98 protein-coding genes, 1 other RNA gene and 2 pseudogenes (1 of these 101 only partly in view) are annotated in these 115,343 nt (G+C 61.1%); 60 read left to right on the top strand and 41 right to left on the bottom strand.

The window, feature by feature from the left end; all coding sequences use genetic code 11:
* From NPS46_RS04795 to NPS46_RS04785, 3 genes are all read right to left on the bottom strand, one after another.
* Positions 1-207, bottom strand: the start of a protein-coding gene (locus tag NPS46_RS04795; protein ID WP_425312697.1) for an AraC family transcriptional regulator ligand-binding domain-containing protein. The gene continues 816 nt to the left of window position 1, outside the view; only the first 207 of its 1,023 coding nucleotides appear in the window; it begins with the start codon at positions 205-207; its stop codon lies off the left edge, out of view.
* Between the two features lie 10 nt (positions 208-217).
* Positions 218-1,132 carry a GGDEF domain-containing protein gene (locus tag NPS46_RS04790; protein ID WP_274105260.1) on the bottom strand — a complete coding sequence of 305 codons (915 nt, stop codon included), beginning with the start codon at positions 1,130-1,132 and terminating at the stop codon, positions 218-220.
* A gap of 64 nt (positions 1,133-1,196) precedes the next feature.
* Positions 1,197-2,588 (bottom strand): purple acid phosphatase family protein, encoded by a 1,392-nt coding sequence (locus tag NPS46_RS04785; RefSeq protein ID WP_274105259.1) that lies wholly within the window; start codon positions 2,586-2,588, stop codon positions 1,197-1,199.
* Positions 2,589-3,062: 474 nt separating this feature from the next.
* Here NPS46_RS04785 and NPS46_RS04780 point away from each other — a divergent pair, with 474 nt between their 5' ends.
* From NPS46_RS04780 to NPS46_RS04760, 5 genes are all read left to right on the top strand, one after another.
* The gene (locus NPS46_RS04780) at positions 3,063-5,552 is read left to right on the top strand and encodes a TonB-dependent receptor (RefSeq protein WP_274105258.1); all 2,490 of its coding nucleotides are present in this window, start codon (positions 3,063-3,065) and stop codon (positions 5,550-5,552) included.
* Positions 5,553-5,611: 59 nt separating this feature from the next.
* Positions 5,612-7,510 carry a phytase gene (locus NPS46_RS04775; RefSeq protein ID WP_274105257.1) on the top strand — a complete coding sequence of 633 codons (1,899 nt, stop codon included), beginning with the start codon at positions 5,612-5,614 and terminating at the stop codon, positions 7,508-7,510.
* A gap of 79 nt (positions 7,511-7,589) precedes the next feature.
* On the top strand, positions 7,590-8,300 hold the full coding sequence (gene tolQ, locus NPS46_RS04770) for a protein TolQ (RefSeq protein WP_274105256.1): 711 nt from the start codon (positions 7,590-7,592) through the stop codon (positions 8,298-8,300).
* A 13-nt stretch (positions 8,301-8,313) separates the two neighbouring features.
* Positions 8,314-8,757, top strand: a complete 444-nt coding sequence (tolR, locus tag NPS46_RS04765; protein ID WP_274105255.1) for a protein TolR — start codon at positions 8,314-8,316, stop codon at positions 8,755-8,757.
* 3 nt (positions 8,758-8,760) lie between these two features.
* Positions 8,761-9,549, top strand: coding sequence for an energy transducer TonB (locus tag NPS46_RS04760; protein ID WP_274105254.1), 789 nt, complete (start codon positions 8,761-8,763; stop codon positions 9,547-9,549).
* A gap of 148 nt (positions 9,550-9,697) precedes the next feature.
* Here NPS46_RS04760 and NPS46_RS04755 read toward each other — a convergent pair whose 3' ends face one another.
* The gene (locus tag NPS46_RS04755) at positions 9,698-10,786 is read right to left on the bottom strand and encodes a YkvI family membrane protein (RefSeq protein ID WP_274105253.1); all 1,089 of its coding nucleotides are present in this window, start codon (positions 10,784-10,786) and stop codon (positions 9,698-9,700) included.
* Between the two features lie 425 nt (positions 10,787-11,211).
* Between NPS46_RS04755 and NPS46_RS04750 the strand changes: the two genes are divergently transcribed.
* Both NPS46_RS04750 and NPS46_RS04745 read left to right on the top strand, forming a co-directional pair.
* A complete protein-coding gene (locus NPS46_RS04750; protein ID WP_274105252.1) occupies positions 11,212-11,856 on the top strand; it encodes an MBL fold metallo-hydrolase in 645 nt (214 codons plus the stop codon).
* Positions 11,857-11,950: 94 nt separating this feature from the next.
* Positions 11,951-12,655 carry an OmpA family protein gene (locus NPS46_RS04745; protein ID WP_274105251.1) on the top strand — a complete coding sequence of 235 codons (705 nt, stop codon included), beginning with the start codon at positions 11,951-11,953 and terminating at the stop codon, positions 12,653-12,655.
* Positions 12,656-12,731: 76 nt separating this feature from the next.
* On the opposite strand, the gene NPS46_RS04740 is transcribed toward NPS46_RS04745, so the two are convergent.
* On the bottom strand, positions 12,732-13,172 hold the full coding sequence (locus tag NPS46_RS04740) for a YhcB family protein (RefSeq protein WP_274105250.1): 441 nt from the start codon (positions 13,170-13,172) through the stop codon (positions 12,732-12,734).
* A gap of 149 nt (positions 13,173-13,321) precedes the next feature.
* On the opposite strand from NPS46_RS04740, the gene NPS46_RS04735 reads away from it, so the two are divergent.
* The 3 genes from NPS46_RS04735 (at position 13,322) to zapE (ending at position 16,512) form a co-directional block, all read left to right on the top strand.
* On the top strand, positions 13,322-13,951 hold the full coding sequence (locus NPS46_RS04735; RefSeq protein ID WP_274105249.1) for an alpha/beta hydrolase: 630 nt from the start codon (positions 13,322-13,324) through the stop codon (positions 13,949-13,951).
* Between the two features lie 24 nt (positions 13,952-13,975).
* Positions 13,976-15,331: a tryptophan--tRNA ligase gene (locus NPS46_RS04730; RefSeq protein ID WP_274105248.1), complete on the top strand. Its 1,356-nt coding sequence runs from the start codon at positions 13,976-13,978 to the stop codon at positions 15,329-15,331.
* A gap of 86 nt (positions 15,332-15,417) precedes the next feature.
* Positions 15,418-16,512, top strand: a complete 1,095-nt coding sequence (zapE, locus tag NPS46_RS04725) for a cell division protein ZapE (RefSeq protein ID WP_274105247.1) — start codon at positions 15,418-15,420, stop codon at positions 16,510-16,512.
* Between the two features lie 45 nt (positions 16,513-16,557).
* On the opposite strand, the gene NPS46_RS04720 is transcribed toward zapE, so the two are convergent.
* A complete protein-coding gene (locus NPS46_RS04720; protein ID WP_274105394.1) occupies positions 16,558-17,454 on the bottom strand; it encodes a GlxA family transcriptional regulator in 897 nt (298 codons plus the stop codon).
* 245 nt (positions 17,455-17,699) lie between these two features.
* Here NPS46_RS04720 and NPS46_RS04715 point away from each other — a divergent pair, with 245 nt between their 5' ends.
* The gene (locus tag NPS46_RS04715) at positions 17,700-18,836 is read left to right on the top strand and encodes an acyl-CoA dehydrogenase family protein (RefSeq protein WP_274105246.1); all 1,137 of its coding nucleotides are present in this window, start codon (positions 17,700-17,702) and stop codon (positions 18,834-18,836) included.
* A gap of 55 nt (positions 18,837-18,891) precedes the next feature.
* Here the strand turns inward: NPS46_RS04715 and NPS46_RS04710 are convergent, their stop codons facing one another.
* Positions 18,892-19,932, bottom strand: a complete 1,041-nt coding sequence (locus NPS46_RS04710; protein ID WP_274105245.1) for an NADP(H)-dependent aldo-keto reductase — start codon at positions 19,930-19,932, stop codon at positions 18,892-18,894.
* Between the two features lie 248 nt (positions 19,933-20,180).
* Between NPS46_RS04710 and rplM the strand changes: the two genes are divergently transcribed.
* The 7 genes from rplM to NPS46_RS04675 all read left to right on the top strand — a co-directional run bounded on the left by rplM (position 20,181) and on the right by NPS46_RS04675 (position 25,079).
* A complete protein-coding gene (gene rplM, locus NPS46_RS04705; RefSeq protein WP_274105244.1) occupies positions 20,181-20,609 on the top strand; it encodes a 50S ribosomal protein L13 in 429 nt (142 codons plus the stop codon).
* Positions 20,610-20,623: 14 nt separating this feature from the next.
* Positions 20,624-21,016, top strand: a complete 393-nt coding sequence (gene rpsI / locus NPS46_RS04700) for a 30S ribosomal protein S9 (RefSeq protein WP_274105243.1) — start codon at positions 20,624-20,626, stop codon at positions 21,014-21,016.
* A 255-nt stretch (positions 21,017-21,271) separates the two neighbouring features.
* A complete protein-coding gene (gene petA / locus NPS46_RS04695; protein ID WP_274105242.1) occupies positions 21,272-21,865 on the top strand; it encodes a ubiquinol-cytochrome c reductase iron-sulfur subunit in 594 nt (197 codons plus the stop codon).
* On the top strand, positions 21,865-23,076 hold the full coding sequence (locus tag NPS46_RS04690; RefSeq protein ID WP_274105241.1) for a cytochrome b: 1,212 nt from the start codon (positions 21,865-21,867) through the stop codon (positions 23,074-23,076). The genes petA and NPS46_RS04690 overlap by 1 nt, the downstream gene beginning before the upstream one ends.
* A complete protein-coding gene (locus NPS46_RS04685) occupies positions 23,076-23,855 on the top strand; it encodes a cytochrome c1 (RefSeq protein WP_274105240.1) in 780 nt (259 codons plus the stop codon). Before NPS46_RS04690 ends, NPS46_RS04685 begins: the two co-directional genes overlap by 1 nt.
* Before the next feature lie 178 nt (positions 23,856-24,033).
* A complete protein-coding gene (locus tag NPS46_RS04680) occupies positions 24,034-24,651 on the top strand; it encodes a glutathione S-transferase N-terminal domain-containing protein (RefSeq protein WP_274105239.1) in 618 nt (205 codons plus the stop codon).
* Between the two features lie 17 nt (positions 24,652-24,668).
* Complete coding sequence (locus tag NPS46_RS04675; RefSeq protein WP_274105238.1) at positions 24,669-25,079, top strand: ClpXP protease specificity-enhancing factor; 411 nt, start codon at positions 24,669-24,671, stop codon at positions 25,077-25,079.
* A gap of 47 nt (positions 25,080-25,126) precedes the next feature.
* Here NPS46_RS04675 and NPS46_RS04670 read toward each other — a convergent pair whose 3' ends face one another.
* From NPS46_RS04670 to NPS46_RS04655, 4 genes are all read right to left on the bottom strand, one after another.
* Positions 25,127-25,705 carry a BON domain-containing protein gene (locus NPS46_RS04670; RefSeq protein WP_274105237.1) on the bottom strand — a complete coding sequence of 193 codons (579 nt, stop codon included), beginning with the start codon at positions 25,703-25,705 and terminating at the stop codon, positions 25,127-25,129.
* The gene (locus NPS46_RS04665; RefSeq protein WP_274105236.1) at positions 25,702-26,295 is read right to left on the bottom strand and encodes a phosphoheptose isomerase; all 594 of its coding nucleotides are present in this window, start codon (positions 26,293-26,295) and stop codon (positions 25,702-25,704) included. Before NPS46_RS04665 ends, NPS46_RS04670 begins: the two co-directional genes overlap by 4 nt.
* A 136-nt stretch (positions 26,296-26,431) precedes the next feature.
* Complete coding sequence (locus NPS46_RS04660) at positions 26,432-26,803, bottom strand: YraN family protein (RefSeq protein WP_274105235.1); 372 nt, start codon at positions 26,801-26,803, stop codon at positions 26,432-26,434.
* Positions 26,803-28,614, bottom strand: coding sequence for a penicillin-binding protein activator (locus NPS46_RS04655; RefSeq protein ID WP_274105234.1), 1,812 nt, complete (start codon positions 28,612-28,614; stop codon positions 26,803-26,805). Before NPS46_RS04655 ends, NPS46_RS04660 begins: the two co-directional genes overlap by 1 nt.
* Positions 28,615-28,853: 239 nt before the next feature.
* Here NPS46_RS04655 and rsmI point away from each other — a divergent pair, with 239 nt between their 5' ends.
* The 18 genes from rsmI (at position 28,854) to lpxC (ending at position 48,312) form a co-directional block, all read left to right on the top strand.
* Positions 28,854-29,708, top strand: coding sequence for a 16S rRNA (cytidine(1402)-2'-O)-methyltransferase (gene rsmI, locus NPS46_RS04650; RefSeq protein WP_425312696.1), 855 nt, complete (start codon positions 28,854-28,856; stop codon positions 29,706-29,708).
* A gap of 133 nt (positions 29,709-29,841) precedes the next feature.
* An RNA gene (rnpB, locus tag NPS46_RS04645) (RNase P RNA component class A) lies at positions 29,842-30,201 on the top strand.
* A gap of 308 nt (positions 30,202-30,509) precedes the next feature.
* Positions 30,510-30,965, top strand: coding sequence for a division/cell wall cluster transcriptional repressor MraZ (mraZ, locus tag NPS46_RS04640; RefSeq protein ID WP_274105232.1), 456 nt, complete (start codon positions 30,510-30,512; stop codon positions 30,963-30,965).
* Positions 30,962-31,909, top strand: a complete 948-nt coding sequence (gene rsmH / locus NPS46_RS04635) for a 16S rRNA (cytosine(1402)-N(4))-methyltransferase RsmH (RefSeq protein WP_425312682.1) — start codon at positions 30,962-30,964, stop codon at positions 31,907-31,909. The genes mraZ and rsmH overlap by 4 nt, the downstream gene beginning before the upstream one ends.
* Complete coding sequence (gene ftsL, locus NPS46_RS04630; protein WP_274105231.1) at positions 31,906-32,199, top strand: cell division protein FtsL; 294 nt, start codon at positions 31,906-31,908, stop codon at positions 32,197-32,199. Before rsmH ends, ftsL begins: the two co-directional genes overlap by 4 nt.
* Entirely contained in the window at positions 32,199-33,929 is a 1,731-nt protein-coding gene (locus NPS46_RS04625; protein ID WP_274105392.1) for a peptidoglycan D,D-transpeptidase FtsI family protein, read from the top strand. The genes ftsL and NPS46_RS04625 overlap by 1 nt, the downstream gene beginning before the upstream one ends.
* Positions 33,929-35,392 carry a UDP-N-acetylmuramoyl-L-alanyl-D-glutamate--2,6-diaminopimelate ligase gene (locus NPS46_RS04620; protein ID WP_274105230.1) on the top strand — a complete coding sequence of 488 codons (1,464 nt, stop codon included), beginning with the start codon at positions 33,929-33,931 and terminating at the stop codon, positions 35,390-35,392. The genes NPS46_RS04625 and NPS46_RS04620 overlap by 1 nt, the downstream gene beginning before the upstream one ends.
* A complete protein-coding gene (locus NPS46_RS04615; RefSeq protein WP_274105229.1) occupies positions 35,385-36,767 on the top strand; it encodes a UDP-N-acetylmuramoyl-tripeptide--D-alanyl-D-alanine ligase in 1,383 nt (460 codons plus the stop codon). The genes NPS46_RS04620 and NPS46_RS04615 overlap by 8 nt, the downstream gene beginning before the upstream one ends.
* Positions 36,767-37,849, top strand: coding sequence for a phospho-N-acetylmuramoyl-pentapeptide-transferase (mraY, locus tag NPS46_RS04610; RefSeq protein ID WP_274105228.1), 1,083 nt, complete (start codon positions 36,767-36,769; stop codon positions 37,847-37,849). Before NPS46_RS04615 ends, mraY begins: the two co-directional genes overlap by 1 nt.
* Positions 37,850-37,854: 5 nt before the next feature.
* Positions 37,855-39,201: a UDP-N-acetylmuramoyl-L-alanine--D-glutamate ligase gene (gene murD, locus NPS46_RS04605; protein WP_274105227.1), complete on the top strand. Its 1,347-nt coding sequence runs from the start codon at positions 37,855-37,857 to the stop codon at positions 39,199-39,201.
* Positions 39,198-40,412, top strand: coding sequence for a putative lipid II flippase FtsW (gene ftsW, locus NPS46_RS04600; RefSeq protein WP_425312681.1), 1,215 nt, complete (start codon positions 39,198-39,200; stop codon positions 40,410-40,412). The genes murD and ftsW overlap by 4 nt, the downstream gene beginning before the upstream one ends.
* Positions 40,402-41,472 (top strand): undecaprenyldiphospho-muramoylpentapeptide beta-N-acetylglucosaminyltransferase, encoded by a 1,071-nt coding sequence (gene murG / locus NPS46_RS04595; protein ID WP_274105226.1) that lies wholly within the window; start codon positions 40,402-40,404, stop codon positions 41,470-41,472. Before ftsW ends, murG begins: the two co-directional genes overlap by 11 nt.
* Positions 41,465-42,925 carry a UDP-N-acetylmuramate--L-alanine ligase gene (gene murC, locus NPS46_RS04590; protein ID WP_274105225.1) on the top strand — a complete coding sequence of 487 codons (1,461 nt, stop codon included), beginning with the start codon at positions 41,465-41,467 and terminating at the stop codon, positions 42,923-42,925. The genes murG and murC overlap by 8 nt, the downstream gene beginning before the upstream one ends.
* Positions 42,922-43,890 carry a D-alanine--D-alanine ligase gene (locus NPS46_RS04585; RefSeq protein WP_274105224.1) on the top strand — a complete coding sequence of 323 codons (969 nt, stop codon included), beginning with the start codon at positions 42,922-42,924 and terminating at the stop codon, positions 43,888-43,890. Before murC ends, NPS46_RS04585 begins: the two co-directional genes overlap by 4 nt.
* Positions 43,891-43,894: 4 nt before the next feature.
* The gene (locus NPS46_RS04580; RefSeq protein ID WP_274105223.1) at positions 43,895-44,761 is read left to right on the top strand and encodes a cell division protein FtsQ/DivIB; all 867 of its coding nucleotides are present in this window, start codon (positions 43,895-43,897) and stop codon (positions 44,759-44,761) included.
* A 14-nt stretch (positions 44,762-44,775) separates the two neighbouring features.
* Positions 44,776-46,035, top strand: coding sequence for a cell division protein FtsA (gene ftsA, locus NPS46_RS04575; RefSeq protein ID WP_274105222.1), 1,260 nt, complete (start codon positions 44,776-44,778; stop codon positions 46,033-46,035).
* A 65-nt stretch (positions 46,036-46,100) separates the two neighbouring features.
* The gene (gene ftsZ / locus NPS46_RS04570) at positions 46,101-47,288 is read left to right on the top strand and encodes a cell division protein FtsZ (protein WP_274105221.1); all 1,188 of its coding nucleotides are present in this window, start codon (positions 46,101-46,103) and stop codon (positions 47,286-47,288) included.
* 112 nt (positions 47,289-47,400) lie between these two features.
* Positions 47,401-48,312 carry a UDP-3-O-acyl-N-acetylglucosamine deacetylase gene (gene lpxC / locus NPS46_RS04565; protein ID WP_274105220.1) on the top strand — a complete coding sequence of 304 codons (912 nt, stop codon included), beginning with the start codon at positions 47,401-47,403 and terminating at the stop codon, positions 48,310-48,312.
* Between the two features lie 90 nt (positions 48,313-48,402).
* Here the strand turns inward: lpxC and NPS46_RS04560 are convergent, their stop codons facing one another.
* The 6 genes from NPS46_RS04560 to NPS46_RS04535 all read right to left on the bottom strand — a co-directional run bounded on the left by NPS46_RS04560 (position 48,403) and on the right by NPS46_RS04535 (position 56,970).
* Entirely contained in the window at positions 48,403-49,908 is a 1,506-nt protein-coding gene (locus NPS46_RS04560; RefSeq protein WP_425312695.1) for a sensor domain-containing diguanylate cyclase, read from the bottom strand.
* A 404-nt stretch (positions 49,909-50,312) separates the two neighbouring features.
* Positions 50,313-50,537, bottom strand: a complete 225-nt coding sequence (locus tag NPS46_RS04555) for a hypothetical protein (RefSeq protein ID WP_274105390.1) — start codon at positions 50,535-50,537, stop codon at positions 50,313-50,315.
* Positions 50,538-50,701: 164 nt separating this feature from the next.
* A complete protein-coding gene (locus NPS46_RS04550) occupies positions 50,702-52,066 on the bottom strand; it encodes a heavy metal sensor histidine kinase (RefSeq protein WP_274105218.1) in 1,365 nt (454 codons plus the stop codon).
* Entirely contained in the window at positions 52,056-52,733 is a 678-nt protein-coding gene (locus NPS46_RS04545) for a heavy metal response regulator transcription factor (RefSeq protein ID WP_274105217.1), read from the bottom strand. Before NPS46_RS04545 ends, NPS46_RS04550 begins: the two co-directional genes overlap by 11 nt.
* A complete protein-coding gene (locus tag NPS46_RS04540; RefSeq protein ID WP_274105216.1) occupies positions 52,733-55,828 on the bottom strand; it encodes a multidrug efflux RND transporter permease subunit in 3,096 nt (1,031 codons plus the stop codon). The genes NPS46_RS04545 and NPS46_RS04540 overlap by 1 nt, the downstream gene beginning before the upstream one ends.
* Positions 55,825-56,970, bottom strand: coding sequence for an efflux RND transporter periplasmic adaptor subunit (locus NPS46_RS04535; protein ID WP_274105215.1), 1,146 nt, complete (start codon positions 56,968-56,970; stop codon positions 55,825-55,827). The genes NPS46_RS04540 and NPS46_RS04535 overlap by 4 nt, the downstream gene beginning before the upstream one ends.
* 293 nt (positions 56,971-57,263) lie before the next feature.
* On the opposite strand from NPS46_RS04535, the gene NPS46_RS04530 reads away from it, so the two are divergent.
* The 4 genes and pseudogenes from NPS46_RS04530 to NPS46_RS04520 all read left to right on the top strand — a co-directional run bounded on the left by NPS46_RS04530 (position 57,264) and on the right by NPS46_RS04520 (position 59,633).
* The gene (locus NPS46_RS04530; RefSeq protein ID WP_274105214.1) at positions 57,264-57,578 is read left to right on the top strand and encodes a hypothetical protein; all 315 of its coding nucleotides are present in this window, start codon (positions 57,264-57,266) and stop codon (positions 57,576-57,578) included.
* A gap of 72 nt (positions 57,579-57,650) precedes the next feature.
* On the top strand, positions 57,651-57,875 hold the full coding sequence (locus tag NPS46_RS04525) for a hypothetical protein (RefSeq protein ID WP_274105213.1): 225 nt from the start codon (positions 57,651-57,653) through the stop codon (positions 57,873-57,875).
* Between the two features lie 168 nt (positions 57,876-58,043).
* Positions 58,044-58,325 (top strand): annotated as a pseudogene (locus NPS46_RS25245) (PAS domain-containing protein); the annotation flags it as partial.
* A gap of 213 nt (positions 58,326-58,538) precedes the next feature.
* A complete protein-coding gene (locus NPS46_RS04520; protein WP_425312694.1) occupies positions 58,539-59,633 on the top strand; it encodes a methyl-accepting chemotaxis protein in 1,095 nt (364 codons plus the stop codon).
* Positions 59,634-59,669: 36 nt separating this feature from the next.
* Here the strand turns inward: NPS46_RS04520 and NPS46_RS04515 are convergent, their stop codons facing one another.
* The 3 genes from NPS46_RS04515 to norR all read right to left on the bottom strand — a co-directional run bounded on the left by NPS46_RS04515 (position 59,670) and on the right by norR (position 62,742).
* Positions 59,670-60,224, bottom strand: coding sequence for a GNAT family N-acetyltransferase (locus NPS46_RS04515; protein ID WP_274105211.1), 555 nt, complete (start codon positions 60,222-60,224; stop codon positions 59,670-59,672).
* Positions 60,179-61,081: a chemotaxis protein CheV gene (locus NPS46_RS04510; protein WP_274105210.1), complete on the bottom strand. Its 903-nt coding sequence runs from the start codon at positions 61,079-61,081 to the stop codon at positions 60,179-60,181. The genes NPS46_RS04515 and NPS46_RS04510 overlap by 46 nt, the downstream gene beginning before the upstream one ends.
* A gap of 110 nt (positions 61,082-61,191) precedes the next feature.
* Positions 61,192-62,742 (bottom strand): nitric oxide reductase transcriptional regulator NorR, encoded by a 1,551-nt coding sequence (gene norR, locus NPS46_RS04505; protein WP_274105209.1) that lies wholly within the window; start codon positions 62,740-62,742, stop codon positions 61,192-61,194.
* Between the two features lie 152 nt (positions 62,743-62,894).
* On the opposite strand from norR, the gene hmpA reads away from it, so the two are divergent.
* The 7 genes from hmpA to cyoE all read left to right on the top strand — a co-directional run bounded on the left by hmpA (position 62,895) and on the right by cyoE (position 70,426).
* Positions 62,895-64,076: an NO-inducible flavohemoprotein gene (gene hmpA / locus NPS46_RS04500; RefSeq protein WP_274105208.1), complete on the top strand. Its 1,182-nt coding sequence runs from the start codon at positions 62,895-62,897 to the stop codon at positions 64,074-64,076.
* Between the two features lie 233 nt (positions 64,077-64,309).
* Positions 64,310-64,819 (top strand): disulfide bond formation protein B, encoded by a 510-nt coding sequence (locus NPS46_RS04495; protein ID WP_274105207.1) that lies wholly within the window; start codon positions 64,310-64,312, stop codon positions 64,817-64,819.
* A gap of 784 nt (positions 64,820-65,603) precedes the next feature.
* Entirely contained in the window at positions 65,604-66,548 is a 945-nt protein-coding gene (cyoA, locus tag NPS46_RS04490) for a ubiquinol oxidase subunit II (protein WP_274105206.1), read from the top strand.
* A 3-nt stretch (positions 66,549-66,551) separates the two neighbouring features.
* On the top strand, positions 66,552-68,570 hold the full coding sequence (gene cyoB, locus NPS46_RS04485) for a cytochrome o ubiquinol oxidase subunit I (RefSeq protein ID WP_274105205.1): 2,019 nt from the start codon (positions 66,552-66,554) through the stop codon (positions 68,568-68,570).
* A 3-nt stretch (positions 68,571-68,573) separates the two neighbouring features.
* Positions 68,574-69,200, top strand: coding sequence for a cytochrome o ubiquinol oxidase subunit III (gene cyoC / locus NPS46_RS04480; RefSeq protein ID WP_274105204.1), 627 nt, complete (start codon positions 68,574-68,576; stop codon positions 69,198-69,200).
* Positions 69,201-69,527, top strand: a complete 327-nt coding sequence (gene cyoD / locus NPS46_RS04475; RefSeq protein WP_274105203.1) for a cytochrome o ubiquinol oxidase subunit IV — start codon at positions 69,201-69,203, stop codon at positions 69,525-69,527.
* A gap of 11 nt (positions 69,528-69,538) precedes the next feature.
* Positions 69,539-70,426 (top strand): heme o synthase, encoded by an 888-nt coding sequence (cyoE, locus tag NPS46_RS04470; protein ID WP_274105202.1) that lies wholly within the window; start codon positions 69,539-69,541, stop codon positions 70,424-70,426.
* Between the two features lie 60 nt (positions 70,427-70,486).
* Here cyoE and NPS46_RS04465 read toward each other — a convergent pair whose 3' ends face one another.
* A complete protein-coding gene (locus NPS46_RS04465; protein ID WP_274105201.1) occupies positions 70,487-71,260 on the bottom strand; it encodes an AraC family transcriptional regulator in 774 nt (257 codons plus the stop codon).
* Between the two features lie 111 nt (positions 71,261-71,371).
* Between NPS46_RS04465 and NPS46_RS04460 the strand changes: the two genes are divergently transcribed.
* Both NPS46_RS04460 and NPS46_RS04455 read left to right on the top strand, forming a co-directional pair.
* Positions 71,372-72,367: a bile acid:sodium symporter family protein gene (locus tag NPS46_RS04460; protein ID WP_274105200.1), complete on the top strand. Its 996-nt coding sequence runs from the start codon at positions 71,372-71,374 to the stop codon at positions 72,365-72,367.
* A 267-nt stretch (positions 72,368-72,634) separates the two neighbouring features.
* Entirely contained in the window at positions 72,635-74,677 is a 2,043-nt protein-coding gene (locus NPS46_RS04455) for a c-type cytochrome (RefSeq protein WP_274105199.1), read from the top strand.
* On the opposite strand, the gene cysC is transcribed toward NPS46_RS04455, so the two are convergent.
* The 7 genes from cysC to NPS46_RS04420 all read right to left on the bottom strand — a co-directional run bounded on the left by cysC (position 74,674) and on the right by NPS46_RS04420 (position 84,723).
* A complete protein-coding gene (gene cysC, locus NPS46_RS04450) occupies positions 74,674-75,309 on the bottom strand; it encodes an adenylyl-sulfate kinase (RefSeq protein ID WP_274105198.1) in 636 nt (211 codons plus the stop codon). The two genes, NPS46_RS04455 and cysC, sit on opposite strands and share 4 nt — an antisense overlap.
* Complete coding sequence (locus tag NPS46_RS04445; protein ID WP_274105197.1) at positions 75,306-76,157, bottom strand: alpha/beta hydrolase; 852 nt, start codon at positions 76,155-76,157, stop codon at positions 75,306-75,308. The genes cysC and NPS46_RS04445 overlap by 4 nt, the downstream gene beginning before the upstream one ends.
* Positions 76,154-77,308 (bottom strand): hypothetical protein, encoded by a 1,155-nt coding sequence (locus NPS46_RS04440; protein ID WP_274105196.1) that lies wholly within the window; start codon positions 77,306-77,308, stop codon positions 76,154-76,156. The genes NPS46_RS04445 and NPS46_RS04440 overlap by 4 nt, the downstream gene beginning before the upstream one ends.
* Positions 77,305-79,398, bottom strand: coding sequence for a tetratricopeptide repeat-containing sulfotransferase family protein (locus tag NPS46_RS04435; protein ID WP_274105195.1), 2,094 nt, complete (start codon positions 79,396-79,398; stop codon positions 77,305-77,307). Before NPS46_RS04435 ends, NPS46_RS04440 begins: the two co-directional genes overlap by 4 nt.
* A gap of 131 nt (positions 79,399-79,529) precedes the next feature.
* On the bottom strand, positions 79,530-82,631 hold the full coding sequence (locus NPS46_RS04430) for an autotransporter outer membrane beta-barrel domain-containing protein (RefSeq protein ID WP_274105194.1): 3,102 nt from the start codon (positions 82,629-82,631) through the stop codon (positions 79,530-79,532).
* A gap of 549 nt (positions 82,632-83,180) precedes the next feature.
* A complete protein-coding gene (locus tag NPS46_RS04425; RefSeq protein ID WP_274105193.1) occupies positions 83,181-84,092 on the bottom strand; it encodes a DMT family transporter in 912 nt (303 codons plus the stop codon).
* The gene (locus NPS46_RS04420; protein ID WP_274105192.1) at positions 84,079-84,723 is read right to left on the bottom strand and encodes a glutathione S-transferase family protein; all 645 of its coding nucleotides are present in this window, start codon (positions 84,721-84,723) and stop codon (positions 84,079-84,081) included. The genes NPS46_RS04425 and NPS46_RS04420 overlap by 14 nt, the downstream gene beginning before the upstream one ends.
* An 85-nt stretch (positions 84,724-84,808) precedes the next feature.
* Between NPS46_RS04420 and NPS46_RS04415 the strand changes: the two genes are divergently transcribed.
* On the top strand, positions 84,809-85,654 hold the full coding sequence (locus NPS46_RS04415) for a helix-turn-helix domain-containing protein (protein ID WP_274105191.1): 846 nt from the start codon (positions 84,809-84,811) through the stop codon (positions 85,652-85,654).
* A 13-nt stretch (positions 85,655-85,667) separates the two neighbouring features.
* Here NPS46_RS04415 and NPS46_RS04410 read toward each other — a convergent pair whose 3' ends face one another.
* From NPS46_RS04410 to NPS46_RS04385, 6 genes are all read right to left on the bottom strand, one after another.
* Positions 85,668-88,091 (bottom strand): TonB-dependent siderophore receptor, encoded by a 2,424-nt coding sequence (locus NPS46_RS04410; RefSeq protein ID WP_274105190.1) that lies wholly within the window; start codon positions 88,089-88,091, stop codon positions 85,668-85,670.
* 114 nt (positions 88,092-88,205) lie between these two features.
* A complete protein-coding gene (locus NPS46_RS04405) occupies positions 88,206-89,165 on the bottom strand; it encodes a FecR domain-containing protein (RefSeq protein WP_274105189.1) in 960 nt (319 codons plus the stop codon).
* Between the two features lie 2 nt (positions 89,166-89,167).
* The gene (locus NPS46_RS04400) at positions 89,168-89,698 is read right to left on the bottom strand and encodes a sigma-70 family RNA polymerase sigma factor (protein WP_274105188.1); all 531 of its coding nucleotides are present in this window, start codon (positions 89,696-89,698) and stop codon (positions 89,168-89,170) included.
* Positions 89,699-89,946: 248 nt separating this feature from the next.
* Positions 89,947-91,485 carry an amino acid ABC transporter permease/ATP-binding protein gene (locus tag NPS46_RS04395; protein WP_274105187.1) on the bottom strand — a complete coding sequence of 513 codons (1,539 nt, stop codon included), beginning with the start codon at positions 91,483-91,485 and terminating at the stop codon, positions 89,947-89,949.
* 54 nt (positions 91,486-91,539) lie between these two features.
* Positions 91,540-92,340 (bottom strand): transporter substrate-binding domain-containing protein, encoded by an 801-nt coding sequence (locus NPS46_RS04390; protein ID WP_274105186.1) that lies wholly within the window; start codon positions 92,338-92,340, stop codon positions 91,540-91,542.
* A 128-nt stretch (positions 92,341-92,468) separates the two neighbouring features.
* Positions 92,469-94,052, bottom strand: coding sequence for an amidohydrolase (locus NPS46_RS04385; protein WP_274105185.1), 1,584 nt, complete (start codon positions 94,050-94,052; stop codon positions 92,469-92,471).
* A gap of 208 nt (positions 94,053-94,260) precedes the next feature.
* Here NPS46_RS04385 and NPS46_RS04380 point away from each other — a divergent pair, with 208 nt between their 5' ends.
* Complete coding sequence (locus NPS46_RS04380) at positions 94,261-95,175, top strand: LysR substrate-binding domain-containing protein (RefSeq protein ID WP_274105184.1); 915 nt, start codon at positions 94,261-94,263, stop codon at positions 95,173-95,175.
* A 6-nt stretch (positions 95,176-95,181) separates the two neighbouring features.
* Here NPS46_RS04380 and NPS46_RS04375 read toward each other — a convergent pair whose 3' ends face one another.
* The gene (locus NPS46_RS04375) at positions 95,182-97,119 is read right to left on the bottom strand and encodes an alkaline phosphatase D family protein (protein WP_274105183.1); all 1,938 of its coding nucleotides are present in this window, start codon (positions 97,117-97,119) and stop codon (positions 95,182-95,184) included.
* Between the two features lie 250 nt (positions 97,120-97,369).
* On the opposite strand from NPS46_RS04375, the gene NPS46_RS04370 reads away from it, so the two are divergent.
* The gene (locus NPS46_RS04370) at positions 97,370-98,020 is read left to right on the top strand and encodes a hypothetical protein (protein ID WP_274105182.1); all 651 of its coding nucleotides are present in this window, start codon (positions 97,370-97,372) and stop codon (positions 98,018-98,020) included.
* 123 nt (positions 98,021-98,143) lie between these two features.
* Positions 98,144-98,968, top strand: a complete 825-nt coding sequence (locus NPS46_RS04365) for an NYN domain-containing protein (RefSeq protein ID WP_274105181.1) — start codon at positions 98,144-98,146, stop codon at positions 98,966-98,968.
* Positions 98,969-99,033: 65 nt separating this feature from the next.
* Here the strand turns inward: NPS46_RS04365 and NPS46_RS04360 are convergent, their stop codons facing one another.
* The 4 genes from NPS46_RS04360 to NPS46_RS04345 form a co-directional block, all read right to left on the bottom strand.
* Positions 99,034-99,756 (bottom strand): pirin family protein, encoded by a 723-nt coding sequence (locus NPS46_RS04360; protein WP_274105180.1) that lies wholly within the window; start codon positions 99,754-99,756, stop codon positions 99,034-99,036.
* 198 nt (positions 99,757-99,954) lie between these two features.
* Complete coding sequence (locus tag NPS46_RS04355; protein ID WP_274105179.1) at positions 99,955-101,793, bottom strand: amidohydrolase; 1,839 nt, start codon at positions 101,791-101,793, stop codon at positions 99,955-99,957.
* 26 nt (positions 101,794-101,819) lie between these two features.
* Positions 101,820-102,446, bottom strand: coding sequence for an antibiotic biosynthesis monooxygenase (locus NPS46_RS04350; RefSeq protein WP_274105178.1), 627 nt, complete (start codon positions 102,444-102,446; stop codon positions 101,820-101,822).
* A gap of 118 nt (positions 102,447-102,564) precedes the next feature.
* A complete protein-coding gene (locus tag NPS46_RS04345) occupies positions 102,565-103,989 on the bottom strand; it encodes a mechanosensitive ion channel family protein (RefSeq protein ID WP_274105177.1) in 1,425 nt (474 codons plus the stop codon).
* Between the two features lie 128 nt (positions 103,990-104,117).
* Here NPS46_RS04345 and NPS46_RS04340 point away from each other — a divergent pair, with 128 nt between their 5' ends.
* From NPS46_RS04340 to NPS46_RS04325, 4 genes are all read left to right on the top strand, one after another.
* Entirely contained in the window at positions 104,118-104,999 is an 882-nt protein-coding gene (locus NPS46_RS04340) for a LysR family transcriptional regulator (protein WP_274105176.1), read from the top strand.
* Between the two features lie 134 nt (positions 105,000-105,133).
* Positions 105,134-106,462, top strand: a complete 1,329-nt coding sequence (locus NPS46_RS04335) for a carbohydrate porin (protein ID WP_274105175.1) — start codon at positions 105,134-105,136, stop codon at positions 106,460-106,462.
* An 87-nt stretch (positions 106,463-106,549) separates the two neighbouring features.
* Positions 106,550-108,991 (top strand): glucose/quinate/shikimate family membrane-bound PQQ-dependent dehydrogenase, encoded by a 2,442-nt coding sequence (locus tag NPS46_RS04330; RefSeq protein WP_274105174.1) that lies wholly within the window; start codon positions 106,550-106,552, stop codon positions 108,989-108,991.
* A gap of 237 nt (positions 108,992-109,228) precedes the next feature.
* On the top strand, positions 109,229-109,807 hold the full coding sequence (locus NPS46_RS04325) for a hypothetical protein (RefSeq protein ID WP_274105173.1): 579 nt from the start codon (positions 109,229-109,231) through the stop codon (positions 109,805-109,807).
* A 315-nt stretch (positions 109,808-110,122) separates the two neighbouring features.
* Here the strand turns inward: NPS46_RS04325 and NPS46_RS04320 are convergent, their stop codons facing one another.
* Positions 110,123-111,475, bottom strand: a complete 1,353-nt coding sequence (locus NPS46_RS04320) for a hypothetical protein (protein WP_274105172.1) — start codon at positions 111,473-111,475, stop codon at positions 110,123-110,125.
* A 490-nt stretch (positions 111,476-111,965) separates the two neighbouring features.
* A pseudogene (locus NPS46_RS04315) lies at positions 111,966-112,166 on the bottom strand (transposase); the annotation flags it as partial.
* A gap of 525 nt (positions 112,167-112,691) precedes the next feature.
* Between NPS46_RS04315 and NPS46_RS04310 the strand changes: the two are divergent.
* The 3 genes from NPS46_RS04310 (at position 112,692) to NPS46_RS04300 (ending at position 114,961) form a co-directional block, all read left to right on the top strand.
* Entirely contained in the window at positions 112,692-113,441 is a 750-nt protein-coding gene (locus NPS46_RS04310; RefSeq protein WP_274105171.1) for a hypothetical protein, read from the top strand.
* Between the two features lie 344 nt (positions 113,442-113,785).
* Positions 113,786-114,346 carry a hypothetical protein gene (locus NPS46_RS04305; protein WP_274105169.1) on the top strand — a complete coding sequence of 187 codons (561 nt, stop codon included), beginning with the start codon at positions 113,786-113,788 and terminating at the stop codon, positions 114,344-114,346.
* A gap of 69 nt (positions 114,347-114,415) precedes the next feature.
* Positions 114,416-114,961: a hypothetical protein gene (locus tag NPS46_RS04300; protein WP_274105167.1), complete on the top strand. Its 546-nt coding sequence runs from the start codon at positions 114,416-114,418 to the stop codon at positions 114,959-114,961.
* Positions 114,962-115,343 lie beyond the last annotated feature (382 nt).

Genomic DNA, 115,343 nt, shown 5'->3' with positions numbered 1-115,343 from the left:
GTCGAGCAGGCGCTGGGTATTGTCGATCAGGCGTAGAAACTGTTCGGGGCTCAGCCGGGCCGAGCCGCGGCGGATGTCCTCGTAGAACACCTCGCACCCGCGCAGCAGCCGATGGCTGTCCAGCCCGCGGGAGAGGGCGAGGTCGATCAGGGTGGCGGGCTGATAGTGCCCAACGATAAAGCGCTGGTCCCGTTCGTAGCCGGTCATGGCGCGCATCTCAGGCGCACCGTGCCGGGCGCGGCTTGGCTTTGGCGATAGCCAGGTTGACCCGTTTGAGCAGTTGTTCGGCGTCCTCGTCGTAGGCCATGGCCACCGCGACGGTGGCGCTCAGGTACAGGCGCTCGCCGTGGCGCTGGGTGCGATGGGCGAGGGCGGCGACAGCCTGTTGCAGGTCCCGGGCAATCAGGCCCGCCTGGGCTTCGCCGGTATTGGGCAGGACCACCACGAAACGGTCGCCGGCCAATCGGCAGAGCAAGTCCTGCTGGCGCAGATTGAACAGCAGCAGTTGGGCGAGCACTTGTAGGACCTGGTCGCCCTCGGCTTCGCCGTGGCGCAGGTTGATGCTGCTGAAGTCATCGATATCCAGGGCCACCAATGACAGCGGTTGCTGCTCGTCGGCAGCCTTGGCCAGCGCCAGTTCGACGTGTTGGCGCAGGTACTCGGCGCCGCCCAGTGGGGTCAGTTTGTCGAGCAGTCGATGGTCGCGAAACAGCCCTTCGCGCTTGCTCATCTGGCGGTTGATGGCTTGCTGTTCCTGGTGCAGGTAGTAGATACCGACCGTGATCAGGAGCAGCCCCACGGGCATCGGCGCGGTTTCCAGCCAGTTGTCCCAGATCGCGTTGTCGGACATGCGAATAAACTCATCGAGCACATCCATCCACCAGGAAAAACACACGCATGCCATGCCGATCGCCAGGATCCGTGTGACTCGGCCGCTGGGGCGGCTGCGCAGCAGCATTACCAGCCACAGCAGCCAGATCAGCCCCGAGCCGCCTTCGCCGAACACGTCCATCCAATTGATCTCGTCCCAGTGCTTGGGGACACCGAAGGCGAGAAAGATTTGCAGACCGAAATTGGCGGCCATCGCCAGGCCGATCAAGGTCAGGGTGTGAAGCTTGAGTAGGGATTTCATCGCGGGGCTCCGAGCCAGGCACACCCCAGCATGCCTGGCCTAGATCACAGAATGTTGACAGGGCTTACTTGGCGCGGGCCGTGCAGGGCAACTGATCCGGGCCCAGGTCCGCGGTGCAGTAGCGCTCCTTGGGCAGGACCTTGACCGGTTCCACCAGGTGCTTGCGGCCCTGGGCATCGCGGCGCAGGTCGAAGGCGTCATACAAGGTGCCGCTGGCGGTGTAGCTGCGCACGGCCAGGCTTGAGGCCTGTACGTCGACGGTCTGGTATAGCTGGGTCGCTTCGGCGCCGCGATCGGGCTGCTTGCCTGCGCGATCGTTGACCGCGTACATCTTCGAACCCGCCACCGAGACCATATACACCGGGCCCTGGACCTTGGCCCGGGCCCGCTTGGCCGCGTCGCGCCCGGCGGCATTGCTCAGGCGGCTGTAGCAGTGGTCGTGGCCTTGCAGGACCAGGTCCACGCGGTATTTTTCGAACAAGGGGACCCAACTCGACTTCAGGGGTTCGGTGTCTTGCGGGCGGGCGCAGGTGTACATGGGCTGGTGGGTGACCACGACTTTCCAGCGTGCCTTGCTGGCCTTGAGTTGCTGCTCCAGCCATTGCGTCTGGCTGTCCTGAGTGCCGAGGTCGAGTGCCGAGGTGCCGTCGAGCACGATAAAGCGCACGTCCTGATAGTCGACCGCATAGGTGGTGCGTTCGGCCCCTGGTGCGCCGTTTTGCGGCAGGGCGAACTGGCGCTGCCAGTGTGGGCCCAGCGTGCGGGACTCGCTGCCGTCCGGGTTGAGAGCGTCGAGGTATTCGTGGTTGCCGCTGGCCGGCAGTTGGGGCACGCCGGCGTAGTGAAAACCGCCGGCCTGGTTCCACTCGCCCCATTGGTCGTCATGGACCAGGTCGTCGCGCTGGGACACCAGGTCGCCGGCATGCACCACCAGCGCCGGGTTGGCGGTGCTCTGCAAGGCCTGGCGGATAGTGCGCGAAGCCAGGGCCAGGATGTCGTTCTGGGTGTCGCCCAGGTAAACAAAGGTAAAGGGCTTGAAGCCCTGGGCGGCGGTGCGGAACTGCAGCCACTCGCTCCACCCCTCGGCGCCTTTGACGCGGTAGGCATAGACGCTGTCCGGTTGCAGATCGTGCAGGCGCACCTGGTGAAACAGGGCAGGGCCGTTTTCCGTGTCCAGGGCCTGGCTATTGCCTTGCAGGGTGATTGCCCGCGGCTCCAACTGCGGGCCGTCGAGGGCCAGGACCAGTTGCAGCTCGCTGGCGCTCTGGCGTGGATCGGTGCGAAAGGTCACGGCCATTTCCCGCGCAGGATTGGCGCCGGGGGTCAGCACGATACGGTCGGCCAGGCCGCTGGCGGCATAGGGCGCGCCGGGCGAATGGGGCAGCGGGGAGGGCTCGGCAAGCGCGTGGCCGATGCAGGATGCCAGCGCGAGTGCCAGCAGGCTGAAACGAGTCATAAAGATTCCTTGAACGCCGCCGCAAGTGGCTGGCTGGGGGCCAAGGAAACAAACGTCCATGACACTTTGGTTACCGGGAGGGGGGTCTATTCAGCCCAACGCAAATGCATTTTTGAAGGGACTTTTTTGCCGACGGCACGTCAGCGACAGGGAAAGGCTTCGCGAAGGCCCTGGCTGCTACAGGCTGTACCCGGCGGCGTAGCCGTCGTGGTTCCCGAGGTATACGGGGGCTGCGGTTTTGCGTGCGCTGCGCCCCCGGATGTCGCCGCTGGCAAGGCCTGTGTGCAGCGGGTAGCGGTAGGCGTTCCGCAAAGGGGGGGTCGTTTAAGCTCAAAACAGTGGGCAACAGCGTCGAAAACAGCGGTTTCAGCGGCTTGGGTAAAAACCTGTCACAGAACTGCCATACGTCACCACTAGCTTGCGCTGCAGTTTCCGCCCCGGTTTGGCGGTTCGACTTCAGAGGGAGCTTTCATCGTGAGCACTGCCAATTGCGCCAGCGCCAAGCGGCGTTTCAAGATCAGTCTGTTGACCCTGGCCATCAGCGCGAGCCCGGCGCTTTGGGCCCAGGAAGAGGGGGTCGAGCATGTCGATGTAGTGGGGCAGGCTGCGGCCATCGATCAGGCCCTCAAGGAGCAGAAGAACGCCGACACCGTGCGCAGCGTGGTGCATGCCGATGGCGTCGGCCAGTTGCCGGACGACAACGCCGCCGAAGCCTTGCAGCGCATTCCCGGGGTGTCGGTGGAGCGTGACCAGGGCGAGGGGCGATTTGTCAGCGTACGTGGCATCAGCCCTGACCTGAACAGCGTCACCATCAACGGCACCCTGCTGCCTTCGCCCGAAGGCGAGCGCCGTGCCGTGGCCCTCGATGTCTTGCCGGCCGAATTGGTGCAGTCGTTGTCGGTGGTCAAGACGCTGACCCCGGACATGGACGCCAACTCCCTGGGCGGCACCATCGAGGTCGAGAGCCTGTCGGCCTTCGATCATCCGGGGCTGTTCTACACCTTCAGCGGCGAGGGTAGCCACGACCAGAACACCGGTCGGGACAGTCCGAAATTCTCCGGTGCGTTGAGCAATCGCTTCAGCCTGGGCGATGGCATCGACAACTTTGGCGTGGCGGCGGCGTTCAGTTGGCAGAAGCGCAAGTTCGGCTCCGACAACGTGGAAACCGGCGGCGCCTGGGACTTTGATGCCGACGCTGCGCGCCTGAACGAAGCCGAGTTGCGCGATTATGAAATCACCCGTGAGCGCACCGGCTTTGGCCTGAATTTCGATTACCGTCCGGATGATTTCTCCAGCTATTACTTGCGCACCCTGTACAGCCGCTTCAAGGACACCGAGACCCGCAACGCCGCGGGCATTGAGTTCGACGATCCGCAGGTATCCGGCCAGCGCGGCGATGGCGAAGGCTGGCGCTCGCTGAAATCGCGGGAGGACACCCAGGAAATCCAGTCCTATGTGCTGGGCGGCGAGCGGATCATGGGCGACTGGACCCTGAGCAGTCAGGTCGGCTACAGCCAGTCCACCGAGAAGGATCCGGGAGGGATTGCCGCAGCCAAGTTTGTCGGCGATTTCACCGATGTCGGCTTCGACGGTACGCGCAAACCAACGCTCTCGGCCGGCGCGGATTTCTACGATCCGGCGTCCTTCACGCTCGATAAAGTCGAGTGGGAAAAGGCCAACTCCCGGGATCAGGAACGCAATATCCGCCTCGACCTGGCGCGCGACTATGACCTCAGCGGCCATGCTTCCCAGGTCAAGTTCGGCGGCAAGGTCAGCCGCCGGGAAAAGCGCAGCGACACCGATGTCTGGGTCTACGACGGCTTCAACAACCTCAGCCTCGAAGACTTCCAGAGCGGCAAGGTCGACTACGGGCTTGGCCCGTTTGGCAACGGCATCAGTGCCGGCGCCATCAAGGACCTGATCGGCAGCATGGACCCCAATGCCTTCTACGATGAGACGGAGTCGCGCATCAATGACTTCAGCATGAACGAGGACATCAACGCCGCGTACTTGATGAACACCCTGGATGTTGGCGACTGGCGCTTTATCAGCGGTTTGCGCTACGAGGGCACGGAACTGAGCTCCAAGGGCACCGGCCTGCGCGACGGCGTCTATGTGCCGACCGACAACAAGAACCGCTATGACCACTGGCTCCCCGGCGTGCATGCCCGCTACAAGCTGAGTGCCCAGACCCAGGTGCGTGCAGCCTGGACCCACAGCGTCGTGCGACCGACCTTCGGTCAGTTGGCGCCCGGCTTTATGATCGATCAGGCCGAAGGCGAGGCGAGTTTCGGCAACCCGGATCTCAAGCCCCTGGAGTCGATGAACCTGGACCTGGGGATCGAGCACTACATGGGCCGCGCAGGCGTGGTCTCGGCGTATGTGTTCTACAAGGACATCGAGAACTTCGTCTACAACACCGATCTGGCCGGCAGCGGTGACTGGGTGGGCTACAAGGAGGCGCTGACGTTTGCCAACGGCAAGAAGGCCCGCCTCTATGGCCTGGAACTCGCCTACTCGCAGAAATTCGACTGGTTGCCGGCGCCGTGGAACGGCCTGCTGATCGGGAGCAACCTGACCCTGAGCCAGTCCCGTGCCGATATCGAAGGCCAGGGCGCCAGTCGGCGCATCGACCTGCCGAACCAGTCCGGCACCGTGGGCAACCTGTCCCTGGGCTGGGAAAACGACAAGCTGAATTTCCGTCTAGCGGGCAACTACAAGTCGAGCTATCTGGTCGAGGTTGCCGGGATCAATGACAAGGCCCATGACCTGTATGCCGATGACCAGTTGTTCGTCGACTTCAAGGCCGGCTACTTCATCACGCCCGACCTGCAACTGACTTTCGAGGCGCAGAACATCACCGACGAGTCGTACTACGTGTACACCGGCCGGCGCTCGTTCAACGCCCAGTACGAAGAATACGGCCCGACCTACAAGCTCGGCCTGACCCTCTCTCACTTCTGATTTTTCACCTGGCCCGCGGCGCGCTGTTGCCGTGGGCGGGTGCCTGACGAGATCTGGCAATGTTCAAAGCAATCCCGTACCCGTTTCTGCTGAGCGCCAGCCTGTTGCTGGCGACTCCCCAGGCATTGGCTGCCCCCACCCTGAGCCTGGGCGAACGCCCGGCGGGCGCGGTGCAGAATGCCCAACTGTTGGCCAGCGAGAGCGCCTGGCCCGGCGCCGAGCGCTTGCTGGCCACCGGCAAGGGCCTGCAATTGGTCAAGGCCGATGGCCGTGTCGTTAGCCAGTTCGAGGGGCGTTTCAAGCAGCTCGATCACCGCGTGCTCGACAAGGCAGTGCTGGTTGCCAGCCTGGATGTTCGGCGCCAGCAGGCGCTGCTGTTGAGCGTCAGCCAGAGTCAGGGCTGGGGTGTGCCGCTGTACCTGCCTAAGCGTGATTTTGCGATTGAAGGGTTGTGCCTGTACCGCGATGCGGCCCGCAACAGCTTTGTGTTTCTGCTCGGTGCCGAGGGCGTGGGCGAGCAATGGTTGGTGGCCGCCGATGATACGCCACTGCCCGCTGCGCAACGGGTCCGTGGCCTGAGCCTGCCGCCGCAAAGCGAGTACTGCCAGGTCGATGACGCCAGCGACGGGCTGTATGTCAATGAAGAGGAGGTGGGCCTCTGGCGCTACGGTGCGGGAGCCGAAGCCCCGCTGGAGCGCCAGCCGGTCGATCTGCGCGCGCCCTTTGGCAACCTGGGCCAGCAGGTCGGCGGCATGGCCGTGGTGCCGGGCGGGTTGCTGGCCCTGGACCCGAAGGCTGCGGCGCTGCATGTCTATCGGCAAGCGGCCGAGGGCTGGAGCCATAGCGTCACGTTGCCGCTCGCCGGTCTCGACGAGCCGCAACAGCTTAGCGCCCGTGTCGCTGGCGATGGCTTCGACCTGTTGCTGCTCGACGAGATGGGGCAGCAACGGGCCCGCCTGAACGGGCTGCTGCCCGCCGTTGCGCCGCGTGCGCCGGTGCCCTATCTGCCGGCCCAGGCCCAGACCGACCCGGTGCCGAGCCTGGGCGATGCCGCCGATGATCCGGCTATCTGGGTCAATCGCAGCGAGCCCGCTCGCAGCCGTGTATTGGGCACGGACAAGAAGGGTGGCCTGCTGGTCTACGACCTGGCCGGCAAACAATTACAGGACTTGCGGGTTGGGCGTTTGAACAACGTCGATGTGCGCAGTGGTTTCACCCTGGGCTCGCGCACCGTGGACCTGGCCGTGGCGAGCAATCGCGATCACAACAGCCTGCATCTGTTCGCCATCGATCCGGCGAGCGGTGAAGTGTCGGCCCTGGGCGAGGTCAAGACACCGCTCAAGGAAATCTACGGGCTATGCCTGTTCAAGGACCCCGAGGGCGCCATCCATGCCATCGCCAATGATAAGGACGGTAGTGTCCTGCAGTACCGCCTGGGTAGCCGCGACGCTCAGGTAGAGGGGCAGTTGGTGCGGCGTTTCCAACTGGCCTCGCAACCCGAAGGCTGTGTGGTCGACGACCACCGGCAGCGCCTGTTTATCGGCGAAGAGGATCAGGCCGTCTGGGCGCTGGACCTGCGCGACAGTGCCAGCACACCTGAGAAGGTGATCGGCGTCGGCGGGCCGTTGCAGGCGGATATCGAAGGCCTGGCGCTGTATCAAGGCACCCAGCGCGACTACCTGGTGATCTCCAGCCAGGGCAACGACCGCTATGTGGTGGTCGAGGCGCAGCCGCCGTACACGCTGCGCGGCTCGTTTGCCGTCAGCCTGAATGCGGCGCTGGGGATCGACGGGGCCTCCCAAACCGATGGCCTGGATGTCACCTCGGCCAACCTCGGCGGGCCCTGGAGCCAGGGGATGCTGGTGGTGCAGGACGGCCGCAAGCGTATGCCCGAAGGGCGCCAGAACTACAAATACCTGCCCTGGAGCCGGGTGGCGCAAGCCCTGGGCCTGGAGTAGGCCGCTGTCATCGTAACGCAACACCGATGTCATCCACTGATGGACACGCCCCGCCTGCTGCGGGGTCAAGGAGCACGATATGCCACACGCACAAGAATCCATGAGCATCTGGGGCCTGATCACCGAGGCCAGCCCCGTGGTCCAGGCCGTGATGCTCTGCCTGCTGCTGGCATCGCTGGCAAGCTGGTACCTGATTGTGCAGCGCAGTTGGACGCTGCGGCGCAAGGAGCGCCTGCAGGGCGCTTTCCTCACGCGCTTTCGGGCCAGCGGCGACCTGGCGGCGTTGTACCGCGAGAGTCAGGAGCAGGCTGGAGAACCGGACGCCGCCCTGCAGCGAATTTTCACCGATGGCTACCAGGCCTATGCCGAGTTGCAGCGCCAGCCGCGCATCAGCCCGGACGCGGTGCTCGACGGGGTCGAGCGCAACCTGTATGTCGCGATTGCCGACCAGGACGAGCGACTGGAAAAGGGCCTGGCGTTTCTCGCCACCGTCGGCTCGGTCAGCCCTTACATCGGCCTGTTTGGCACGGTGTGGGGCATCATGAATGCCTTTCTTGGCTTGTCCCAGGCGGCCCAGGCCACCCTCAACACGGTGGCCCCGGGCATTGCCGAGGCGTTGATCGCCACCGCCATCGGCTTGTTTGCGGCGATCCCGGCCGTGATGGCCTACAACCGTTTGAGCGCCCGGGGGCAAACCCTGAGTGCGCGTTACTACAGCTTTGCCAATGAACTGCAGGCCCGCCTGCACAAACGCCTGCACAGCGGTCCCGCTGTCGCGGCCGTGGCCTGAAGGAGCAACCGACATGCTGGTCAAACCACAGCGTAAACATGGTCCCAAGGCGGAAATGAATGTGGTGCCCTACATCGATGTGATGTTGGTCCTGCTGGTGATCTTTATGGTCACCGCGCCGATGCTGGTGCAGGGCGTCAAGCTGGAGTTGCCCCAGGTCGCGGCGACGGCGTTGCAGGTCGACAGCGATCAGCAGATCCTGACCCTGTCGGTGCAGGCCGACGGTGGCTTCTACTGGAACCTGGGGCCGGACCTCAATATCGAGGAGCAGACCGATAGCGCCGTCAATCTGGAGCAGATGCGTGAAAAGGTCGCCGCGGTAATCGCCCAACGTGGCGATACCCAGGTCTATGTGCGTGCCGACAAGGATGCCGACTACGGCCGCGTGGCTGCCGGGATTGCCGAGCTGCAGCGTGGCGGGGTCAGAAACCTCGGCCTGATTACCGAGGCGCCCTGAACCATGGTCGCCCTGACGCTATCCCCGACCGAACTGCGGCTGACATGGCCCGCCTGGCGCAGCCATGCCCTGGCGGTGAGCCTGGCCGTTGGTGTGCATGCCGGCGTGCTGGTACTGCTGTTGGCCTATCAACAGGAACCGCTGGCGATCCCTGTGGCGGTGCCGGTGATGACCACCCAATTGATCAGCCTGCCGGTGCCGGTTGCCGCGCCGGTCAGCGCGCCAGCGGCTGTGATTGCGCCGCCGCCAGCCCCGGCGCCTTTGCCGGCAGTCGCCAAGCCGATACCACCGCCGGTTCCGGATGCCGCGCTGGCGCTCAAGCGCCAGCAGCGCGATGAACAGCAACGCCTGCATGAGGTCGAGCGCCAGCAGCAACGTAAGCGGGAGCAGGACCGGGAGCGACTAGAGCAGGAGTCGCTGGCGCGCCAGGCCGATGAAAACCGCCAGCGTGAAGCGGCCCAACTCGCCCGGCAACAGGCCGAGCGCGCGGCCAGTGCCGAACGTGAGCGCGCTGCCCTGGCCAGTCGTCAATATCAACCGATCAGCAAGGCGGCCCCGGAGTACCCTCAACGGGCGCTGGATAAAAACCTGCAGGGACAATGCACCGTCAGCTACAACGTCGACACCCAGGGCCGGGTCCAGGACCCCCAGGTACTCGGTGATTGCCACCCGCTGTTTGCCCGCCCGTCACTTCAGGCGGCCAAGGGCTTTCGTTATGAACCGCGGATTATCGAGGGGCGTGCGGTCATGGTGTCGGGGGTCAAGAACACCTTTCATTATCGGATCGAATAGGGCGTGTGGCGGCAGGTCGCGGATGATCAGGGGGGGGATTGGCGGGTTGGCTGCGAGGCAGTCGCCAGTGTTGGCTCACCATCAACAAGCCGCTATTTTGACAGACGCGCCCGCAAGACCGCCGAGCCGAAGCTCGGCGGCGGTTGGGTCAGGAGAGAGGGGTCAGCGCCGCTTTTTTTGCCTTGGCGCTGGCGTTGCCGCGTACATAGTTGAAGCCGATGGCGAGGATAAGTGCGAAGCCAACGTAGCCCAGCAGCGGATAGACCGTGCCCACCAGCTTGCTGAATCCGCCCATGCTCAAGCCCAGGCCGATGCAGACGGTCACAGCGCTGATGGTTTTGAATCGGCCCGACTCGGGTTTGGCAAAGCGCGCGCTGAATGCGAAGAACATTCCCACCGCGGTGCTGTACACCATGCAAACCAGTGCCACAGACATCACCACGGCGAGGACGGGCGAGATGCGTCCCGACAGTGCCAGAGACGGCATTTCAATGCCCTGCAACTGGTTGATATTGGCGAACAGGCCGATGTTCAGCAGCAGGATCAGGGCGCCGAGACCGAGTCCGCCGAGGATGCCGCCGATTGCCGCGGCCTTGGGCTGTTTGGTCATGCCACCGATCACCGCCAGCATCGGGAAGCCGACCGCGATGTTGAAGGAGGCGTACAGCAGGGCACCGACAAACCAGTTGCCGGTCACTGTCTCGTTGTTCTCGCGGGCTACCGTATCGAGGGTCTCGATGGAGGCGTTGTAGCTGAAGATCGAGTAGGTGGTGATGATCAGCACCATGGCCAGCAGGAAAGGCATGACCACGCTGATCAGATTGATGATGCGCTTGACGTTCAGGCAGAGGGTGGCAACCACCAGCACTGTCATCAGTACGCCGCCGAAAAGCGGGGGCAGGTCGTATTGCTGAGCAAAGATTGAGCCGCTGCCGGCCAGCATCACCACACCGACGCCGTACAGGAAAAATGACAAGACCACGTCGACCACCAGGCCAATGCGAGTGCCGAACAGCCTGTAGAGTACTTCCTTGTGGGAGTTCGCTTGCATTTGTGAACTCAATCGAGCGATCTGCATGCCGAGGAAGGCAAATAGCAGGCCGCTCACCAGAGTGCCGACGATGCCGATCAGCCCATAGCCGGTGAAAAACTGCAACACCTCCTGTCCGGAAGCAAAGCCGCCACCGATCACTACAGACATATAGGCAAGCGCAATCTGGATAGATTGTTTATTCATTACGCGATTTCTCATTCTTAGATTTATTAGGTGCATGGAAATAGAAAGGAAACGCCAGCCCACTGTTTCCGTAAAACGACTATCTCCATGGCAGAGCAATAAGCGTCTTCCGCTTATTGGAACGTTCGGGGTACGAACGCCGAGAGCAGTATAGGAAGAGCTATCCAGTTGTTTTCACTATAAAAAATGCAATATCTGGTTAGAGGGTTGGGTAAAAATCGACTTCACTTGGTGTATTTCTCGTGACTGCCGGAATGGGCCGAAATTTTTTTCGGGCCTTATCGATGAAACTGCAAATGATCACTCGTGCATAGAAGGATGAGCGAACCGTCAATCGGTACTAAATAGATGGAGAGGGGGCTAACCGTCACGACGGTTTTGCGTAAGCTAGCGCTTATGTCTCATTCACTTTTTCAGGAACACCCATGGACGTCGCCAAGCCCGCGCTAATCCGCGAAACCTTCCCCGTCGGCCCGTTGCAGTGTAACTGCACGATCATTGGCGACCCATTGACCGGCAAAGCCATTGTCGTCGACCCGGGCGGCAACCACGAATTGATCCTGGCCCGACTGGAGGCGCTGGGGCTCAAGGTCGTCAGCATCATCCACACCCACGCTCATCTGGATCACTTCCTGGCGTCCGGCCAGTTGAAGGAGAAGACCGGCGCGACCCTGCACCTGCACAAGGAAGACCAGTTTCTCTGGGACAACCTGGAGATGCAGTGCAGCATGTTCGGTGTGCCGTATACGCCGGTTCCGGCCCCGGATCGCTGGCTGGCCGACGATGAGGAGCTGGCCTGTGGCTGCGGCGTGGCGCTGCACACGCCGGGACATACACCGGGTTCCATGAGCTTTTGGTTTTCCGAGGCTAAGCTGTTGGTTGCCGGTGACACGCTGTTTCGGCGCGGGGTAGGGCGAACGGACCTATGGGGCGGCGATCAGGCCACCATTGTGCGTTCAATCAAGCAACGCCTGTATACCCTGGACGAAGACGCGACCGTGGTCACCGGGCATGGTCCCGATACCCGTCTGGGCGATGAAATGCGCGAAAATCCTTTTGTCCGTGCCTGAGGCCGGCCTGGGGAATTTTTATCCGCGGCGTCGCTCTAATTTCGGCAAAGGTCCGTCCGTTGCACCACAGAATGTAAAAGTAGGAGCTTCACCCATGTTCACTACGCCTCGCTTGATAATTGTCGCTACCGCTGTTGCCCTGTTGGCCGGCTGCGCCTCGCCTAATCCCTATGACAATCAGGGCCAGGCGGATCAGTCCTCGGGGATGAGCAAAACCGCCAAGTACGGCGGCCTTGGCGCCCTGGCCGGCGCATTGGCGGGCGCTGCCATCGATCACAACAACCGTGGCAAGGGCGCGCTGATCGGCGCCGCCGTTGTGGGCGCATCCGCCGCCGGTTACGGCTACTACGCCGACAAGCAGGAAGCCAAGCTGCGCGCGAGCATGGCCAATACCGGGGTCGAAGTGCAGCGCCAGGGCGATCAGATCAAGCTGATCATGCCGGGCAATATCACCTTCGCCACGGACTCGGCAGCGATTGCCAGCAGCTTCTACCAGCCGCTGAACAACCTGGCTAACTCGTTGCGCGAGTTCAACCAGAACGCCATCGAGATTGTCGGCTATACCGACAGCACCGGCAGCCGTCAGCACAATATGGACCTGTCCTATCAGCGCGCGCAGAGCGTGGCGACCTACCTGACATCCCAGGGTGTCAGCCCGGCCAACCTGAGTGCACGCGGTGCCGGCCCGGATAATCCGATTGCCAGCAACGCCGACGTCAATGGTCGTGCGCAGAACCGTCGGGTAGAGGTCAATCTCAAGCCGATCCCTGGCCAGCAGTATCAGCAGTACCAGCAATAAGCCCTGAACGCTGGGCGTGAAAAAGCCCGCTCGATCCAGGATCGAGCGGGCTTTTTAGTGAGCGCCGACTGGGCTCTCAGGACTTCTTCAAGCCATAATGCTCATCGAGCATGCCGGGGGCGTTGGGCGCCTTGGGCGCGTAGTCACGTGGCGGCTCCTGGTCGCCCCGTGGCGGGGTCAGGCGCTCGCGTGGCGCTTGGGCGGCGTCGGCGTGCAGGGCAGCCAGCAGGCGTTGGCGAGTCTGCTCGTCGAGCGCCAGGCGGTTGGCGCCTTCGGCCAGGTGCTCCTGGACCTCCTGATAGCTCTGGGTGAGTTTCTGCACCAGGTTGGCGGTGCTGTTGAAGTGGGTAACCACCTCGTTCTGATAACTGTCAAAACGTTCCTGGATATCGTCCAGTTGCCGCTGCGTGCTGCTGGGGGCGGCGTTGGGCAGCAGACGAGCGACCAGGAATCCAATAGCGACACCAGCAACCAGGGCAAGAGTCGGCAACAACCAAACTAAGAGCGAGTGTTCCACGAGTCCTTCCTCTATAAACGGCTTTGCTTTACGTTAACGGCTCGGACCTGCGCTGTATACCGCGATCTAAGCTCGCAATCATGATCAGGCACAGATTTTTAGCTAGACGAGTCGACCCCTTGAGAGGTCACGGAGTTCCTTCCTTGCTTATGCGTGAAACCCCTGTTGTCATCGATGGCCCTGTCGGCCAACTGGAAGCCTTGTACCTGGATAACGCCGAACCGCGGGGCCTGGCGCTGATCTGCCATCCCAACCCGGTGCAGGGCGGCACCATGCTCAATAAAGTCGTCTCGACCCTGCAACGCACCGCGCGTGATGCCGGGCTGGTGACCTTGCGCTTCAACTATCGCGGTGTGGGCGCCAGTGCCGGCACGCACGATATGGGCACGGGCGAAGTCGACGATGCGCAGGCGGCCGCGGCCTGGCTACGTGCGCGCTACCCGGACCTGCCGATGACACTGCTGGGATTCTCCTTTGGTGGTTTTGTCGCCGCCAGCCTGGGTGGGCGTCTGGAAGCCCAGGGTGACAAACTGGCGCGCTTGTTTATGGTCGCCCCTGCCGTCATGCGCTTGCGTGACCAGGACGCCCTGCCTGCCCAGTGTCCATTGACGGTGATCCAGCCGGAAACCGACGAAGTCGTCGAGCCCCAGGCCGTCTATGACTGGTCCGCCGCGCTCACCCGTCCACATGAGCTGCTGAAAGTGGCAGAATGCGGGCACTTTTTTCATGGCAAGCTGACCGATCTCAAGGATCTGGTCCTGCCGCGCCTCTCGAATTGACTGCAGTCAGACAAGCGATTACCCATGACCACTCGTACCCGTATCCTCACAGGCATCACGACCACTGGCACGCCGCACCTGGGCAACTACGCCGGCGCCATTCGTCCGGCAATTCGCGCCAGCCGCGACAGCAATGCCGACTCCTTTTACTTCCTGGCCGACTACCACGCCCTGATCAAGTGCGATGACCCGCAGCGCATCCAGCGCTCGCGCCTGGAAATCGCCGCGACCTGGTTGGCCGGTGGCCTGGATGTGGATCGGGTGACCTTTTATCGCCAGTCGGATATCCCCGAGATCCCCGAGCTGACCTGGTTGCTGACCTGTGTCGCGGCCAAGGGGTTGCTCAATCGCGCCCACGCCTACAAGGCTTCGGTGGACAAGAATGTCGAGACCGGTGAAGACCCGGACGCCGGGATCACCATGGGCCTGTACAGCTATCCGGTGCTGATGGCTGCGGATATCCTGATGTTCAACGCGAACAAGGTCCCGGTGGGTCGTGACCAGATCCAGCACGTTGAAATGGCCCGTGATATCGGCCAGCGTTTCAACCACCTGTTCGGGCATGGCAAGGAATTCTTCGTGATGCCTGAAGCGCTGATCGAAGAGAGCGTGGCCACGCTGCCAGGCCTTGATGGGCGCAAGATGTCCAAAAGCTACGACAACACCATTCCGTTGTTCAGCAGCGCCAAGGACTTGAAAGAGGCGATTTCGCGGATCGTCACTGACTCGCGTGCCCCTGGCGAAGCCAAGGACCCGGATAACGCCCACCTGTTCACTCTGTACCAGGCATTTGCCACGGCTGAGCAGGCTGCCGAATTCCGTGCCGACCTGCTCCAGGGGATCGGTTGGGGCGAAGCCAAGCAGCGCTTGTTCCAACTGCTCGACAGTGATCTGAGCGAGGCCCGCGAGCGCTACCATCAACTGCTGGAGCGGCCGGCGGACCTGGAGGACATCCTCCTGGCCGGTGCGCAGAAAGCGCGTAACGTCGCCACCCCGTTCCTCAACGAGCTGCGCGAAGCCGTGGGTCTGCGTTCTTTCGTCAACCAGAGCCAGGGCGTTGCGGCGACCAAGAAGAAAGTCGCCAAGGCTGCGCGCTTTGTCAGCTTTCGCGAAGACGACGGCAGCTTCCGTTTCCGCCTGCTGGCAGCCGATGGCGAGCAACTGCTGCTCTCGCGCAACTTTGCCGATGGCAAGGCGGCTGGCGCGGTGACCAAGCAGTTGCAGGCGGGCGAACCGCTGGATGTGCGCAGCGCCGAGCTGAGCTTTAGCGTCTGGTTGCAGGACCAGTGTGTGGCCGACAGCCCGGCATTCGCCGATGTGGCTGCACGCGATGCCGCGATCACGGCATTGCGCGTCGCACTGGCGCCACAGGACGACTAATCATCGTTCTGCGACCAAGGTTAATTGCCATTCTGCGGGGCCGTCGCTACAGTGACGGCCCGTTTTTGTTGCCTTGCTAACGAATTATGACGCCCCTAGAACGATATCAAGCTGATCTGAAGCGCCCCGACTTCTTCCATGATGCTGCGCAGGAAACTGCCGTGCGTCATTTGCAGCGCCTGTACGACGATCTGGTCATGGCCTCGCAGAACAAGCCGGGGATGTTCGGCAAACTGTTTGGCAAGAAGGACCAGGCGCCGGTCAAGGGCCTGTATTTCTGGGGCGGGGTGGGTCGCGGCAAGACCTACCTGGTCGATACCTTCTTCGAAGCGCTGCCGTTCAAGCAGAAGGTGCGTACGCACTTCCACCGCTTTATGAAGCGCGTGCACGAAGAAATGAAGACCCTGCCCGGCGAGAAAAACCCGCTGACGATTATCGCCAAGCGGTTTTCCGACGAGGCACGGGTGATCTGCTTCGATGAGTTCTTCGTTTCCGATATCACCGACGCCATGATCCTCGGCACGCTGATGGAAGAGCTGTTCAAGAATGGCGTGACCCTGGTCGCGACCTCGAACATCGTTCCCGACGGTCTGTACAAGGATGGCCTGCAACGTGCGCGTTTCCTGCCCGCCATTGCGCTGATCAAGCAGAACACCGATATCGTCAATGTCGACAGCGGCGTCGACTACCGTCTGCGCCATCTGGAGCAGGCGGAACTGTTCCATTACCCGCTGGATGAAGCGGCTCACGAAAGCCTGCGAAAAAGCTTCCGTGCACTGACACCGGAATGCACCCAGGCGGTGGAAAATGATGTGTTGATCATCGAAAACCGCGAAATTCGTGCATTGCGTACCTGCGACGACGTGGCCTGGTTCGATTTCCGTGAACTGTGCGACGGTCCGCGTAGCCAGAACGACTACATCGAGTTGGGCAAGATCTTTCACGCTGTCCTGCTCAGTGGTGTCGAGCAGATGGGCGTGACCACCGACGATATCGCCCGGCGCTTTATCAACATGGTCGATGAATTCTACGATCGCAACGTCAAGCTGATCATTTCCGCCGAGGTCGAGCTGAAGGACCTCTATACCGGTGGTCGGCTGAATTTCGAGTTCCAGCGGACCCTCAGCCGCCTGTTGGAAATGCAGTCCCACGAATTCCTGTCGCGGGCCCACAAGCCTTAGTCCTTCCATCGCGAGCGACCTGTCGGCCGCTCGCGATTGCCCTTCTCACGCCGCCTGCTGGAACTGCTGCCGATACTGGTTCGGCGACAGCTCGGTGTGCTGCCTGAACAGCCGCGCAAAGAAACTCGCATCGTCATAGCCCACCTCGTAACTGATGGTCTTGATGCTCTTGCGGCTGCCTGACAACAGGCCCTTGGCTGTTTCGATCCGCAGGCGCTGCAGGTAGTGCAGCGGTTTGTCGCCGGTCGCGGTCTGGAAGCGCCGCATGAAATTGCGAATGCTCATGCCATGCTCGCGGGCAACGTCCTCGAAGCGGAATTTATCGGCGAAATGGTCCTCGAGCCATTGCTGGATCTGCAGGATGATCATGTCCTGGTGCAGCTTCTGGCCGCCAAAGCCGATGCGTCCGGGCGCATAGTTGCGCTGCACTTCGTAAAGGATGTCCCGGGCCACAGCCTGGGCCACATTGGCGCCGCAGAAACGCTCGATCAGGTAGATATAAAGGTCGCAGGCCGAGGTGGTGCCGCCGGCGCAGTAGAGGTTGTCGGCGTCGGTCAGGTGCTTGTCCTGGTTGAGCTGCACCTTGGGGAAGCGTTCGCTGAAGGCGCTGAAGAAACGCCAGTAGGTGGTCGCCTCCTTGCCGTCGAGCAGGCCGGCTTCGGCCAGCCAGAACACGCCAGTGGCTTCGCCGCACAGCACCGCGCCGCGGGCATGCTGGGCTTGTAGCCAGGGCATGACCTGGGGGTAGCGTTGGCACAGCGATTGGAAGTCGTCCCAGAAGGCGGGAAGAATGATCACGTCGGTGTCTTCGAGCCCGCCGTCAACCGGGAGGATCACCTTGCTGAAACTGGCGACGGGCTGGCCGTCCGGACTGACGAGGCGTGTTTCGAACGCCGGGGTCAGGCCCTGGCCGAGTTGCTTGCCGTAGCGCAGGCTGGCCAGGTAGAAAAAGTCCTTGGCCTGCATCAGGGTCGAGGCGAATACCTGATCGATGGCCAGGATGCTGACGCGCCGCAAAGGCGTGGTGCGATGGTTCGGCATGGTTTACTTATTCTTATAGGGGAAAGTGGTCATCAAGCGGCTGGATCGTCTTATTTTTTGGCGGATGTGTCCAGTGGTCCGCTGCAGGTCGCTGACATAGGCTCTTGAGGCCAATTCCGGCCTCAGTGTCTTTTACAGGTGAGCGCATGATTCCCAGAACCTTGTTCAGCTCCGAGCACGAACTCTTTCGCGACAGTGTTCGCCGGTTTCTTGAACAGGAGGCGGTGCCTTTCCATGGGCAATGGGAAAAACAGGGCTATATCGACCGCCAGTTGTGGAACAAGGCGGGGGAGGCGGGGATGCTTTGCTCCCATTTGCCCGAGGCCTATGGTGGGATGGCGGCGGATTTTCTCTACAGCACGGTGGTGATCGAGGAGATTGGGCGCCTGGGATTGACCGGTATCGGCTTCTCCCTGCACTCGGACATCGTTGCTCCCTACATCCTGCATTACGGCAGCGAGGCGTTGAAACTCAAGTACCTGCCGCGCCTGGTCAGCGGCGAGATGGTCACGGCAATTGCCATGACCGAGCCGGGCGCCGGCTCCGACCTGCAGGGCGTCAAGACCACGGCGGTGCTGGAGGGTGACGAGTACGTGCTCAATGGCTCGAAGACCTTTATCACCAACGGCTTTCTGGCCGACCTGGTGATCGTTGTGGCCAAGACCGACCCCAAGGCCGGCGCCAAGGGCACCAGCCTGTTTCTGGTGGAAGCCAATACCCCGGGCTTCGCCAAGGGCAAGCGCCTGGAGAAGGTTGGGATGAAGGCCCAGGACACCTCCGAGTTGTTCTTCCAAGATGTGCGCGTGCCCAAGGAAAACCTGTTGGGACAGGCCGGTATGGGCTTCGCCTATCTGATGCAGGAACTGCCCCAGGAGCGTCTGACGGTGGCGATTGGTGGTCTGGCCTCGGCCGAGGCGGCTTTGCAATGGACGCTGGACTACACCCGTGATCGCAAGGCGTTTGGCAAATCGATCGCCGAGTTCCAGAACACCCGTTTCAAACTGGCGGAAATGGCCACCGAGATCCAGATCGGTCGGGTGTTTGTCGACCGCTGCCTGGAACTGCACCTGCAAGGCCAGCTCGATGTGCCGACCGCGGCCATGGCCAAGTATTGGGGCACCGACCTGCAGTGCAAGGTGCTCGACGAGTGCGTGCAACTGCATGGCGGCTACGGGTTCATGTGGGAGTATCCGGTCGCCCGGGCGTGGGCCGATGCGCGGGTGCAGCGCATCTATGCCGGGACGAACGAAATCATGAAGGAAATCATCGCCCGCTCGCTCTAGTGCGAGATCGGCCCGTTACGCGGGTGCTTTGCGGGCCGAGTATTGACGGGGCGCGTTACGGCGCGGGGTTTGGGTGGTCTTTGTGGATGGCTTCGATGCCGGCTAGCAGATCATCCGACAGTTTCAGCTCGAAGCTGGCCAGATTGCTGTCCAGTTGTTCGAGGCTGGTGGCGCCGATGATATTGCTGGTCACGAAAGGCTGCTGGGTCACGAAGGCTAGCGCCATTTGTGCCGGGTCCAGGCCGTGCGCGCGAGCGAGGGCGACGTAGCGGCTGCACGCGGCTTCCGACTGCGGGTTGAAGTAGCGTGTAAAGCGGCTGTAGAGGCTCAAACGGCCCTTGGCCGGACGCGCGCCTCCTTCGTATTTGCCCGAAAGCATGCCGAATGCCAGGGGCGAATAGGCGAGGAGGCCACATTGCTCGCGCAGGGCGATTTCTGCCAGGCCGACTTCAAAGCTGCGATTGAGCAGGTTGTAGGGGTTCTGGATTGAGACGGCCCGCGGCCAGCCGCGGCTTTCGGCCAGGGCCAGGAATTTCATGGTGCCCCAAGGCGTTTCGTTGGACAGGCCGATATGGCGGATCTTGCCGGCCTTGACCTGTTCGTCGAGGGCTTCGAGGGTTTCTTCCAGCGGGGTGAAGTCTTCGTCGGCCTGGTGCTTGTAGCCCAGTTGGCCGAAGAAGTTGGTGCTGCGCTCGGGCCAGTGCAGTTGGTAAAGGTCGATCCAGTCGGTTTGCAGGCGCTTGAGGCTGGCATCCAGGGCTTGGACGATATGCTGGCGGTTATGCTTGAGCTGTTGGTCGCGAATGTAGTCGATGGTGTTGCCGGGGCCGGCGATCTTGCTGGCCAGGATCCAGTCGCTGCGGTCGCCACGGGCCTTGAACCAGTTGCCGATGTAGCGCTCTGTAGTGCCATAGGTCTGGGCTTTGGGCGGCACCGGGTACATCTCGGCGGTGTCGATGAAATTGATGCCAGCGTGCTTGGCCCGTTCGATCTGGGCGAAGGCTTCATCCTGGGTGTTTTGCTCGCCCCAGGTCATGGTGCCCAGGCAGATCGCACTCACATTCAGGTCGGTTCGGCCCAGCTTGCGATAGTCCATCGGGTACTCCTTCGGCAAAACATTGATAAAAGCAGGTTGAAATTTTTTTCGCAATCTGCATAATTCCGCAGCTCTTTCTGCAGTGGAAGTGATGCGCCGCCTGCCGAAGAATCTTGCCGTATACCGGACGCGCCGACCCGAGCCCCCGATAGCGTCTGTATCCGGCTGCCTTTGACCTTGTCAAAGTACGCACTATTCAGTAAGATCCGCCGTCTTATTTATCAGGGCGGCCCCTGAGGCTATAAAGAATGAAAACTTTTACTGCTAAACCAGAAACAGTAAAGCGCGATTGGTTCGTCGTCGACGCTGCTGGTCAGACCCTGGGTCGTCTGGCCACCGAAATCGCGAGCCGTCTGCGTGGCAAGCACAAGCCGGAATACACTCCGCACGTTGACACCGGTGACTACATCGTTGTTATCAACGCTGAGCAAATCCGTGTTACCGGTGCTAAGACCACTGACAAAATGTACTACTCCCACTCCGGTTTCCCGGGCGGCATCAAGTCGATCAGCTTCGATAAGCTGATTGCTAAAGCCCCTGAGCGCGTGATCGAGACCGCGGTTAAAGGCATGCTGCCTAAGAACCCGCTGGGTCGCGACATGTACCGTAAGCTGAAAGTCTATGCGGGCGCTGCTCACCCTCATACTGCTCAGCAGCCCCAAGAACTGAAGATTTAACGGAATAGTTCATTATGTCGGCGACTCAAAATTACGGCACTGGCCGTCGCAAGACTGCAACCGCACGCGTTTTCCTGCGTCCGGGCACTGGCAAGATCTCCATCAACAACCGCACCCTGGAGACGTTCTTCGGTCGCGAAACTGCCCGCATGGTAGTTCGTCAGCCGCTGGAACTGACTGAGAATGTCGAGAAGTTCGACATCTACGTCACCGTCATCGGCGGCGGTGTAAGTGGTCAAGCTGGCGCAATCCGCCACGGCATCACTCGCGCTCTGATGGACTACGACGAATCGCTGCGCGGCGCTCTGCGCAAAGCCGGCTTCGTGACTCGCGATGCTCGTGAAGTTGAACGTAAGAAAGTCGGTCTGCGTAAAGCGCGTAAGCGTCCGCAGTACTCGAAGCGTTAATTCGTTTCTTCGTTCAAAAAAACGCCCAGCTTCCTTACGGAGTTGGGCGTTTTTTATGGGGGGTTATTTTTGGTGTGACAACTTGCCACATCTCCAGACCCCCTATACTGCAAGGCTTGGCGCTGAGCAGGGGTGGTAATTACCTTGTCAGAATAGGGGCTTTTCATTACCATTCTGCAAAATTTTTATAAGTTCAGATTTTTACTTAGTAGATGCCTGATTTAACAGGCCACAAAGCTGATGGGAGAGGACTGAATGAGCAATGACGGCGTGAATGCAGGCCGGCGTCGCTTCCTCGTAGCAGCCACGTCCGTGGTGGGTGCTGCAGGAGCGGTGGGGGCGGCGGTCCCGTTCGTGGGGTCATGGTTCCCCAGTGCCAAGGCGAAGGCCGCAGGTGCACCGGTGAAGGTCAATATCAGCAAGGTCGAGCCGGGTCAGCAATTGATTGCTGAGTGGCGTGGTCAGCCGGTATTCATTGTCCGCCGGACTGAAGAGATTCTGGGGAATCTTAAAAAGATCGAGGGGCAACTGTCCGATCCTACGTCCAAGAACTCCGTACAACCGACTTATGTCGACCCTGAAGTGCGCTCGATCAAGCCAGAGATTCTGATCCTGGTTGGTCTGTGCACGCACCTGGGCTGCTCGCCGACCTTCCGTCCGGAAGTGGCGCCTGTGGATCTGGGCAAGGATTGGGTAGGTGGTTATTTCTGCCCTTGCCATGGTTCCCACTACGATCTGGCGGGCCGGGTTTACAAGTCGCAGCCTGCGCCTTTGAACCTGCCGGTCCCTCCGCATTCCTATGAGTCGGACGAGATCATTGTCGTCGGCGTCGATCAGGAGAAAGCGTGATGAGTAAGTTCATGGATTGGGTTGATGCGCGCTTTCCCGCGACCAAAATGTGGGAAGACCATCTCAGCAAGTACTACGCCCCGAAGAACTTCAACTTCTTCTACTTCTTTGGCTCCCTGGCGCTGCTCGTTCTGGTTAACCAGATCCTGACCGGTGTCTGGCTGACCATGAGCTACAACCCTTCGGCTGAAGAGGCATTCGCTTCGGTCGAATACATCATGCGCGACGTCGAGTATGGCTCGATCCTGCGTCTGCTGCACTCCACGGGCGCCTCGGCGTTCTTTATCGTGGTCTATCTGCACATGTTCCGTGGCTTGCTCTACGGTTCGTACCAGAAGCCGCGTGAGCTGGTGTGGATCTTCGGCATGATGATCTACCTGGCGCTGATGGCCGAGGCCTTCATGGGCTATCTGCTGCCTTGGGGCCAGATGTCCTACTGGGGTGCGCAGGTGATCATCTCGCTGTTCGGTGCGATCCCGGTTATCGGTGACGACCTGACTCAGTGGATTCGTGGTGACTACCTGATCTCCGGCATTACCCTGAACCGCTTCTTCGCCCTGCACGTGGTCGCTCTGCCGATCGTGATTCTGGGTCTGGTGGTGCTGCACATCCTGGCGCTGCACGAAGTGGGTTCGAACAACCCGGATGGCGTGGATATCAAGAAGCACAAGGACGAGAACGGCGTACCGCTGGACGGTATCGCGTTCCACCCTTACTACACCGTGAAAGATATCGTCGGCGTGGTGGTGTTCCTGTTTATCTTCTGCTCGATCGTGTTCTTCTTCCCTGAGATGGGTGGCTACTTCCTCGAGAAGCCAAACTTCGAAGTGGCGAACGCGTTCAAGACGCCTGAGCACATTGCCCCGGTCTGGTACTTCACCCCGTTCTACGCCATTTTGCGGGCTGTCCCTGACAAGCTCCTGGGTGTAATCGCCATGGGTGCTGCGATTGCCGTGCTGTTCGTCCTGCCTTGGCTCGACCGTAGCCCGGTCAAGTCCATGCGCTACAAGGGCTGGATGAGCAAGGTCTGGCTCTGGGTGTTCTGCATTTCCTTCGTGATCCTTGGTGTACTCGGTGTTCTGGCGCCAACGCCAGCGCGTACGCTGCTGTCGCAGGTATGTACCTTCCTGTATTTCGCCTACTTCATTCTGATGCCTTTCTACACCAGGCTCGAGAAGACCAAACCGGTTCCGGAAAGGGTGACTGGCTGATGAAAAAGCTATTTGCAGTATTGATGCTCGCTGTATTGCCTTCGTTGTCCTTCGCTGCCGAACACGGTGTGGAGCTCGATCACGTCGATATTGATGTGTCCGATAAAGCTGCAATGCAGGACGGTGCGCGTACCTTTGCCAACTATTGCATGGGTTGCCACAGTGCCAAGTTCCAGCGCTATGAGCGCGTAGCCGACGATCTGGGTATTCCCCATGACCTGATGCTCAAGAACCTGGTGTTCACCGGTGCCAAGATTGGCGACCACATGAATATCGGCATGCAGCCGGCAGACGCCAAAGCCTGGTTCGGTGCTGCGCCACCGGACCTGACGCTGGTCGCTCGTGTTCGTGGTACCGACTGGCTGTACTCGTACCTGCGTGCGTTCTACGAAGATCCGAGCCGTCCTTGGGGTGTGAACAACAAGGTCTTCCCTAACGTTGGTATGCCAAACGTGCTGTCGGGCCTGCAAGGTCGTCAGGTCGTGGGTTGCAAACAGGTACCGATCGTCGAGAACGGCAAGAAGCAGTATGATCCGCTGACGGGCACGCCTCTGACTCATGAAGCCTGCGACCAGCTGACCATCGTGCCGAAAAGCGGCGCGTTGACCGAGGAACAGTTCGACGAGAAGATCAAGAATCTCGTGACCTTCCTGGCTTACTCGGCCAACCCGGTCAAGCTGGAGCATCAGCGTATTGGCACCTATGTATTGCTGTACCTGGCCTTCTTCTTCGTCTTCGCGTATCTGCTTAAGCGCGAGTACTGGAAAGATATCCATTGATACTGCTGTAATAATTGCTGTCTAACGCACGCGCCCTAGGGTGTCTCTGAAGGTGTAACGTTCCTGGCAGAGGGTCGGATGAGTTCTATCCGATGCCTGTCCAGGCGTTACGTGAGGCGCCCTTTGGGCGCGTTCGTTTTTCTGCTTCCGATAATTTCAACAAGCGAGGAGGATCGCCATGGGCGCGACCAATCGGTTGGCCTGCTACTCCGACCCCGCCAACCACTATTCCCACCGAGTGCGGATCGTACTGGCGGAGAAGGGCGTTAGCGCTGAAATCATCAGCGTGGAGGCGGGGCGTCAACCGCCGAAGCTGATCGAGGTAAACCCTTACGGCAGCCTGCCAACGCTGGTCGATCGTGACCTGGCGTTGTGGGAGTCAACGGTGGTGATGGAGTACCTGGATGAGCGTTACCCCCATCCGCCGCTGCTGCCGGTCTATCCGGTGGCGCGTGCCAATAGCCGTCTGCTGATCCATCGGATCCAGCGTGATTGGTGCGGGCTGGTGGACCTGATTCTCGACGCTCGTACCAAAGAGCCTGCTCGGGTCCAGGCGCGCAAGGAACTGCGCGAGAGTCTGACCGGGGTTTCTCCGCTGTTTGCCGATAAGCCGTTCTTCCTGAGTGAAGAGCAGAGCCTGGTCGATTGCTGTCTCTTGCCAATTCTGTGGCGATTGCCGATTCTGGGCATCGAACTGCCGCGGCCGGCCAAGCCGCTGCTTGATTATATGGAGCGCCAGTTTGCGCGTGAGGCTTTCCAGGCGAGTCTGTCTGGTGTCGAACGTGACATGCGCTAAGGCTTAAGGAGCCGCTTATGAACTCCAGTCGACCTTATCTGGTCCGTGCGCTCTATGAGTGGATTGTGGATAACGATTGCACCCCGCACTTGCTGGTGAATGCTGAATTCCCGGCGGTGCAGGTACCGCAAGGGTTTGCCAACGACGGGCAGATTGTCCTTAACGTGTCGCCCAGCGCGGTCCGTCATCTGCACATGGATAACGATGCCGTCAGTTTTGAAGGGCGTTTCGGCGGCGTGCCACATTCACTGTATGTGCCTGTAGGCGCGATCCTGGGGATTTACGCCCGGGAGAATGGGCAGGGTATGGTATTTGATCTGGAGCCTTCCCTGGAGGCTGAGGATGACGACGAGCCGGATGACGATGGCGCGCCGCAACCCGAGCCGCCACGTCCAAGCGGGCGACCCAGCCTGAAAGTGGTGAAGTAATAAAAAAGGCGACCCGAGGGTCGCCTTTTTTGTGTCTGCCTGTTCGCTCAGTCGATGTATTCGAACAGTTTGACGATTTTCTGCACGCCCGCTACGCCCTGGACCAGGTTGGTCGCGCGTGTCGCTTCTTGCTGCGTCAGCAGGCCGAGCATATAGACGATGCCATTTTCGGTGACGATCTTGATCCGTGAGCCGGGGATGCTGTTGTCGGCCAGCATCTGGGTCTTGATCTTGGTGGTCAGCCAGGCATCGTTCTGTCGTGCCAGCAGTGAGGAGGGGGGGAGGATCTGCAGCTCGTTGTGGACCTTCTTGACTCGCTGAACCGCGGCTGCGGCTTGTTCGGCCTGGGCTTTGAGGTCGGGGCGCGGAGTCTGGCCGGCGAGCAGGACAATGCCGTTGTAGCTGGTCACGACAATATGCGAACCGCTGTCGAGGTCGGGGTTGGCCTTGGCGACGTTGACCTCGACCTTGGTCTGGATCAGCGAATCGTCGATCTTGCTGCCCAGGGTGCGCGTGCCGCGATCATCCTCGATCGGATTTTCACGGGTGGCGGTCAGTACGGAGCTGCAGCCGCTGATGCCTAGGCACAGCGTCAGGGCCAGCAGGCTGAGGCGATTACGGATCATTCTTCACTCCCGAACAATTGGCTGTCGATCAGGTCGCAGAGGCAGTGGATCGCCAGCAGGTGGACTTCCTGGATACGTGCGGTGACATTGGCCGGGACGCGAATCTCGACGTCCTCGGGCAGCAGCAGCGACGCCATGCCGCCGCCATCGCGGCCGGTCAATGCTACGACAATCATTTCGCGATCATGTGCGGCCTGGATGGCCTGAATAATATTTGCCGAATTACCGCTGGTAGAGATCGCCAGCAGTACGTCGCCGGGCTGGCCCAGGGCGCGGATCTGCTTGGAAAAAATCTCGTTGTAGCTGTAGTCGTTGGCGATCGAGGTGATCGTCGAGGTGTCGGTGGTCAGGGCGATGGCCGGCAGGCTTGGCCGCTCGCGCTCGAAGCGGTTGAGCAGCTCTGAGGAGAAGTGCTGGGCGTCCCCGGCCGAGCCGCCATTGCCGCACGAGAGCATTTTCCCTTCATTGAGCAAGGTGTTGACCATGATCTGGCTGGCCTGCTCGATATGCGGTGCAAGTACGTCCATCGCCTGCTGCTTGGTGTCGATACTGGCCTGGAAAAGCTGGCGAATTCGGGATTGCATGTCCATCTATGTGACCTTCAGTAGGGCGGCTGGTCGGGCGCAAGCCGGGCAATCCCGGCGGCTGCCCGGCACATGTAATGTGCAGCCCGCAAAAGCAAAAAGCGAAATTCGTTGATAAAGGGGGTGATTCATTGAAGTGGAGTCAGCTGTCGAATGCGTTCCGTATCCAATTCAATCGAGGCGGCTCGTCAAGGCGGCCTTCTATCGCGACGACATCGAAGCGGCAGGGGTAATTGGCCCAGCGTGGCTCGCATTGCAGGAAATACTGCGCGGCCATAATCAGCTTGGCCCGCTTGCGTGCATCGACACTGTCGACTGCGCCGCCCCATTGCCGGTGTTGCCTGAAGCGGACTTCGACGAATACTACTGTATCTGCGTCGAGCATGACCAGATCGAGCTCGCCGCGTTTACATAGCCAGTTCTGCGCCAGCAGGTGCAGGCTGTGCTGTTGTAGATGCAGGAGGGCTTGGCCCTCCGCATCCTTGCCGCGTTGCCGGGTGGGTCGCTCCGGCATCAGTAGGCGGTGTCGGGCAGGCGCTGTACCTGGCCGTTGACGAACTCGGCCCACGGCAGTTGGCGTTGTACCCGTTGGCTCGGCGTGATGCTCAGGACGCCCGAGAGCCCGTCCACGCGGCTGTCCGGCAAGGCCTTGAGCTGGCCCAGGCGGGAGGACAGGCGGTAGGCGTCTATGCCCATGGCGTAGAGGCGACCCAGGCTGCTATTGGCTTGTGGCCACTGGGCGGCAACTTGCTGGCGCAAAGGGTCGTTGGCATTGAGCAGCCATGGGGTTTCGCAGAAGCGAATGCCGTTCATATCGTTGTATTGCGCTTGATCGCCACTGGCACTGAACAGGTGGGAGGTCGCATACACCGGCACGTCGCCAGCGTACTGGAAGTTCAGGGTGGGCTTGATCTGCTGGGCTTGTTGCGGCGTGGCGGCCAGGAAGATGAACTCGATGTCCTGGCGGCGCGACGGTTGGGCGGCGACCTGGCCGCCCACGGTGCTTTGCAGGCTCTTGGCGCGACCTTCGCTCTGGCGCAGTTGGAACAGATCGGCGATCTGTTGGGCCAGGGCGACCGGCTGGTCGATGCGTTCGACACCGACGACAGTGCCGCCATTGGCTTCCCAGTCCTGGCGGAAGGCTTTGAGTACGCGGTCGCCCCATTCGCCTTTCGGCACCATGGCTGCGGCGCGATGCAGGCCGTCGGCACGCGCGCGGCGCGAGACTTCCCGGGCTTCGTCTTCGGCAGCCAGACCGAACTGATACAGCTGTGGCGGATTCTGCTCGGTTTCGCTGTAGTTCAAGGCCAGCGTGGTGATTGGCAAATGGGCGCGGGCGCTGAGCTGCTTGACCAGTGGTTTCTCTAGCGGGCCGACGACCAGTTGCACGCCGGCGGCCTGGGCCTTGCGATAGAAGTCGTCCAGGGAGGTCAGGCGCGAGCTGTCATAGAACTCGATGCTTGGCGGTTTCTGGCCGGCTTGCTGGGCTTGGTAGTGAGCGGCGATAAAACCTTCGCGCAAGGCCCGGCCGACGGAGGCCAGCTGACCGTCCTGCGGCAGCAGCACCGCGATCTTGTTAAGGGGCTGGCTGGTCAGTTGCTTGAGCTTGATCAGTGGCTGGGGCAGTTGCAGTGCCGCCGGGTGCTTGGGGTTTGCGGCGCGCCAGGTGTCGATGGCGGCCTGCTGCTGTTCCAGGGTTGCGGCGCTTTTCACGGCCTGGGCCAGGCTGATCCAGCCACCCAGGTCGTCATTGCCGGTACCCTGGAGCTGTTCGGCGGGCAGGGTGGCGATCAGTGCCCAGATGGCTTCGTGATTGCTGCTGGCGGCAGCGCCGCTGAGCAACGGGGCGATGAAGATACGCTCGCGCGCTGCGGCCAGGACCTGGCCGTCGGCTTCAAGGGCGCGGGCGCGTACGGTCTGGGTACGCACCTGTTGGTCCACCGGCAGTTCGGCGAGGCGCTCCAGGCTCGGGTGGTTCAGAGCGCTGAGGGCGGCTTTGGGTTGGTTGCGCACCATGGCCAGTTCGGCCGCGAGGGTGCTGGCAAATACCTGTTGAGCGGGTTTGAGTTGTTCCAGCGGCACTTGCGCGAGGATCTGCGCAGCGCGACCGGCGTCCTGTTGGCGATAGGCCTGGTCGGCAGCGCTCAGGCGCAACAGGGCCGCCTTGTCCGGGCTTTTGGCGGCTGCCGCCTGGTCGAGGAGGTGCTCGATGCTGGCATCCGGGGTCCGTGGAAGTTCGCCAAGGCTTGACGAGGGCGAGCTGGCGCAAGCGGCCAATAAGGCAGCCAGGCAGAGGGCAGAGAACAGCCGCAGGCAAGCGATCATTTAAGTGTTCCTGATACTCAAGCAAATAAGCGGGGAATTGTACCCAAGCACTGGCCGGGGCGCGATGTTCGTGGTGCTAAACAATCAATTTAGGTGGGCTTGGCCGTTTGTGAGGGCGGCGGAAATGTTTTGCAGTCATTGATCGCGAGTGGCAGGTGAGTGCGTTGGAAGGTTTTCAACGCGCTACAATAGGCGCTTTGTCGATCATTGAGGTGTGCGCTTTGACTGCTCCAGGTGCTTTGAATTCCGCTGTGGGCTCGCTTTTTGTGGTGGCGACGCCCATCGGCAACCTGGATGACATCAGTGCGCGGGCATTGCGGGTGCTGCGCGAGGTGGCGCTGATTGCCGCCGAGGACACTCGTCACTCGCAGCGACTCATGCAGTATTTCGGGATAACGACGCCATTGGCAGCCTGTCATGAGCACAATGAGCGCGATGAAGGCAGTCGGTTCATTCAGCGCTTGTTGGCTGGCGATAACATTGCGCTGATCTCGGATGCGGGCACGCCGCTGATTTCGGATCCGGGTTACCACCTGGTGCGCCAGGCTCGGGCCGCAGGAATTGCGGTGGTGCCGGTGCCAGGCGCCTGTGCGTTGATCGCCGCATTGTCGGCCGCCGGGCTGCCCTCCGATCGCTTTATTTTTGAGGGGTTTCTGCCAGCCAAGACGGCGGGGCGTCGCGGTCGCCTGGAATTGCTCAAGGAAGAGCCGCGTACCTTGATCTTCTATGAGGCGCCTCATCGGATTCTGGAGTGCCTGCAGGATATGGAGCTGGTTTTCGGGCCTGAGCGCCCGGCCTTACTGGCCCGCGAACTGACCAAGACCTTCGAGACGCTCAAGGGCTTGCCAATGGCGCAACTGCGCGCGTTTGTCGAAGGCGACAGCAATCAGCAGCGCGGAGAGTGTGTGGTGGTGGTCGCGGGCTGGACGGCGCCGCAAAGCGAGGAGGCCATCAGTGCCGAAGCGCAGCGCGTGTTGGACCTGCTGCTCAAGGAGATGCCACTCAAGCGTGCTGCCGCCCTGGCGGCGGAAATTACCGGCGAGCGCAAAAATGTGCTCTATCAGGTAGCGCTGGCGCGACAGAAAAACGACTGACGGTTGGCTGGCAAACAACGGCGCGGCTTGGCCCTGGCTCGCTGGTGATCAGGTCGGCGCGCCCTGCGCGCCGGGCATTCTCGCGGTTTTAAAGCTTGTCCTCATGGCGCTGTGCCGTTAATCTTCGCGGCGGAGAGTCGATTGGACAGTCGCTGCCCTCTATTTGTTCGCAAATTAGGGGGGGGAGGAAAGTCCGGGCTCCATAGGGCGGAGTGCCAGGTAACGCCTGGGAGGCGCGAGCCTACGGAAAGTGCCACAGAAAATAACCGCCTAAGCACTTCGGTGCCGGTAAGGGTGAAAAGGTGCGGTAAGAGCGCACCGCACGTCTGGCAACAGTTCGTGGCTAGGTAAACCCCACTCGGAGCAAGACCAAATAGGGTTCCAAGGCGTGGCCCGCGCTGGAACCGGGTAGGTTGCTAAAGGTGTCCAGTGATGGCCATCGTAGACGAATGACTGTTCTCGACAGAACCCGGCTTACAGATCGACTCTCCACCTTTTCCCTCCCTGCTGGAATCACTGGCAGAAGCGCTTTTGTAATACCGAAAAAATCTTACTCTTAATAAATTACTTTAACTTCAGCTTGTAGCTATTCGTGCTCGTTGAAGTTTGTCTGTCAGATCCCTCGCTAAATCCCTCCGTTACCTCTCTTAACGCTCCTAAATCTCCGTTCTGTAAGGGTTTTCCTTAGGAACTCGCCTTGACGGTGTGGTAGGCGCATTCCTATAGTGTGCGCAAGTGGCAGAAAGTGGCACAAAGTGGGTTTTTAGAGCGTAAAACGATAATATTTGGAGAAACGCCGCCGTGTTTCGCGGAGCCAACGCTATCAGTCTCGATGCAAAAGGCCGTCTCGCCATGCCGAGCCGGTATCGTGACGAGCTCGTTTCGCGAAGTGCCGGGCAGTTGATCGTGACGATCGATGCTGTTGACCCCTGCTTGTGTGTGTACCCGCTCGATGAATGGGAATTGATTGAAGCCAAATTGCGTACGTTGCCGTCCCTGCGTGAAGAGAACCGCCGGCTGCAACGTTTGCTGATTGGTAATGCCGTTGACCTCGAGCTGGATGGCAGCGGTCGTTTTCTGGTGCCGCCGCGGCTGCGCGAATATGCCAAGTTGGATAAGCGCGCCATGTTGGTGGGCCAACTGAACAAGTTTCAACTGTGGGACGAGGACGCCTGGAATGCTGTTGCTGCAGCTGACCTGGCGGCCATTCAACAACCGGGCGCCATGCCTGACGAACTGCGTGATCTGATCCTGTGACTATTGATAGCGGCTTTAACCACATCACCGTACTGCTGGACGAAGCCGTCGAGGCTCTCGCCGTACGTCCTGATGGCTGCTATATCGATGGCACCTTCGGTCGGGGTGGGCATAGCCGACTGATTCTCAAACACCTTGGGCCCGATGGGCGTCTGCTTGGGTTCGATAAAGACCCACAGGCGATTGCCACCGGGCAAGCGCTAGCGGCCGAAGACGGCCGCTTTGTCGTTGTGCAGCGCAGCTTTGCCGAGATGGGTTCGGAAGTCGCCGAGCGCGGCCTGGCCGGCAAGGTCAATGGCGTATTGCTCGATCTGGGCGTGTCCTCGCCGCAGCTCGATGACCCTGAGCGTGGCTTCAGTTTTCTCAATGACGGCCCGTTGGATATGCGCATGGACCCAAGCCGTGGCATCAGTGCCGCCGAGTTCATTGCCAGCGCTCCCGTCGAAGAAATTGCCCGGGTTTTCAAGGAATACGGTGAAGAGCGTTTCTCTGGCCGCATGGCCCGGGCGGTCGTCGAACGGCGGGTGATCCAGCCTTTCGAGCGCACGGCAGATCTGGCCGAAGTCCTCAAGGTCGCCAATCCGGCCTGGGAAAAAGGCAAGAACCCAGCCACTCGCGCGTTCCAGGGGTTGCGTATTCACGTCAATAACGAGCTGGGCGATCTTGAGGCCGGTCTTGACGCCGCACTTGAAGCGCTCGAAGTCGGTGGTCGCCTGGTGGTGATCAGCTTCCATTCCCTGGAAGACCGTATCGTCAAACTCTTTATGCGGCGCCTGGTCAAGGGCGAGGGCGACAACCTGCCGCGCAACCTGCCGGTCCGCTACCAGGCTTTTGAGCCGCGTATCAAGGTACACGGCAAGGCACAGTTCGCTAGCGAGGCCGAACTCAAGGCCAACCCGCGCGCGCGTAGCGCTGTTATGCGTGTCGCGGAGAAGCTGCGGTGAGCAGGCTTTACGCCAAGCCCCTACCGGGCGGAAGCTTCTTTATGCTTTTGCTGTTCGTTGGCGTGCTGGTTTCTTCCATTGCGGTCTCCTATAGCGCGCATTGGAATCGCCAGTTGCTCAATTCCCTATACGGCGAACTCAGCGTGCGCGACAAGGCGCAGGCCGAGTGGGGGCGGCTGATTCTCGAACAAAGCACCTGGACCGCCCACAGCCGAATCGAGGCTCTGGCGAGCGAACAATTGAAAATGCGCATCCCCGGTGCGGCTGAAGTTCGCATGGTGGCGCCATGATGAAGCTGGAAGGCGCGCTCTATCCGTGGCGGTTTCGCGTGGTGCTGGCTGCACTGGCGCTGATGGTCGCGTATATCGGCTGGACCATCGTTGATCTGCAGGTGATCGATCGCGACTTCCTTCAGGGTCAGGGCGATGCTCGCAGCGTCCGGCATATTCCCATTCCCGCGCACCGTGGCCTGATCACTGACCGTAATGGCGAGCCGTTGGCCGTCAGTACACCCGTCACCACGCTGTGGGCCAATGCCAAGGAAATGCAGCAGGCCAAGGATCGCTGGCCGGCCCTGGCCGTTGCCCTCGGTCAGGACCCCAAGACCCTGAGCGAGCGCCTTGAGCAGCAAGCCAACAAAGAATTCATCTACCTGGTCCGCGGCCTGACCCCGGAGCAGGGCCAGTCCGTGCTCGACCTGAAAGTCCCGGGTGTTTACGGCATCGAGGAGTTTCGGCGCTTTTACCCTGCCGGTGAGGTGGCGGCCCATATGGTCGGCTTCACCGATATCGACGACCGCGGTCGTGAAGGGGTGGAGTTAGCTTATGACGAATGGCTGGCCGGGGTGCCCGGCAAGAGGCAAGTGATCAAGGACCGACGCGGTCGCTTGATCAAAGATGTCCAGGTCACCAAAAACGCCAAGGCAGGGAAGCCCTTGGCGTTGTCGATTGACTTGCGCCTGCAATACCTGGCTAACCGTGAGTTGCGCAATGCCTTGGTTGAAAACGGCGCGAAGGCCGGCAGCCTGGTGATCATGGACGTCAAGAGCGGCGAGATCCTGGCCATGGTCAACCAGCCGACCTACAACCCCAACAACCGGCGCAACCTGCAACCGGCCATGATGCGCAACCGCGCCATGATCGACGTATTCGAACCCGGTTCGACCGTGAAGCCGATCTCCATGAGCGCCGCACTCGAGACCGGCCGTTGGAAGCCCAGCGATCGGGTCGAGGTGTATCCCGGCACTTTGCAGTTGGGCAAGTACACCATCCGCGACGTTTCCAAGACCCAGGGCCCGGTGCTTGACCTGACCGGTATCTTGATCAACTCCAGTAACGTCGGCATGAGCAAGGTGGCCTTCGACATTGGTGGCGAGACGATCTTCCGGATGATGCACAAGCTTGGCCTGGGCCAGGACACCGGCCTGGGCTTCCCGGGCGAGCGGGTCGGCAACCTGCCGAACTACCGTGAATGGCGCAAGGCCGAGACGGCCACCCTGTCCTATGGCTACGGCCTGTCAGTGACTGCGATCCAATTGGTTCACGCCTTTTCGGCCCTGGCCAACAATGGCCGGCTGGCGCCGCTGACACTGGTCAAGACCGATAAACTGCCGCAGAGCACCCAGGTCATTCCGGAGAATGTCGCGAAAACCATGCAGGGCATGCTCCAACAGGTTATCGAAGCACCTCGCGGGGTATTTCGTGCGCAGGTCCCGGCTTATCACGTGGGGGGCAAGAGCGGTACGGCCCGTAAGACGTCGGTGGGCACCAAGGGGTATGCCGTGAACTCCTATCGCTCGCTGTTCGCCGGTTTTGGCCCCATGAGCGATCCGCGCTACGCGATCGTCGTGGTGATCGACGAACCGAGCAAAGCCGGTTACTTCGGCGGCTTGGTCTCGGCGCCGGTATTTAGCAAAGTGATGTCCGGCACCCTGCGCTTGATGAACGTTTCTCCGGACAATCTGCCGCCCGCGACCGAGCAGCAGACCAGTGTCGTGCCATTGAAAGGAGGGCGCGGCTAATGTCCCTGAGCCTGAACAAGATTTTTGCCCATGCCGGTCGCGATCTATTGATTCGCGAATTGGCCCTGGACAGCCGCAATGTGCGGGCTGGCGATCTGTTTCTCGCCGTCCCCGGCGGCAAGGTCGATGGCCGTAGCCATATCGCCGATGCGTTGCAGCGCGGCGCGGCGGCCGTGGCTTATGAAGTTGAAGGCGCGACCGTTCTACCGATCACCGACGTGCCGCTGATTCCGGTCAAGGGTCTGGCGGCGCAGCTTTCCGATATCGCCGGGCGCTTTTATGGTGACCCAAGTCGCCAGCTGAACCTGGTGGGCGTCACCGGCACCAACGGCAAGACCAGCGTGACCCAACTGATCGCCCAGGCGCTTGACCTGCTGGGTCAACGCTGCGGCCTGATTGGCACCCTGGGTTGCGGCTTTCATGAAGCGCTGCACAGTGGCCGGCATACGACGCCGGACCCGATTGCGGTCCAGGCGACCCTGGCCGATCTGAAGAATGCCGGTGCCAAGGCCGTGGCCATGGAAGTGTCCTCCCATGGCCTGGATCAGGGCCGTGTCAGTGCGCTGGCCTTCGACGTGGCCGTGTTGACCAACCTTTCGCGTGACCATCTGGATTACCACGGCAGCATGCAGGCCTATGGGGCGGCCAAGGCGCGGCTGTTCGCCTGGGACGACCTGCGGTGCCGGGTCATCAATATCGACGACGCCTTCGGTCGCGAACTGGCAAGCGAGCAGCGCGAGTCACGCCTGATCAGCTACAGCCTGGAAGATTCCAGCGCCTACCTCTATTGCCGCGAAGCGCAGTTCGACGACGAAGGCGTGCGCGCGACATTGGTGACCCCGCAAGGTGAACACCTGTTGCGCAGTACCCTGTTGGGTCGTTTCAACCTGAGCAACGTGCTGGCAGCGGTCGGTGCCTTGCTGGGGCTGGACTACCCGCTGGATGAAATCCTGCGTGTTCTGCCTCGGCTCGAAGGCCCGGCCGGACGCATGCAGCGCCTTGGCGGCGGCCACCAGCCGCTGGTGGTGGTCGACTACGCCCATACCCCGGATGCGCTGGAAAAAGTTCTGAGCGCCTTGCGCCCTCACGCCCGCGGTCGACTGCTGTGCCTGTTTGGTTGTGGCGGTGATCGCGACCGGGGCAAGCGCCCGCTGATGGCCGAAGTGGTCGAGCGCCTGGCCGATGGCGTGCTGGTGACCGATGACAATCCGCGTACCGAAGATCCGCTGGTGATCTTCGACGATATCCGTGCCGGCTTCGCCGCACCGGACTCGATCCGTTTTGTGGCCGGTCGTGGCGCAGCCATTGCGCAGTTGATCGCCGAAGCCTCGGCAGACGATGTCATCGTCTTGGCTGGCAAGGGCCACGAGGACTATCAGGAAATCAACGGTGAGCGCCAAGCGTTCTCCGATCTGCTGGAGGCTGAAAAGGCCTTGCTGGCATGGGAGGTGGCTCATGCTTGAAGCGCTGAAACTCAGCCAGGTGGCCACTGCACTGTCTGCGCGCGTGGTGGGCGCCGATAGCACTTTCACGGGCGTGAGCATCGACAGCCGGGCGATTGAGCCTGGCCAGTTGTTTGTCGCCTTGACCGGTCCACGTTTCGACGGTCATGACTATCTGGATGACGTCGCTGCCAAAGGCGCGGTGGCAGCCCTGGTCGAGCGTGAAATCAGTGACAGCGCCTTGCCCCAGTTGGTGGTCGCCGATGCGCGCCGTGCCCTTGGGCAACTGGGCGCACTCAACCGCGCTGCTTTTACCCAGCCGGTGGCGGCCATTACCGGCTCCAGCGGCAAGACCACAGTCAAGGAAATGCTCGCCAGTATTCTGCGCACGCGTGGCCTGGTGTTGGCGACCCGCGGCAACCTGAACAATGAACTGGGGGTCCCGCTGACCCTGCTTGAACTGGCGCCGGAGCACAGTGCCGCGGTGATCGAGTTGGGCGCATCACGCCTCGGCGAAATTGCCTACACCGTGGCCATGACCCAACCCCATGTTGCCGTGCTCAACAATGCCGGAACCGCCCACGTGGGTGAGTTCGGTGGCCCCGAGAAAATCGTCGAGGCCAAGGGCGAGATTCTTGAAGGTCTCAAGGCTGACGGGATCGCCGTGTTGAACCTGGACGACAAGGCGTTCCCGATCTGGCGGACCCGTGCTGCCGGTCGCAAGATTTTCAGTTTTGCCTTGCTCGATACCCGTGCCGACTTCCATGCCGAGCAGCTGCTGCGCGATCCGCGTGGCTGCCCGCGCTTTACCCTGCACGGCCCGCAAGGCTCGGCGTCGGTGCAGTTGAATTTGCTGGGCACGCATAACGTCGCCAATGCCCTGGCGGCCGCTGCTGCTGCCCATGCCCTGGGCGTGTCACTGCCGGGCATCGTCGCCGGCCTGCAGGCGGTGCAACCGGTCAAGGGCCGTACTGTGGCGCAGCTTGCGACGAACGGTATGCGGGTCATCGACGACACCTACAACGCGAACCCCACCTCAATGTGCGCCGCCGTTGATATACTCGCCGGCTTTTCCGGCCGCACCGTCCTGGTGCTCGGAGATATCGGCGAGTTGGGCGAATGGGCGCAGCAGGGACATCGTGAAGTAGGGGCATACGCCGCCGGTAAGGTTTCAGCGCTCTATGCGGTCGGACCGTTGATGGCTCATGCCGTCGATGCATTTGGCCCGCAGGCTCGCCATTTCGCCACTCAGGCCGACCTGATCGCGGCACTCGCCGTCGAGCAGGACCCCAACACCACCATTTTGATCAAGGGCTCGCGCAGCGCAGCGATGGAAAACATCGTGGCCGCCCTGTGTGCTTCCCCACTGACGGAACATAACGGAGAGAAGCATTAATGCTGCTACTGCTCGCGGAGTATCTGCAACAGTTCTACAAAGGCTTCGCGGTCTTTCAATACCTGACCCTGCGCGGGATTCTGGGTGTGTTGACCGCGCTGACTTTGTCGCTGTGCCTGGGGCCGTGGATGATCCGTACCCTGCAGCGTCGCCAGATCGGCCAGGCGGTGCGCAATGACGGCCCGCAGTCCCATCTGTCGAAGTCCGGTACCCCGACCATGGGCGGTGCCTTGATCCTCTCCGCCATCGGTATCAGTACGCTGCTCTGGGCCGACCTGAGCAACCGCTATGTCTGGGTCGTGCTGCTGGTGACCCTGCTGTTCGGTGCCATTGGCTGGGTCGACGATTACCGTAAAGTGATCGAGAAGAACTCGCGGGGCCTGCCAAGTCGCTGGAAGTATTTCTGGCAATCGGTGTTCGGCCTGGGCGCGGCGATCTTCCTGTATGTCACGGCGCCGAGCGCGGTGGAAACCACCTTGATCCTGCCGCTGCTCAAGGATGTCAGCATCCCTCTGGGCGTCGGCTTCGTGGTGCTGACCTATTTCGTGATCGTTGGCTCCAGCAACGCGGTCAACCTGACCGATGGCCTCGATGGCCTGGCGATCATGCCGACGGTGATGGTCGGCGGTGCGCTGGGGATTTTTTGCTACCTGTCGGGCAACATCAAGTTTGCCGAATACCTGTTTATTCCCTATGTGCCGGGCGCGGGCGAGCTGATCGTGTTCTGCGGCGCGCTGATCGGTGCCGGCCTGGGTTTCCTGTGGTTCAACACTTACCCGGCCCAGGTCTTTATGGGCGACGTCGGTGCGCTGGCCCTGGGCGCGGCCCTGGGGACCATCGCCGTGATCGTGCGCCAGGAAATCGTGTTGTTCATCATGGGCGGCGTGTTCGTGATGGAAACCCTGTCGGTGGTAATCCAGGTCGCTTCGTTCAAGTTGACCGGCCGGCGGGTGTTTCGCATGGCCCCGATCCATCACCATTTTGAACTCAAGGGCTGGCCCGAGCCCCGGGTGATCGTGCGCTTCTGGATCATCACGGTGATCCTAGTGCTGGTCGGCCTTGCCACCCTGAAACTGAGGTAGAACGAGTGTCTCTGATCGCTTCTGACCACTTCCGCATCGTTGTCGGCCTCGGCAAGAGCGGCATGTCCGTGGTGCGCTTCCTGGCGCAGCGCGGCGTGGCGTTTGCCGTGGCCGATACGCGGGACAATCCACCCGAGCTCGTCACGCTGCGCCGTGATTACCCTCAGGTGGAAGTGCGTTGTGGCGAGCTGGACGTGGACTTCCTTTGCCGCGCCGACGAGCTTTACGTCAGCCCGGGCCTGGCCCTGGCCACGCCGGCATTGCAGGCTGCAGCGGCCCGCGGGGTAAAGCTGTCCGGCGATATCGAGTTGTTCGCGCGTAACGCGAAGGCGCCGATCATTGCGATCAGCGGTTCCAACGCCAAGAGCACCGTGACCACCCTGGTCGGTGAAATGGCCGCAGCCGCCGGCAAGCGCGTTGCCGTGGGCGGTAATCTCGGTACGCCGGCCCTGGACCTGCTCGACGATTCGATCGAACTGTATGTGATGGAACTGTCGAGCTTCCAGCTTGAAACCACCGATAACTTGGGCGCCGAAGTGGCGACCGTGCTCAATGTCAGCGAAGACCATATGGATCGCTACAGCGGGCTGCCGGCGTACCACCTGGCCAAGCACCGGATTTTCCGCGGCGCCAGGCAGGTCGTGGTCAATCGCCAGGATGCGCTGTCCCGTCCGCTGATGAGCGAAGGCCTGCCGTGCTGGACCTTTGGCCTGAGCCAACCGGACTTCAAGGCTTTTGGCCTGCGCGAAGATAACGGCGAGAAGTACCTGGCCTTTGAGTTCGAGAACCTGATGCCGGTGCGTGAGCTGCGTATCCGGGGTGCGCATAACCAGTCCAACGCCCTGGCGGCGCTGGCGCTGGGTCACGCCGTCGGTCTGCCGTTCGACGCCATGCTGTCGACCCTGCGCACCTTTGCCGGTTTGGAGCATCGCTGCCAGTGGGTACGCGAGCACCAAGGTGTGAACTACTACAACGATTCCAAGGCAACCAATGTCGGTGCGGCCCTGGCGGCCATCGAAGGGCTGGGCGCAGACATCACCGGCAAGCTGGTGCTGATTGCCGGCGGTGATGGCAAGGGCGCGGACTTCTCCGGCCTGCGCGCTCCAGTTGCCGCCCATTGCCGGGCTGTGGTCCTGCTCGGACGTGACGCCGAGCAATTGGCCGCTGCCTTGGGCGATGCTACCGCGCTGGTTCGCGTGCAAACCCTGGAAGAAGCGGTGCAGCGTTGCGCCGAACTGGCCCAGCCAGGGGATGCGGTATTGCTGTCGCCGGCCTGCGCGAGCCTGGACATGTTCAAGAACTACGAAGAGCGTGGGCAGTTGTTCGCCCAGGCGGTGGAGGGCTTGGCATGATCTTCAATATCCTCAAGCCGTACCCGTCGCCGCTGATTACCGGCCGTGGCATTGACCTCGACTTCCCGATGCTGGCCGGTTGCCTTGCCTTGTTGGGGCTGGGGTTGGTGATGATTACCTCGGCGTCCTCGGAAGTGGCAGCACTGCAGTCGGGCAATGCGCTCTACCACATGATTCGCCACCTCGTGTACCTGGCCATTGGCCTGGGCGCAGCGGTCCTGACCATGATGGTGCCGATCGCGACCTGGCAGCGCATGGGTTTCATGATGCTGATCGGCGCCTTTGGCCTGCTGGTCATGGTGCTGGTGCCGGGGATCGGCCGTGAAGTGAACGGTTCGATGCGCTGGATCGGCTTCAGTTTCTTCAACGTACAGCCTTCGGAAATCGCCAAGGTCTTTGTAGTGATCTACCTCGCCGGTTATCTGGTGCGGCGTCAGAAGGAAGTGCGCGAAAGCTGGATGGGCTTCTTCAAGCCTTTTATCGTTTTGCTGCCCATGGCTGGCCTGTTGCTGATGGAGCCGGACTTCGGTGCCACCGTGGTCATGATGGGCGCTGCGGCAGCCATGCTGTTCCTGGGTGGCGTAGGCCTGTTGCGTTTCGGTTTGATGGTGGCGCTGGCAGTCGTGGCGGTGGTGGTGCTGATTCAGGCCCAGCCTTACCGGATGGCGCGTCTGACCACCTTTACCGACCCCTGGGCCGACCAGTTCGGTTCCGGCTATCAATTGACCCAGGCCCTGATCGCGTTCGGTCGCGGCGAGTGGCTTGGTGTTGGCCTGGGCAACAGTGTGCAGAAGCAGTTCTACCTGCCCGAAGCCCATACCGACTTCGTGTTCTCGGTGCTGGCTGAAGAGCTGGGCGCCGTCGGCTCGTTGCTGACCCTGGCGCTGTTCGTCTTCGTCAGCGTGCGGGCGATGTATATCGGCCTGTGGGCGGAGAAGGCCAAACAATTCTTTGCGGCTTACATGGCTTATGGCTTGGCGTTCCTGTGGATTGGCCAGTTCCTGATCAATATCGGCGTGAACGTCGGCTTGCTGCCCACCAAGGGGCTGACCTTGCCGTTCCTCAGTTATGGCGGGAGCTCGCTGGTGATCTGTTGCGTGTGCCTGGGGTTGCTCCTGCGGATCGAGTGGGAGAGCCGAACCCATCTGGGCAGCGAGGAGATGGAATTCAGTGAGAGCGACTTCGCCGAGGAGCCGACCCATGGGCGCTAACGTGCTGATCATGGCGGGCGGTACCGGTGGCCACGTGTTCCCGGCACTGGCCTGCGCCCGTGAGTTCCAGGCTCGCGGCTACACCGTGCACTGGCTCGGAACCCCGCGCGGGATCGAGAACGAACTGGTTCCGGCGGCCGGTCTGCCGTTGCACCTGATCAATGTCAGCGGCCTGCGCGGCAAGAGCAAGTTGTCCCTGCTCAAGGCGCCCTTTGTCCTGCTGCGGGCGGTGCTCCAGGCGCGCAAGATCGTGCGCCAATTGCAGCCGGCCTGTGTGATCGGTTTCGGCGGGTATGTCACCGGTCCTGGCGGTGTGGCCGCACGTTTGGCGGGTGTGCCGTTGATCGTGCACGAACAGAACGCCGTGGCCGGTACCGCCAATCGGCTACTGGTGCCATTGGCCAGCCGGGTTTGCGAAGCTTTCCCGCAGACATTTGCCGCCATGGATAAACGCCGGACCACCGGCAATCCGGTGCGCAGCGAACTGTTTCTGGAAACCCCACGCCAGGCCCTGGCCGGGCGTAAGGCGCGCCTGTTGGTCCTGGGCGGCAGCCTGGGTGCCGAGCCGCTGAATAAATTACTGCCCGAAGCCCTGGCGCTGGTGCCCGAGGCCCTGCGCCCGGAAGTCTTCCACCAGGCTGGCAAGCATCACCATGAAGTGACGGCCGAACGCTACAAGAGCGTTGGCGTCGAGGCGCAAGTGGCGCCGTTTATCAAGGACATGGCCCAGGCCTATGGCTGGGCCGACCTGGTGGTCTGTCGCGCAGGCGCGTTGACCATCAGTGAACTGGCGGCGGCTGGCCTGCCTTCGTTGTTGGTGCCTTTGCCCCACGCGATCGATGACCACCAGAGCCGCAATGCCGACTATTTGGCCCGTGAAGGCGCTGCCTTCCTGCTGCCGCAAGCGACAACTGGCGCCGCCGACATGGCCGCACGCCTGAATGAGGTTTTGATGCAACCGGAACGACTGAACAGCATGGCGACCATCGCGCGTCGCCTGGCCAAACCCGATGCGACCCGTACAGTGGTGGATACCTGCCTGGAGGTGGCCCATGGTTGAGCAACGCAAAGCCATGCCTCAACCGGAAATGCGCCGCATCCGGCGGATCCACTTCGTCGGTATCGGCGGCGTGGGCATGTGCGGGATCGCCGAAGTGCTGCTGAACCTGGGCTATGAAGTCTCGGGCTCCGACCTCAAGACTTCGCCGGTGACCGACCGCCTGGAGTCTTTTGGCGCGAAAATCTTTATCGGCCACCGTGCCGAGAATGCTGCCAGCGCCGATGTACTGGTGGTGTCCAGTGCCGTGAACAAATCCAACCCGGAAGTGGCCACCGCCCTGGAGCGGCGCATCCCGGTGGTGCCGCGTGCCGAGATGCTGGCCGAGCTGATGCGCTATCGCCATGGTATTGCCGTGGCCGGTACTCACGGCAAGACCACCACTACCAGCCTGATCGCCTCGGTGTTTGCCGCCGGCGGCCTGGACCCGACTTTCGTGATCGGTGGCCGGCTGAATGCAGCAGGTACCAATGCACAACTGGGCACCAGCCGTTACCTGATTGCCGAAGCCGACGAAAGCGATGCCAGTTTCCTGCATCTGCAACCCTTGGTGGCCGTGGTCACCAATATCGACGCCGACCATATGGACACCTACGAGGGGGACTTCAACAAGCTGAAGAAAACCTTCGTCGAGTTCCTCCACAACCTGCCGTTCTATGGCCTGGCCGTGGTGTGCCTGGACGATCCGGTGGTGCGCGAGATCCTGCCGCAGATCGCCCGTCCGACCGTGACCTATGGCGTCAGCGAAGAAGCCGACGTGCGCGCGATCAATATCCGCCAGGAAGGCATGCAAACCCATTTCACCGTGCTGCGTCGTGACCGCGAGCCGTTGAATGTCTCGGTGAACATGCCGGGCAATCACAACGTGCTCAATTCGCTGGCGACCATTGCCATTGCCACTGATGAAGGCATCGACGACGCTGCGATCGTCCAGGGCCTGTCGCGCTTCCAGGGCGTGGGTCGGCGCTTCCAGGTCTACGGCGAACTGCCGGTGGACGGTGGTCACGTGATGCTGGTCGACGACTATGGCCATCACCCGACCGAAGTGGCCGCCGTCATCAAGGCCGTACGCGGTGGCTGGCCGGAGCGCCGCCTGGTGATGGTCTACCAGCCGCACCGCTATAGCCGTACCCGCGACCTCTACGACGACTTCGTGCAAGTGTTGGCCGATGCCAATGTGCTGCTGTTGATGGAAGTCTACCCGGCCGGAGAAGAACCGATCCCCGGGGCGGACAGCCGCCAGCTGTGCCGCAGCATCCGCCAGCGTGGCCAGCTCGACCCGATCTACATCGAGCGTGGCGTGGAGTTGGCGCCGCTGGTCAAGCCATTGTTGCTGCCGGGCGACATCCTGCTGTGCCAGGGCGCCGGCGATATCGGCGGTCTCGCGCCGCAATTACTCAAGAGTCCGTTGTTCGCCGGTGCCGTGGTTGCGTCCGGTGAGGGGAAAGTGAAATGACTGCTGCCTACGCCAATCTGTTCTCCACCCTCGAGCCGAGTGCATTCGGTCGTGTCGCCGTGCTGTTCGGGGGCAAGAGCGCCGAGCGCGAAGTGTCGCTCAAGTCCGGCAATGCCGTGCTGGGTGCGCTGCGCGATGCTGGCGTGGACGCGTTCGGCATCGACGTGGGCGACGATCTGCTGCAGCGCCTGCTCAATGAAAAGATCGACCGTGCCTTTATCATCCTTCACGGGCGTGGCGGTGAAGACGGCAGCATGCAGGGCCTGCTGGAATGCCTGGGCATTCCCTACACCGGCAGCGGCATCCTCGCTTCGGCACTGGCCATGGACAAGCTGCGCACCAAGCAGGTCTGGCACAGCCTGGGGATTCCTACCCCGCGTCACGCCGTGCTGGGCAGCGAGGCGGACTGTATTCGCGCGGGCACGGAACTGGGCTTCCCTTTGATCGTCAAACCGGCCCATGAAGGCTCCAGTATCGGTATGGCCAAGGTGAATGGCGTCGACGAACTGATCGCCGCCTGGAAAGCCGCCAGTACCTACGATTCGCAAGTGTTGGTTGAACAGTGGATCTCGGGCCCCGAGTTCACCATCGCCACCCTGCGCGACCAGGTCTTGCCACCGATCGCACTGGGCACCCCGCACACCTTCTACGACTACGACGCCAAATACGTGGCCAACGATACCCAGTATCGGATCCCGTGCGGCCTCGACAGCACCAAGGAGCAGGAATTGATGGACCTCACGGCGAAAGCCTGTGAGGCGCTCGGTATCGCCGGGTGGGGCAGGGCCGACGTGATGCAGGACGCCGATGGGCAGTTCTGGTTCCTGGAGGTCAACACCGCCCCCGGCATGACCGATCACAGCCTGGTGCCAATGGCGGCACGGGCAGCCGGTCTGGATTTCCAGCAATTGGTGCTGGCGATCCTGGCGGCAAGTGTTGCCGGCCACGAAGAGCCGCGAGGTTAAGAACATGCAAGGCGCATCGCTTCGTCATCAGCCCCCCGCACCCGGCCGCAAGCCGGTGCCACGGGGTGCCAGCCGTATGGTGGCCAAAGAGCCGATGTCGGTGCGCCTGCCCAAAGCCAATTTCGGCTTCCTGAAAAGCCTGCTCTGGCCCATCGTGCTCGTGGCCCTGGGCTTTGGCACGTATGAAGGCGCCCAGCGCCTGTTGCCCTATGCCGATCGACCGATCAGCAAGATCAACGTCCAGGGCGACCTCAGTTACATCAGCCAGCAGGCGGTGCAGCAGCGGATCGCACCCTTTGTCGCGGCGAGCTTCTTCACCATCGACCTGGCGGGCATGCGTGCCGAGTTGGAAACCATGCCGTGGATCGCCCATGCCGAAGTCCGGCGTGTCTGGCCGGACCAGGTGATGATCCGCCTGGAAGAGCAACTGCCGGTGGCCCGTTGGGGTGAAGAGGCCCTGCTCAACAACCAGGGGCAGGCGTTCGCGCCGCGCGAGCTGGCCAACTATGAACACCTGCCGCAGCTGTTCGGGCCGCAACGGGCGCAGCAGCAGGTGATGCAGCAGTACCAGGTATTGAGCCAGATGCTGCGGCCGATGGGGTTTTCCATTGCGCGGCTGGAGTTGCGTGAGCGGGGCAGCTGGTTCCTGACCACGGGCGCGGGCAGTGCTGGCCCGGGGATCGAATTGTTGCTGGGACGCGACCATCTGGTCGAGAAGATGCGCCGTTTCCTCGCCATCTATGACAAGACGCTCAAAGAACAGATTACGAACATTGCGCGCATCGACCTGCGTTATGCCAACGGCCTGGCCGTCGGCTGGCGGGAACCTGTAGCGCCCACGACGGCCCAACCCGCCGTCGCGAAGAATTGAGAAGAGGCAGGACCATGGCAAACGTGCAAAGCGGCAAAATGATCGTCGGTCTGGATATCGGTACCTCCAAGGTAGTGGCGCTGGTAGGCGAGGTCGCGGCCGATGGCCAACTGGAAATCGTCGGTATCGGCACCCATCCATCCCGTGGCCTGAAGAAGGGCGTGGTGGTAAATATCGAGTCCACTGTGCAGTCGATCCAGCGCGCGGTGGAAGAGGCCCAACTGATGGCCGGCTGCCGTATCCACTCGGCATTCGTCGGCGTGGCGGGCAATCATATTCGTAGCCTGAACTCCCACGGCATCGTCGCCATTCGCGACCGTGAAGTGAGCTCGGCGGACCTGGAGCGCGTGCTCGACGCCGCCCAGGCCGTGGCGATCCCGGCGGACCAGCGAGTCCTGCACACACTGCCCCAGGATTACGTGATCGATAACCAGGAAGGCGTGCGCGAGCCTCTGGGCATGTCCGGCGTACGTCTGGAAGCCAAGGTGCACGTGGTGACCTGTGCCGTGAATGCTGCCCAGAACATCGAGAAGTGCGTACGGCGTTGCGGCCTGGAAATCGACGACATCATCCTCGAACAACTTGCTTCGGCGTACGCGGTGCTGACCGACGACGAGAAGGAGCTGGGCGTGTGCCTGGTGGATATCGGCGGCGGGACCACCGATATCGCGATCTTCACCGAAGGCGCGATCCGCCATACGGCCGTGATCCCGATTGCGGGCGACCAGGTCACCAACGACATCGCCATGGCGCTGCGGACACCGACCCAGTACGCCGAAGAAATCAAGATCCGCTACGCCTGTGCCCTGGCCAAGCTGGCCGGTGCCGGCGAAACCATCAAGGTGCCTAGCGTGGGCGACCGTCCACCGCGCGAACTGTCGCGCCAGGCGTTGGCCGAAGTGGTCGAGCCGCGTTACGACGAGCTGTTCACCCTGATCCAGGCCGAGCTGCGCCGCAGCGGCTACGAGGATCTGATCCCGGCGGGCATCGTGCTCACCGGCGGCACCTCGAAGATGGAAGGTGCGGTCGAACTGGCCGAGGAAATCTTCCACATGCCAGTGCGCCTCGGCGTACCGCACACCGTCAAGGGCCTGTCCGACGTGGTGCGCAACCCTATTTACTCCACCGGCGTGGGCTTGCTGATGTACGGGCTGCAAAAACAGTCCGACGGCATTTCCCTTTCGGGTATCAGCGGTCGGGACCTCTATAGCAGCGACGAGCCGAAAGCTCCGCTGTTCGAGCGCCTGAAAAGCTGGGTACAGGGCAATTTCTAAAGCTTCACAGCGGCACCGTTGCAAAGCAGTAGGCGAAAAAACTAGAGAATGAAAGGAGAGGGAACATGTTCGAACTCGTAGACAACATCCCACAAAGCCCGGTAATCAAGGTTATCGGTGTTGGTGGTGGCGGCGGCAACGCCGTCAATCATATGGTCAAGAGCAACATCGAAGGCGTCGAGTTCATCTGCGCCAACACCGATGCTCAAGCGCTGAAAAACATCGGCGCGCGGACCATCCTGCAACTGGGCACCGGCGTGACCAAGGGCCTGGGCGCTGGCGCCAATCCTGAAGTCGGCCGTCAAGCCGCGCTGGAAGACCGCGAGCGTATTGCCGAAGTGCTGCAGGGCACCAACATGGTGTTCATCACCACCGGCATGGGCGGCGGTACCGGTACCGGTGCTGCGCCAATCATTGCCGAAGTGGCCAAGGAAATGGGCATCCTCACCGTTGCGGTGGTGACGCGTCCGTTCCCGTTCGAAGGCCGCAAGCGTATGCAGATCGCCGATGAAGGCATCCGCGCGCTGAGCGAAAGCGTCGACTCGTTGATCACCATCCCCAACGAGAAGCTGCTGACCATCCTGGGCAAGGACGCGAGCCTGCTGTCGGCTTTCGCCAAGGCCGACGACGTGCTGGCCGGTGCCGTTCGCGGTATCTCCGACATCATCAAGCGTCCGGGCATGATCAACGTCGACTTCGCCGACGTGCGTACCGTGATGAGCGAAATGGGCATGGCGATGATGGGCACTGGCTGCGCCAGCGGTCCGAACCGTGCGCGCGAAGCGACCGAAGCGGCCATCCGCAACCCGTTGCTCGAAGACGTGAACCTGCAAGGTGCACGCGGCATCCTGGTGAACATCACCGCCGGTCCTGACCTGTCCCTGGGTGAGTACTCCGACGTGGGTAGCATCATCGAAGCCTTCGCTTCCGAGCACGCGATGGTCAAGGTGGGCACCGTGATCGATCCGGACATGCGCGATGAGCTGCATGTGACCGTGGTTGCGACCGGCCTGGGGGCGAAAATCGAGAAACCGATGAAGGTGATCGACAACACCCTGCAAACCACCCAGTCGGTGGCGACGCCTGCTCCTGCTCGTCAGGAACTGCCGTCGGTCAACTACCGCGACCTGGATCGTCCGACCGTTATGCGCAACCAGGCTCAGGCCGGTGCGGCGACTGCGGCCAAGCTCAACCCACAGGACGACCTGGACTACCTGGATATCCCGGCCTTCCTGCGTCGTCAGGCCGATTGATGAAATGTATCAGGGGTATTAGGGTGATTGGTGTTCAGCAAAGGTCTGGTCTGCTATTATCGCCAGCCTTTGTTGATACCTGTTCGCAATTTGCGCTGAAGCGGCCCATGCCATGATTAAACAACGCACCCTGAAAAATACTATTCGTGCCACAGGTGTCGGCCTGCACTCCGGTGAGAAGGTCTACCTGACCCTCAAGCCTGCGCCTGTGGATACCGGCATCGTGTTTTGTCGTGCCGACCTCGATCCTGTGGTGCAGATTCCTGCCCGCGCGGAAAACGTCGGTGAGACCACCATGTCGACCACATTGGTCAACGGTGACGTCAAAGTGGACACGGTAGAGCACTTGCTCTCTGCCATGGCTGGCTTGGGCATCGATAACGCCTACGTCGAGCTCTCCGCGTCCGAAGTCCCGATCATGGACGGTAGCGCTGGACCCTTTGTATTCCTGATTCAATCGGCTGGCCTGGAAGAACAGGACGCAGCCAAGAAATTCATTCGTATCCTGCGTGAAGTGACAGTGGAAGATGGCGACAAGCGCGCTACTTTCGTCCCTTTCGAAGGCTTCAAAGTGAGTTTCGAGATCGATTTCGATCACCCGGTGTTTCGCGACCGCACACAAAGCGCCAGCGTGGATTTTTCCAGCACTTCGTTTGTAAAAGAAGTCAGCCGCGCCCGGACCTTTGGCTTCATGAGTGATATCGAGTACCTGCGCAAGCACAACCTCGCACTCGGTGGCAGCGTCGAGAATGCCATTGTGGTCGATTCGGATGGTGTACTGAACGAAGACGGCCTGCGTTACGAGGACGAATTCGTGAAGCACAAGATCCTCGATGCCATTGGTGATCTGTACCTGTTGGGCAATAGCCTGATTGGCGAATTCAAGGGCTTCAAGTCGGGGCATGCCCTGAACAACCAGCTACTGCGCAAGTTGATTGAGCAGAAAGATGCCTGGGAAGTCGTGACATTCGAAGATGCCAGCACGGCACCGATCTCTTATATGCGGCCGGTTGCGGCCGTGTAAGCACCACTCTCTTTCTTTAGTTTTTAAAGGCTGCCTTCGGGTGGCCTTTTTTTATGGGCGCTTTGGTGAGTGCGCTCTGAGGGAGCGGGCTCAAAGGGTTTCATTGACGTGGACCACCCGGTTGCGGCCGCTGCGCTTGGCCAGGTAGAGCGCGCGATCGGCCGCCTTGACCAGGGTCTCGCTGGCGCTGCTGCCGGAGGCGCTCAGGGTGCTGACACCGATGCTCGCACTGATCCCCTGTTCATCGTCGGCATAGGGTGAAAGGCCGGCGATACTGCTACGAATGGTCTCCGCCAGGCGTAGGGCACCCTGGGTGTCGGTGTCCGGCAGCACCACGCAGAATTCCTCGCCACCATAGCGCGTCGCCAGGTCAGCAGGACGGCGGATACAGTCCTTGATGACCTGCGCGACCTGGCGCAAGGCCTGGTCGCCGAGTGGGTGGCCGTGACGATCATTGAAGGCCTTGAAGTGATCGACATCGATCATCAGCAGCGACAGTTCGCTTCCCGTGCGTTGCGCACGGGCACATTCAGTGCGCAGGGTCTGGTCCAGCGTCCGGCGGTTGGCCAGCCCGGTCAGGGCGTCGGTAGAGGCCAGTCGCTCCAGGCGCTGTTCGGCCCGCTGGCGCAACAGCAGCTCACGGCACAACATCGAGGTCAGCCACAACAGGCCGATGCACAGGATCGCGGTGGCACTGCCGACCAGCAGTGCGCTGCGTTTCCAGCCGGCATAGAGCTCCTCGGTAGAGAGGGCCACGACAACGACCAGCGGCAGTTGGCCAACCTGGGAAAAGGTATAGAGCCGCTCGCGGCCATCCACTGCGGAAATACCGCTAAAGCTGCCGTCGCCTTCACGCAGGATGCGGATAAAGTTGGGGCGCTGACTAAAGTCCTTGCCGACGCTATCTCCTTGGCGGGCCGGTTGCTGGGCCAACAGGAAACCTTCGCTGCTCAGCAGGTTGATCGAACTGTCGGGGCCGATGTTGAGGTTGCGAAACAGTTCGTTGAAGTAGCTCAGGTGCATGCTGGCTTCGGCCACGCCAAGGAACTCGCCATTGCTTGAAGACAGGCGGCGGCTGAATGCGATACGCCAGTCATGGGGCGGCAGGCGTGAAACAAACGGGGGGCTGATAAACAGCGCGGACGTGCGATTTTGCACATGAAACTGGAAGTACTCGCGGTCGGCATAGTTGCCGCTGCGCGGTTCCAGCGAGGCCGAGTCGGCCAGGACATTGCCGTGGGCGTCGAGCAGAAGAATATCGCCCTTGTGAGACGCGCCTGCCGCGCGGTCGAACAACACCAGATGGCGAATCTGCGGCGAGACCTGGGTAAGGTCATCGCGCTGGGCAGCGGCGATCAGCCCCTGCAGGCTCAAGTCGTAGAGTTCGACGTTGCGTAACACATCGGCATCGATCAACTGAACAATATTGCTCGCCGCGCGTGCGGCGGCCTGTTCTGCGGCGCCCCGTTCGCGGATCAGCAGGTAAGTGACAATAGCGATAATTGCCAGCACGGTCAGGCAACTACCTATTAGCAACAGGAATCGAGGCTTGGCGGAGTTGTGCGCAGAGTGGTCGATGGGGTGGCTCACAAGCAGGTGGCTGTAAGCGCATGTATAAATCTGGGCAGACAAAAAGGCCAGACGAATCTACTGGCCTTTTGCTTTTATCGTTGCAGCTCCTCCGGGACGGCCTGGGCTCATGCAGGCCTGGTGGTCGTCCTGAGGGGGCCGGGCTAGAGCCTTTTTCGCGGCTAGGCAAATTGGATAGTTGCAGTGTCTGCAATGAATAGGCCGTTGCCTCGACTGGAGTGGTGTGGCTGGCAGAACCCTCTGCGGCGTGAGTGGCGGGGCGTTGCTGTGCGAAGTGTACGCTGCGGATTTCGAGCTCCAGCCATGGTGTTTTTCAGGCAAAAAAAAGCCGCTGTATCAGCGGCTTGTTAACACACGATCGCCGGTAGAGCGTGGGATCGTTGTCGAGGGAAATCGGGTCAGGCAGTGACTCAGCTGTCTTTGGTGACAGCGTCTTGAACCTGTTCGGTCTTGGCTTGGCGGGCTTTTTCAGCGTCTTTGGCTGCTGCGATCCGGTGGGCCTGGTTTTTTTCGAAAGCGGCGTCATGTGCGGCCTTTTGCGCAATGAACCCCTGGGACTCTTCGGCCATGGCCATGGGAGACAACATCAGGGAGGACAAAACGAAAACGCTGGCAATACCCATACTGGTGGACATTTCTCGAACCTTCTTGCTGAGCAAGTGCTGTGTGGTGCGACAAAAATATAGCCAGAGGCACTCGGGAAAAAGCCGGGTTCGAGATAATGACTGTTGCGCGATGGGCAATAATTCGGCCGGGCTGTGTGACGCCAGCTCGCTAGCAGCGCTCGTGGACGCTGCTCTTATAGAGGCAGATAAACACCAAAGGTGTTTTGGCCGTCGCCACTGTGTACAAACACATCGCCGCCATGCATCAAGGCAATGGCCTTGACGATTGCCAGGCCCAGCCCATGGTTGGCGCCGCTGTTGCTGCGCGAGGCGTCGACCCGATAGAAACGCTCGAACAGCCGGGCCAGGTGTTCATCGGCAATCCGTGGTCCGGGATTGCTGATGGCAATGGCCACCCGCGCCTGCTCGACCTGAATGCTGACGTGGATGACTGCGCCAGCCGGAGTATGGCGCACGGCATTGTTCAGCAGGTTGATCAGCGCACGGCGCAAGTGCGCCTTTTCCACACGGACCTGGGCATCGCCGCTGACCTGGACCCGAACCTGGGCGTCTTCGAGGATAAAGTCCAGGTAGTCGAGGGTCGTTGCGACTTCCGCCGCCAGCGAGCTGCTGGTCAGCGCCGTGGCCTTGCTGCCCTGGTCAGCACTGGCGAGAAACAGCATGTCATTGATGATCGAGCGCAATCGCTCCAGCTCTTCGAGGTTCGATTGCAGCACCTCGAAGTAATGCTCGGCCGAGCGCCCCCGTGTCAGGGCGACCTGGGTCTGGCCAATCAGGTTGGTCAGCGGCGAGCGCAGTTCATGGGCCACATCGGCATTGAAGGACTCCAGCCGTGAATAGGCTTGTTCGACCCGTTCCAGAGTCGAGTTGAAGGCATTGACGAACTGGTCGAGTTCCGGCGGCAATGGCGAGAGGCGCAAGCGCCCGGACAGTCTGGGTGGCGCGAGCTTTTGCGCTTCTTCGGACAGGCGGATCAACGGCTTGAGACCGATGCGTGCCACCCAGTAGCCGAGGGCCGAGGCCAGTAATACGCCCACCACGGCCAGGCTGATCAGCGCGATCAGTAGCTGATGCTGGGTCTGCCAGAAGGTTTCGGTATCGATGCCGATCAGAAAACGCAGCGCCGGGCGCTGGTCCTTGGCCGGTAGCTCGCTGACCAGTACCTTGAGCGGGAAGCGATACTCGCTCAGGCGCAGGTCACGCATGCCCAGGGGGCCGGCGGCGAATTGGCGAATCTGGGCGTCGGGCTGGCCGTACTCATAACCCGGGTCACCGCTGACCACCCAGAAGCGAATGCGCTTGTCTTCTTCGCTCAGCAGCTTGAGCTTGCTGTTGATCTTGGCCCAGTGTTCGGGCGTGCCGAAGCGGGCCAGGGTCGACTCAAGCACGCTGTAACGTGCATCGAGCTCGGCTTCGGGGAGCAGGTCCAGGCCTTTGTCGACCTGCTGGTAGAGCGCGCCACCGATCAACAGGAAGATCACCAAGGCGACCAGGCTGAACAGTCCGCTGAGCCGCAGGGCGATGGAGTTAGTCGACATGCCGGTTTTCCAGGACATAGCCCATGCCGCGAATGGTGTGCAGCAGTTTCTGTTCGAAAGGCCCGTCGAGTTTGGCCCGCAGGCGTTTGATCGCGACTTCGACGACATTCGCGTCGCAGTCGAAATTGATATCCCAGACCATTTCGGCAATGGCGGTCTTGGAGAGGATTTCACCCTGGCGCCGGGCCAGGACGCTGAGCAGCGAGAACTCCTTGGCCGTCAGCTCCAGGCGTTGCCCCGCGCGGCTGGCCTTGCGGCTGAGCAGGTCGACCCAGAGGTCGGCGATGCTGATCTGTACCGGCTCCAGCGTGCTGCTGCGGCGGGTCAGGGCTTGCAGCCGGGCAACCAGTTCGAGGAAGGAAAACGGCTTGCCCAGGTAATCATCGGCCCCCTCGCGCAGGCCGCGAATGCGATCTTCCACCCGCTCGCGGGCCGTGAGCATGATTACCGGGGTCTGCTTGCGCGCGCGCAAGGCGCGTAGCACGCCGAAACCGTCGAGCCCAGGCAGCATGACATCGAGGACGATCACCGCGTAGTCACCTTCCAGGGCCAGGTGCAGGCCTTCGATCCCGTCGCGTGCCAGGTCGACGGCGTAGCCTTGTTCGGTAAGGCCGCGATACAGGTAGTCGGCGGTCTTTTCTTCATCTTCGATAATCAGCAGGCGCATCATCGAGCCTCGACAGTCTGGCCGGCCGGTGCGGGCCGATGGAACAGCCGTTCCAGCCACAGGTAGATGACCGGCGTGGTGAACAGCGTCAGCGCCTGGCTGACGAGCAGCCCGCCGACCACGGCGATCCCCAGTGGCTGGCGCAGTTCGGCGCCGGTGCCGAAGCCGAGCATCAGCGGCAGGGCGCCGAGCAGGGCGGCGAGGGTAGTCATGATAATGGGGCGAAAGCGCGTCAGGCAGGCTTGGTAGATCGCCTCTTCGGGCGTCAGTCCGCCGGTGCGCTGGGCCTCAAGGGCGAAGTCGATCATCAGGATGCCGTTTTTCTTGACGATACCAATCAGCAAGACCAGGCCGATCAGGGCCATGATCGAGAAGTCCTGACCACACAGCCAAAGCATCAGCAGAGCACCGAGCCCGGCCGAGGGCAGGGTGGAGATAATGGTCAGGGGGTGGACAAAACTCTCGTAGAGCACCCCGAGGATGATGTAGACCGCCACCAGCGCGGCGAGGATCAGCCATGGCTGGCTGGCCAGCGAACTCTGGAACGCCTGGGCGGCGCCCTGGAAGTTGCCGCTGATGGAGGCCGGCATGCCGATTTCGTTTTTCGCCTGGTCGAGCATCTGCACCGCATCGCCCAGGGCCACGCCGGGTGCCAGGTTGAACGACAGGTTGGCCGCAGGGAACATGCCGTCATGACTGATGGACAGCGGGCCGATGGTCGGCGGGGCGACCTTGGCCAGGGCTGACAGCGGCACCATTTCACCGCTCAAGGGCGAACGCAGGTAGAAGAAGTTCAGGCTTTCGGCCTTGCCCCGTTGCTGGCTGTCCAGTTCGAGAATCACTTTGTACTGGTTGATCTCGGTCTGGAATTCGCTGATCTGGCGCTGGCCGAAGGCGTCGTAGAGCGCCTGGTCGACATCCGTGGTGGTCAGGCCGAAACGGGCGGCGGCCGTGCGGTCGATGGTGATGGCCGTGATACTGCCGCCCAATTGCAGGTCATTGGACAGATCACGGAATGCCGGATTGCTGCGCAGTTTTTCGGTCAGGCGCTGGGTCCAGGTGTTGAGGGTCGGCCCGTCGTTGCTCTTGAGCACGTACTGGTACTGGCTGCGGCTGGGGCCCGAGCTGAGGTTGATATCCTGGCCGGCGCGCAGGTAGAGAACGATGCCAGGTACTTTGGCCAGTTGCGGGCGAATGCGGTCGATAAACTCGCTGGCCGAGACATCCCGGTCACCGCGATCCTTGAGGGCGATCCAGAAGCGGCCGTTGGCAATGGTCTGGTTGCTGCCCGTGACTCCGACCGCATGGGAGAAGGCCTGCACGGCCGGATCGGCACCGACAATGGCGGCCAAGGCCTGGTGTTTGCGCAGCATGTCCGGGTAGGAGACATCGGCAGCGGCTTCACTGGTGCCCAGGACAAAGCCGGTGTCCTGTACCGGGAAGAATCCCTTGGGAATGAACACATAACCAACGATGGCCATGGCCAGCGTCAGGCCAAACACGCCGAGCATCAACCGTTGATGGGCCAGGGCCCGGCGCAGGCCGTGCTCGTACAGGGCCAGCAGGCGTTCGCCGAACCCCGGCCGGGCGTGGGCGTCATGGGCGGGGGCGCGCATAAAGAGGGCGGCGAGGGTCGGGGCCAGGGTCAGGGAGACCACCACGGAAATCAGAATGGTCGAGGTCGCGGTCAGGGCAAATTCCTTGAACAGCCGGCCGACCACGCCGCCCATAAACAGCAGCGGGATAAAGGCGGCCACCAGCGAGAGGCTGATGGAGACCACGGTAAAGCCGATCTCGCCGGCGCCCTTGATCGCGGCTTCGCGCTGACTTTCGCCGGCTTCAAGATGGCGATGGATGTTCTCCACGACCACAATCGCGTCGTCGACCACAAACCCCACCGCCACCACGATGGCCACCAGGGTCAGGTTATTGAGGCTAAAGCCCATGACATACATCAGGGCAAAACTGGCGATCAGCGACACGCCCAGCACGCTGGAAACGATCAGGGTGGCCGACCACTGGCGCAGGAACAACGCCATGACCGCGACCACCAGTAGCACGGCGATCAGCAGCGTCAGTTCCACTTCATGCAGCGAGGCGCGGATGGTCTTGGTCCGATCACTGAGGGTCGTCACCTTGACCGAGGCCGGCAGCATGGCTTGCAGGGCGGGCAGGGCCGCCTGGATGCGCTCGACGGTCTCGACGATATTGGCGCCGGGCTGGCGCGAGATCACCAGGTTGAGCCCCGGCTCGTCACCGGACCAGGCCTGGACATAGGCGTTTTCCGAGCCTTCGACGACCTTGGCGACATCCTTGAGTCGCACCGGGGCGCCGTCGCGGTAGGCGACGATGACTTCGGCGTACTCCTCGGGCTGGAACAACTGGTCGTTGGTCGACAGGGTGGAAATACTCGACGCCCCGTACAGCGCGCCCTTCGCCAGGTTGAGGCTGGTCTGCTGGATCGCCAGGCGTACATCGGCCAGGGTCAGGCCGATGGCCGCCAGCTTGTCCGGCGCCGCCTGGACGCGGATCGCGGGCCGCTGCTGGCCGGTGATATTGATCAGGCCGACGCCGTCGATCTGGCTGATCTGCCGTGCCAGCAGGGTCTCGACGTAGTCGCTGAGCTCGGTGCCGGGCATCTGCGTCGAGCTGATGCTCAAGATCAGGACCGGGCTGTCGCCCGGGTTGACCTTGCGCCAGGTCGGCAGGGTCGGCATGTCCTTGGGCAGCTTGCCGGCGGCGGTATTGATCGCGGCCTGGACTTCCTGGGCGGCGGTGTCGATGCTTTTGTCCAGGGTGAATTGCAGGGTCAGGCTGGTGGAGCCTAGGGCGCTGCTGGACGTCATCTGGGTCATGCCGGGGATGGCACTGAATTGCACCTCCAGGGGCGTAGCCACCGAGGAGGCCATGGTGTCCGGGCTGGCGCCGGGTAGCTGGGCGGTGACCTGGATGGTCGGGAACTCGGCTTCGGGCAGCGGGGCGACGGGCAGGCGTGGAAAGGCAATCAGCCCGACCAGGACCAAGGCGAATGTCAGCAGGATCGTGGCGACGGGGTGGTCGACACACCAGGCGGAAATCGAGCCGCGGCCCTTCACGGTTGCACCGCAGGATTGGCCGGCGCTTGAATGATCTCGACCTTGGCGCCCGGCTTCAGGCGTGACTGGCCGTCACTGACCAGTACGTCGCCGAGATTGACCCCGGTAATTATGGCCAGTTCGCTGTCCTGATAGCGTAGCTCGACCGGCACGCTCTCCACGCTGTCGCCCTTGACCCGATAGACGAAGTGCTGGTCCAGGCCACGCTGGACCACGATCGGCGGCACAACCAGGGCATTGCGCTCCAGGCCGGTCTGGATGCGGATATTGACCAGTTGCCCGGGCCACAGTTTCTGGCCGGCATTGGCGAACTCGGCTTTGGCCCGCAGGGTTCCGGTCGTGGCGCTGATCTGGTTGTCGATCAAGCGCAGATGCCCCTCGCCGAGCACGATCGCTGTGGCGTCGTCGGGGCCCAGAAACGCTTGGACCTTGGCCGCAGTGGGCGCCTGAAGCAGGTTCTGTAGGGTTTGCAGTTGATCCTGAGGCAGGGAGAACTCCACCCCGATGGGGTCGATCCGGGTCACGGAAAAAAGCCCCTGGGCATCGCTGGCTCGGATGAAATTGCCCTCATCCACGACCCGGATCCCAACCCGGCCCTCCAGGGGGGAACGAATCTGCGTAAACGACAGTTGGACCTGGGCCGCGGCAACGGCAGCCTGATGGCCCAGGATGGTCGCCTTGAGCTGATTGACCAGGGCTTGCTGCTGGTCGAGGGTCTGGCGCGAGATACCGTTGTCTTCACTGAGCAAGCGATAGCGCTTGAGGTCCACTTCGGCCACTTGCAGTTGGGCCTGGCTCTGGGCGAGTTGGGCACGAGCCTGTTCGAGGCTGGCGCGGATTGCCCGATCATCGATGCTGGCCAGCAGGTCGCCGATCTTGACCTGTTGCCCTTCCTTGACCGCCAGGCGGTTGAGAATCCCATCGACCTGGGGGCGGATCACCACGCTATGCAACGAGAGCACTGAGCCGATGGCGGTGAGATGCCGTGGCACATCGCGCTGCACGACGCGGCTGACTTGGATGGGAGTCGCTGCAGGCAAGGCGGACTTGGTCTGGCCCGAACGGGTCAGGCTCCACGTGGCAACGCCTGCGAGGACAATCAGAACGCTAACGGCCAGGGCCGTTCGAAGGGGAATACGCATGCGAGATGGACGCCGGTGAGCAAGAGGGTGGGCAGCTGGCCATTAGTGTCGGCGCTTTCGTTATAGCTGGGCAAACCCGTCAGCAGCGTGACCGATAACTGACAGCGCTGACAGCTAAGTGATGACATCCAAGGTAATGGATTCGTCGCTAAAGAATCCGGCGGCTCTTCGTGATAGTAAAGAAGAAGGGCGTGTTCGCGAATATTTCCTTCTCCATATATTGCGAAGTCCTACCTAATTCTCGGATTCGACTTTAATTAAAGTTGACTCTCAAGTTCACAGGAGTGCTTGAAATGAAAGTGTTGATTGCAACCTTGAGTCTGGCAACGCTGATGGGCCTGAGCGCGGTGGCCGGTGCCGCCGACCTGCAGGGGATGCTGTATTTCACCGGCAATATCATCCAGGGTGGCTGTTCGGCAGGCCGTCCTGGTGAAGAGGGCTCCGGGCAGCCTCACCGAGTGTTTGAGGTGGCGTCCGGGGTGAGCGTGCAGATCCGTCGGGTGGAGAATGCCTGTGCCGGGCACTGGCCTGTCAGTACCCGATACGTTGCACTGACGCCGCAGCGCAATCAGCCGCCCGGCGGTGTGGTGATCGTCAGCTACCGGTGAGAACCCCGGGCCGGGCAGGTATACTGCGCGCCCTTTGCGGTTTTCCTTATGTGCCCATGCGCCGGAGCTACCATGACGTCCCCTGAATCCAATTCTCTCGACCAGGCCCCGGTCGACGTACCTGCCGAGCCCGGCGCCGCACCGGCGATCGCACCGTTTCGTTTCCCCAAGGCGGCGGATTTCGCCCCGGTCAAGCAAACCACCGATCGCTGGTACCAGAAGTCCGGAAAACCGGGGGCCAAGCAGACGCCAGGCCCTGCGCCGAGCGGCACCCGTCGCTCGATGGGTAAGCGCTGATTTCTGTCGTCAAAATCCCGTCTTTTACGCAAGATTGATGGGATTATCTGCAAAGATGCTGTGTTTCGAAATATTTGCGGAGGACGTGAGCTAGATCAGTGTTCTGGATATTGGTGCGCTTAGAGTCGACGCCCTGCCGACTCTTCCCAACAATTCGAGCGCGCTTTCATGAAGATCAATCTGCCGATTACTGGTCGGAATGTGGATTTTGCCCACGACTGCAACATTCTTTCGACCACGGATCTGAACAGCGCGATCACCTATGCCAACCCTGACTTCATTAATGTCAGTGGCTATACCCGCGAAGAACTGCTTGGCTCCCCGCATAATCTGCTGCGCCATCCGGATATGCCTGCGGCGGCCTTTGCCCATATGTGGCGAACGCTCAAGGCGGGGCGTTCGTGGATGGGGCTGGTGAAGAACCGTTGCAAGAACGGTGACCACTATTGGGTCAGTGCCTATGTCACACCGGTGACCCAGCAAGGCCGGACTGTCGAGTACCAATCGGTCAGAACCAAGCCCACGGCTGCCCAGGTCGAGGCGGCAGAGCGTGCGTACAGCCATTTGCGCCAGGAGCGCCGGACGTTGTGCCAGCGCCTGCCGAAGGTTGGCCTGGGGTTCAAGGTCTGGGCCGCCGCCAGCCTCTTGTTCGGCGCTGCGCTGTTGAGCAGCCATGCACTGGCCGGACCCGCGACCTGGAACTGGACCAGCCTGCTGGTTTGGGTGGCTGGGAGCGCATTGTCGGCACTGGCCATTCGGCAATTGATGGTGCCATTGAACCGGCTGGTCAATCAGGCACGCGAGTTTGCCGATAACTCCCTGAGCCAGGCTATTTATACGGGCCGCCGGGATGAGGTCGGGCAGATCGAATTCGCCATGAAGATGCTCGAGGCCCAGGTCGGGGCGGTGGTCGGGCGAATCGGCGATGCGTCCCAGCGCCTGGCCGGACATGCGACTGAACTGGTCCGACATATCGAGAGCAGCCACGCCAGCACCCTTGAGCAACAGGCCGAGACCGATCAGGTCGCGGCCGCCATTCACGAGATGGCCGCCAGCGTCGCCGAGGTTGCGGTCAACGCCCAGTACGCCAGCGTGGCGGCCGATCAGGCCGGCAGCGAAACCCGTGAAGGCCATCAATTGGTCGGCGAAAGTCGCAGCGCGGTGATGCGCCTGGCCAGTGAGCTGGAGCGCGCAACGTCGGTCATCCACCATCTGGAGAGCCATAGCAATGAGATCTCCAGCGTTCTTGAGGTGATTCGCAGTATTGCCGAACAGACCAATTTGCTGGCGCTCAATGCGGCCATCGAGGCGGCACGTGCCGGCGAGCAGGGGCGCGGGTTCGCGGTGGTGGCCGATGAAGTGCGCGGGCTGGCCCAGCGCACCCAGCAATCGACCAATGAAATCCAGCGGATGATCACGACGCTGCAAGAGGGCGCGCGCGATGCCGTGCAGGTCATGCAGCAGAGCAGCCAGCATGCCGAAGACAGCGTGGCCCATGTGCAGCGCGCGGCCACGGCCCTGGCCGGGATCAGCGAGCGGGTCAACCGGATTACCGAGATGAGCCTGCAGATCGCTTCGGCGGTGGAGCAGCAAAGTAATGTCAGTGAAGATATCAACCGCAACATCATCGGTATCCGCAGCGCCTGCGAAGTCACGGTGGTCGCGGGGCAGCAAAGCCATATCAACTCCGGCGATGTGGCGGAGCTGGCCGATGACTTGCGCTCGTTGGCCGAAGAGTTCTGGCAGAAGCGTCACTGAGGCGCGGGCCGGTCTGACGCCGCACGGCTTCTGCGTCTAGCGCCAGGCGAGCGGCGGGCGTTCCTCGACCGGCTTTAGGCCCAGGCTTTCGTACAGTCGGCAAGCGGGCAGGTTATCGGTCATGACCCGCAGGTCGACCCAGCCTTCACCCCGTTCGCGGTAGACCTCGAAAGCCCGCAACAGCAAGGCGCGAGCCAGACCCCGACGCTGCGCCCGAGGGTGCACGACCACATCCTTGATAAACCCGCTGGTCCAGCCCTGAAGCACGGCGACCACGCCTTCGGCGTCCAGGGCGACAAAGCACAGCTGCGGCGTGTACTCGGCATCGTTGGTCAGGCCATCCAGCCAGGCCTGAAAGCCGGGCACGCTGCCTTGTCCGTCCCGATACCCCAGTTCCAGCAGCGCGTGAATGGCCGGTGCCAAGCCAGGCTCGAAGGGACTCAGTCGCACCCCGTCGGGCACCCCCTTGGGCCAGTCGCCCGGAGGGTGCCGGGCGTCGAGGCGATAGCGCAGCAGCCGGCTGCTGGGCGTTGCCGGCACTCGGCTCAGGCCTCCTGGACCGTCACGGTCCGGGCGGCCTGGATCAGGCATTTGGTCAGTTCCGGCGAGGAAAATTTGGTCAGGACCGCATTGGCCCCGGCCAGTCGTGCCTTCTCGCTGTTCATGGCGCTGTCGAGCGAGGTGTGCAGCAGGATGTAGAGATCCTTGAAGTCCGGGGTCTCGCGAATCGTGCGGGTAAAGGCGTAGCCGTCCATTTCGGGCATCTCGATATCCGAGACCACCACGTTGATTTCCTGGGCGGTACCTTGCAATTCGAGCAGGCAGGCCATGGCTTCCTTGGCACTGCGCGCGGTATGGCACTGCAGGCCAAGGTGGCGCAGGCTGATGATCGATTGCTGCAAGGCAACCTGGCTGTCGTCGATCACCAGGATGCGCGTGTGGCCGAGGACCTCGGCCTCTTCCATGGTCAGTTCATCGATGGCCACTGACATCTGCGTCGGCGCGATCCCGTGAATGACTTTTTCAATGTCGATCACCTGGACCAGTGTGCCGTCGACCTGGGTGACGCCGGTGATAAACGCTTTCGACCCCCCGGAGCCGTAGGGCGGTGGACGGATATCGGTCGTCAGGCAATGGACGATCTTGCTCACGGCCTGCACATGCAGGCCCTGCTTGGAGCGGCTGACATCCGTGACGATCAGGCAGCCGCCGTCGGGGTCCTTGAGCGGCATCTCGCCAATGGCGCGGCTCAGGTCGATCACCGACAGCGAGGCGCCGCGCAGGGTGGCGATGCCTTTGACGTTGGGGTGAGACTCCGGCAGCTTGGTCAGCGGCGGGCAGGGAATGATTTCACTGACTTTAAGCAGGTTGATTGCCATCAGCTTGCCGCTGCGCAAGGTAAACAGCAGAAGCGAAAGTGAGTCTGCGCGGGCTTTGTCGGTGGACATAAAAACCTTCTGTGTAAAAGGTGGCGGACGCGCAATGGTTGCGCCCGGCTATCGATACCGGGTTATCGACCCGATGACGGTTGGCTTTAACCCCTGTATAGCGCTGATGACTATTTAAGTCCAAGGCGCTTGGCCACGCGTCCCAGGTTGGCCCGGTCGACCCCCAGTTCACGGGCAGCGCCGGCCCAGTTCAAGTGGTGGCGCTCCAGGCAGGCGCTGATCAGTTGCCGTTGGAATTGATCGGTGGCCTGGCGCAGGTCGCCGCAGGGCTCGTCGGCGCGTGGCTCTACCTGGGGTTCGGCTGCGGGAGGCGGCGTAACGCCGGGCAGGTCCAGGTCAGCGGCACTCAGGCTCAAGACCCGCGGCCGCTCGGGGCGATTGCCCAGGGCCTTGAGCGCGCTGCGTCCGATCAGGTGTTCCAGCTCACGTACATTGCCCGGCCATGGATAGTTCAGCAGGGCAGCCTGGGCATCGCTGGTCAGGCGCAGGCTGTTGAGGCCCATGCGCGAGCGGTTCTGCTCCAGAAAGTAGCCGCTGAGCATCAGGACGTCACGACCGCGCTCGCGCAGGGGCGGGACCAGCAGGGGGTAGACGCTGAGGCGGTGGTAGAAGTCGGCCCGGTAGTGGCCCTGGCGAACTTCCTCGGCGAGGTCGCGATTGGTCGCGGCGATCAGTCGGACATCGACATGGTGCTCCTTGTCCGAGCCCAGGCGCTGTAGTTGACCGCTTTGCAGGACCCGCAGCAGTTTCGCCTGGACGGTCAGCGAGAGTTCGCCCACTTCGTCGAGAAACAGTGTGCCGCCATGGGCCTGTTCAAATTTTCCGCGGCGATCATTCACTGCGCCGGTAAACGCGCCGCGCACATGGCCGAACAGTTCGCTTTCTACCAGGGTGTCGGGCAGGGCGGCACAGTTAAGGCTGACCATCGGTTTCTCTGCCCGGGGTGAAGCGGCGTGGATGGCTTGTGCCACCAGCTCCTTGCCGACACCGGTCTCGCCGGTGATCAGTACGGTCAGGTCGCTGCCGCCGACCAGGTTGATTTCTTCGACCAGGCGCTTGTGGACGCGACTCTGGCCAATCATTTCACGCTGTTGCTGGCCGCTCGCCTGGCGATACAGTTCGGCGCGTTGGTGTTCGTTTTCCGCCCGTAGCGCCAGGCGCTCGATGCGTTCGGCGGCATTCACGGTGGCCGAGGCCAGGCTGGCGAACGCTTGCAGGGCATCGAGCTCGATCCGTTCAAAACGCTCGGGGTGCAAGGCGTCGAGGGTCAGCAATCCCCAAGGGAGTTCATCGACAAAGAGCGGGCAGCCGAGGCAGTCGTGAACCTGCAGGAACTCGTCCAGGCCATCGACCAGGCCGTCGTAGGGGTCGGGCAGTTCGCAACCGGTATCGAACCGGGTCGGGCCGCTGCTGGCGAGCAGCGCCTGGAAGCGCGGGTGCTCGCTGATCCGAAACCGTCGGCCAAGGGTGTCGGGGCTCAGGCCGTCGACGGCCAGTGGCACCAGCCATTCACCGTCCAGGCGCAGCAGCGCGGCGGCATCGCAAGGCAGCAAGGCACGCATGGCCTCCAGCAGGCGGCGATAACGCTCTCCTTCCGGCAGTTCGCGGGACAGATCGGCGACCAGGGGCAGTAGCGCAGTGAGCAGTGATTTTGCAGTCATAGTGACTCCTGTAGGTCCTAATGACTATAAATGCTAGAGGGTCTTAATGACTATTTGTTATTTAAGTTGTTGAATTATATGTGTTTTATAGTTGGCATGAAAACTGACAGGTACAAGGAGGTTAGAAAATTCATAAAGTGGGAGTGATACTCATGTTAAGCGTGCAAGATCGAGCCATCGTCAAATCGACCGTTCCATTGCTAGAAAGCGGCGGCGAAGCCCTGATCAACCATTTCTACCGGATGATGCTGTCCGAGTACCCGCAAGTCCGGCCGCTGTTCAACCAGGCCCACCAGGTCAGTGGCGACCAGCCGCGTGCCCTGGCCAATGGCGTACTGATGTATGCCCGGCATATCGACCAACTGGATCAGGTGGGTGACTTGGTTGCGAAGATCATCAATAAGCACGTTGCGCTGCAGATTCTTCCTGAACATTACCCCATTGTCGGCAGTTGCCTGTTACGAGCCATTTCTGAAGTCCTCGGCGACGAGATTGCCACCCCTGAAGTCATGGGCGCCTGGGGCGCGGCCTACAACCAACTGGCCGAGATCCTGATCGGGGCCGAGGCCGCCATCTATGACGAAAAAGCCCTGGCGCCGGGTGGCTGGAGAGGTGGGCGGGTCTTTGTGCTGGCGGCCAAGGTGCAGGAAAGCGCTGAAATTGCGTCTTTCTACTTCAAACCCCAGGACGGCGGGCCAATCATGGCCTTTGAGCCGGGTCAGTACATCGGCATGAAGTTGATCGTCAACGGCGAGGAATTGCGCCGCAACTATTCACTGTCGGCCCTGGCGGGCATCGGCAGCTACCGTATCAGCGTCAAGCGCGAGCCGGGTGGTGTGGTTTCCAATTACCTGCATGACCAGTTGCAGGAAGGTGCAACCCTGGAATTGTTCCCGCCTTCGGGAGAGTTCACCCTGACGGCCAGCGACAAGCCGCTGGTGCTGATCAGCGGTGGCGTAGGCATCACGCCAACCCTGGCGATGCTGGAGGCGGCACTGCTCACCCCGCGTCCGGTGCATTTTATCCACTGTGCGCGTAACGGCTCGGTCCATGCGTTCCGGGATTGGGTGGATTGCCTGGCCGAGCGCCATCCGCAACTCAGGCAGTTCTATTGCTATGCCGAAGACGACGGCGTCAGCCCGGCGGCGCACAAGATTGGTTATCTGTGTGAGCAGCAACTGGGAGAATGGCTACCGGCCGACCGCAACCTGGATGCTTACTTCCTCGGCCCCAAAGGTTTTATGGGCGCGGTGAAACGCCATCTGAAGGCTTTGGGGGTGCCTGAAAAGCAGGCGCGCTACGAGTTCTTCGGCCCGGCCGCGGCACTGGAGTAAAGGCCGCTCTACTGCCCCGGTATTGGCCGGCGAGGCTCACTCGCCGGTCACTGCGCGCTATCCGGCGCTCTGATGCCGGGGTTAATCGCGCTTTAATCTTTCTACGTTAATTCCTCGACACGATCGCCGCCTGCGCATTGCGCTCCATAGGCGCGTGCAGCGTGTAGACTTGCCCGCAGCCGATAGCAGCGGGCGCTGACTTATCGAAGACAACCGAGGCGAAGGGAAACAGGATGAGTGAGGAAATGGTGCGGTTGGGGCGCGAGAAGCGTTTCCTGGTGTTGTTGGGTGTGATCTGCCTGGCGCTGATCGGTGGTGCGCTGTATATGCAGATCGTGCTTGGCGAGGCGCCCTGCCCGCTGTGCATCCTGCAGCGCTATGCGTTGCTGTTGATTGCGGTATTCGCCTTTGCGGGAGCGGCGGTGCGCGGTCGCACCAGCCTGACGATCTGTGAGGCGCTGGTCGTGCTCAGTGCCATTGGCGGCATTGTCGCAGCAGGGCGTCATGTCTATATCCTGGCCCATCCGGCGGTCAGCTGCGGTCTTGATGTGCTGCAACCGATTGTCGATGGCTTGCCACTGGCCTCGGTCTGGCCGCTGGTGTTCCAGGTCGACGGCTTCTGCTCCACGCCATACCCGCCGGTGCTGGGCCTGTCCCTGGCGCAGTGGGCGCTGGTAGCGTTTGTCCTGACCGCGCTGCTGGTGCCACTGGGCATCTACCGCAACCGCAAGGCCAAAAGCTGAACTTCCAGCGGTCATCAAGACGCCCCGAATCCTCTGTATGAGGTCGGGGCGTTTTTTTGCGTAGGTGTTTTAGGTGAAGGCGATGTGATCCTCGGCAAGAAATGCTGTGATGGGTGTGCGACATATTGTCACGCGCACGTTTGTTACAACTGATTTCCGATGGCCGTGGGCGAGGGGATTTCAGGTGGTTTTTTGCCCTCTTATGGGTGTGATCGGCCTGGGTTTAAAACCGGCAGAAATGTCCGTTCGCCAAGCTCCGACGAGCGGTTTGAAGCCCCTATTTTTGTGGGCTGTAGCGATCCCGCGGAGGCTGGGGATGAACTCGGAAAGGGGGGCTGTTCGTGGCGGCTGATCGGCACGAATGAAACGCGATATCATCTGGATTGAGCGTAATAATTGTTAATCATTGTTACGGTAATCGATAAAAATTATTTCGAGATGAGACATGGTGTCTGTGGCGACAGCTATCTACAATCGCCCGCACTGAATGTCCGGCGCTGCTCACCCTGAGCACACGAGGGCGGTCGAGGGGTTGCCAAGCGGCTCCATGCGACGCCAGGTGCCGGCAACCTTCCCGATATCCGCACCAAATGGAATTGGTCTTTAGCAAGGCCATTGACCCCGAATTCGAATAAGAACTCACCGTTAATCCCGGATTTGCCGATCAGCGCCTAGCGTCGGGCAGGCCCTTATTCAATCGAAGAAAAATGCCAACCCTTGGCAGGGTGAAGTGTTGGCGATCGAAACCCAACTGCATTGCGCAAGCTGCTTTAGAGGTCGTGAGATGAGTAAAAAAAGGTACCCCGGATTCTTAGGCTTTTTGCCTCTGCTCGGCACGTTGTTGCTGTCGGGTTGCAACATGACCTTGCTCGATCCCAAGGGGCAGGTGGGCCTGGACGAACGTAACCTGATCATCACCGCGACACTGCTGATGCTGCTGGTCGTCGTGCCGGTCATTGTCATGACCTTCGCTTTCGCCTGGAAATACCGCGCCTCGAACACCAATGCGACCTACGCGCCGAAATGGTCGCACTCGACCAAGATCGAGATCGCCGTTTGGGCCGTACCGGTGCTGATCATCATTGCCCTGGGTTATGTCACCTACAAGTCGACCCACGCGCTCGACCCCTATCGCCCGCTGGAGTCGGACGTCAAGCCGATCACCATCGAAGTGGTCGCCATGGACTGGAAGTGGCTGTTCATCTATCCCGAACAAGGGATCGCCACGGTCAACAAGATCGTGTTCCCGGCCAACACCCCGATCAACTTTCGCGTGACCTCCGACACCGTGATGAACTCGTTCTTCATCCCGGGCCTGGGCGGCCAGATCTACGCGATGGCTGGCATGCAGACCAAGCTGCACCTGATTGCCAACCAGAATGCCGAGTTCGACGGTATCTCCGCCAACTACAGCGGCGCGGGTTTCACCGGCATGAAATTCAAAGCGATCGCCACCAGCCAGGAAGATTTCGATGCCTGGGTCAGTGACGTCAAGAAAGCACCTAAACAGCTTGAAAAAGCTGAATACGAAGCCCTTTCCAAGCCAAGCCAGAACAACCCTGTCGAGCTCTACGCCTCGTACGCGCCCAACCTGTTCCAGACCATCATCGACAAGTATGAAGGCATGAAACCGGGCAAGCCGATGCACCACGAGAAGCAAGACAAAGCAGTGGCCGGCATGGAAGGGATGGACATGAGTTCGCATTCAGCTGCCGGGGCAGAGGAGTAAACGATGTTTGGTAAATTAAGTCTGGACGCGATCCCGTTCCACGAGCCGATTGTCATGGTGACCATTGCCATGATCGCGCTCGGTGGTCTGGCGATTTTCGCGGCAATCACCTACTTCAAGAAGTGGACCTACCTGTGGACCGAGTGGCTGACGTCGGTCGACCACAAGAAAATCGGCGTGATGTACATCATCGTCGCCATGATCATGCTGCTGCGCGGCTTCGCCGATGCAATCATGATGCGTACCCAACTGGCCATGGCCACCGAGGGTTCGCCCGGCTACCTGCCGCCTGAACACTATGACCAGATCTTCACCGCCCACGGTGTGATCATGATTATCTTCATGGCGATGCCTTTCTTCACCGGCCTGATGAACATCGTCGTGCCGCTGCAGATCGGTGCCCGTGACGTGGCGTACCCTTTCCTCAACTCCCTGAGCTTCTGGCTGCTGGTGTCCGGCGTCGTGCTGGTCAACCTGTCCCTGGGCGTCGGCGAATTCGCCCGTACCGGTTGGGTCGCGTATCCGCCACTGTCCGAACTGGGCTACAGCCCGGGCGTGGGGGTGGACTACTACATCTGGGCGCTACAGCTATCAGGACTCGGGACGACGTTAACCGGGGTCAACTTCCTGGCGACCGTGCTGAAAATGCGTACCCCTGGCATGAAGTTGATGGAAATGCCGATCTTTACCTGGACCTGCACCTGGGCCAACGTACTGATCGTCGCTTCGTTCCCGATCCTGACCGCTACCCTGGCACTGCTGACGCTTGACCGTTACATGGATTTCCACATTTTCACCAATGAACTGGGTGGAAATCCGATGATGTACGTCAACCTGTTCTGGGCCTGGGGTCACCCCGAGGTGTACATCCTGATTCTGCCGGCGTTCGGGGTCTTCTCCGAAGTCATCTCGACCTTCTCCGGCAAGCGTCTGTTCGGCCATCACTCGATGATCTACGCCAGCGGCGCGATCTCGATCCTGGGCTTCATGGTCTGGCTGCACCACTTCTTCACCATGGGATCGGGCGCCAACGTCAACGCCTTCTTCGGCCTGGCGACGATGCTGATCTCGATCCCCACGGGGGTGAAGCTGTTCAACTGGCTATTCACCATCTACCACGGTCGTTTGCGCATCACCAGCCAGGTGCTGTGGACCCTGGGCTTTATGGTGACCTTCGCCATCGGCGGCATGACCGGCGTCCTGCTGGCCATTCCGGGTGCGGACTTTGTCCTGCACAACAGCTTGTTCGTGATCGCGCACTTCCATAACGTGATTATCGGCGGCGCGGTGTTCGGCTATATCGCCGGCTTCAGCTTCTGGTTCCCGAAAGCGTTCGGCTTCAAGCTGCACGAAGGTTGGGGCAAGGCGGCATTCGCCTTCTGGATCAGCGGTTTCTTCGTGGCGTTCATGCCGCTCTACGTGCTGGGCTTCATGGGCATGACCCGTCGCCTGAACAGCAGTACCAACCCCGAGTGGGTGCCGTACCTGCACATCGCGCTGTTCGGCGCGGTGCTGATCGCCATCGGTATTGCCTGCCAACTGATCCAGATCTACGTCAGCGTGCGTGACCGCAAGCAAAACCTCGACGTGTCGGGCGACCCGTGGAATGGCCACACCCTGGAATGGTCGACCTCTTCGCCACCGCCGTTCTACAACTTCGCCGAACTGCCGAAAGCCGACACCCTCGACGCGTTCACCGAAGCCAAGGAAAACGGTACCGCCTACCAGGCGCCGAAACGCTATGCACCGATCCACATGCCGAACAACACCGCGACCGGTGTGGTGATGGGCGCGCTGCTGACGGTCTTCGGCTTCGCCATGATCTGGCATATCTGGTGGCTGGCCATCGCTGGCCTGGCCGGTACGGTGATCTATTTCGTGATCCACGCGGCCCGTGATGACCAGGGCTACATGGTGCCGGCTGCCGAAGTCGAGCGGATCGAGAATGAACAGCGTCAGCGCTTGGTCGCTGCCAACGTGATCCCTGCCACCCGTGTCGAAACCTCGCTGGAACAGGCTTAAACCATGTCGAACTTAGTGACCAATGCTGGACACGCCCATGGTCATGACCATGGGCACGATGACCATCACCACGACTCGGGCGAGATGACCGTTTTCGGTTTCTGGCTCTACCTGATGACCGACTGCATCCTGTTTGCGTCGATCTTCGCGGTCTACGCGGTGCTGGTGAACAACGTAGCGGGTGGCCCGTCGGGCCACGATATCTTCGAGCTGCCGTATGTGCTCGGTGAAACGGCCTGCCTGCTGCTGAGCTCGATCACCTATGGCTTCGCCATGCTGGCGTTGTTCAAGGGCAAGAAAACCCAGGTACTGGGCTGGCTGGCCGTGACCTTCCTCTTTGGCCTGGGCTTTATCGCCATGGAGATCAACGAGTTCCACCTGTTGATCAGCGAAGGCTTCGGTCCGAGCCGCAGCGGCTTCCTGTCCGGTTTCTTCACCCTGGTCGGGACCCACGGTCTGCACGTGACCAGCGGCCTGATCTGGATGGCGGTGATGATGTACCAGGTCTGGAAAAACGGCCTGACTTCGACCAACACCACGCGCCTGAGCTGCCTGAGCCTGTTCTGGCACTTCCTGGATGTGGTGTGGATCTGCGTATTCACCGTGGTTTATCTGATGGGGACGATGTAAATGGCTAACGCTCATTCCAGTGATTCCAACCACGGCAGCGTCAAGTCCTACGTGATCGGCTTCGTACTGTCGGTGATCCTCACCGTCATTCCGTTTGGCCTGGTCATGTATCCCACGCTGCCCAAGGACGTGACCCTGTGGATCGTGCTGGCGTTCGCGGTGATCCAGGTCATCGTGCACCTGATCTACTTCCTGCACTTGGACCGCTCGGCAGCGCAGCGCAACAACGTGATTGCCTTTGTGTTCGCCGCGTTGGTGATCGTGCTGCTGGTCGGCCTGTCGTTGTGGATCATGTTCAGCATCCATCACGTCATGATGGCGCACTGAGGAAAATCCGGATGTCCTTAAAGCACTTTATCCAAATCACCAAGCCGGGGATCATTTTCGGTAACGTGCTTTCTGTGGCGGGCGGATTCTTCCTGGCCTCCCAGGGGCATGTCGATCTCGCCGTGTTCCTGGCGGCGATGATCGGGACTTCGCTGGTGGTGGCATCCGGTTGCGTGTTCAACAACTGCATCGACCGCGATATCGACGTGAAGATGGAGCGCACCAAGAACCGGGCGCTGGTCCAGGGGCTGATTTCCCTGAAGCTGGCGCTGGCCTACGCCACGGTGCTGGGCATCGCCGGCGTGGTCCTGCTCTGGCAGGTGGCCAATCCGCTGGCGGCACTGTTCGCGGTGATCGGCTTTGTCATCTACGTCGGTTTCTACAGCCTGTACCTCAAGCGCAAGTCCGTGCACGGCACGCTGGTGGGCAGTCTGTCGGGGGCGATGCCGCCGGTGATCGGGTATGTTGCGGTCAGCAACAGCTTCGACATGGCGGCGCTGACCCTGCTGGTGATGTTCAGCCTGTGGCAGATGCCGCATTCCTATGCCATTGCGATCTTCCGTTTCAATGACTACCTGGCGGCCTCGATTCCGGTGTTGCCGGTCAAGCGCGGGATCCGCGTGGCCAAGAAACACATCCTGCTCTACATCCTGGCCTTCCTCGTGGCGACCTTGATGCTGACCTTCAGCGGTTATGCGGGCATGAGTTACCTGGCGGTCGCGGCGGCCATGGGCATGTACTGGCTGTACATGGCCTGGACCGGCTACAAGGCAGTGGATGACAGCGTCTGGGCGCGCAAGCTGTTTGTCTTCTCGATTTTCACCATCACCGCGCTGAGCGTGATGATGTCCCTGGATTTCAAGGCACCCACCGCGTTGCTGTTGACCTACGCACACTGAGTCCGAAACGCCCCGAACAGCCCCGCCTTCTTAGGAAGTGCGGGGCTTTTTATTGCGCGCTTATTCGCCCGTTGCGGCTTTGGCGAACTCCCCAGGCGATAGGGCGAACTTGCTACGAAAAGCGGCGATAAAGGCGGAAAGCGATTCATAACCGCTGGCCAGGGCGATGTCGGTGACGCGTTCGCCGCGCTCCAGGGCCGGCAGGGCATTCAACAGGCGCATACGCTGGCGCCAGGCGCGAAAGTTCAGGCCGGTTTCCCGCAGGAAAATTCGGCTCAGGGTTTTCTGCGACACGCCCAGGGTTTCGCTCCACTGCGCCAGGGTGGTCGTATCGTCCGGATGGGTCTGCAGGCGGCGGCAAAGGGTGTGCAGGCGAGGATCCTGGGGCAGTGGCAGGCTCAGGGCTTGCTCGGGGGCAATGCTCAACTGGTCCAGCAACACCTCGACCAGGCGTGCGTGGGCACCGTCCAGGGCGTACTCGACGGGCAACTGGCTAAAGCTCTTGATCAACTCGCGCACCAGTGGCGCGATGGCCATGACTCGGCAGCGGTCCGGCGCCCACTCGGCAAAAGTGTGCTCGATATAGAGGCTGCGAATACAGGTATTGGCCGGGCAGGTGACGCGATGGCGTATGCCTGGCGGTATCCACACCGCGCGTTGCGGCGGCGCGACAAAACGCGCGCCGCGGGTATGGATTTCCAGCACCCCGCTGACGGCATAGGACAGTTGCCCCCAAGGGTGGCGATGGGCATAGGCCAGGGCGATATTCGGCAGCGCCTGGGCATGGCCGTACACCTTGCGCGGCAGGCTCTTGAGCTGGGCGAGAGGGTCCATCGCCGGATTCCTTGTTGTCTGTTTGTCGACACTCTAGAGCTTTCTGGCGTTAGTCGGAACCGTGCGAGCTGGTTATCGTGGCGGCCTTCTTGATCTTGTACTGGACTTGCCATGAAAGCCCTGCGGTTGCTCTTCGACAATTTCACCCTGGCCCTGCTGGCCGTGATCCTTGTCGCCACGCTGTTGCCCTGTGAAGGCAATGGGGCGGTGTTCTTCGAGTGGCTGACGCGCCTGGCCATTGCGCTGCTGTTCTTTATGCACGGGGCCAAGCTGTCCCGCGAGGCGATCATCGCCGGTGCCGGGCACTGGCGTTTGCACCTGGTGGTGTTTGGCTGCACGTTCGTGCTGTTTCCGGCCCTGGGCCTGGCGCTCAAGCCGCTGCTGGTGCCGCTGGTGGGCAATGATCTGTACTTGGGCATGCTGTTTCTCTGCGCCTTGCCGGCCACCGTGCAATCGGCCATTGCCTTTACCTCCCTGGCGCGGGGCAACGTGCCGGCGGCGATCTGCAGCGCTGCGGCGTCCAGCCTGCTGGGGATTTTCCTGACGCCGGTGCTGGTGCTGTTGTTGATGGAGGCTGACGGCAGCACCGGCAGCAGCCTGGACTCGGTGCTGCAGATCGTTCTGCAATTGCTGGTGCCTTTTATTGCCGGGCAGTTGGCACGACGCTGGATTGGCGCCTGGGTGATGCGTAACGGTGGCTGGCTGAAAAGCGTCGACCAGGGGTCGATTCTGTTGGTGGTCTACACCGCCTTCAGTGATGCGGTGGTCAGCGGGCTCTGGCAGTTGGTATCGGCGCAGCGCTTGTTGGGGTTGGTGGTCGCCTGTTGCCTGCTGCTGGCGCTGATTCTGTTCTGCACCCATCTGCTGGGCCGCTGGCTGGGCTTTAGCGTGGAGGACCGCATCACGCTGTTGTTCGCCGGCTCGAAGAAAAGCATGGCCACCGGGGTCCCCATGGCCCAGGTGCTGTTCGCGGGAAGCGGCATGGGCACGTTGATCCTGCCATTGATGATTTTCCACCAGATCCAGTTGATGGTCTGCGCCATGTTGGCCCAGCACTACGCGCGACGCGATGAAACCCCGTCTGCCGGTGAGCGGGCAGGCGGTTGAGGGCGAATGGGCGCACGCGGATCGGCACAGGGGCTGTTCCGCATGCGCTGGGCAGACTCCGGCGCGGAGACCCGGCGCGCTGTCGGCAATGGCCTTTTGAGATGACTTGTATCAAGACGTTGCCTGGTTGATTGGGCTACAAGCACTCTGACCGAACTCTGGGTCGAGCCTTTAGGACCCCGGGTTCGAGCCTGTTGAATCAAAAATAACGATTAAAGTGTCGCGCTGAGGGGACCACCCCAGGCCGATACTCAAGGAATGAGTGCAATGGTTTTTTCCCTGCCCCAACTGGGCCTGTTGGGGGCGATGGCGTTCGTCACCCTGACCGGTCACGCCAGCGAGCCGATACCGGCAACGGCAACCGACAACGCGCTGATCGAGCGCGGTCAATACGTCGCCCAACTGGGCGACTGCATTGCCTGTCACACCGCCAAGGAAGGGCCGGTGATGGCCGGCGGGCTCGAACTGAAGACGCCGATGGGCACCATTTATTCGAGCAATATCACCCCCGACCGCGACACCGGTATCGGCAACTTCACCTTCGCCCAATTCGACCGGGCCATGCGCGAAGGCATCAGCCCGAACGGCAGCAATCTGTACCCGGCGATGCCTTATCCGTCCTACGCGAAGATGAGCGAAGAGGATATGCGGGCCCTGTACGCCTATCTGCTGCAAGGGGTCGAGCCGGTGCGCCTGCCGAATCGCGAAGCGGATATGAGCTGGCCGTTCAACCAGCGCTGGGGCCTGTCGCTGTGGAATTTCGCCTTCCTCGATACCGCGCCTTTTGTCGCCGACCCGACGAAGGACGAGGTGCTCAATCGGGGCGCTTATCTGGTCCAGGGCCTGGGTCATTGCGGCTCCTGCCATACACCGCGGGGCATTGCCTTCCAGGAGAAGGCCATGAGCGAGGCCGGGCGCCATGGCAAGCACTATCTGGCCGGTGAAACCGTCGAAGAGTGGCGCGCCCTGAGCCTGCGCAATCTGTGGACGGTGGATGACACCGTGCAGTTGCTCAAGACCGGGCAGAATCGCTTTGCCACTGTCTCGGGCAACATGGCGGATGTGATCCATCACAGCACCCAGCACTTCAGCGATGGCGATCTGATTGCGATTGCGACTTACCTCAAGTCCCTGCCGGCCGGCAAGGATGACCTGCCCATGCCGACCGAGGCCAAGGGCCCGTCGGCACCGGCGGCCAATCTGTTCAGTTCCCGGGGCGGGCTGGGGTATGCCCAGTTCTGCAGCGACTGCCACCGCCAGGACGGCCGGGGCGTTCAGGGCATGTTCCCGCGCCTGGCCGGGAACCCGAGCGTGGTGGCGACCACCCCGACCACCTTGTTGCACATCACCCTGACGGGCTGGAAAACCGCTCAGACCGCCGCTCACCCACGGGTCTACACCATGCCCGGTTTTGCCCGCCTTGCCGACACGGAAATCGCCGAGATTCTCAGCTTTATCCGCACCAGTTGGGGCAATGATGGCACGCCGATCAAGGCCAGCGAGGTCAAGGCCATGCGGGCCCAGCTCAACCCGGCGACCACCGATGAGTCAGGCTTTGAAACGCCACGCCTGGCCGACATGCTCGCCGCGCCCAATGCCGATCAGGTGGTGCGTGGCATGCGCTTGCACCTGGAAACCAAGGCGCTGCTACCGCAGAACGTCGGCAACTCGCTGAACTGCACCAGTTGCCATCTCAATGCCGGGACCGTGGCCGATGGCTCGCCGTTTGTCGGTGTCTCGGCGTTCTTCCCCAGCTACGCACCGCGTGCGGGCAAGGTCGTGACCCTGGAGGAGCGTATCAATGGCTGCTTCCGCCGTTCGATGAATGGCGCCCCGCTGCCGCCGCAATCGTCGGATATGCAGGCGATGGTCGCGTACTTCGACTGGATGAAACGCAACACCCAGGCCGGCGACAAGGTGGCCGGGCGTGGCGTGGGCAAGGTCGATCCGGCCATCAAGCCGGATGTGCACAATGGCGAGAAGATCTACGTGCAGCAGTGTGCGGTGTGCCACGGCCAGGATGGCGAGGGCCTCACGCGTGAAGATGGCCAGTTGATCTTCCCGCCGCTGTGGGGCGACCAGTCGTTCAATATCGGTGCCGGCATGGCCCGAACCTACACCGCGGCGGCTTTCGTCAAACGCAATATGCCGATCGGCTTCCACGAAAAATTCCCGCTGGGCCAGGGTGGCCTGTCCGATCAGGAAGCGGTGGATGTGGCCGAATACTTCTCCCACAAACCACGTCCGGACTTCCCCGATAAGGTCAAGGATTGGCCCAAGGACAAGCGTCCGGTGGACGCCCGCTACTAAGTGGCGTCTGCGACCTCGCGTCGGCTCCCCGCCGGCGTGAGGTCGATCGGCAGATGCGCCTGTACATAAGCCAGCAGTTTTTCCAGGCTCGCGTCGAGCGGCTCATGGGCCGTATCGAGGCGTAGCTGCGGAGCCAGTGGCGCTTCGTAAGGCGCGCTGACCCCGGTGAACTCGGCGAGCTTGCCGGCCCGGGCCTGACGGTACAGGCCCTTGGGGTCACGGGCTTCGCAGGTCGACAGATCAGCGGCGACATGAATCTCGTGAAAGCCCTGGGCGCAGCACTGGCGGGCCCGTTCGCGGTCCTCGCGATACGGCGAGATAAACGCGCTGATGCACACCAGCCCGGCATCGGCAAACAGCGCCGCCACTTCACCGACCCGGCGGATATTCTCGCGGCGGTCTTCGGGGCTGAAGCCCAGGTTGGCATTGAGCCCGGTGCGCAAATTATCCCCATCCAGTACATAGCAGGCATAGCCACGGGTACTGAGTGCCTGTTCCAGCGCCATTGCCAGGGAAGACTTGCCGGAGGCCGACAGGCCGGTCAGCCAGAGCACCGCACCGGCGTGGCCGTAGCGGGTGCGACGTTGGCTGGCGCTCAAGGCATGGCTAACGGGAGTCAGATGTGCAGTCATGATGGTTGGCTCGGGGAGCAGGTGGGAAGGTCGGCCAGCAGCGTGGGCCACAGCCGCGCCCAATCGTCTTCATGGCCCATGTCGGGGATCAGGCGCACCTGCGTGCAGTGGCCCGCGGTCGCCCGGGCGAAACGTCGGGCGATGTCGGGCGGGACGATTCGGTCGTCGCTACCCGTGAAGTGAATCTGGGGGATTGTGCTGACCTGGCGGGCGGCATCGATGGCGTTAAGCGAGGCCGGCATCGCCGAGACCTTGTGCCGGCGGTTGACTTCGGCCATATCGAGATTACCCGCGACGCTGCGCAGTGTGGCGATATCGTTGCGTCGAGCGGCGAGCAGCACCGCGAGCGCGCCGCCGCCCGAGTAGCCGATCAACTGGAGCGGGTGGCCCGGCACCTGTGCCGCGTAGTGGCTGAGGGCCTGGTCCATGGCCGTGACCACTTCCACGGCATAGCGTCGGTCAGTCCAGTAGGTTGCGGTACAGCGTGGGTTGCGGGCCATCGGGGTGAATTGGCAGGGGCGGGCGAGATAGACCACGTTGGCCGCCGGGTCGGCTGCGGCCAGCGCCAGCCCGAGCGCCTTGCGGGGCGTCGGGTCGAGGGACGGCTGGCTGCGGCTGCGCCAGGCAAAACCGTCGCCTTCGATATACACGTTCAAGGGCTGATCCAGGCGCGTGATCCGCGAGAAACTGGTCAGCACAAAACCGTCGGTCGTCACCTCGGCGCGCTGTAGACCTGCAGGGTCGGCAAGGGCCTGGGCGTGCCGGGCTTGCTCGACGCCGGGCGGTAGTTGAGCGCAACCGCCGAGCAGTGCCAGGCCGATCAGCCAGGCCATCAGAGGCCGAGTCATGGCACGCGGTTCTTGAGTTGGCGCAGTTGCTGCGCCATTTCGGCGAGCATCGGTGCCCATTGCTCCGGTCCGGGTTGGCGAAACAGCCGCACGCTTGGGTACCAGGGCGAATCGTTGCGGTCCAGCAGCCAGCGCCAGCAGGGGACGAACGCCAGCATGGCCCAGGCGGGCCGGCCCAGGGCGCCGGCCAGATGGATCGGCGCCGAGTCGACCGAGAGGGTCAGGTCGATCAGCGTCATGATCGCGGCCGTGTCCTCGAAATCGTCGATCTCATCGCTCAGGGCCACCAGGTCCATGCCCGGCGGCGGTGTGGCGGCCTGGGCGCTGGCCGGGCCTTTTTGCAGGGTGACAAAGGTGATGCCGGGCTGGGCCAGCGGCGCCAGGTCGTTGAGGGTCATGGACCGGCGGCAGTCATTGCTGTGGGTCGGTCGACCGGCCCAGACCAGGCCGACCAGGGGCCGGGGCAGGTCCGCCAGGCGCTGGCGCCATTTTTCTACCCGTACCGGGTCTGCACTCAGGTAGGCAACGCTGCCGGGCAGGTCACTCGGTTGCAGGTTCATGGCCAGCGGCAGGCTCATCAGCTCGCAATGGAAATCGAAGGGCGGTGGCAGCTCGCCGTAGGCGATGACATCGCGTTCACCCAGATAGCGGCGGGCTAACCCGAGTGTCTGCGGGTTGACCTCGAACACCACCCGGGCGCCACACCGCTCGCGGGCCCAGGCCACCATCCGCATAAATTGGAAGGTGTCGCCAAAACCCTGTTCGTCATGGATCAACAGCGTCTTGCCGGGTATCGGCTGGCCCTGCCAGCGCGGGCGCTGGACGGGCCGAGCCATGCCCTGGGTATGCGGTTGCTCGTAGCGAAAACGGTATTGCTGCCAGCCCCGGCTGAAGTCGCCGAGCAGCAGCAGGGTCTCGGCCAGGTCGAAACGGGCAGGCATATTGGCCGGCAACGTTTGCACGATCATTTCCTGGATCGCCAGGGCCTCGCCGATTCGCCCCTGCAGGCGCACGGCTCTGGACAGCAAGTGCCAGAGGCTCAGTGGGCCGGTGCCCGAGGCCAGTACCGGGCGCATCAGGGCTTCCAGGTCCCGGGGGCGGTTGGCTTCGAGCAGGGCGACGCCCTGTTGTTCCAGTTCGGCCAGGTTCATGGCTGCGCGACTCCCAGTGCGGCCAGCAGCGGCCCGAGCTGTTCGGCATGGGCACGCCAGCGGCCCTTGGAGGTGCGGTAGATCGGCTGGCGTACCTGAGTGGTGCTGGCGGTACGCACCATCCGTTCGGTGGTATGGAAATCCAGGCAGGCCGGGTCCCAGGGCAGGTCGATAAACGCGATCAGGCGTCGGGCCTGGCCTTCGAGGTCGTCGACCATGGCCTCGTAGTCGACTTCGATAAAGCACTCGGTAGGCAGGACGCTGCGCAGATGGGCCATCAATGTCTGATAATCACGGTGGAACTGGCCGAGTTCGGTCTGGTTATAGCTGAACCGCTGTTCGCCACCGAAATGCTTGCTGTAGCACGACAGGCAGGTATCCACCGGGTCGCGGCGGCTGTGGATGATTCGCGCGCCGGGCAGTATGAGTGGGATGAGGGCTGCGTAGAAAAAGTTGGCCGGCATCTTGTCCACCAGCCGTGGTGTGCCTTGGGCCAGGGGTTCGACGGTCGCCAGGTAGCTTGCGCCAATGGCCAGCAGCTCTGGCGAGGAGCTTTGCGCCAGGCTGTGGGGAAATGCGCCCCGGGCTTCGATGGCCAGGCGCAGATCCGCCAGTTCGCCGGCACCCCGGACCTGGGGGTGGGAGGCCAGGACCTGTTCGATCAGGCTGGTGCCCGAGCGTGGCATGCCGAGTACGAAGACTGGCAGCGCCGAGCCGCTCTGTGCGCCGGCCATGGCCTGGTAGCGCTCGGCCGGGAAGGCCGCGATGATTTCCCGTATCCAGCGGCTGGTGGTATGGGCGTCGTAGTCGAACGTGGCCCGTTTCAGCGCGTTGGCCGTGTTCAGATGGGCAAACGCGCGGGGCGAGTCGGTGAGGTCGAGGTAGGCCTTGCCGAGGGCGAAGTGCGCCGCCAGGCGGTCGTTCAATGCCAGGCCCTCGGGGTGGGCGAGCAGGGCTTCCAGGGCGTCGATATCGCGATCGCCGGCGCGGTATTTCTTGCTGTCGCTACGTGCGACCAGGGCCAGGGGCGAGTGGGGGAACGCCTTCAAGGCTTTGTCGAAATACTCATTGGCCCGCTCCGCCTGCCCGAGTTCCAGAAACAGCGAGGCGCTGGCCAGCAAGGCCCGTTCGGCCAGTGTTCCGGGCAGTTCGGCGGCCTGCTCGTAGTGGCTCAGCGCTTGTTCGTGGTGTTCGAGGGCCTGGAGGACATGTCCCAGGTTGAAGTGGGCGTTAGCGTTCTCCGGGGCCAGGTCGACGGCTTGCCTGGCACAGACCAGTGACTCTTCCAGGCGTCCGAGTTTTTTCAGGATCACGGCGCGGGCGGTCAGCCCGGCGACGTACTGGGGCGCGAAGCTGTGCAGGGCGTTTAGCCAGTGCAAGGCTTGTGCGTGGTTCAGCCGCGCGCTTTCGGCTTCGGCGAGGTTGAGGTAGGCATCGGCGAAGTGCGGATTGAGGTCGATGGCCCGCCGGGCACTGTGTGCGGCCAGTTCGAACTGGCCTTGGGACGTCTGCAGAAAGGCCAGGTTGCTATGGGCTTCGGCGTAGCCGGGGTCCAGGGCCAGGGCCTGGCGATAATGGTCCGCGGCCAGTTCCAGCTGATCGAGACGGCGGTAGGTATTGGCCAGGTTGTTGTGGGTCAGGGCCGAGTCGGGTTGCATCGCTAATGCCCGTTGCAGGCAGTCGCGGCTGTACTCCAGTTGCCCGCACTCTTGGAGGATGATGCCCAGGTTGCTCCAGCCGGCCAACAGTTGCGGATCGCGGGCCACGGCTCGCTCGCCGGTTTGCCGGGCCTCGTCGAGCCAGCCTTTTTGTCGGCACATCTCGGCCAGGTTACTCAGGTGGTTGGCCGACGCCTGCTCGCCCTGGCACGCCTGGCGCAGCAAGTCGATGGCCAGGTCCGGCTTACGATAGGCATGGGCGATGACCGCCAGCAGATTAAGGGCGTCGGGCTGGGCCGGGATGGCTGCAAGCACCCTGCGGCACCAATGTTCGGCCTGTTGCGCCTGGCCGGCATTCCAGTGGGACTGGGCCAGGTTCAGCGCCTGGTCGAGGGTTAGGTCCGTTGTCGGGGAATCGGGTGCTTCGCTCATACCGGCTCTTTGCAAAATTAGGGGCTGCCGCGCAGCCGACTGTACGTAAAAAAATCCGGGCTGGCATCTGTGAAAACGCCCATTGGCGCGAGGGCGCCAATGGGCGTTGACCAGCCTATTGCCAGGACGCCTTAGAAGTCCCAGCGCGCCTGGATATTGCCGGTATTGGCGGTATAGCCGCTGCCCGCTTCCAGGGTGTACTTGGCCGACAGGCTCAAGCGGTTGCTGCGTACCAGGGTCACGCCCAGGTTCAACACGCCGGTGTCGTTGATCGCCGACGGGCCGTTGCTGGCGAAGCTGGTTTCCCCGGCGACATCCGCCGAGTAGTTGGCCACCGAGCGCAGGCCTTTGTCACGGAACTCATGACGCCAGGTCAGCTGAGCCGCCGGGATCAACTCGCCATAAGAGGTGGCGAACGAACGCTCCAGCTTGGTACCCAGGTCGCTTTTCAGCGAGTTGATATCGTCGGAGTTGACGTGCAGTGCCGCGCCATTACCGCCTTTCTCGGTATAGCTGTCCTGCTTCAAGGTGCTGTAGGTCAGCCCCGCAATCGGCGTCAGGGTGGTTTTCGACCCCAGGTCGATCGGGTAGCCGGCCTGGACGGCGGCCAGGTACTGCATGCCGTCGTAATTGCCTTTGGCGGTGCCGTCGAAGCCGGTGATGCTGATCTGGCGCTTGGTGTCGTACTGATGCTGCACGGCACCGGCCGACAGGTTCAGGTACCACGGGTTGGCGGTGTAAGTGGCGTAGGCGATCAGGCCGTAGGAGTCGATGTCGGCCGAGTTGTGCTTGTTCGCGCCATCGTTGTTCACCGAGGTGCTGGCGTAGCTGAACAGACCGCCGGCACGCCAGCTGTCATTCAACTCGGCATCGGCGCCGATCAGCATGCCGTGGTAGTTGGCGTGGTAGCCGGCGATGTCTTCGCGCTCATCCTGGCGCGAGGAACCACCAAAGGCCTGGCCCCACAAGCCGCCGCCGTTGGCGCCTTCACCGGTGGCGATACCGCTGGAACCGTTGCCGGCCTGGGCGGTGCGCAGGCTGTCCATATGGCTGCTGGCGACTTCAAACACTTGCTGGGTCGAACCGGTGGACGCCGTGGCCGCAGCCGATGCGGTCGACGTCGGGCTCAACTGGGCGCCGCCGCTGTTGCCGGACGAACCGAGGGCCGCGCCGGCGCGAGCCAGGTTCATCAGTTGTTCGTCGGTGCCCTGGTACTGGAACAGGCCGCCCAGGGAGGAGCGCGCATCGCGGGTAGTCGCGCCATTGATGGCATTGCTTGAACTGCCGACGACGGTCAGCACCAGGCCATTGGCACCGGGGTTGCCACTGAGGGCAATGTTTTCGCCGGTTAAGCGCAGGCCGTCGGCAGCCAGGGTGTAGTTGAGCGTGTTTTCGTTGAACTGGGAGTTGGCGCCATCAGTGGCACCGATAACCAGATAGCGCTGGCCCTGGGCAAAGGCGTAGGTGCTGCCGGTCTTGGTCAGTCCGACACTGGTGCCGGAGGTGAGCGTTACCGCCCCATTGACATACAGACGTCCATACCCGCCATCGAAGGCAGGGTTACCCGTGGCTTGCGCGTTATCGGCGACCCCGAACACCAGGCCGGCACCGGCAGCCTGGGTGTAGTTGCCCCAGAGGGTGATGTCATTGTTGATCTGCAGCGTGGCACCGTTGTTCATCACGGAATAAAGAGTGCCAAGGCTGCCGGCGTTGGTGTCGACGACCTCAATATTGTCGTTGAGCAACAGCTTGCCAGTGTTGAACAGTACATTGCCGTAGCGGTTTTGGATAAGACCAACATCCTGTCCGGAAATCGAGCCCAGAGACCCGGTCAGTACACCGGCGATCGAGCCGCTGGCGCCGTTGATGATCAGATTATCGCTTGTCTCGTTGATGATCTTCCCGGCAATGGTCCCCGAGTTGTTGATGGGGCCCAGCACGCCGCCATTCCAGATAGCCACCTCATCGCTGCGGATCAGCCCGCTGTTGTTGAGTGTGCCAATGGTGCCATAGGCTTCATTGTAAATAGCGGTACTGGCGCCGCTGATGGTGCCGCCGGCATTGTTGATCAGGGTGGAGATATGGCCGCCATAGGTGTTACTGATACCAACGGAGCCTCCATCGATTAGACCGCTGTTGATGAGCGCACCGATGGTGCTCCCGGCGTTTTGGATGGCGGCTTCGTCGCCCTGGATGGACGCCCCTGCGTCGTTCAGCAGCAGGCCGATGATGCCGTATGCCGAGCCTTGGTTGTAGAGGCCGAATTGCTCACCAACGATCAGATTGGTGTTGTGCAGGCTCCCTATCGATCCCGAGTTATGGATCCCCTTGCTCTGGGAACCTTGGGCACTGATGGTGCCATCGTTGGTCAGGTTGTAGAGGGTGCCGGCGAATTCGTTGCGAATGCCTACGGCGCCAACACTGGAACCGCCGGTTTGCGTACTGCGGATGGTGCCATTGTTGTCCAAGGTCATGATTAGACCGTTGTTCGAAACACCTGCACCGCCCAAGGCTATGGCAGAGCCTGAGGTGCTTGTGCTGCTCTGGATCAGGCCGTCATTGATCAGAGCACTGAGGGTTGCGTTATTGGCGTTTAACAGGCCATGACCCACGTTGTGGATGCCGGCTGGAATAGTCAGATTGCTGCCGATGGTGCCAGTGCTGGTGTTGTGTAGTGTGTTGATGACGCCCGCGTTGAGGATGCCAGTGCCGCCTGGTACGGAGCCGTTACTGCTTGAGGTGATGGTGCCCGAGTTGGTCAGGACAGTGATGGAGGTGTTGTTGTCAAGGCCGCTCGCGTTGCCATTGATGCGGCCGCTGTTGTCGATCGAACCCACCGAACTGATAAGGGCGTTGAGGATAATGGCACTGCTGTAGTAGTTGTTGGCCTCAATGACGCCGGTGCTGGTATTGATGATTTTGTCGATGCGGGTGACCGCATTCTGCTGGTTGGCGATGGCGTGAGAATCAGCACTGATGGTGCCGCTATTGCTCAGGGTTCCGAGTTGCGGGCCAATGACGGTGACACCTAGTGTGCTGCTGGAACTCGTGATTGAGCCACCGGGGAGCACCGTCAGGTTGCCATCTGTCCAGTTTACTCCCCCAGTTGGGGCACTGATGATTTGGTCGCCCGGGGTTGCGGCGGCAAAGCTATTGGCCAACGTCGCGGCGACGGCGACGGCCAGAATGGTTTTGCGCCCGGGTGACAGACGTTTCGTTGTGCTGTGGTTCATGCAAGTGATCCCCGATGGAAGCCCAGAATGTTGTGTGGCAGCGTTTTTTATTGGTGGGTAGGAATGTGGCGCCATTTTTATGGCGCTTCTACGCATTCTCTTGCAGCAAGACTGTTTCTATTAATTTTTTGACACGTTATAGCGAAAGTCGCAATTTGTGAAAAATAATTGCTAAAGGCCACTATGGTTGTCTAGTCCTCTGCTTGGAAAAAGCGCCGGCGTCTCGACGAGAAAGCGGTGCAGGGGGCTGGCGGTCGTTTCTGGCAGCCTTTGCGCGTGACGGACGCGGTGGTGCCGGGCGGGGTCGAACGGATGGGCCCCCATACGTGGGGTGCAACCGCTGATATGAGCGATCTAGAAAGCATTCAGGGGGCGCCGACGCCGAACAGCAGGGCTGCCTGAATGGCACTGCCTTGGCGCTCAGCGCCGATGGTCAGCACTTCGCTGCATCCTTGCGCTTGGCTGCGCTGCTGGGTGTGCCCCGCCGGGATCGAGCGGTGCGGCCCGGCGTGGCAATTCGGTGGAGGACTTTCTTGTATTCAGTGCCGCCTATGAGGCGGCCTTGGCGGCCCCGTCGGCTTGTACCGTTTTGGCAGGCGCCTTCAGCGAGCCGATATACACCGCCAATACCGTCAGCACGGCGCCACCGATCTGCATCGCCGAGGTCGGTTTATGCAGGAATACCACGTCGATAAAGTAGGTAATCACCGGCTCCAACAACAGGATCAGCCCCGCCAGCCCCAGGCTGATAAAGCCGATGGAGCGATTGACCAGCAGCCAGCCGACAAACTGCACCAGCACGCCGTAGATCATCAGCATGATCAGCGTCTGCAGATCGACGATGGCCAGGCTTTCACCGGTGATCCAGGCGTAGCCGAGCATGATGCCGGCCGCCCACAGGCTCAGGTTGAGCATCTGTGCCAGCTTGTCGCCACCGCCCTGGGGCAGGCGGGAATTGATCTTCAGGAAGTACACGCAGATGGCGTAGGCCAACCCGGAAAGCACCCCAAAGACCACGCCCTGGATGCCGATCGCCGAATCCATTTCCGGCAGCAGCAAGAGGTACAGGCCGATAAAGGCCAGGCTGATTGAAATCACGAAGTAGAGCGACGGACGCTCCTTGAGCAGCGCCAGGCCCAGCAGGGTCATGAAGAACACCTGGCAGTTGGTCAGGATCGAACCGATGCCCGGGCCGACGATATAGATGCTCAAGTGCCAGAGAATCAGGTCAATGGCCAGGAACAGCCCGGCCAGCGCGGTATACAGCCGGGCCTTGGGGTGTGGCAGGCGCACCGGTACGCGGCGCACCTTGAGGCAGGCGTAGAACAGCACGCTGGCAAACAGCATGCGGTAGAAACCCGCGCCACCGGCACCGATATTGGCGAATGCCACCGCCAGTGCCGAAAGGCTGAGCATCAGGCCGCCGACCGTCAGCTCCAGGACCGCCCTAGGATTGGACATGGCTGCCCCCGTGTTCAGTGCTGGCCAGTGCCAGCCAGCGACCTATGGGGGCGTAGTCCAGAATCTGCGTGCTGTAGTCCTGGAGATCGGCAGGGATCGGGATACCAAAGCGGCGCAGGCGAAACACCACCGGTGCATACATCGCATCGACAATGCCAAACGCCCCGCAGAGAAACGCCGTGCTGCCGCTGCTGGCACGCAGTTGGCGCCAGAGGGTGAAGATCCGCTGGATCTCGACCTCGGTAGCGACCGTCAATGCCGGTGCGCTGTCGCCCGTTGACAGGCCAAAGGACAACTGGGTGCGCAGATGCTCAAAGCCACTGTGCATTTGCGCAACCGCTGCCCAGGCCAAGGCCTTGACGCGCGGATCGGCGGGCCATAGCGGCACTTCGGGATGACGACTGGCGATGTATTCACAGATCGCCAGGCTGTCATTGATGACCAGCCCGTCGTCGAGCAGCACCGGGACTTTGCCCGACGGTGAGTAGCGCAGGATCTGCTCACGGCTATGGGGCTGCTCCAGGGCGACCTGGATGACTTCGAAGGGCACGCCTGCGGTGACCAGAACCAGCCAGGCGCGCAAGGACCATGAGGATTTGTTGTAGTCGCCGATAACCAGTTGGGCGGTCATGATGATTCCTGGATTGCTGTCGAGGGTGGGTGCTAAATTTAGCGACCGCGCGCGCCCGGCGTATTGCACAAAACTGGACATCTGGATGGACGACAATCGGCGTTCCACGGCTCAAGCCAAGGCCAGTGCGGACTTTTCGCAGTTCTGGCGCATCCCTGAAGGCAACAGTGAGTTGCTGTCCGCGCGCTATAGCCAACAGTCCTTTGGCCGCCATTGCCATGAGCGCTATGCCATTGGCGTGATCAGCCACGGTGCCGAGAGGCTCTATTACCGGGGTGCCCACCACCTGGGCGGGGCCGCCAGTGTGGTGACGCTGACCCCCGGCGAGATCCATGATGGCCTGCCGGGCAGCGCTGAGGGCTGGGCCTATCGCATGCTGTATATCGACCCGACCTGGCTCAATGAGGTGGTGCTGCGCGGGCGTTTCGGTCGCGAGCATGTCCATCTGTTTCGTGACGCGCTGACGGTCGATCCGCTGTTTGCCCGGACTTTTTTGCAGCGCCACCAATTGATCGAACACTCACCGCCAAGCCTGGAGCGTGAAACGTTATTGCTGGATCTGCTCGATCAACTCTTTCAGCGCACTGCCACGGGCCGCCAGGACAGCGACGCGCGCGAGCGTGAGGCGGTCAAGCGGATCAAGCACAGGCTCGACCAGCAGTTCGATCAGACACTGTCGCTCGACGAACTGGCCCGGCATGCGGGCCTGGACCCGCTGTACATGATCCGGGTGTTCAAGCAGAGCGTGGGGATTTCGCCCCACAGCTACCAGATTCAGAAACGTATCGCCCGGGTCCAGGCCTTGTTGCGCGGCGGCAGTGGGCTTGCAGAGGCGGCGTTTGCCTGTGGCTTCTTTGATCAGAGCCATATGGCCCGGGCGTTCAAAAAAGTGGTCGGCGTAACGCCCGGGCGATTTCGCCTCGGGCAGTAGCGAGGGCGCCTGACTAGAAACTGTACTTGGCCGAGAGCATGGCATTACGTGGGTCGCCATAGACATTGAAGGCGTTCCAGGTATTGCTGTTGATGCTCTGGTAGTACTTTTTATCAAACACGTTGTTCACGTTCAGCCGCAGGTCGAGCTGTTCCGAGGCCTTGTAGCCCAGCATCAGGTCCACCAGGGTGTAGCCCTCCTGTTCGATCCGGTAGCCGCTGCCTTGGTTGAAGGTGGTGTTCTGGCTGCTCAGGCCGCCACCGACGCGCCAGCGCTGGAGTTCGCCTGGCAGGGTGTAGGTGGTGTTCAGCTTGAACTGATGACGCGGCAGGTCACTGTTGAAGAGTCGGCCTTCATTGCTGGCCACGGCATCCTTGCGGTACTTGGCCGAGTTGTAGGTATAGCCGGCAGCCAACTGCCAGTTGGGTGTCAGTGCGCCGTTGACCTCCAGCTCCAGCCCTTCACTGCGGACTTTGCCCGAGGCGATGTAGCAGGAGGTGCCCGCCGGCGCCATGCAGCCGATGTTGGTGACCGAGGCGCGATTTTCCTGGTCGATGCGATACACCGCGGCACTGGCATTGAGCGCGCCCTCGAAGAACTCACCCTTGATGCCCGCTTCGTAGTTTTTACCGGTAATGGGCTCGATCGGTGAGTTACTGGTGTCGACCACGCCTTGCGGGCTGAAAATGTCGGTGTAGCTGACATACACCGAGTAGGTCTCGTTGAGGTCGTAGATCAGCCCGGCGTAGCGGGTGAGATTGCGCGTGACCTTGTCATACCGGGTGGTCAAACCGGTGGTGTCGATCTTGTAGTCGTACCAGTCCAGGCGACCGCCGAGGATTAGGTGCAGGGGCTCGGCCAGGCTGAAGCGGCCGGTCAGATAGGTGCCGCTTTGCTCGGATTCGGTCTGCATCCCCCAGGCGTTCATGTTAACCGTGGGTTTGGGGACTACATGGGGGTTCCAGTTGTAGATGTCGATATTGGTCGCGGTTAGTACGGTCGTGCCATGCCCCTCGAAGGACTCGCGACGATGGCTGGCGCCCACCACCAGCTCGTGCTCGCGGTCGAACAGTTGGAAGGGGCCGGTGGCAAACAGGTCGTAGCTGCTCTGGTCGTTTTCATAGCGAAACTTCCCGGTCATCTGGTTGAACGTGTTGTTCCCGCCGTCGGTGGCGTAGGAGGCCAACAGGTCAAGCTTGGCCCAGCGCTTGGTCGCCGCCAGGCGCAGCTTCCAGTCGTTGTCAAAGCGTTGCTCCAACTCGGCGAAGACGCTGTTGTTGTCCTGATCCCAGCGACCCCAGTCGTTGCCCAGGTAGGTTGAACGCGACAGCTTCAGGTCACGGCCGTCGCTGGCGGTTGGGACGCCACCCCAGGCGGTGCGGTTGTTGAGGTTCTGGTTCGAGGCACCGAAGGTCAGCAGGGTCGAATCCGTCAGGTCGATTTCCCCGATGCCGTAGAACAGGCTGTGCTCTTTGTGGACGACATCCTGGAAGCTGTTGCGGGTCTGGTAGCTGGTCACGGCCCGGCCACGGACCGTGCCGTTGGCATTGAGGGCGCTGGAGGCATCGAGTTCACCGCGGTAGTTGTCCCAGGTGCCGGCACTGGCGCTGAGGCTGACGCGCGGGTCCTTGGTCGGGCGTTTGCGCACCAGGTTGATGGCCGCCGAGGGGTTGCCCGAGCCGGTCATCAAACCGGTGGCGCCACGGACGATTTCAACCCGGTCGAGCATGGCGGTGTCGGCAGCGGCAATGGTGTCGCGGGCGGTGTAGTGGGAGACGGTGGTGGGCAGTCCGTCGTAGAGAATGTTGTCGACGCTGAAGCCGCGAGCGTAATACGTCGGGCGTTCGGGGCCGTCGTTGGACAGGGTCAGGCCGGGGGTGTCCCTGACCACGTCGTGCAGGGTCTGCATGCCTCGGTCGTCCATGCGCTGGCGGGTGACCACGGACACCGACTGGGGTGTCTGTCGCGCCGTCAGGGCCAGCTTGGTTGCCGTCTGCATGGGGCCGCTGGTGTAGGAACCGGAGTCTTCGGTGGTTGCGCCCAGTGCTTGGCCGTTGATGGTGGTGGCGCCGAGCTCCAGTGCATCGCCTGTTTCGACGGCGGGCACCAGGCTGTAGCGTCCATCGCTTTCACGTATGGCTTGCAAGCCGCTGCCGCGAAGCAATTGGCGCAGCCCGTCGTCGACACTGTAGCGGCCTTCAAGGCCCGGGCTGTGGCGGCCCCGGGTGAGGCTGGCATCGAACGACAGGACCACACCGGCTTCGGCGGCAAAGCGGGTCAAGACCTGGCCCAGATCGGCCTGAACTAGATGGTAGAGCTGCTCTTGCGCCACGGCAGGAAGTGCCAGGGGCAGCATAAAGGCGCTGCAGAGCAGGGCCCGGCGCAGCGGTGGCAGGTAGCGGGTGTAGGGAGCCGAAGGTCGGCGTGGTGCGGTCATGGATGATCGTTCTCGTCGGGTTGCCAGGCCTTATCGTTAGGCCGTTTCCCATAAGTCGAACGAGAACGGGAATAAATATCATTGGCCGAAAGACTTTTTTCTCCGGGCCCAGCTTCAGGCCGGCAGTAGCGTGACCCAGTAGCGCGTGCGTTGCACCACACGAATCGGGAGGGAGCCGGCGAGGGCCCGCAGGATCTGTTCGCTGTCATCGATCTCGAAGGTCCCGCTGATCCGCAGCCCTGCCACGGCCGGGTCGCAACGCAGCCAGCCCCGGCGATAGCGCGCCAGTTCAGCGATAAAGGTATCCAGGCGCTGGTCATTGGCAATCAACAGGCCCCGGCTCCAGGCCTCGCTGGCACTGTCGAGCACGGTGGGTGCCTGGATACCGTAAGCGTTGAAGCGACAGCCCTGGCCGGCTGACAGAAGGGCGGTATCGCCCTGGGTCGTGGTGATGTGTACCTGGTGTTCAAAGACTGAAACCAGTGTGTCGGGCCCCTGTTCGCGGACCGAAAAACGTGTGCCCAGGGCGCGGACCAGGCCCTGGGGGGTCTGTACGCTGAAAGGGCGGTGCAGTGAGTCAGTGCTCGTCGTGATGAGGACTTCTCCCTGCTTGAGACGTACCAGGCGTTGCTGCGCGTCAAACCGGATATCCACCGCGCTGTCGCTATTGAGTAGCAATCGGCTGCCGTCTGCCAGCAAGACCGGTCGCCGTTCGCCCAGGCGGCTGTGATAGTCGGCCAGCCAGGGGCCATCACGGACCTGGCGATAACCGCCCCAGCCCAGGCTACTGCCGCCGACCAGGATGACGAGCCCCTTGAGCACGCCCCGGCGATTGGCCCGGCGCTCGCGGGTGGCCAGATCCAGGGTCCGCTCGGCAAGCGGGCCGGGGACCCGTTGCAGCCGTTGTTGCAAACGCTCGGCCTGCTGCCAGGCCCAGCCATGCTGTGGCGCGGCATTGAGCCAGGTGTGCCAGGCCAGTTGATCGTCTTGGGTCGCGGTCTCGGCATTGAGCCGGGTGTACCAATGGGCGGCCTGTTCCAGGGCGGCCATTTGTTCTGCGCTGATCGCCGGCATTTTCAAAGCTCGTTCTTGAGGCTGTAGAGCAGGCAATGCTGGACGGCCTTGGCGATATAGCGGTTGACCGTTATCAGCGAGACATCGAGCGTTTCGGCGATGGCCTTGTAGGTCATGCCCTCCAACTGCGAGAGCAGGAACGCCTGGCGTACGTTGTCGCCCAGTGCCGCAAGCATGGCGTCGAGTTCGCACAGGGTATCCAGAAGAATCAGCCGACTTTCCGGGGAAATATCCAGCGCCTCGGGTTGTTCAGCCAGGGCTTGCAGCCAGGCCCGTTCCAGGCGCAGACGGCGAAAGTGATCGATCATCATGCGCCGGGCAATGGTCGCCAGGTAGCCACGGGGCTCGCGTACGGCCTTCAGTTTGCTGGACGCATCGCGCGTGCCGAGAATACGCACGAACACGTCCTGCACCAGATCGGCTGCCAGGTGATGGCAATCCACCCGGGGGCGCAGCCAGCCCTGTAGCCACCGATGCTGCTCCTGGTAGATCTGGCTGACCTGCTCGCGCAGGACGGGATCGTGACTCGGCATGACGAATTCACTGTTTCAAATGGGAAGTATTATCATTCTAGAGGGCTTGCTCCATGCCGGGCAAGGGGCCACTACCCGGTGCTGGTTTCGCCGTGGCCTGGCAGGGGCACCGTTTCGGCGGGGGCTTGTCGCGAGGAGAGCAGGCAGGGATGACAGCGCGTACACGCCACAGGCTCAGGGCGCCGAGCCTTGAGCCTGCCACGCGTGCGGTGGTGAGGGGCCTCGCTTGTCAGTCGGTCGGCCTGCGGTTAGTGGGTCAGGGCCGGTTCGGTGGGGCAGGCTGGCGCCAGCCCCATAAATTTGCGTACCCGCTCGCCACTCGGATCGTGGCGGATAGTGTGCGGGGCGGCATCGAGCCGGACCTTGCCATCTTCCATAAAGATCACCCGGTCGGAGATCGACAGGGCAAAGTCCATTTCATGGGTCACGATCACCATGGTCATGCCCTCGCTGGCCAGGGCGCGGATCACATTCAGCACTTCGCCCACCAACTCGGGGTCCAGGGCCGAGGTCGGTTCGTCGAAGAGCATGATGTGCGGTTGCATGGCCAACGCCCGGGCAATCGCCACCCGTTGTTGCTGGCCGCCGGACAATTGATGCGGGTATTTGTGCGCGTGGGCCAGCAGGCCAACCTTGTCCAGCAGCCCGTAGGCGCAGCGGTTGCTCAGGCGTTTGGCTTCGCCGTGAAAGCGCGGTGCCAGGCCGATGTTGTCCAGCACAGTGCGGTGGGGGAACAGGTTGAAATTCTGGAAAACCATGCCAATGCTGCGCACGCCACGGCGGATACGGGCGGTGTTGGGCTTGTCCCGCGGGCCGATAAAGTCGGCGCCAAACAGCTGGATCGTGCCTTGGTCGATGCTTTCCAGGCCATTGATGGTGCGGATTAATGAGGTTTTGCCTGAACCCGAAGGGCCGATAATCGAGATCACCTGGCCGGGCTCGACCTGCAGGTCGATGCCCTTGAGGACCTGATGCTCGCCATAGCTTTTGTGGATATTGCGCAGTTGCAGTGCCGCGCCACCGGTTGGCACGCCAGTCTTGGCGCGGTTCGCCGCCGTTGCGGCCTGGGCCCGCAGTGCGGCGGTGCCTGCGTTGTCGAGGGTGCCGGCGTTGCGCCGGTTCGGGTCGAGGTAGTGCTCAAGCCACTGCAGCAATTGGCCGAACACGGTGACGATCAGCACGTAGTACACGGCCACGGCCAGCAGGGTTTCCATCACCAGGAAGTTCTGCGCATAGAGGCGCTGGCCCACGGTCAGGATTTCGGTCAGGGAGATCACCGAGATCAGTGAGGTCAGCTTGACCACCGTGATGTACTCGTTGATCAGCGTCGGCAGGGAAATGCGGAAGGCCTGGGGGATCACGATCAATCGTTCGATGCCCAGGGCGCCGATGCCCAGGGCCCGGCCGGCTTCGCGCTGGCCCTTGAGTACGGCGATCAGGCCGCCGCGATGGATCTCGGCCATATAGGCCGCTTCGGTGACCACCAGCGCGATCAGCCCGGAGTAGAAGGGGTTTTGCAGCACACCGCCAGCAGACGGAAACAGCTGCGGAGCGTTGTACACGAACACCACCAGCACCAGCAGCGGCACGCTGCGGAAAAACCAGATATAGGCCGAGGCCGGTACGTTCAAGAAGCGATTTTTCGACAGTTTGGCCGAGGCCAGGACAAAGCCGAGTACCAGGGCGATGGCCCAGCTCAACGCGCTGAGCTCGATCACCACCAGGCAGGCGTGCCAGAACGCCGGCATGGAAAACAGCGAGAAGAAGTACGTCCAGTCAAATTGCATGGAAACCTCGCACGGGCGGCCTTTTGCAAGGACGCCCTCCAGGGCGTGAAGCGATTATTGGGGGATGTCGTCGAGGCTGTACTGCTTGAGGATCGCCGCGTGTTCGCCATTGGCCCGGCTGTTTGCCAGGGCCTTGAGCAGGGCCTGGTAGGTCGCCTCGTTGCCTTTTTTCACATAGATGCCGAGGGTCTGCGGGTAGACGTTTTTCTCCGAGATCACCACCACGCGTCCGCCGGTACGTTCGACGATCATTCGCGCGGCGCCGCTGATTTCCACCTGGGCCTCGATATTGCGCGACATCAGTGCCTGGGTGACTTCCGGCGAGTTGGGGTATTCGTTCACGGTGATCGCGCCCTTGTTGTTGGGCACGCAGTAGTCGCTGGAGAGCTGGCGGAACTTGCCGACCCAGAGGCTCGATTGCAGCAGGCCGATCTTGTGTCCGCAGAGGTCTTCCGGGGTTGAGGCTTTGAGCGTGCTGCCCTTGGGCGCGAGGATCGAGGCGCCCGATTGGGCGTAGGGAATCGCCTGGGCCTGGGCCTCACGTTCGGGGGTGATGTACATGCCGGAAATGATCGCGTCGTAGTGACCGGCATTCAGGCCCATGATCAGGTTGGGGAACTTGGTATCGATCATTTGTGGCTTGAGTTCGAGAAAGCGCGCCAGGGAGTCGATCAGGTCCGGGTCGGAGCCGATGATCTTGTCGCCGTCATAGGATTCGAACGGTGGGTAGGTGATTTCCATGCCGATCTTCAGCACGCCTGGGGTGCCGGTGACGGCGGCCAGGGTCTGGGTGCTGCACAGCAGGGCGGCGGTGAGCAGGGCAATGCGGGTAAAGCCGATGGTCGGGGCAGGCATGATGAGGGCTCCAAAAATATCGGGCGTGGCCGTCCCGGTAGTGGCGCAGCGGGGCGCTGCCGGGGCAGTGATTACCAGGGGGTTGAGCGCCAGCGAGCTGGCGCTTGCACGGGGGCGGTCGGGGCGGGTTACTCGTCGTCCCGCGCCGGGATCCACCACTCTTCGCCGCGCACGGTGCTGATGTATTCCGGCCAGCGGAAACGGTGCGGCACCTGGAAGTCGGCCGGTAGCAGCGGGGCTTGCCAGTGTTCGCCACCGATACCACCGCCGGTACGCTCGTTGAACTCGCGCTGCGCCGTGCCCAGCAGGTCGGGGTCGGCGAACAGTTCGACCAGGGTGCTGGCAATGGTCTTGGCCGCCACGTCGATCATCGGATCAATGGTTTCAGGGATGCCGCCCAGGGCATTGGAGACCCAGTCCGGGTAGGTGTAGCCGGCCGGCGCGCTGAGCATCGGCCGTGCGACATAGAGGCGTACGGTCGGGCAATGCCAGGTGTATTCCGGGTAGTCGTCGGAGGTCAGGTATTTCTGCCAGGCCGGCATTTGCAGGCGCATCTGCCGCTCGCATTCCTGGGGCGTGATCAGGGCTTCGGTCGCCGGCAGGAAGGGCTCGGCCATGGGCTCGAGTGCCAGGTTGCTCTGGATCTCCTGGGCAATGGCGATGGCGTCGGCGCCCCAACGGGGTGCGCCGATCCGGGCCAGGTTGTCGTAGGTCGCCTGGGCCAGCGCATGGTTGGCCAGGCCACCACGGGACTTGCAGATCCAGGTCTTTTTCCACTGGCAACCGGTGGCCAGGGCGGTGGCCGTGGCGTTGTTGTCCATCACCTGGGAAATGGTTTCGGCTTGCTCGATGGAGTCGCAACGCAGCAGGTACTGGATCTGCGACACATGGGGCGGCAAGTTGTCGGCGGTGGCCTGGCCGGCGGTCAGGATCGCTTCGTTGAAACTCCACAACCCGGTAAAGGGCAGCGTCGAGCGGCGCAGGCTCTCGTTGAGCGTGTAGAAGTGCACCAGTGCGTCGTTGGCCCCCGGCGCCCGGGCCGCCAGGTGGTTCTGCGGGATAGGGCTGTATTTATCGGCGGCGATCCAGTTCTGCGGGTCTTCGCAGGTGAAGGTATAGATATAGGCGTAGGCGATGCCGCAGTGGGTGTCCCAGGTGGTGGTGTTGTTCAGCGGCAGCATATAGGTGGGGTGGAAGCTGATGGCCGCGTCGAGATCGTTGTAGTAACCCTTGGCCGCATGGACCGGCTTGGACGCCCGGAGCTTTTCCGCCGGCTCGCCGAAGAACTTGAGGGTGCCTTTGAGGCCGAATTCGAGCATCGCGGCCTTCGCGGCCAAGGCGCCGCCCAGGGCGCTGATGCCCAGGGCCGAATGCGGGTCGGTGTGCCCGGGGGCGAATTTGGACAGGCCATCGCGTGGCATCTTACGGGTCGTGGCGGCCTGGCAGTTGCCGGGCACCGCGTCGTACTCGGCGTAGGTGGCCAGGACTGGGCCGTCGCCATTGCGAAAGGTCGCGCAGAAGGCGGTGGGCATTTCGCCGCTGCCTTCCTCGACGTCGAAGCCTTCGCGACGCAGCAGGTCGACGTACCAGGCGCAGGATTTGTATTCGCGAAAGGCCGGCTCGGCGAAGTGCCAGATGGTCTGGTGCCATTGGGACAGTTGGGCGCGATGCCGGGTGATCCAATCCACGGCGAATTGTTGTTGGGGCTGCATGGAGATGTCCTCGAATACTTTTTGTTTTTGTCGTTCAGGACCCGCTGGAGCCAGTGCGCCTCTGGTCTGCCGGGTGGGTCCAGTATTGAGGAAGGGGGGTGAATAACAATCGAAAAAAGTTGGCGGGCACAGGCCAAATAGTTTCACTATTCGGCCTTGCCTCAAGCCTGTAGAAGGCGCCCATTACAAGAAGAAAAGGAGCCCCGGCATGCGCTTTCCGTCCATGACCGCCTTGCGTGCCCTCGATGCAGTGGCCCGTCTTGGCAGTGTTTCAGCGGCCGCGACCGAGTTGAGCCTGACCCGTAGCGCCATCAGTCATCGCTTGCACAATCTGGAGGAAAAACTCGGCGTCCCGCTGATCGAGCGCGATGGCCGTGGCATCAAGCTCACCTACGAAGGCGAGCGATATGCCCATGAGGTGCACATGATTCTGTGCCGTGTACAGGAGGCCGAGCGGCGGTTTGCCGGGCACAAGGTCAGCGGGCGCCTGTGCGTCAGTTGCAACCCGGGTTTCGCCAACTATTGGCTGTGCCAGCATATCGGCGACTTCCTCCAGCAATACCCCCATGTGCAATTGCAGGTGGTGTCGCCGCGCACCACGGATGACACCAGTGATCCGGCAGTCGACCTGTTTATCGCCTATGGCGCGGGTGACTGGCCCCATCAACTGGTGCAGCAGATCGTTGCCCTGCATTACTTCCCCGTGGCCAGCCCGCGGCTGATCAACGCCAAGAAAGGCCTCAAGCATGCCGCGGACTTGGCGGCCCACACCCTGCTGCATATGAATGACTACGCAGACTGGAAAACCTGGCTCGCCACCGTGGGTGCCAGCGGGATCGATGCCACGGCCGGGGTGTTGTTCACCGATGCCAACTGCGCGATTTCCGCCTGCATCGCCGCCCAGGGCGTGTCCATTGGCGATAATCTGCTGTGCGGTGATGCGCTGACCCGCGGCCTGCTGGTGCGCCCGTTCGAGATGTCCATCGAGTCGAGCCGTGGTTACTACCTGGTGTGCGACAGCCTCAAGGGCGAGCGGCCGGTGGTCCAGGCCTTTAGCCGCTGGCTCAAGGAGCGGGTGCCGGCCACCACACCGAACATGAGTGCGGCAGCGGACGGACGCTGAACCGGGCTACTGCGGTTCGAGCATGCGCGTCGGTGGCGCGCCATTGGCGTTGTGTTGGTAGATGGTCGAGGGTTGGCCCTGGGCATTGAAAAACACCTGGCCGACCCCGGCCGAATTCCACAGCCGTTCGCCCGCTTCGGCGTGTTCGGGAATATGCGGGATCACGCGCATGGTGCGCCGCCGGGTGAAGCCGTTGAGGGGTGAGCGCGGCGAATAGAGCCAGCGATTGAGGCGGTCGAACCACGCCAGCAGGCGATGGGGAAACTCATTCTTGATGCCGCTGCTGGTGATCTGCCAGATCTTCGGGCCAGCGCTGCGATGGCGGATCAGCACGTCGTAGACAAAGGAGTAATGCACGTCGCCGGACAGAATCACGTAGTTACCCGGCGTGCGCGAGTGGCGGAAAATATTCAGGATCACCTGGGCGGCGCCACGATGGGCCATCCAGTTTTCCGCATCCACCAGCAGGGGATAACCGCACCAACTGAAGACCTTCTGCACCGCCTCGATCAGCTTGACGCCGAACACCGGGGTCGGTGACACGATGATGGCGCACGGGTGGTCGAGCAGTTCCTGCTGCAACTCGCACAGCGCCTCCCAGTCGAGCAGCCCCGAAGGTTGGCTCAGGTTGAATTCGCTGCGCCAGCGGCGCGTGCGGATGTCCAGCACCACCAGGGCCGGAGTGGTGGGCAGCACGTAGTGCCAGTGCTGGAAAGCCAGCAGTTGCTCGATCAGGCCATCCTGGTGCTTGGCGTCCAGTGCGCCCTGATTGGCCAACGCGGCCTCGCCCAGGGCTTGGCACTGGCCTGTCAGTTCGCCGAAGACCTCGGGGTTGTTGCCCCAACCCTGGCACAGCAGGTAGGCGAGCAGGGCGTTGCCGATAATCCGGCGGGAAAACGGATGGCCGTAGGCGGTCTGCTCCCATTGCGCGCTGAGGTTCCAGTCATCGGTTATATCGTGGTCATCGAAAATCATCAGGCTGGGCAGATGGGCCAGGACCCGAGCCGCACCGCCGAGGCCTTCGACAAAGGCGTCGATACGCTGCTGTTCGAGCTGATAGCGGGCCTGCCTGGCGGGTGTCAGGGTTGGCGGCTGCGGGTCGATCAGGGTCCAGGGCACGGGGGACCAGACCAGGAGGTACATGGCCAGAACCTCGGCAAAGGTCACCAGGTGATTGTCGGCGGTGCTGCTGGTAAAGATCGGTTTGCTGACCCCACCAAAAAACCGTTCGCGCAGGCTTTCGTTGCTTTTCAGGGCTGGCAGCAACTCGGCGCGGTGGTAGTAGCTGGCGGGGTGCTGGTAGAGCGCCGCGCTCTGCTGGACCACGGCGCCGTCGAGGGTCTCGTCGAACAACTCCAGGCGCGCGATCAGCGCATGGATGGCCCGTAGCATGGGCCCGGCCACATCGTCGGCGTAGATCTGGTCGCCGCTCATCATCAACAGGGCTGGCCGTTGCGTGGGCGGTGGCGTATCTGCCAGCAGGCGGTCGATGCACAGCAGTCCGTCGGCGGACGGATGGTGTGGCTTGCGACAGGAACCATGGAGCAGATTGCCGATGCGGCTGGCCAGGACAAAGTCTGGCGAGCGGGCGTCGCCATAGAGCAGGTGGGGCGCCCAGTCGGCGATGCCCGACAGCTCGCCGTTATCGCCGACCACCAGCAGGTCATAGGCGATGGGTGTGTCCTGGGGCAGTGCCGGGTCGGGGATCGGCACCTCGAGCAGGTGGACAAAGGCGTGCCGTCCGACGGGCAGCACCTGGCAGTGTTCGCTGCCCAGCGGGAACTCGAGCCGGGTGGGCGTGGCGTCGCCTTCGCGGAAACTCAACTGCAAGCGCAACGCCAACGGGCGTGAACCCACCAGCCAGAACACCAGGCACGTGGGCGTCAGGCGCCGCAACAGCGGGCCAGCAAGAACGGGAGGCAGAGTGGGCAGCGGTTGCGGCATGGGTGGCGCGAAGCTCCAGGGCAAAGTTGACCGGGTAGGGTAACGCAACAGATGTCAGTGTTTTGTGAGCCGGTGAGGGTTGATGGCGCCGTTTCCCGGGTCGTATTGACTGGCTAGCGCCGAATTTGCCCAAGGGGCTTGATGCGGGCGCGATGATGTTAATGAGCCATTATTGCCGTTAAGCTGGTGGGCGCATTCCGGCAGGTCTACCCGCTGGTCGTGCCCATCCCCTTTGTCCAGGAGCTTCGTCTTGTCGCAAGAATCGCGTAAATCCTCCCCTGAAAACCGTCTCGACGCCATGGTTGAAGCCTTGATCGAGGCCAACAAGAAAGCCCGCCAGCATAGCCATTGCCCGCTGAACCGGATGCCCGAGTTCTTCCTGGCGACGAATGTCGCGGAGTACTTTGCGACGCACTTTATAAATTTCGGTTATCGCCTGGAAGCTTCGGTCAAGGGCACCCTGGCGGATGGGGGAGTGCCAGCCCGGGCCATCGAGCGCTTGCTGGAGGACAAGGAGCTGCGCGGCAATGGCCGCTTCGACCTGGTGTTGCGCACCGGCCGTCGTGATGTGCCGGCCCACGTCGTGGAGTTCAAGCGCGGCTCGCGTCATGGGGATTTGCTGGAGGACCTGGTGCGTCTGGCGTATGTCTGCGAAACCGTGCGCGCGGGCGCGCGGCTGGAGACCAACTACCTGGTCTTCACGACCCGGCGCAGCGAAGAAGAACTGGCGCAAATGCTCGCCAGGCAGGAGCGTGATCGCAAGAGCGTCAAGCACCTGCGCCATGGCGTCAGTTATCGCCTGGGGCGCTACCAGGTGATCGACCGCTGGATGAACACGGCATTTGAAATGACCGACAAACCCCTGGCCGTGGCGATTTTCGAAGTGCGCTTCAAGGGCTGACAGCCCGCGTCGCATTGGCGGCCGGGACTGGACGCGATGCCTGGCGCAAGCGTAGCTTCGTCTTGTCTCCCAGAGCTGCGGACCAGCCCAGGCAGGTCCGCGGCCATTTCCCAAGGAAGAATCATGGCCAGCAAGGCGCTTTCCACCAGTCAGCAGAAACACCTGGCGGTACTGATCGATGCGGACAACGCCCAGGCCGCCATCGTCGAAGGCCTGTTCGAGGAAATTGCCCGGTACGGCATCGCCAGCGTCAAGCGCATGTACGGCGACTGGACCTCTCCCCAATTGGGCAGTTGGAAGAAACTGATGCTGGAACACTCGATCCAGCCGATCCAGCAATTCGCCTATACCAAAGGCAAGAATGCCACCGACAGCTCGTTGATCATCGATGCGATGGACCTGCTGTACACCCGACGTTTCGATGGCTTCTGCCTGGTCTCCAGCGACAGTGATTTCACCCGGCTGGCGGCGCGGCTGCGCGAGGAAGGCATGACGGTGTACGGCTTTGGTGAAGAGAAGACGCCCAAGCCGTTCGTATCGGCCTGCGACAAGTTTATCTACACCGAAATCCTGCGGGCCGAGGTGGTGCACGAAGCGCCAGTGGCCAGCGATAAGGTGGCCAGCCCGGCGAGCCCTCAGGCCGGGACGGAAAAGCCCACCGCCAGCGTGACGCCCAGGCAGCCGAAAGTGCCGGTGGAATTTATCGCCAAGATTCTCGACGACATTGCCGATGAAGACGGCTGGGCCCAGCTCGGTGCACTGGGGACTAACATCAGCAAGCTGCGTTCGGATTTCGACTCGCGGCTTTATGGCCACACCAAGCTCAGTGGCCTGATCCGCAGCCAGGGCAAATGGTTTGAACTGGAAACCCGAGGCGCCACGTCCACCGGCAGTGGCGTGTTGTATGTGCGCAATAAGCATCGGCCCCATGAGTCCCAGGGGCGCTAGAGCGGATCATGGGGCGGCCATAACGACAGCGGCCCATGCTTGGGCATAGGCCGCTGTCGAGAGGCTCAAGGCATTTGCGGCAGTTCCTGTGGGCGCAGGTCGAAGATCAACACTTCAGCGTCTTCACCTGCGCTCAGGTGCAGTTCGCGCTCATCGCGCACCCGCACGCCATCGCCGGCCTGCAAGCGCAGCCCATTGACCGTCAGGTTGCCGCGCGCCAGGTGGATATAGGCGTAGCGTCCGGCATCCAGAGTGAGCGTGGCGCTTTCGCTTGCATCGAACAGACCGGCATAGACCCGCGCATCCTGGCGCACCTTCAGCGACCCCTCGGCGCCCTCCGGCGAGATGATCAACTGCAAGCGCCCGCGTTTCTGCGCCGGGCTGAAGTGTTCCTGCTGATAGCGCGGTTGGGCGCCGCCGACTTCAGGGACAATCCAGATCTGCAGGAAATGCACCGGCTCCTGGTGGCTGTGATTGAACTCGCTGTGGGCCACGCCACTGCCGGCGCTCATCAACTGAACGTCACCGGGGCGGATCACCGAACCGGTGCCCAGGGTGTCCTTGTGTTCCAGGGCACCTTCGAGCACGTAGGAGAAAATCTCCATATCGCGGTGTGGGTGCTGGCCGAATCCCTTGCCTTCGGCGACCCGGTCGTCGTTGATCACCAGCAGGTCGGAAAAGCCCTGCTGGGCCGGGTCCCAGTAGTTGGCGAACGAGAACGTATGGAACGACTTGAGCCAGCCATGATTGGCCGCGCCACGTTCCGAAGCTTTGCGAAGGGTGAGCATGGGGTCTTCTCCAATCGGGGGGAGCGTCGCCGCAATCGGCCGTGCTCCGGGGGTGAAAGAAGATTAATGGTTATCGTGGTGAACAATAAGTAGATGAATCCGGATTGTTTGTCCTTAGTGAGTTGACAATGTGCCTGGCCGGTTGCCCTGTAAGAGCGCGCGTGTTCGCGCCTACAGGGCGGTCTTCGGCATCAAGGGCTAGAAGGCAAAACAGGAGCAGCCGAACGCGCCCCAGAAGCCCTGGAAGTCACTGACCGGCACCGACGACAAACGTGCCCGCTCATGGCTATGGGCATGCACAGCACAGGCGCCGCTGCATTGATGGACCTGGGCCTGGAACGCGGATCCAGGTCGCCAGTGCCCGGGCACCTTGACCACCGGCGACCAGTCCGGCAGCACCGGCACGCTGGGCGGGGCCAGCGGTTCGAACTCGTCGGCGCCATACACTACCTTGCCACCGACGACGGTCAGCACCGCTTCGATCTGTTTGATCGCTTCTTCCTCGACACTGAAAAAGTCCGCCGACAAGGCGGCCAGGTCTGCCAGTTGCCCGACCTTGATCTGGCCTTTCTTGCCCTGCTCGCTGGAGAACCAGGCGCTGCCGTGGGTGAACAGTTCCAGGGCGGTCAGCCGGGGCAGGCCTTCGGCGTGCAACTCGAGGCCGCCGACGGTGCGGCCGCTGACCATCCAGTACAGCGCTGTCCAGGGGTTGTAGCTCGACACCCGGGTCGCATCGGTGCCGGCGCCGACCGGCACGCCTTCGGCGAGCATGCGCTGGATCGGTGGCGTTGCCTCGGCGGCCTTGGCGCCGTAGCGCTCGACAAAGTATTCGCCCTGGAAGGCCATCCGGTCCTGGATCGCGATCCCGCCGCCCAGTGCCCGGACGCGTTCGATATTGCTCGGGCTGATGGTTTCGGCATGGTCGAAAAACCAGGGCAGGCCATTGAAGGGGATGTCGCGGTTGACCTTCTCGAACACGTCGAGCATGCGCGAAATCGATTCGTCGTAGGTCGCGTGCAGGCGAAAGGGCCAGCGCTGCTCCACCAGATGGCGAACCACCGGCTCCAGCTCCTGTTCCATGGTTTGCGGCAGGTCGGGGCGCGGTTTGAGAAAGTCCTCGAAGTCGGCGGCCGAAAACACCAGCATTTCTCCGGCGCCGTTATGGCGCAGATAGTCGTCGCCCTGGTGCAGGGTGACGCTACTAGTCCAGTGCTTGAAGTCGGTCAGTTCTTCCTTGGGTTTCTGGGTGAACAGGTTGTAGGCGATGCGCACGGTCAATTGCTGATCGCGGGCCAGTTGTTCGATGACCGCGTAGTCGTCGGGATAGTTCTGGAAACCGCCCCCGGCATCGATGGCGCTGGTCAGCGCCAGGCGGTTGAGCTCGCGCATGAACTGGCGTGTGGAGTTGACCTGGTATTCCAGCGGCAGCTTCGGCCCCTTGGCCAGGGTCGCGTAGAGGATCATTGCATTGGGCCGTGCCACCAGCATGCCGGTGGGTTCGCCGTAGCGGTCGCGGACAATCTCGCCACCCGGCGGGTTGGGCGTATCGCGGGTATAACCGGCGGCTCGCAGGGCGGCCCGGTTGAGCAGCGCGCGGTCATACAGGTGCAGGACGAACACCGGGGTGTCCGGCGCCGCCTGGTTCAGTTCGGCCAGGGTCGGCATGCGCTTTTCGGCAAACTGGAATTCGTTCCAGCCGCCCACCACCCGTACCCATTGCGGGGTGGGCGTACGCTCGGCCTGCTCCTTGAGCATACGCAGGGCATCGGCCAGGGAGGGCACGCCTTCCCAGCGCAGTTCCAGGTTGTAGTTCAGGCCGCCGCGAATCAGGTGCAGGTGGGAGTCGTTGAGGCCGGGAATCACCGTGCGGCCCTTGAGGTCGATCATTTCGGTGGCGCTGCCGCGCCAGGCCATGGCCTCGGCCTCGGTGCCCACCGCGACAAACCGGCCCTGGCTGATGGCCACGGCACTGGCCTGGGGCTTTTCGCGGTCGACGGTATGGATACGGCCATTGAACAGAATCAGATCGGCGTTCATCGCAGGTTCTCCAGGGGGAGGAAGGCTCAGCCTTGGCGGCTGTCGTCGGGTTCCAGGTGGGTATGGCTACGTGAGGCCTGCAGCCAGGGCGCGAACAGGCGCGTGGCCGCCGGCATCAGCAGGTAGACCACCAACAGCACGATGGTCAGCGTGATGACAAAGGTGCTGACCAGGTAATTCGACAGCCAGGGGTGCAGTTGCAGGATCGGCTTCCAGAACAGCGGCACCAGCAGGGTCAGCGGCAGGATCACCAGCAGGGTGACCGTGGCCTGTTTCCAGCGGGCAGGCGGTGTGGCGGCGTCGGCCAACGGCGCGAACCAGAACTCGTTGAGCGGTGCGACTTCAGTCTGGTCGCCATCGGCCAGCATCGGCGCGGCTTCGTTGATCAATTCCAGGCGTTGGGACGAATCCAGCCAGCGCTGCATGGCCTGGGTTGAACTGAAGCGCAGCACGCAGGTGAATAGCGTCAGGCCGGCGTGTTTGCCGCGCACCACATCGACACCGAGATGGCCCTGCCATTGGCCAGCGATCCGCACGATTCGGCGCAGCCAGGCCTCGTAGGCGGTTTCCTGGCCGGCCTTGATCCGATGCCTGACCACGAGGGTGACGACCTCGTCCGGGGTGGTTTTCAGCGTACGGGTGGGTTCCGACATGTTGGGGTACTCCATAAAAGGCCCTGGGCGAGCTTGGGTCGTTTCGGGTCATGCAAGGGTTGAGGGCTCTCGGGTGTTCGCGAGCGAAGCCGTGCCTAAGGATGGTGGGTAAGCGGTTTCAGCTTTTTTGCAGCCAACTGAGAAAGCCGCCTTTGCGCGGCGTCGCCGGGCGGTTCAGCAAGGCATGGCTGCTTTGCTGGCGTACGGCCTGGAGCTTGTTCAGGGCCTTGCCGACGTCTGTCCGCTGGGCCATGCAGTCGCGGGTCAGGGCCTTGTCCAGCCGGTAGACGATGCATGAGGTCAGTGCGGTGAAGCGGGCCTGGGACGGGGTGTCGGCCAGGATGCTCTGTTCGCCCATCACCTCGGCGGGGCCCATGCGTCCGGCTTCGATCATGCGGTTGCCATCGGGCACGCTCACACTGACCACGCCGGTGCCGATCACCAGCAGCGTATCGGGCACTTCATTGAGATCGAGGATCACTTCGCCGGCGCTGTACTGACGCGGGCTCATGGCCTGGGCGACCTGCTCGCGCTCGGCCTTGTCGAGGGCGCGAAAAATCTTCACTTCGTCCAGCAGGCTGCGCGCCCTGGCGATGGGTTCGTTCAGCGCATCGGTGTGCCGGGAAATACCCGCGGCCTCCAGATGCCGGTGCGCCAGGTCAAAGAGCTGATTGCGCACCTGGCCCTTGCGGCCCAGTTCGGCAATAAACCCGGTGGCCACATATTCGGAAAATGCTTCGCCGGCTTCCTTGAGCAGCACCTTGGGCGCCGGTTCGAGCAGCAGGCTGTTGCTGCCCTGCAGGGCGCGCTCCAGGGCATCGAGCACGCGCTGCGGGCGAATCAGGTTGGGCACCTGGATGCTGATGGAGACGCCGTGGCGGTCATTGGGGCGGCTCAGGTTGAGCAGCTTGGCCTTGGCCGCCACCGAGTTGGGAATCACCGCAGTGCTTGCGCTGCTGGTCAGTAGATGCGTGGCACGCCAGTCGATATCCAGCACCTTGCCTTCCACGCCATCGATCACGATCCAGTCATCGACCTGGTAGGGCTTGGTGGTGTTGAGCACGATGCCGCTGAACACATCGCTCAAGGTGCTTTGCAGCGCCAGGCCGACAATGATCGCCATGGCCCCGGAAGTGGCCAGCAAGCCTTTGACCGGCAGCTCCAGCACATAGCCGGCCGCAGCGACTACAGCGATCAGGAAGACCAGGGCGCCAATCACATCTTGCAGCAGGCGCCCGCTATGGCCGATGCGCCGCATCAGGATCAGGCCGAGCAATTCGGTCAGCACCCGGGCGGCGTAGATCCACCAGATAATCGCCAGCGCGGTGGCGGCCAGTTGCAGCACGTTATTGTCCGGCCAGGACTGAGCCTGCAACGGGCTGATCCCGACATTGAAGATCAGCGCGCTGTAGACCATGAACAGCACCAGCCGCAGGCTGACCCGGGGCAGGCGTTGAGTGAAGGGCGCGAGATGCCAGAGCAGCACGTCCACCAGCAGCAGGCAGGCGCTCCAGAACAGCAACGGATGGGTCAACAGGCTCATGGCGGCTCCACAGGGGCGATGGGTTCTGGCGCGTGGTCGGCGTGATGGCCAACGGAGTACAGACTAATCAGGTGCCTGATGGGGAAAAAGCCGCTATAAAGCGTTTGACTGTCAACCGGGAAGTGACAATGAACCCCTTTGAAGATATGCGTATTTTTTGCCAGGTCATGGAATCCGGCAGCTTCACTGCGGCGGCCGACCAGATGGGCCTGTCCAAGCAATTTATCAGCCGCCGCCTGATGCAACTCGAAGAGCGCCTGGGCGTGCGTTTGCTCAACCGCTCGACCCGGCGCCTGGATGTCACGCCGCTGGGGCAGAGCTACTACGAGTCGGCGTTGCGCCTGCTCAGTGAAGTCGAGCAGGTGGAGCAGGGCATCGCCGGGCAGAACAGCGAGCCGCGCGGGACCCTGCGCCTGAGTGCGCCCCTGTCCTTTGCCCTGGCCCATCTGGGATGCCTGCTGCCGCAGTTTTTGCAGCGCTACCCCGAGGTGTCGGTGGAGGTTGACCTGAGCGACCGGCCGGTGGATCTGATCAGCGAAGGGTATGACCTGGTGCTGCGCATTGGCGTACTCGAAGACTCCAGCCTGATCGCTCGGCGTATCGCTACGATCGAGCGGGTTTACTGCGCGAGCCCCGACTATCTCGCCGGCCAGGGTGTTCCGGAAAAACCCGAAGACTTGAAAAATCACGCCTGCCTGCCCTATGGACACGGACGCCAGGTGCAGTGGCGTTTTCAGGTCAAGGGCAAGCCGCTGAATGTGCACGTAGCGGGGCGTATGCGGGCCAACAATGGCGAACTGCTCAAAGAGGTGGCGATGGCCGGGTTGGGGGTGACCTACCTGCCCACCTTTATTGTCGGTGATGCGCTGCGCGACGGGCGCTTGGTCAAGGTACTGGAAGACTTCCAGCCCGAGCCCCTGACCCTGTCGGCGGTTTATCCACAGCATCGCCAGGCATCGCGGCCGGTGCAGGCGTTGATCGAGTTTCTGCGTGAGCGGTTGGCGGACTGAAGATCAGTCGCTTTGTCGCTGTAGGAGCCGGTCCGGTCCTACAGAAACACCGTGACTGGTTTTCTCGCCAGATTCAGTGGTTTAAATGATAAGCTTGCTACCGAGTTTAAAATTAACTACCTGGTCCGTTCTTGATGTATTGGTTGAAAGATCTGCATTCGTTTCCTCCGGCAACACCCTCCTGCCAACGCGCTCCCCGTGCCCTTTCCCGGTTGATCTTCGCCACCACCCTGGCCGCGTTCCCGCTGGTGGGTGCCTATGCCGAAGACGGGTTATCACGTTCGACCCTGACCGGCGATTGGGCGGGCGCCCGCAGCCAGTTGTTGGAAGAGGGCATTAAAATCACCGGCGACTACAGCGGTGAAACCGTCTACAACGCTGACGGTGGCAAGCAGCGGGGGGCGCGTTACTCGCAGAACATTAAGCTGGGCGCGCAGTTCGACCTGGACAAACTGCTGGCGCAGCCCCACGCCGGTAAGGTCCAACTGACCATCAACGACCGCCGTGGCAATAGCGGTTCGGAGGATCTGGTCGGCAACCGCCTGCCGATCCAGGAAAACTACGGCGGCCTCTACACGCGCCTGACGGAGTTGAGCTACGCCAACACCCTGTTTACCCAGGACCTTGAGGTCAAGCTCGGCTATATGGCCATGGGCAATGATGTGGGTGTCTTGAGCAGCGGGGTCCTGTGCAACTTTATGAACGCCGGTTTTTGCGGGCATCCCTTGTCCATGTCCGGCGGCAGCGGTTGGAGCAACTATCCCAATGCTCATCTGGGGGCGCTGGCCAAGTACCGTTTCAACCCGAACCTGGCGCTACAGGTCGCAGCCTTCAAGGTCGATGCGGCCAGTAATGGCAACTCCAGCCGTGCGTGGCACATCACGCCCAAGGACACCACCGGCAATGTCCTGCCGCTGGAGCTGATTTACAACCGCTTGGGCGAACATCCGGGCGAGTACCGCGTGGGTTATTACTACGACACCTCCAATGCGCCGCGTATCGGCAGCCGTAAAGAGGTCGCGGGGCGTGAGGGTTCCTATGTGCTGATGGATCAAACGGTGTGGAAATCCACCGCTGACCCGAGCCGCACGCTGCATCTGTTCGGCCAGTTTGCCAACGCCAGTGCGGCCGCGTCGCCGTTTCGGCGCTGGTACTCGGGCGGGCTGGTCCTGAAAAAGCCGTTCGCCAGCCGTGAACACGACACGGTTGCCATCGGCTACGGCCGTGCCGTGTTCAACGCCCGCAGCCGTGCGGTGCAGGAGCAGGCCGCCCTCGACCGTGGCCGGGACTTCCCGGACCTGAGCAGTGGCGAAGGTCTCGTGGAAATGACCTACGGCGCCCAGGTGACGCCGTGGCTGGTGCTGCGGCCTTCGGTGCAATACATCCTCGAGCCGGGCGCGTTCTACGGGACCGACTTGGACAATGCACTGGTTTTCGGCCTGCAAGCGAAGATCGTGCTGTAAAACTCGCGTGTGCAAGCGCAATCGACCGACATTTTTCAAACTAACGCCTAGCCTCTAGGTGTCAGTCATGTGGAGGGGCACAAGCCCATGAGTAACGCACTGTTGAAAAGGCCCTGGATCACCTCGGTGATCGGGATATTGATCGCACTGGTCGGATTGGTGCTGGCGGGCGGCGGGGCCTACCTGGTGTCGCTGGGCGGGAGCTGGTACTACCTGGTTGCCGGGATCGCCATCGTGGTTTCCGGCCTGCTGATCTTCAAGGGCGAGCCCAAGGGCGCCTGGCTGTTTGGCCTGGTGTTTCTCGCCTCCTTCGGCTGGGCCGTGGTCGATGCCGGCCTGGAGTTCTGGCCGCTGGTTTCGCGGCTGTTCGTCCTGGCGGTCATTGCCATTGTGGTGGCACTGATCTATCCGCTGCTGCAGCGCTACAAAGGCCAGCCGAGTGGGCGTGGCGCCTACGGGGTGGCACTGGTGCTGATCATCGGTTCGGCCGTCACCTTCGCCAATATGTTCGTCAACACCCCGGTGATCAAAGCCACGGGCAAGCCGACGGTGACGCCATTGGCGGACGCTGGCCAGCCGGCCGACTGGAGCCACTGGAGTGGCAGTTCGACCAAGGGTGAGCGCTTCGCGGCGCTGGAGCAGATCAACAAGGACAACGTCAACGACCTGCAGGTGGCGTGGACCTTCCGCCATGGCGATATGCCGGTTAGCACCGGCGCCGGTGCCGAAGACCAGATCACCCCGTTGCAGGTCGGCGATACGCTGTACACCTGCAGCGCCTACGGCAAGGTCTTCGCCCTGGATGTCGACAGCGGCAAGCAGCGCTGGAGCTACGACCCCAAGGCCAGCGCACCCAGCTGGCAGCGCTGCCGGGGCCTGGCCTACTACGGCGATGCAGCCGTGCCGACCACGACCGCTGCCGCAGGCGCGGTCAACAGCCCGACGCCGCAGGGCGTGACGGTTACGGCCGTGGCCAGCCCTGAGCCGCTGCACACCGGTTCGAGCTGCAAGGGCCGGATCTTCCTGCCGACTATCGACGCGCGCCTGGTGGCACTGGACGCTGAAACCGGTACGCCGTGTGCCGATTTTGGCAATCAGGGCGTGGTCGATCTGACCGTCGATATGGGTGAAGTCAAGCCGGGCTACTACGGCCAGACCTCTACGCCGCTGGTGGCGGGCAATCTGGTGGTGGTCGGTGGCCGTGTGGCCGATGGCTGGTCCACCGGTGAGCCGCCGGGTGTGGTGCGTGCTTTCGATGTCCACACCGGCGCGCTGGTCTGGGCCTGGGACCCGGGTAACCCCGACATCACCCAACGTCCGCCAGCAGGGCAGACCTACACGCGCGGCACGCCGAATGTCTGGTCGGCCATGAGCTACGACGAGAAGCTGGGCCTGATCTACCTGCCGACCGGCAATGCCACCCCGGACTTCTGGGCGGGCTACCGCACCGAGCTGGATGATAAATACGGCTCTTCGATTGTCGCGGTCGAGGTCAAGACCGGTCGCCCGCGCTGGGTCTTCCAGACCACGCACCATGACCTGTGGGACTTCGACCTGCCGGCCCAACCACTGCTGTATGACGTTCCCGATGAAAACGGTGGGACCCAACCGGCGCTGATCCAGGTCACCAAGCAGGGCATGATCTTCATGATCAACCGGGAAACCGGCAAGGCCATTGCCGAGGTCAAGGAACTGCCGGTGCCCCAGGGTAATGTCGAGGGCGAGCGTTATTCGCCGACCCAGCCGTTCTCGGTGGGCATGCCGCAGATCGGCAATCAGCAGTTGAAAGAGTCGGATATGTGGGGCGCGACGGTCTTTGACCAGTTGCTCTGCCGCATCGAATTCGCCGGCATGCGCCATCAGGGTGTCTACACGCCACCGGGGCTGGATCGCTCGCTGCAGATGCCGGGCTCTCTGGGCGGGATGAACTGGGGCAGTGTCTCGGTCGACCCGACCACCGGCTATATGTTCGTCAACGATATGCGCCTGGGGCTGGCCAACTACCAGATCCCGCGGGACAAGATGCCCAAGAACGCCAGCGGTATCGAAATGGGCGCCGTCCCTCAGGAAGGCACGCCATTCGGGGCCATGCGCGAGCGTTTCATGTCGCCGCTGGGCGTGCCCTGCCAGAAGCCGCCCTTCGGCACCATGACCGCCATCGACCTGAAGACCCGCCAGATTGCCTGGCAGGTGCCGGTCGGTACGGTCCAGGACACCGGCCCGCTGGGGATCAAGATGCGCCTGCCGATCCCGATCGGCATGCCGACCCTGGGCCCGACCCTCGCCACCCAGTCCGGCCTGGTGTTCTTCGCCGGCGCTCAGGGTGACTACTACCTGCGCGCCTTTGATCGCGACACCGGCAAGGAGGTCTGGAAAGGCCGCCTGCCCGTGGGTAGCCAGGGCGGGCCGATGACCTTTGTCTCGCCGAAAACCGGCCGGCAGTTCATCGTGATCACGGCCGGTGGCGCACGCCAGTCGCCGGATCGTGGCGACTATGTGATCGCCTATGCCTTGCCTGAGAAGAAGTAGCGCGCGCGGTCGATAGCGGCCGGCTTTACGCAGAACGCCCGGTGCAGTGCATCGGGCGTTTTTTTATGCGGCGCAATCTCGGCCAAGGCTGGTCACCACGCGGGCTGTGGATAAGTGCCGGCCGCGCTTTGCGTCTTTCCACCGGGCAGCATTGCGTTCACTGGCTATGCTTCACGCAATGCGCCTGTCCCGTGCGCGCCGTGCTGCATAGCCAGCCCTCATATGGAAATCAGACTGATGAATGCGACCCGTGCCTTGGCCCATGCTGTTGCCCTTGTATCCATGCTATCCACGGCGAGTTTTGCGGTGCAGGCCGCCGAGATACCGATCGCGGGCAGTGCATTGGAGGGCCAGTTTGTCACGCAAGTGCTGTCCGTTGATCCGGGCAACTTTCAAGTGACCGTGGAAGGCGTCGACAAGAGCCCGGTCGTGATCCAGCTCACGGATAAGGCCAAGGCCCTGCACAACTTGAAAGTCGGCGATAAGGTCGAGATCCATGCCATTCGTTCCATCGCCTACGTCCTCGACACCGAAGTCGGTGGTGCACCCGGTATCAGTGAGGAATCCATGACGGTACGCGCCACCAAGGACAATCCCAACCCGGGTGGGGAGGGCATTCGGCGCGTCAAAGTCACCTCGAAGATCACCCATATTGATTTGAAAAAACATGAGGTGACCCTGATGCCGCCAGAAGGCCAGGTACGGGTGGTCAAAGTGGAGGACCCGGAACTTCAGGCCCGTATGCAGAAGCTCAAGGTCGGCCAGACCGTCGACGCGATTTTCACCGAGGTGCTCGAAGTCAAAACGTCGCGCTAGGGGTTTGCCAGGCACAAAAAAACCGGCTCAAGTGGCCGGTTTCTTTGGGGCTGAGTGAATCGCCCCGGATTTTCTAGACCCCTTGCAAGCCAAGGGAAAAGCGTATTGAAAAGCAGCGACACGATGAGTTGGCGCGGGTAAGGCCTGATTTTTGACCAAGCCAGCGGTTTTAATCCCTACACAAAGGCATCAAGATTCACTGAACTACTTCAGACCAACCCTAAACCAAACAACGCTCACTTCAAAAGAGGACTAGTAAAAAACTAACCTCACGTTCTTCATGGCAGAAACAAGGCCAAACCATTCACTCGCCATCTATTTATAAGGCTCACAAATATTTTCGTAAACAGCTCGCCGCCGGCCTTGTGGAACCCATTCTGGATAATAAATTTCCGTGCAAAAGCTACGATAATATTCCTCATGGGCACTTAACTTTTTCTTGTAAGGGAATGCATGCCCTAAATATTTCCAGTTATCATTATCTGTTTGGTTTGTCGGGAAATAGCCATATGGGCCCTCTCGTCGCGCTTCGAAATAGTCGCGTGTTTTGGTGTAAGGGTTATTGTACACATAAATATCCCCTTTTTTTGAAGTCGCGGCATCGCCTGATGAATCCTGAGACTTCCAAAGCATCGCGTTTTTATCAATGACCGCCTGAATAAGTGCTGGCCCTGGGAAGTCTGCCCACACCACACCTTTAAAAGAGAATTCATTGTTATCTAAATACCATGCTACTAATTCATTTAACCCGGAAAAGTAGATGCTGCACAATGTTCCCAAACAAGAGCCTCTCGGGAAATCGGGATAGCTAGATGACCAGCCCGGTGTCGTCAAGCCGGTTAGCAGATGTGGTCCTTCAGGAGAGGTACGGCCGCTTGCGACAAAATACGGAAACGAGCCGCCCGATCCCACTATGCTTATCGCAGAGGGATGTACAGATGACGCGAGTTCTTCCATGACTTTTTTGATTTCCTCCCAGTGTTCGTATAAGTCCCAATTGCTATTGAATTCGTAGTGATCGAGTATTGCGTACTGATGTTTATAGACCAATGCAATTGCTCGCCGCTCGTCAAAACGCTGCGAAAAAACAATTTTTCCTCTCACATCTCCTAATGCTGGATTATCATCACTCCGGCGAGCACGCCTCCAAATCCGGCTTTGATCCAGCTGATCAATCATCGCATAAAACGCATTGCCGTATTCGAGATTTGGATAATCCGACTCTTCTTGTTTAACGTGAACAAAGACAACCTCAGAGGGGTGCTGCTCAAGGAAAGAAATGACATTTTCAAGTTCAGCCTTGCAAGTACTTCCGAGGCCGACTATCCCATGAAACAGCTTAAGCTTGCCTCCCGTTAAATTACATCTAAAGTCCAAGTATCTTATGCCTGCTTGAAGCTGATCGGATATAGGTAAACGCTGAGTTGCCGCAATCCAGTTATGGTTTGTATTACTAAGCGTGGAGGCAGAGTCGTGAGTTCCCGGCAAGGCAAGACTTAAAATCGGCACATGATCAGGAATCACTCGCATCCAATCAGGTCTTTCTTCGAATGAAGTAGAGTAAGAATAGGCTTTTTGATAATCCCATGAATCGGCCTTCACCGCTGAAGAGTAGGTTGCGATTAATAACGCTACTCCACTGAGTGCATTCAATAATATTTTTTTCATAAGTGTTTTCAACTTCTAACTTATAGGCAGCGCTACAACGTTACTCTGCTCCGATTTGGGAGCACAGATATACAAAGTCTTTTTTTTAGCAAAATTTGCCTTAAGCTAGGCAATGGATCGATATAAGGCTAACGAACCGTACGCACTCGGCGACCGATAGGGCATCAGCGCCTCCAAATCCAGTCGTCCTGATGCAAAGGCAGCACTGTTAACCGGCATTACTGCAACTTCAGACGCTTCACATTTGCCCGGCCGGCCTTTGTGTGGGTCTGAACGTAGACGCTAGATCTCGAGAAGCCGATCTGAATGCTGGCGAATTAAATCCGGATGACCAGGGCTCTAAGGAAGGTCTGAATGTAGTCAGCGATTGTTGATGCCCTCGTTGGTAGAGGTTCAAAAAGCGCTGGCGGCTCAAAAATCTGACCTTTCCTGTTCTTAACTCATCGTTTCCCCTTGAGCCACGCCTGTTCAAGGTGCTTTTCCCGCATGACAGGCGCACCTCTCCCGCGACCGGCAGTCGTTTTCGCATCATCCATAGGTTCGACAGGGTAAATAGCCTGGCCTGTTGTGCGGTGTTTTTCATCAGGCCGCGAAAGCGCACTTTCGCGTAGCCAAACTGACGCTTGATCACTCGGAATGAATGCTCAACCTTCGCCTGCACATGTGCTTTCGCATATTCGATTTTTCGCTGCAAACATGCTTCACAATCGCCACCGGAATAAAACACCAGACGGAAGCCGTGGGTCAGCCGTTCAGTCTTCGATTGTAGGGCTCGTGTGGGCGGCGCTTGATCCTTGTATCCCAACGTTCGGCATTTTTCTCAGGATACCGGCAGGGATACACGGATAGGGGGATACAGAGGTAGAAAGCCAGACACAAAAAACCGGCTCAAGTGGCCGGTTTCTTTGGGTCTGAGAGTCTGGTAGAGACTTTCAGATACTGCTATATGGTACCCCGAGGGAGACTCGAACTCCCTCAAAAACATCCTAAGACCCAGCAATGCCGCGAGTTTAAAGGCTTTCAATGGCTTTGGGTAGAAATGACTAGCCAAGGGCTGCTGCTATGACCGATTTTTTAGTCTTGAAATCTGGCACCTACCACGTCCGACTAGACGTTCCAGAGGCTGCACGGGAAGCCTTCGCCGGGCGTAAGGTGCTGACTATAAAGTCTCAAAACCGGCAACCGCTCGGAAGCTCACGTTCTCCAACTGAGGTGGTTGCACCAATGGAAAGCCGAAATTGAAAAAGCCCGAAACGGTGAAATCGGTAATTTCCGTGATGATGTTCTTCAAATAGTTGAAAAGCACCAACGGGCAATAAACCTCGATAAAATTCAGGGGAGACCCGCAATCAGTGAAGCAGAAATGGGTTTTGAAGTAATCCAGTATGCACATGATAAAAAATTGAGCATCGACCTTGTTAATGAAGCAGTTGATATAGCAGCAGGTCGCTCGGACTACTCTCCCAAAACTCCATTTTTCAAAAGTCGCCTTGATGCTTTCTATAACTATGAGTTAAATCAACGAAAAGTTGATTTGAATACGGTGGATAGACACATTAAGAGAATTAAAGCACTTGATTCATTTTTAAAAACCGAAAACCTGATTTTAGACTATGAAGCCGTTGCTTCATTCTTGATTTTAAAAAATCTCGAACCAAAGACCAAGAAACAGTATTTGTTTTCGTTTAATGCCTTCTATAATTTCTTTATTAAAAAAGAACCGCCATTCAAAGAGCGTTATCCAATCAATCCTTTCAAAAGCCATGAATTGAGCCAAGTTAGACGTGGAACACTCAAGGAAGATGAAAGGCGTGCTTTTACGGCGGACGAGGTTGATACCTTGCATAGTAAAGCAGTTGAAAAAGGAAAGTGTCAATTGAAAACAGTCAAGCGGCTTATTAATTCATCCGATGATGGCTATTTATTGAAGACAAGCAAAGGCGGAAAGTATGAAACGAAATCATAGGGCTTGGGTAATCAATTCTCGATTTTCAAAACAGAGTTAGCTTTTGATAAGCGATGTGTTTTCCATAGCATTCGGAAAACTGTAATTACTACATTAGAACGTGCCGACGTAAAGAACCTTGTCATCATTTCTTTGGTAGGACATAAGGCCGATGGTTTGCTACGAATGACTTTTGGTAGATATTCCGAAGGGCCTACCCCAGTAGCAAAGTTGAAAGCACTTGAAGAACTCGCATATAAGTTCCAGTCTTAAATACCTTATTGGAATGATGGCGTTTAACTATCACAAATCTTGTGATAGCATTTGGCCTCGGTAGCAAGATTTAGCTCCCGCGATTTGACTGGATGGATAAGGAAAAAATGGATAAAATTAAAAGCTTTGTGCTTGCATCGTTGATTGCCTCTTTTTCGTTCGCAGCATCAGCGGAAACCTTTGAACATGTCGAGCTTGATAAAGACAGAAGAAGCGTTGAGTATTCTGGTCCTATCAATAAGACAATCCATGCAATTAAAGAGCGTAAGTGGTTAGGCCAAACCAAGGACATGAATGGTGGGGTTGTATTCACCCCTTATGTGAACCCCCAGTTTGGTAAGAACAATACTGAATCCGGTGGTGCCATTATGGTGACTGCTACATTCTATCTTTATGACAAGCCAGTCAAAGAAGCGTTGATGGTTGCACGTCAAAGTGAAATTCCCGGTTTTGTTGAGTTTTATGGCTACGATTCAAGAGAGCTTCAAATGCATATAAGATTGATTGACGATGACACATTCCAATCTTTCGCAAGTGATACGCAATATCGCTCTCCTGAAAAGCTTAACACTTACAAGAAAGTTGAAAGCTTTAAAAAAAGCAATTATAAAAGTGAATTAAAGAGTGCAAGAGATAGCGGTATGGTTTTCTAGATTCAGTAGTAGTTAATAAAGGCTGCTGATATGGCTTTTATAAAAAAATAATTCGTAAATGGAGAAAAAATGGAAAAAATTAAAAGCTTTGTTCTTGCATCGTTGATTGCCTCTTTTTCGTTCGCAGCATCAGCGGAAACCTTTGAACATGTCGAGCTTGATAAAGACAGAAGAAGCGTTGAGTATTCTGGTCCTATCAATAAGACAATCCATGCAATTAAAGAGCGTAAGTGGTTAGGCCAAACCAAGGACATGAATGGTGGGGTTGTATTCACCCCTTATGTGAATCCCCAGTTTGGTAAGAATAATACTGAATCCGGTGGTGCCATCATGGTGACCGCTACATTCTATCTCTATGACAAGCCAGTCAAAGAAGCGTTGATGGTTGCACGTCAAAGTGAAATTCCCGGTTTTGTTGAGTTTTATGGCTACGATTCAAGAGAGCTTCAAATGCATATAAGAATGATTGATGGTGATACATTCCAATCTTTCGCAAGTGATACGCAATATCGCTCTCCTGAAAAGCTGAATACTTACAAAAAAGTCGAAAAATTTAATAAGAGTAATTATAAGAGCGAATTGAAGTCTGCGTTAGATGACGGCACTGTTTTTTGAAAGGTGTAAACGACAATAAAAGCACATCGGTGTTTTTTGATTTGAGGTCGATAAGAGACGATAGGCCAAGTTCGTATAATGGTTGATAACTATCAGGCTGCCTTTCAAGGTGGCCTTTTTAATGCCTGCTATACATTGCTATACGTTGCTAGATATTTTTGCCGTTGGCTTGCTATGCAGTTTCAAAACTTGATGAGTGCTATACAAGCTTGAAAGCATTTTAATATGTGGTAGCTTGATATTAGTAGTTTGAATTCTTTATATGCGAGCAATGTAAATGTATAGCAAATTCACTTCGTTCTTTGCTTACATTTACGCTCGATTTTTCGCACTACGTTTGAAAAATTAAAATCAAAAAAAATCAACAACCATGAGGAATATA

It is taken from the genome of Pseudomonas putida, assembly GCF_028682395.1.
GTDB lineage: Bacteria > Pseudomonadota > Gammaproteobacteria > Pseudomonadales > Pseudomonadaceae > Aquipseudomonas > Aquipseudomonas putida_AB.
The sequence above is the reverse complement of the archived record's forward strand: the minus strand, read 5'-3'. Positions and strand labels throughout refer to the sequence as shown.

Coding starts and splice junctions, on each gene's coding strand:
- NPS46_RS04585 (WP_274105224.1), top strand. CDS start 42,922: ATGACTGCTGCCTACGCCAATCTGTTCTCCACCCTCGAGCCGAGTGCA.
- NPS46_RS04675 (WP_274105238.1), top strand. CDS start 24,669: ATGAACTCCAGTCGACCTTATCTGGTCCGTGCGCTCTATGAGTGGATT.
- NPS46_RS04400 (WP_274105188.1), bottom strand. CDS start 89,698: ATGCCGAGTCACGATCCCGTCCTGCGCGAGCAGGTCAGCCAGATCTAC.
- tolQ (WP_274105256.1), top strand. CDS start 7,590: ATGCCACACGCACAAGAATCCATGAGCATCTGGGGCCTGATCACCGAG.
- norR (WP_274105209.1), bottom strand. CDS start 62,742: ATGACTGCAAAATCACTGCTCACTGCGCTACTGCCCCTGGTCGCCGAT.
- hmpA (WP_274105208.1), top strand. CDS start 62,895: ATGTTAAGCGTGCAAGATCGAGCCATCGTCAAATCGACCGTTCCATTG.
- NPS46_RS04425 (WP_274105193.1), bottom strand. CDS start 84,092: ATGTCCAATCCTAGGGCGGTCCTGGAGCTGACGGTCGGCGGCCTGATG.
- zapE (WP_274105247.1), top strand. CDS start 15,418: ATGACGCCCCTAGAACGATATCAAGCTGATCTGAAGCGCCCCGACTTC.
- NPS46_RS04735 (WP_274105249.1), top strand. CDS start 13,322: ATGCGTGAAACCCCTGTTGTCATCGATGGCCCTGTCGGCCAACTGGAA.
- NPS46_RS04455 (WP_274105199.1), top strand. CDS start 72,635: ATGGTTTTTTCCCTGCCCCAACTGGGCCTGTTGGGGGCGATGGCGTTC.
- NPS46_RS04550 (WP_274105218.1), bottom strand. CDS start 52,066: ATGTCGACTAACTCCATCGCCCTGCGGCTCAGCGGACTGTTCAGCCTG.
- NPS46_RS04465 (WP_274105201.1), bottom strand. CDS start 71,260: ATGGACCCTCTCGCCCAGCTCAAGAGCCTGCCGCGCAAGGTGTACGGC.
- NPS46_RS04320 (WP_274105172.1), bottom strand. CDS start 111,475: ATGAAAAAAATATTATTGAATGCACTCAGTGGAGTAGCGTTATTAATC.
- NPS46_RS04430 (WP_274105194.1), bottom strand. CDS start 82,631: ATGAACCACAGCACAACGAAACGTCTGTCACCCGGGCGCAAAACCATT.
- murC (WP_274105225.1), top strand. CDS start 41,465: ATGGTTGAGCAACGCAAAGCCATGCCTCAACCGGAAATGCGCCGCATC.
- NPS46_RS04730 (WP_274105248.1), top strand. CDS start 13,976: ATGACCACTCGTACCCGTATCCTCACAGGCATCACGACCACTGGCACG.
- NPS46_RS04710 (WP_274105245.1), bottom strand. CDS start 19,932: ATGGACTATCGCAAGCTGGGCCGAACCGACCTGAATGTGAGTGCGATC.
- NPS46_RS04435 (WP_274105195.1), bottom strand. CDS start 79,398: ATGAGCGAAGCACCCGATTCCCCGACAACGGACCTAACCCTCGACCAG.
- rpsI (WP_274105243.1), top strand. CDS start 20,624: ATGTCGGCGACTCAAAATTACGGCACTGGCCGTCGCAAGACTGCAACC.
- NPS46_RS04685 (WP_274105240.1), top strand. CDS start 23,076: ATGAAAAAGCTATTTGCAGTATTGATGCTCGCTGTATTGCCTTCGTTG.
- NPS46_RS04785 (WP_274105259.1), bottom strand. CDS start 2,588: ATGACTCGTTTCAGCCTGCTGGCACTCGCGCTGGCATCCTGCATCGGC.
- NPS46_RS04300 (WP_274105167.1), top strand. CDS start 114,416: ATGGAAAAAATTAAAAGCTTTGTTCTTGCATCGTTGATTGCCTCTTTT.
- NPS46_RS04755 (WP_274105253.1), bottom strand. CDS start 10,786: ATGAATAAACAATCTATCCAGATTGCGCTTGCCTATATGTCTGTAGTG.
- NPS46_RS04380 (WP_274105184.1), top strand. CDS start 94,261: ATGCGCTTTCCGTCCATGACCGCCTTGCGTGCCCTCGATGCAGTGGCC.
- cyoB (WP_274105205.1), top strand. CDS start 66,552: ATGTTTGGTAAATTAAGTCTGGACGCGATCCCGTTCCACGAGCCGATT.
- NPS46_RS04535 (WP_274105215.1), bottom strand. CDS start 56,970: ATGCGTATTCCCCTTCGAACGGCCCTGGCCGTTAGCGTTCTGATTGTC.
- NPS46_RS04690 (WP_274105241.1), top strand. CDS start 21,865: ATGAGTAAGTTCATGGATTGGGTTGATGCGCGCTTTCCCGCGACCAAA.
- cyoD (WP_274105203.1), top strand. CDS start 69,201: ATGGCTAACGCTCATTCCAGTGATTCCAACCACGGCAGCGTCAAGTCC.
- NPS46_RS04555 (WP_274105390.1), bottom strand. CDS start 50,537: ATGTCCACCAGTATGGGTATTGCCAGCGTTTTCGTTTTGTCCTCCCTG.
- NPS46_RS04530 (WP_274105214.1), top strand. CDS start 57,264: ATGAAAGTGTTGATTGCAACCTTGAGTCTGGCAACGCTGATGGGCCTG.
- NPS46_RS04410 (WP_274105190.1), bottom strand. CDS start 88,091: ATGACCGCACCACGCCGACCTTCGGCTCCCTACACCCGCTACCTGCCA.
- NPS46_RS04580 (WP_274105223.1), top strand. CDS start 43,895: ATGCAAGGCGCATCGCTTCGTCATCAGCCCCCCGCACCCGGCCGCAAG.
- murG (WP_274105226.1), top strand. CDS start 40,402: ATGGGCGCTAACGTGCTGATCATGGCGGGCGGTACCGGTGGCCACGTG.
- NPS46_RS04790 (WP_274105260.1), bottom strand. CDS start 1,132: ATGAAATCCCTACTCAAGCTTCACACCCTGACCTTGATCGGCCTGGCG.
- tolR (WP_274105255.1), top strand. CDS start 8,314: ATGCTGGTCAAACCACAGCGTAAACATGGTCCCAAGGCGGAAATGAAT.
- cyoC (WP_274105204.1), top strand. CDS start 68,574: ATGTCGAACTTAGTGACCAATGCTGGACACGCCCATGGTCATGACCAT.
- mraY (WP_274105228.1), top strand. CDS start 36,767: ATGCTGCTACTGCTCGCGGAGTATCTGCAACAGTTCTACAAAGGCTTC.
- NPS46_RS04365 (WP_274105181.1), top strand. CDS start 98,144: ATGGCCAGCAAGGCGCTTTCCACCAGTCAGCAGAAACACCTGGCGGTA.
- NPS46_RS04655 (WP_274105234.1), bottom strand. CDS start 28,614: ATGATCGCTTGCCTGCGGCTGTTCTCTGCCCTCTGCCTGGCTGCCTTA.
- NPS46_RS04760 (WP_274105254.1), top strand. CDS start 8,761: ATGGTCGCCCTGACGCTATCCCCGACCGAACTGCGGCTGACATGGCCC.
- NPS46_RS04660 (WP_274105235.1), bottom strand. CDS start 26,803: ATGCCGGAGCGACCCACCCGGCAACGCGGCAAGGATGCGGAGGGCCAA.
- NPS46_RS04440 (WP_274105196.1), bottom strand. CDS start 77,308: ATGAACCTGGCCGAACTGGAACAACAGGGCGTCGCCCTGCTCGAAGCC.
- ftsW (WP_425312681.1), top strand. CDS start 39,198: ATGATCTTCAATATCCTCAAGCCGTACCCGTCGCCGCTGATTACCGGC.
- NPS46_RS04360 (WP_274105180.1), bottom strand. CDS start 99,756: ATGCTCACCCTTCGCAAAGCTTCGGAACGTGGCGCGGCCAATCATGGC.
- NPS46_RS04350 (WP_274105178.1), bottom strand. CDS start 102,446: ATGTCGGAACCCACCCGTACGCTGAAAACCACCCCGGACGAGGTCGTC.
- cyoA (WP_274105206.1), top strand. CDS start 65,604: ATGAGTAAAAAAAGGTACCCCGGATTCTTAGGCTTTTTGCCTCTGCTC.
- NPS46_RS04495 (WP_274105207.1), top strand. CDS start 64,310: ATGAGTGAGGAAATGGTGCGGTTGGGGCGCGAGAAGCGTTTCCTGGTG.
- NPS46_RS04525 (WP_274105213.1), top strand. CDS start 57,651: ATGACGTCCCCTGAATCCAATTCTCTCGACCAGGCCCCGGTCGACGTA.
- NPS46_RS04665 (WP_274105236.1), bottom strand. CDS start 26,295: ATGGACATGCAATCCCGAATTCGCCAGCTTTTCCAGGCCAGTATCGAC.
- NPS46_RS04625 (WP_274105392.1), top strand. CDS start 32,199: ATGAAGCTGGAAGGCGCGCTCTATCCGTGGCGGTTTCGCGTGGTGCTG.
- NPS46_RS04420 (WP_274105192.1), bottom strand. CDS start 84,723: ATGACCGCCCAACTGGTTATCGGCGACTACAACAAATCCTCATGGTCC.
- NPS46_RS04325 (WP_274105173.1), top strand. CDS start 109,229: ATGAATGCGACCCGTGCCTTGGCCCATGCTGTTGCCCTTGTATCCATG.
- NPS46_RS04510 (WP_274105210.1), bottom strand. CDS start 61,081: ATGTCCACCGACAAAGCCCGCGCAGACTCACTTTCGCTTCTGCTGTTT.
- NPS46_RS04750 (WP_274105252.1), top strand. CDS start 11,212: ATGGACGTCGCCAAGCCCGCGCTAATCCGCGAAACCTTCCCCGTCGGC.
- NPS46_RS04375 (WP_274105183.1), bottom strand. CDS start 97,119: ATGCCGCAACCGCTGCCCACTCTGCCTCCCGTTCTTGCTGGCCCGCTG.
- NPS46_RS04615 (WP_274105229.1), top strand. CDS start 35,385: ATGCTTGAAGCGCTGAAACTCAGCCAGGTGGCCACTGCACTGTCTGCG.
- NPS46_RS04355 (WP_274105179.1), bottom strand. CDS start 101,793: ATGAACGCCGATCTGATTCTGTTCAATGGCCGTATCCATACCGTCGAC.
- NPS46_RS04775 (WP_274105257.1), top strand. CDS start 5,612: ATGTTCAAAGCAATCCCGTACCCGTTTCTGCTGAGCGCCAGCCTGTTG.
- NPS46_RS04345 (WP_274105177.1), bottom strand. CDS start 103,989: ATGAGCCTGTTGACCCATCCGTTGCTGTTCTGGAGCGCCTGCCTGCTG.
- NPS46_RS04395 (WP_274105187.1), bottom strand. CDS start 91,485: ATGCAATTTGACTGGACGTACTTCTTCTCGCTGTTTTCCATGCCGGCG.
- ftsA (WP_274105222.1), top strand. CDS start 44,776: ATGGCAAACGTGCAAAGCGGCAAAATGATCGTCGGTCTGGATATCGGT.
- NPS46_RS04680 (WP_274105239.1), top strand. CDS start 24,034: ATGGGCGCGACCAATCGGTTGGCCTGCTACTCCGACCCCGCCAACCAC.
- NPS46_RS04445 (WP_274105197.1), bottom strand. CDS start 76,157: ATGACTCGGCCTCTGATGGCCTGGCTGATCGGCCTGGCACTGCTCGGC.
- NPS46_RS04515 (WP_274105211.1), bottom strand. CDS start 60,224: ATGCCTGATCCAGGCCGCCCGGACCGTGACGGTCCAGGAGGCCTGAGC.
- NPS46_RS04715 (WP_274105246.1), top strand. CDS start 17,700: ATGATTCCCAGAACCTTGTTCAGCTCCGAGCACGAACTCTTTCGCGAC.
- NPS46_RS04620 (WP_274105230.1), top strand. CDS start 33,929: ATGTCCCTGAGCCTGAACAAGATTTTTGCCCATGCCGGTCGCGATCTA.
- NPS46_RS04745 (WP_274105251.1), top strand. CDS start 11,951: ATGTTCACTACGCCTCGCTTGATAATTGTCGCTACCGCTGTTGCCCTG.
- cysC (WP_274105198.1), bottom strand. CDS start 75,309: ATGACTGCACATCTGACTCCCGTTAGCCATGCCTTGAGCGCCAGCCAA.
- NPS46_RS04545 (WP_274105217.1), bottom strand. CDS start 52,733: ATGCGCCTGCTGATTATCGAAGATGAAGAAAAGACCGCCGACTACCTG.
- ftsZ (WP_274105221.1), top strand. CDS start 46,101: ATGTTCGAACTCGTAGACAACATCCCACAAAGCCCGGTAATCAAGGTT.
- NPS46_RS04415 (WP_274105191.1), top strand. CDS start 84,809: ATGGACGACAATCGGCGTTCCACGGCTCAAGCCAAGGCCAGTGCGGAC.
- NPS46_RS04305 (WP_274105169.1), top strand. CDS start 113,786: ATGGATAAGGAAAAAATGGATAAAATTAAAAGCTTTGTGCTTGCATCG.
- cyoE (WP_274105202.1), top strand. CDS start 69,539: ATGTCCTTAAAGCACTTTATCCAAATCACCAAGCCGGGGATCATTTTC.
- rplM (WP_274105244.1), top strand. CDS start 20,181: ATGAAAACTTTTACTGCTAAACCAGAAACAGTAAAGCGCGATTGGTTC.
- NPS46_RS04330 (WP_274105174.1), top strand. CDS start 106,550: ATGAGTAACGCACTGTTGAAAAGGCCCTGGATCACCTCGGTGATCGGG.
- NPS46_RS04335 (WP_274105175.1), top strand. CDS start 105,134: ATGTATTGGTTGAAAGATCTGCATTCGTTTCCTCCGGCAACACCCTCC.
- NPS46_RS04460 (WP_274105200.1), top strand. CDS start 71,372: ATGAAAGCCCTGCGGTTGCTCTTCGACAATTTCACCCTGGCCCTGCTG.
- NPS46_RS04670 (WP_274105237.1), bottom strand. CDS start 25,705: ATGATCCGTAATCGCCTCAGCCTGCTGGCCCTGACGCTGTGCCTAGGC.
- NPS46_RS04385 (WP_274105185.1), bottom strand. CDS start 94,052: ATGCAGCCCCAACAACAATTCGCCGTGGATTGGATCACCCGGCATCGC.
- NPS46_RS04390 (WP_274105186.1), bottom strand. CDS start 92,340: ATGCCTGCCCCGACCATCGGCTTTACCCGCATTGCCCTGCTCACCGCC.
- NPS46_RS04405 (WP_274105189.1), bottom strand. CDS start 89,165: ATGCCGGCGATCAGCGCAGAACAAATGGCCGCCCTGGAACAGGCCGCC.
- lpxC (WP_274105220.1), top strand. CDS start 47,401: ATGATTAAACAACGCACCCTGAAAAATACTATTCGTGCCACAGGTGTC.
- petA (WP_274105242.1), top strand. CDS start 21,272: ATGAGCAATGACGGCGTGAATGCAGGCCGGCGTCGCTTCCTCGTAGCA.
- NPS46_RS04340 (WP_274105176.1), top strand. CDS start 104,118: ATGAACCCCTTTGAAGATATGCGTATTTTTTGCCAGGTCATGGAATCC.